101 protein-coding genes and 1 riboswitch (2 of these 102 running past the window's edge) are annotated in these 115343 nt (G+C 73.9%); of the genes, 42 read left to right on the top strand and 59 right to left on the bottom strand.

Annotated features, from left to right (window positions below; translation table 11 throughout):
- From BMW27_RS01020 to BMW27_RS00975, 8 genes are all read left to right on the top strand, one after another.
- Positions 1 to 228, top strand: the 3' portion of a protein-coding gene (locus tag BMW27_RS01020) for a TIM barrel protein (protein WP_091437789.1). The gene continues 765 nt to the left of window position 1, outside the view; the window shows 228 of its 993 coding nt (coding positions 766-993); its start codon lies beyond the left edge, outside the window; its stop codon occupies positions 226 to 228.
- Positions 225 to 1313, top strand: coding sequence for a Gfo/Idh/MocA family protein (locus BMW27_RS01015; protein ID WP_091437786.1), 1089 nt, complete (start codon positions 225 to 227; stop codon positions 1311 to 1313). The genes BMW27_RS01020 and BMW27_RS01015 overlap by 4 nt, the downstream gene beginning before the upstream one ends.
- Positions 1310 to 2266 carry a sugar phosphate isomerase/epimerase family protein gene (locus BMW27_RS01010; protein ID WP_091437783.1) on the top strand — a complete coding sequence of 319 codons (957 nt, stop codon included), beginning with the start codon at positions 1310 to 1312 and terminating at the stop codon, positions 2264 to 2266. The genes BMW27_RS01015 and BMW27_RS01010 overlap by 4 nt, the downstream gene beginning before the upstream one ends.
- A 28-nt stretch (positions 2267 to 2294) precedes the next feature.
- The gene (locus BMW27_RS01005; protein ID WP_091437779.1) at positions 2295 to 3788 is read left to right on the top strand and encodes a CoA-acylating methylmalonate-semialdehyde dehydrogenase; all 1494 of its coding nucleotides are present in this window, start codon (positions 2295 to 2297) and stop codon (positions 3786 to 3788) included.
- 1453 nt (positions 3789 to 5241) lie between these two features.
- Complete coding sequence (locus BMW27_RS00995) at positions 5242 to 6249, top strand: LacI family DNA-binding transcriptional regulator (RefSeq protein WP_091437771.1); 1008 nt, start codon at positions 5242 to 5244, stop codon at positions 6247 to 6249.
- Positions 6246 to 7028, top strand: coding sequence for a DeoR/GlpR family DNA-binding transcription regulator (locus BMW27_RS00990; RefSeq protein ID WP_091437767.1), 783 nt, complete (start codon positions 6246 to 6248; stop codon positions 7026 to 7028). Before BMW27_RS00995 ends, BMW27_RS00990 begins: the two co-directional genes overlap by 4 nt.
- 276 nt (positions 7029 to 7304) lie before the next feature.
- Positions 7305 to 8744, top strand: a complete 1440-nt coding sequence (locus tag BMW27_RS00985; protein ID WP_245743236.1) for a sugar porter family MFS transporter — start codon at positions 7305 to 7307, stop codon at positions 8742 to 8744.
- A 624-nt stretch (positions 8745 to 9368) separates the two neighbouring features.
- A complete protein-coding gene (locus BMW27_RS00975) occupies positions 9369 to 10652 on the top strand; it encodes an FUSC family protein (RefSeq protein ID WP_217638000.1) in 1284 nt (427 codons plus the stop codon).
- A gap of 115 nt (positions 10653 to 10767) precedes the next feature.
- Here BMW27_RS00975 and BMW27_RS00970 read toward each other — a convergent pair whose 3' ends face one another.
- The 3 genes from BMW27_RS00970 to BMW27_RS00960 all read right to left on the bottom strand — a co-directional run bounded on the left by BMW27_RS00970 (position 10768) and on the right by BMW27_RS00960 (position 13216).
- Entirely contained in the window at positions 10768 to 11160 is a 393-nt protein-coding gene (locus tag BMW27_RS00970) for a tautomerase family protein (protein WP_091437756.1), read from the bottom strand.
- 272 nt (positions 11161 to 11432) lie between these two features.
- Complete coding sequence (locus BMW27_RS00965) at positions 11433 to 12209, bottom strand: TIM barrel protein (RefSeq protein ID WP_091437752.1); 777 nt, start codon at positions 12207 to 12209, stop codon at positions 11433 to 11435.
- A complete protein-coding gene (locus BMW27_RS00960) occupies positions 12206 to 13216 on the bottom strand; it encodes a Gfo/Idh/MocA family oxidoreductase (protein ID WP_091437749.1) in 1011 nt (336 codons plus the stop codon). Before BMW27_RS00960 ends, BMW27_RS00965 begins: the two co-directional genes overlap by 4 nt.
- Before the next feature lie 111 nt (positions 13217 to 13327).
- Between BMW27_RS00960 and BMW27_RS00955 the strand changes: the two genes are divergently transcribed.
- Positions 13328 to 14329, top strand: coding sequence for a LacI family DNA-binding transcriptional regulator (locus BMW27_RS00955; RefSeq protein WP_091437746.1), 1002 nt, complete (start codon positions 13328 to 13330; stop codon positions 14327 to 14329).
- Between the two features lie 142 nt (positions 14330 to 14471).
- Here BMW27_RS00955 and BMW27_RS00950 read toward each other — a convergent pair whose 3' ends face one another.
- Both BMW27_RS00950 and BMW27_RS00945 read right to left on the bottom strand, forming a co-directional pair.
- Positions 14472 to 16742, bottom strand: a complete 2271-nt coding sequence (locus BMW27_RS00950) for a cytochrome P450 (RefSeq protein WP_175486264.1) — start codon at positions 16740 to 16742, stop codon at positions 14472 to 14474.
- 100 nt (positions 16743 to 16842) lie between these two features.
- Entirely contained in the window at positions 16843 to 17859 is a 1017-nt protein-coding gene (locus BMW27_RS00945) for a LacI family DNA-binding transcriptional regulator (protein WP_091439674.1), read from the bottom strand.
- Between the two features lie 175 nt (positions 17860 to 18034).
- Here BMW27_RS00945 and BMW27_RS00940 point away from each other — a divergent pair, with 175 nt between their 5' ends.
- Together BMW27_RS00940 and BMW27_RS00935 are read left to right on the top strand one after the other, a co-directional pair.
- The gene (locus BMW27_RS00940) at positions 18035 to 19234 is read left to right on the top strand and encodes a Gfo/Idh/MocA family protein (protein ID WP_091437743.1); all 1200 of its coding nucleotides are present in this window, start codon (positions 18035 to 18037) and stop codon (positions 19232 to 19234) included.
- Positions 19235 to 19251: 17 nt separating this feature from the next.
- Positions 19252 to 20250 (top strand): sugar phosphate isomerase/epimerase family protein, encoded by a 999-nt coding sequence (locus BMW27_RS00935; protein WP_091437740.1) that lies wholly within the window; start codon positions 19252 to 19254, stop codon positions 20248 to 20250.
- Positions 20251 to 20257: 7 nt separating this feature from the next.
- Here BMW27_RS00935 and BMW27_RS00930 read toward each other — a convergent pair whose 3' ends face one another.
- From BMW27_RS00930 to BMW27_RS00920, 3 genes are all read right to left on the bottom strand, one after another.
- Positions 20258 to 21295 (bottom strand): Gfo/Idh/MocA family protein, encoded by a 1038-nt coding sequence (locus BMW27_RS00930; protein ID WP_091437737.1) that lies wholly within the window; start codon positions 21293 to 21295, stop codon positions 20258 to 20260.
- Positions 21292 to 22299: a Gfo/Idh/MocA family protein gene (locus BMW27_RS00925; protein WP_091437735.1), complete on the bottom strand. Its 1008-nt coding sequence runs from the start codon at positions 22297 to 22299 to the stop codon at positions 21292 to 21294. The genes BMW27_RS00930 and BMW27_RS00925 overlap by 4 nt, the downstream gene beginning before the upstream one ends.
- Positions 22300 to 22393: 94 nt before the next feature.
- On the bottom strand, positions 22394 to 23437 hold the full coding sequence (locus BMW27_RS00920) for a LacI family DNA-binding transcriptional regulator (RefSeq protein ID WP_091439671.1): 1044 nt from the start codon (positions 23435 to 23437) through the stop codon (positions 22394 to 22396).
- Positions 23438 to 23509: 72 nt separating this feature from the next.
- Here BMW27_RS00920 and BMW27_RS00915 point away from each other — a divergent pair, with 72 nt between their 5' ends.
- Together BMW27_RS00915 and BMW27_RS00910 are read left to right on the top strand one after the other, a co-directional pair.
- Positions 23510 to 24346, top strand: a complete 837-nt coding sequence (locus tag BMW27_RS00915; RefSeq protein ID WP_091437732.1) for an aldo/keto reductase — start codon at positions 23510 to 23512, stop codon at positions 24344 to 24346.
- A 103-nt stretch (positions 24347 to 24449) separates the two neighbouring features.
- Complete coding sequence (locus BMW27_RS00910; RefSeq protein WP_091437729.1) at positions 24450 to 25637, top strand: phytanoyl-CoA dioxygenase family protein; 1188 nt, start codon at positions 24450 to 24452, stop codon at positions 25635 to 25637.
- Positions 25638 to 25845: 208 nt separating this feature from the next.
- Here the strand turns inward: BMW27_RS00910 and BMW27_RS00905 are convergent, their stop codons facing one another.
- From BMW27_RS00905 to BMW27_RS00880, 6 genes are all read right to left on the bottom strand, one after another.
- A complete protein-coding gene (locus BMW27_RS00905) occupies positions 25846 to 26661 on the bottom strand; it encodes an ATP-binding cassette domain-containing protein (RefSeq protein ID WP_091437726.1) in 816 nt (271 codons plus the stop codon).
- A 1-nt stretch (position 26662) separates the two neighbouring features.
- Positions 26663 to 27724, bottom strand: a complete 1062-nt coding sequence (locus BMW27_RS00900; protein WP_091437723.1) for an ABC transporter permease — start codon at positions 27722 to 27724, stop codon at positions 26663 to 26665.
- Between the two features lie 59 nt (positions 27725 to 27783).
- On the bottom strand, positions 27784 to 28764 hold the full coding sequence (locus tag BMW27_RS00895; RefSeq protein ID WP_091437720.1) for a substrate-binding domain-containing protein: 981 nt from the start codon (positions 28762 to 28764) through the stop codon (positions 27784 to 27786).
- Between the two features lie 193 nt (positions 28765 to 28957).
- Positions 28958 to 30133 (bottom strand): Gfo/Idh/MocA family protein, encoded by a 1176-nt coding sequence (locus BMW27_RS00890; RefSeq protein ID WP_091437717.1) that lies wholly within the window; start codon positions 30131 to 30133, stop codon positions 28958 to 28960.
- A 280-nt stretch (positions 30134 to 30413) separates the two neighbouring features.
- A complete protein-coding gene (locus BMW27_RS00885; RefSeq protein WP_091437714.1) occupies positions 30414 to 30857 on the bottom strand; it encodes a YybH family protein in 444 nt (147 codons plus the stop codon).
- Positions 30858 to 30928: 71 nt separating this feature from the next.
- The gene (locus BMW27_RS00880; protein WP_091437709.1) at positions 30929 to 31933 is read right to left on the bottom strand and encodes an RNA polymerase subunit sigma-70; all 1005 of its coding nucleotides are present in this window, start codon (positions 31931 to 31933) and stop codon (positions 30929 to 30931) included.
- Between the two features lie 312 nt (positions 31934 to 32245).
- Between BMW27_RS00880 and BMW27_RS00875 the strand changes: the two genes are divergently transcribed.
- The gene (locus BMW27_RS00875; protein WP_091437706.1) at positions 32246 to 32599 is read left to right on the top strand and encodes a nuclear transport factor 2 family protein; all 354 of its coding nucleotides are present in this window, start codon (positions 32246 to 32248) and stop codon (positions 32597 to 32599) included.
- 20 nt (positions 32600 to 32619) lie between these two features.
- On the opposite strand, the gene BMW27_RS00870 is transcribed toward BMW27_RS00875, so the two are convergent.
- The gene (locus BMW27_RS00870; RefSeq protein ID WP_091437702.1) at positions 32620 to 33123 is read right to left on the bottom strand and encodes a MarR family winged helix-turn-helix transcriptional regulator; all 504 of its coding nucleotides are present in this window, start codon (positions 33121 to 33123) and stop codon (positions 32620 to 32622) included.
- A gap of 58 nt (positions 33124 to 33181) precedes the next feature.
- Between BMW27_RS00870 and BMW27_RS00865 the strand changes: the two genes are divergently transcribed.
- Both BMW27_RS00865 and BMW27_RS00860 read left to right on the top strand, forming a co-directional pair.
- Positions 33182 to 33799 (top strand): NAD(P)-dependent oxidoreductase, encoded by a 618-nt coding sequence (locus tag BMW27_RS00865; protein WP_175486262.1) that lies wholly within the window; start codon positions 33182 to 33184, stop codon positions 33797 to 33799.
- Positions 33796 to 34767 (top strand): NAD(P)-dependent alcohol dehydrogenase, encoded by a 972-nt coding sequence (locus BMW27_RS00860; RefSeq protein WP_091437696.1) that lies wholly within the window; start codon positions 33796 to 33798, stop codon positions 34765 to 34767. Before BMW27_RS00865 ends, BMW27_RS00860 begins: the two co-directional genes overlap by 4 nt.
- Positions 34768 to 34863: 96 nt before the next feature.
- Here BMW27_RS00860 and BMW27_RS00855 read toward each other — a convergent pair whose 3' ends face one another.
- The 5 genes from BMW27_RS00855 to BMW27_RS00835 all read right to left on the bottom strand — a co-directional run bounded on the left by BMW27_RS00855 (position 34864) and on the right by BMW27_RS00835 (position 39248).
- A complete protein-coding gene (locus tag BMW27_RS00855; RefSeq protein ID WP_139206800.1) occupies positions 34864 to 36312 on the bottom strand; it encodes an SGNH/GDSL hydrolase family protein in 1449 nt (482 codons plus the stop codon).
- A 149-nt stretch (positions 36313 to 36461) separates the two neighbouring features.
- Entirely contained in the window at positions 36462 to 38120 is a 1659-nt protein-coding gene (locus BMW27_RS00850; protein ID WP_091437690.1) for a bifunctional 3'-5' exonuclease/DNA polymerase, read from the bottom strand.
- A 57-nt stretch (positions 38121 to 38177) separates the two neighbouring features.
- On the bottom strand, positions 38178 to 38564 hold the full coding sequence (locus BMW27_RS00845) for a cupin domain-containing protein (protein ID WP_091437687.1): 387 nt from the start codon (positions 38562 to 38564) through the stop codon (positions 38178 to 38180).
- A gap of 61 nt (positions 38565 to 38625) precedes the next feature.
- Positions 38626 to 39051, bottom strand: coding sequence for a PIN domain nuclease (locus BMW27_RS00840; RefSeq protein ID WP_091437684.1), 426 nt, complete (start codon positions 39049 to 39051; stop codon positions 38626 to 38628).
- A complete protein-coding gene (locus tag BMW27_RS00835; RefSeq protein ID WP_091437681.1) occupies positions 39042 to 39248 on the bottom strand; it encodes a hypothetical protein in 207 nt (68 codons plus the stop codon). The genes BMW27_RS00840 and BMW27_RS00835 overlap by 10 nt, the downstream gene beginning before the upstream one ends.
- 139 nt (positions 39249 to 39387) lie before the next feature.
- Between BMW27_RS00835 and BMW27_RS00830 the strand changes: the two genes are divergently transcribed.
- From BMW27_RS00830 to BMW27_RS00820, 3 genes are all read left to right on the top strand, one after another.
- Complete coding sequence (locus tag BMW27_RS00830) at positions 39388 to 39978, top strand: Rv1733c family protein (protein ID WP_091437677.1); 591 nt, start codon at positions 39388 to 39390, stop codon at positions 39976 to 39978.
- A 115-nt stretch (positions 39979 to 40093) separates the two neighbouring features.
- Positions 40094 to 40864, top strand: a complete 771-nt coding sequence (locus BMW27_RS00825) for an MBL fold metallo-hydrolase (RefSeq protein WP_091437674.1) — start codon at positions 40094 to 40096, stop codon at positions 40862 to 40864.
- 17 nt (positions 40865 to 40881) lie between these two features.
- Entirely contained in the window at positions 40882 to 42066 is a 1185-nt protein-coding gene (locus BMW27_RS00820) for an acyl-CoA dehydrogenase family protein (protein ID WP_091437672.1), read from the top strand.
- Between the two features lie 907 nt (positions 42067 to 42973).
- Here BMW27_RS00820 and BMW27_RS00810 read toward each other — a convergent pair.
- Both BMW27_RS00810 and BMW27_RS00805 read right to left on the bottom strand, forming a co-directional pair.
- Entirely contained in the window at positions 42974 to 44227 is a 1254-nt protein-coding gene (locus BMW27_RS00810; RefSeq protein ID WP_091437667.1) for an MFS transporter, read from the bottom strand.
- 135 nt (positions 44228 to 44362) lie between these two features.
- Positions 44363 to 45283, bottom strand: a complete 921-nt coding sequence (locus BMW27_RS00805) for a LysR family transcriptional regulator (protein ID WP_091437665.1) — start codon at positions 45281 to 45283, stop codon at positions 44363 to 44365.
- Positions 45284 to 45367: 84 nt separating this feature from the next.
- On the opposite strand from BMW27_RS00805, the gene BMW27_RS00800 reads away from it, so the two are divergent.
- The 6 genes from BMW27_RS00800 (at position 45368) to BMW27_RS00775 (ending at position 51734) form a co-directional block, all read left to right on the top strand.
- The gene (locus BMW27_RS00800) at positions 45368 to 46372 is read left to right on the top strand and encodes a cyclase family protein (protein ID WP_091437660.1); all 1005 of its coding nucleotides are present in this window, start codon (positions 45368 to 45370) and stop codon (positions 46370 to 46372) included.
- Positions 46373 to 46382: 10 nt separating this feature from the next.
- Positions 46383 to 47513, top strand: coding sequence for an FAD-dependent oxidoreductase (locus tag BMW27_RS00795; protein WP_091437657.1), 1131 nt, complete (start codon positions 46383 to 46385; stop codon positions 47511 to 47513).
- A 13-nt stretch (positions 47514 to 47526) separates the two neighbouring features.
- Positions 47527 to 48465 (top strand): VOC family protein, encoded by a 939-nt coding sequence (locus BMW27_RS00790; RefSeq protein ID WP_091437654.1) that lies wholly within the window; start codon positions 47527 to 47529, stop codon positions 48463 to 48465.
- Positions 48465 to 49448, top strand: a complete 984-nt coding sequence (locus tag BMW27_RS00785) for a fumarylacetoacetate hydrolase family protein (RefSeq protein ID WP_091437652.1) — start codon at positions 48465 to 48467, stop codon at positions 49446 to 49448. The genes BMW27_RS00790 and BMW27_RS00785 overlap by 1 nt, the downstream gene beginning before the upstream one ends.
- Before the next feature lie 173 nt (positions 49449 to 49621).
- Positions 49622 to 50797 (top strand): alpha/beta hydrolase family protein, encoded by a 1176-nt coding sequence (locus tag BMW27_RS00780; protein WP_091437649.1) that lies wholly within the window; start codon positions 49622 to 49624, stop codon positions 50795 to 50797.
- Positions 50798 to 50996: 199 nt separating this feature from the next.
- Positions 50997 to 51734, top strand: coding sequence for a hypothetical protein (locus tag BMW27_RS00775; protein WP_091437647.1), 738 nt, complete (start codon positions 50997 to 50999; stop codon positions 51732 to 51734).
- Positions 51735 to 51768: 34 nt separating this feature from the next.
- Here BMW27_RS00775 and BMW27_RS00770 read toward each other — a convergent pair whose 3' ends face one another.
- The gene (locus tag BMW27_RS00770; protein ID WP_091437645.1) at positions 51769 to 51978 is read right to left on the bottom strand and encodes a hypothetical protein; all 210 of its coding nucleotides are present in this window, start codon (positions 51976 to 51978) and stop codon (positions 51769 to 51771) included.
- 268 nt (positions 51979 to 52246) lie between these two features.
- On the opposite strand from BMW27_RS00770, the gene BMW27_RS00765 reads away from it, so the two are divergent.
- Positions 52247 to 54787, top strand: a complete 2541-nt coding sequence (locus tag BMW27_RS00765; protein ID WP_091437642.1) for an HAD-IC family P-type ATPase — start codon at positions 52247 to 52249, stop codon at positions 54785 to 54787.
- 55 nt (positions 54788 to 54842) lie between these two features.
- Here the strand turns inward: BMW27_RS00765 and BMW27_RS00760 are convergent, their stop codons facing one another.
- The 7 genes from BMW27_RS00760 to BMW27_RS00730 form a co-directional block, all read right to left on the bottom strand.
- Entirely contained in the window at positions 54843 to 55742 is a 900-nt protein-coding gene (locus BMW27_RS00760; RefSeq protein WP_281244736.1) for a GGDEF domain-containing protein, read from the bottom strand.
- Positions 55743 to 55839: 97 nt separating this feature from the next.
- A complete protein-coding gene (locus tag BMW27_RS00755; protein ID WP_091437639.1) occupies positions 55840 to 57357 on the bottom strand; it encodes a mannitol dehydrogenase family protein in 1518 nt (505 codons plus the stop codon).
- Between the two features lie 21 nt (positions 57358 to 57378).
- Positions 57379 to 58491, bottom strand: coding sequence for an ABC transporter ATP-binding protein (locus BMW27_RS00750; RefSeq protein ID WP_091437638.1), 1113 nt, complete (start codon positions 58489 to 58491; stop codon positions 57379 to 57381).
- Positions 58492 to 58528: 37 nt separating this feature from the next.
- Positions 58529 to 59542, bottom strand: coding sequence for an NAD(P)-dependent alcohol dehydrogenase (locus BMW27_RS00745; protein WP_091439666.1), 1014 nt, complete (start codon positions 59540 to 59542; stop codon positions 58529 to 58531).
- Between the two features lie 53 nt (positions 59543 to 59595).
- Complete coding sequence (locus BMW27_RS00740) at positions 59596 to 60489, bottom strand: carbohydrate ABC transporter permease (protein ID WP_091437632.1); 894 nt, start codon at positions 60487 to 60489, stop codon at positions 59596 to 59598.
- Positions 60486 to 61472 (bottom strand): carbohydrate ABC transporter permease, encoded by a 987-nt coding sequence (locus BMW27_RS00735; protein ID WP_175486261.1) that lies wholly within the window; start codon positions 61470 to 61472, stop codon positions 60486 to 60488. Before BMW27_RS00735 ends, BMW27_RS00740 begins: the two co-directional genes overlap by 4 nt.
- A 37-nt stretch (positions 61473 to 61509) precedes the next feature.
- On the bottom strand, positions 61510 to 62877 hold the full coding sequence (locus BMW27_RS00730; RefSeq protein ID WP_217637998.1) for an ABC transporter substrate-binding protein: 1368 nt from the start codon (positions 62875 to 62877) through the stop codon (positions 61510 to 61512).
- A 154-nt stretch (positions 62878 to 63031) separates the two neighbouring features.
- On the opposite strand from BMW27_RS00730, the gene BMW27_RS00725 reads away from it, so the two are divergent.
- Entirely contained in the window at positions 63032 to 63979 is a 948-nt protein-coding gene (locus BMW27_RS00725; RefSeq protein ID WP_091437627.1) for a sugar-binding transcriptional regulator, read from the top strand.
- Between the two features lie 41 nt (positions 63980 to 64020).
- Positions 64021 to 64815: a phosphotransferase gene (locus BMW27_RS00720; RefSeq protein WP_091437625.1), complete on the top strand. Its 795-nt coding sequence runs from the start codon at positions 64021 to 64023 to the stop codon at positions 64813 to 64815.
- A gap of 35 nt (positions 64816 to 64850) precedes the next feature.
- Here the strand turns inward: BMW27_RS00720 and BMW27_RS00715 are convergent, their stop codons facing one another.
- From BMW27_RS00715 to BMW27_RS00695, 5 genes are all read right to left on the bottom strand, one after another.
- Positions 64851 to 66173 (bottom strand): ATP-dependent 6-phosphofructokinase, encoded by a 1323-nt coding sequence (locus tag BMW27_RS00715; RefSeq protein ID WP_091437623.1) that lies wholly within the window; start codon positions 66171 to 66173, stop codon positions 64851 to 64853.
- A gap of 28 nt (positions 66174 to 66201) precedes the next feature.
- Positions 66202 to 67125: a universal stress protein gene (locus BMW27_RS00710; protein ID WP_175486260.1), complete on the bottom strand. Its 924-nt coding sequence runs from the start codon at positions 67123 to 67125 to the stop codon at positions 66202 to 66204.
- Positions 67126 to 67213: 88 nt separating this feature from the next.
- A complete protein-coding gene (locus BMW27_RS00705; protein WP_091437618.1) occupies positions 67214 to 68377 on the bottom strand; it encodes a cation:proton antiporter in 1164 nt (387 codons plus the stop codon).
- Between the two features lie 10 nt (positions 68378 to 68387).
- Positions 68388 to 68873, bottom strand: a complete 486-nt coding sequence (locus tag BMW27_RS00700) for a cation:proton antiporter regulatory subunit (RefSeq protein WP_091437615.1) — start codon at positions 68871 to 68873, stop codon at positions 68388 to 68390.
- Between the two features lie 77 nt (positions 68874 to 68950).
- The gene (locus BMW27_RS00695) at positions 68951 to 69475 is read right to left on the bottom strand and encodes a universal stress protein (RefSeq protein ID WP_091437612.1); all 525 of its coding nucleotides are present in this window, start codon (positions 69473 to 69475) and stop codon (positions 68951 to 68953) included.
- A gap of 117 nt (positions 69476 to 69592) precedes the next feature.
- On the opposite strand from BMW27_RS00695, the gene BMW27_RS00690 reads away from it, so the two are divergent.
- Together BMW27_RS00690 and BMW27_RS00685 are read left to right on the top strand one after the other, a co-directional pair.
- Entirely contained in the window at positions 69593 to 70105 is a 513-nt protein-coding gene (locus BMW27_RS00690; protein WP_091437610.1) for a MarR family winged helix-turn-helix transcriptional regulator, read from the top strand.
- A gap of 126 nt (positions 70106 to 70231) precedes the next feature.
- The gene (locus tag BMW27_RS00685; RefSeq protein ID WP_091437607.1) at positions 70232 to 70687 is read left to right on the top strand and encodes a DUF5313 family protein; all 456 of its coding nucleotides are present in this window, start codon (positions 70232 to 70234) and stop codon (positions 70685 to 70687) included.
- A 52-nt stretch (positions 70688 to 70739) separates the two neighbouring features.
- On the opposite strand, the gene BMW27_RS00680 is transcribed toward BMW27_RS00685, so the two are convergent.
- From BMW27_RS00680 to rocD, 6 genes are all read right to left on the bottom strand, one after another.
- A complete protein-coding gene (locus tag BMW27_RS00680; RefSeq protein WP_091437604.1) occupies positions 70740 to 71849 on the bottom strand; it encodes an NAD(P)/FAD-dependent oxidoreductase in 1110 nt (369 codons plus the stop codon).
- Entirely contained in the window at positions 71846 to 72091 is a 246-nt protein-coding gene (locus BMW27_RS00675; RefSeq protein ID WP_091437601.1) for a helix-turn-helix domain-containing protein, read from the bottom strand. The genes BMW27_RS00680 and BMW27_RS00675 overlap by 4 nt, the downstream gene beginning before the upstream one ends.
- Positions 72091 to 72570: a DUF2975 domain-containing protein gene (locus tag BMW27_RS00670; protein WP_091437599.1), complete on the bottom strand. Its 480-nt coding sequence runs from the start codon at positions 72568 to 72570 to the stop codon at positions 72091 to 72093. Before BMW27_RS00670 ends, BMW27_RS00675 begins: the two co-directional genes overlap by 1 nt.
- A 60-nt stretch (positions 72571 to 72630) precedes the next feature.
- The gene (amaB, locus tag BMW27_RS00665) at positions 72631 to 74160 is read right to left on the bottom strand and encodes an L-piperidine-6-carboxylate dehydrogenase (RefSeq protein WP_091437596.1); all 1530 of its coding nucleotides are present in this window, start codon (positions 74158 to 74160) and stop codon (positions 72631 to 72633) included.
- A gap of 28 nt (positions 74161 to 74188) precedes the next feature.
- Positions 74189 to 75355 carry an NAD(P)/FAD-dependent oxidoreductase gene (locus BMW27_RS00660; protein ID WP_091437592.1) on the bottom strand — a complete coding sequence of 389 codons (1167 nt, stop codon included), beginning with the start codon at positions 75353 to 75355 and terminating at the stop codon, positions 74189 to 74191.
- A gap of 70 nt (positions 75356 to 75425) precedes the next feature.
- Positions 75426 to 76664, bottom strand: coding sequence for an ornithine--oxo-acid transaminase (gene rocD, locus BMW27_RS00655; protein ID WP_245743235.1), 1239 nt, complete (start codon positions 76662 to 76664; stop codon positions 75426 to 75428).
- Between the two features lie 163 nt (positions 76665 to 76827).
- Here rocD and BMW27_RS00650 point away from each other — a divergent pair, with 163 nt between their 5' ends.
- Positions 76828 to 77289 carry an Lrp/AsnC family transcriptional regulator gene (locus tag BMW27_RS00650; RefSeq protein WP_245743234.1) on the top strand — a complete coding sequence of 154 codons (462 nt, stop codon included), beginning with the start codon at positions 76828 to 76830 and terminating at the stop codon, positions 77287 to 77289.
- A gap of 80 nt (positions 77290 to 77369) precedes the next feature.
- Here BMW27_RS00650 and BMW27_RS00645 read toward each other — a convergent pair whose 3' ends face one another.
- The 5 genes from BMW27_RS00645 to recD2 form a co-directional block, all read right to left on the bottom strand.
- Positions 77370 to 78185 carry a MetQ/NlpA family ABC transporter substrate-binding protein gene (locus BMW27_RS00645; protein ID WP_091437586.1) on the bottom strand — a complete coding sequence of 272 codons (816 nt, stop codon included), beginning with the start codon at positions 78183 to 78185 and terminating at the stop codon, positions 77370 to 77372.
- Positions 78186 to 78244: 59 nt separating this feature from the next.
- The gene (locus BMW27_RS00640; RefSeq protein ID WP_091437584.1) at positions 78245 to 78904 is read right to left on the bottom strand and encodes a methionine ABC transporter permease; all 660 of its coding nucleotides are present in this window, start codon (positions 78902 to 78904) and stop codon (positions 78245 to 78247) included.
- Positions 78901 to 79935, bottom strand: coding sequence for a methionine ABC transporter ATP-binding protein (locus BMW27_RS00635; RefSeq protein WP_091437582.1), 1035 nt, complete (start codon positions 79933 to 79935; stop codon positions 78901 to 78903). The genes BMW27_RS00640 and BMW27_RS00635 overlap by 4 nt, the downstream gene beginning before the upstream one ends.
- 809 nt (positions 79936 to 80744) lie before the next feature.
- Positions 80745 to 82235 (bottom strand): DEAD/DEAH box helicase family protein, encoded by a 1491-nt coding sequence (locus tag BMW27_RS00630; RefSeq protein ID WP_091437580.1) that lies wholly within the window; start codon positions 82233 to 82235, stop codon positions 80745 to 80747.
- Between the two features lie 328 nt (positions 82236 to 82563).
- Entirely contained in the window at positions 82564 to 84828 is a 2265-nt protein-coding gene (gene recD2, locus BMW27_RS00625; RefSeq protein WP_091437578.1) for an SF1B family DNA helicase RecD2, read from the bottom strand.
- Between the two features lie 167 nt (positions 84829 to 84995).
- Between recD2 and BMW27_RS00620 the strand changes: the two genes are divergently transcribed.
- From BMW27_RS00620 to BMW27_RS00610, 3 genes are all read left to right on the top strand, one after another.
- Complete coding sequence (locus BMW27_RS00620) at positions 84996 to 85472, top strand: single-stranded DNA-binding protein (RefSeq protein WP_091437577.1); 477 nt, start codon at positions 84996 to 84998, stop codon at positions 85470 to 85472.
- A gap of 237 nt (positions 85473 to 85709) precedes the next feature.
- Positions 85710 to 87251, top strand: coding sequence for an MFS transporter (locus BMW27_RS00615; protein WP_091437576.1), 1542 nt, complete (start codon positions 85710 to 85712; stop codon positions 87249 to 87251).
- On the top strand, positions 87248 to 87874 hold the full coding sequence (locus BMW27_RS00610; RefSeq protein ID WP_091437575.1) for a TetR/AcrR family transcriptional regulator: 627 nt from the start codon (positions 87248 to 87250) through the stop codon (positions 87872 to 87874). Before BMW27_RS00615 ends, BMW27_RS00610 begins: the two co-directional genes overlap by 4 nt.
- Before the next feature lie 58 nt (positions 87875 to 87932).
- Here BMW27_RS00610 and BMW27_RS00605 read toward each other — a convergent pair whose 3' ends face one another.
- The 7 genes from BMW27_RS00605 to acnA all read right to left on the bottom strand — a co-directional run bounded on the left by BMW27_RS00605 (position 87933) and on the right by acnA (position 97839).
- Positions 87933 to 88715 carry an IclR family transcriptional regulator gene (locus tag BMW27_RS00605; protein ID WP_091437574.1) on the bottom strand — a complete coding sequence of 261 codons (783 nt, stop codon included), beginning with the start codon at positions 88713 to 88715 and terminating at the stop codon, positions 87933 to 87935.
- Positions 88712 to 89722: a PDR/VanB family oxidoreductase gene (locus BMW27_RS00600; RefSeq protein WP_091437573.1), complete on the bottom strand. Its 1011-nt coding sequence runs from the start codon at positions 89720 to 89722 to the stop codon at positions 88712 to 88714. Before BMW27_RS00600 ends, BMW27_RS00605 begins: the two co-directional genes overlap by 4 nt.
- A gap of 14 nt (positions 89723 to 89736) precedes the next feature.
- A complete protein-coding gene (locus tag BMW27_RS00595; protein ID WP_091437572.1) occupies positions 89737 to 91011 on the bottom strand; it encodes an aromatic ring-hydroxylating oxygenase subunit alpha in 1275 nt (424 codons plus the stop codon).
- Positions 91012 to 91051: 40 nt separating this feature from the next.
- Positions 91052 to 92554: an MFS transporter gene (locus BMW27_RS00590; RefSeq protein WP_091437571.1), complete on the bottom strand. Its 1503-nt coding sequence runs from the start codon at positions 92552 to 92554 to the stop codon at positions 91052 to 91054.
- 276 nt (positions 92555 to 92830) lie between these two features.
- Positions 92831 to 94282 carry an NAD-dependent succinate-semialdehyde dehydrogenase gene (locus tag BMW27_RS00585; protein WP_091437570.1) on the bottom strand — a complete coding sequence of 484 codons (1452 nt, stop codon included), beginning with the start codon at positions 94280 to 94282 and terminating at the stop codon, positions 92831 to 92833.
- A gap of 206 nt (positions 94283 to 94488) precedes the next feature.
- Entirely contained in the window at positions 94489 to 95031 is a 543-nt protein-coding gene (locus BMW27_RS00580) for an acyl-CoA thioesterase (RefSeq protein ID WP_217637996.1), read from the bottom strand.
- A 63-nt stretch (positions 95032 to 95094) separates the two neighbouring features.
- Complete coding sequence (acnA, locus tag BMW27_RS00575; protein WP_091439654.1) at positions 95095 to 97839, bottom strand: aconitate hydratase AcnA; 2745 nt, start codon at positions 97837 to 97839, stop codon at positions 95095 to 95097.
- Between the two features lie 83 nt (positions 97840 to 97922).
- Here acnA and BMW27_RS00570 point away from each other — a divergent pair, with 83 nt between their 5' ends.
- A complete protein-coding gene (locus tag BMW27_RS00570) occupies positions 97923 to 98597 on the top strand; it encodes a GntR family transcriptional regulator (protein WP_091437568.1) in 675 nt (224 codons plus the stop codon).
- Positions 98598 to 98652: 55 nt separating this feature from the next.
- Here the strand turns inward: BMW27_RS00570 and BMW27_RS00565 are convergent, their stop codons facing one another.
- From BMW27_RS00565 to BMW27_RS23130, 3 genes are all read right to left on the bottom strand, one after another.
- Positions 98653 to 99102: a PGPGW domain-containing protein gene (locus BMW27_RS00565; RefSeq protein ID WP_091437565.1), complete on the bottom strand. Its 450-nt coding sequence runs from the start codon at positions 99100 to 99102 to the stop codon at positions 98653 to 98655.
- A gap of 91 nt (positions 99103 to 99193) precedes the next feature.
- A complete protein-coding gene (locus tag BMW27_RS23135; protein WP_175486259.1) occupies positions 99194 to 99877 on the bottom strand; it encodes a polysaccharide deacetylase family protein in 684 nt (227 codons plus the stop codon).
- 199 nt (positions 99878 to 100076) lie between these two features.
- Positions 100077 to 100586 (bottom strand): transglycosylase SLT domain-containing protein, encoded by a 510-nt coding sequence (locus BMW27_RS23130; protein WP_175486258.1) that lies wholly within the window; start codon positions 100584 to 100586, stop codon positions 100077 to 100079.
- Position 100587: 1 nt separating this feature from the next.
- Positions 100588 to 100770, bottom strand: a riboswitch (cyclic di-AMP (ydaO/yuaA leader).
- 426 nt (positions 100771 to 101196) lie between these two features.
- Here BMW27_RS23130 and BMW27_RS00555 point away from each other — a divergent pair.
- Positions 101197 to 102078 (top strand): amidohydrolase family protein, encoded by an 882-nt coding sequence (locus tag BMW27_RS00555; protein WP_281244735.1) that lies wholly within the window; start codon positions 101197 to 101199, stop codon positions 102076 to 102078.
- A gap of 324 nt (positions 102079 to 102402) precedes the next feature.
- On the opposite strand, the gene BMW27_RS00550 is transcribed toward BMW27_RS00555, so the two are convergent.
- Positions 102403 to 103275: a polysaccharide deacetylase family protein gene (locus tag BMW27_RS00550; protein WP_091437559.1), complete on the bottom strand. Its 873-nt coding sequence runs from the start codon at positions 103273 to 103275 to the stop codon at positions 102403 to 102405.
- Between the two features lie 649 nt (positions 103276 to 103924).
- On the opposite strand from BMW27_RS00550, the gene BMW27_RS00545 reads away from it, so the two are divergent.
- Both BMW27_RS00545 and BMW27_RS00540 read left to right on the top strand, forming a co-directional pair.
- Positions 103925 to 104530 (top strand): N-acetylmuramoyl-L-alanine amidase, encoded by a 606-nt coding sequence (locus BMW27_RS00545; RefSeq protein ID WP_175486257.1) that lies wholly within the window; start codon positions 103925 to 103927, stop codon positions 104528 to 104530.
- A 463-nt stretch (positions 104531 to 104993) separates the two neighbouring features.
- Entirely contained in the window at positions 104994 to 105758 is a 765-nt protein-coding gene (locus BMW27_RS00540; RefSeq protein ID WP_091437554.1) for a hypothetical protein, read from the top strand.
- A 162-nt stretch (positions 105759 to 105920) separates the two neighbouring features.
- On the opposite strand, the gene BMW27_RS00535 is transcribed toward BMW27_RS00540, so the two are convergent.
- Positions 105921 to 107264, bottom strand: coding sequence for a GntP family permease (locus BMW27_RS00535; RefSeq protein ID WP_091437551.1), 1344 nt, complete (start codon positions 107262 to 107264; stop codon positions 105921 to 105923).
- Between the two features lie 557 nt (positions 107265 to 107821).
- Here BMW27_RS00535 and BMW27_RS00530 point away from each other — a divergent pair.
- Entirely contained in the window at positions 107822 to 108925 is a 1104-nt protein-coding gene (locus tag BMW27_RS00530; RefSeq protein WP_091437549.1) for a mandelate racemase/muconate lactonizing enzyme family protein, read from the top strand.
- Positions 108926 to 109388: 463 nt separating this feature from the next.
- Here the strand turns inward: BMW27_RS00530 and BMW27_RS00520 are convergent, their stop codons facing one another.
- Positions 109389 to 111422 carry an oxidoreductase gene (locus tag BMW27_RS00520; RefSeq protein ID WP_091437545.1) on the bottom strand — a complete coding sequence of 678 codons (2034 nt, stop codon included), beginning with the start codon at positions 111420 to 111422 and terminating at the stop codon, positions 109389 to 109391.
- 168 nt (positions 111423 to 111590) lie between these two features.
- Here BMW27_RS00520 and BMW27_RS00515 point away from each other — a divergent pair, with 168 nt between their 5' ends.
- From BMW27_RS00515 to BMW27_RS24225, 3 genes are all read left to right on the top strand, one after another.
- Complete coding sequence (locus BMW27_RS00515) at positions 111591 to 113153, top strand: FCD domain-containing protein (RefSeq protein WP_091437542.1); 1563 nt, start codon at positions 111591 to 111593, stop codon at positions 113151 to 113153.
- A 188-nt stretch (positions 113154 to 113341) separates the two neighbouring features.
- A complete protein-coding gene (locus tag BMW27_RS00510) occupies positions 113342 to 115147 on the top strand; it encodes a BCCT family transporter (RefSeq protein ID WP_091437540.1) in 1806 nt (601 codons plus the stop codon).
- 86 nt (positions 115148 to 115233) lie between these two features.
- Positions 115234 to 115343, top strand: partial view of a hypothetical protein gene (locus tag BMW27_RS24225; protein ID WP_281244734.1) — the 5' portion only. 25 nt of this gene lie beyond the right edge of the window; 110 of the gene's 135 nt are visible here — the first part of the coding sequence; the start codon lies at positions 115234 to 115236; its stop codon lies beyond the right edge, outside the window.

Here is a 115343-nt window from a genome sequence, read left to right as displayed (position 1 = left end):
ATGGTGGAGCCGCCGACCGGGGTCCCGGCCTACCCGCCGCTGTTCGAGGCGATCGAGGCGCACGGGTTGGACGTCTTCGCGATCGTCGAGCAGGACATGTACCCGTGCCCGCCGGACCAGCCCTTCCCGATCGCCCAGCGCACCCACCGGCACATCGCCGGCTGTCAGCTGCCGTCGCTGCAGATCGGCGCCCCGAAGACCACGAGCGCAGAGGAGGACCGGGCATGACCACCGCCGAGACCCGTGCCGGGGCGCTCCCGGACCTGGCCGACGTCCCCGCCCGCGAGCTGCAGGTCGCCGTCCTCGGCGTCGGGATGATGGGCGCCGACCACGTCGCCCGCCTCTACAGCCGCATCTCCGGCGCCCAGGTCGTCGCGGTCAGCGACGCCTTCGCCGAGAAGGCCGAGCAGGTGGCCGCCACCGTGCCCGGTTGCCGGGTGATCGGCGACCCGCTGGCCGCGATCGCCGACGACGACGTCGACGCCGTCCTGATCGCCACGCCCGGCCAGTTCCACGAGGAGCAGGTGCTGGCCTGCATCGAGCGGGGCAAGCCGGTGCTGTGCGAGAAGCCGCTGACCATGGAGGCCGACAGCTCCCTGGCCGTGGTGCGGGCCGACGACGAGTACGCCGCGCGCACCGGGCGGCGGCTGGTCCAGGTCGGGTTCATGCGCCGCTTCGACCCCGAGTACGCCGAGCTCAAGGCGCTGATCGACGCCGGCGGGCTGGGCGAGCCGCTGCTGGTGCACTGCGCGCACCGCAACGCCGCCGTCCCGCCGCACTTCACCAGCGAGATGATGGTCAACGACTCGGTGGTGCACGAGGTCGACGTCGCCCGGTTCCTCCTCGACGAGGAGATCGCCGCGGTCACCGTGCTGCGCCCGAAGACGACCCGGCACGCCGTCGCCGGCCAGTCCGACCCCCTGCTGGTGCTGTTCGAGACCACCAGCGGCCGCATGGTGGACGTCGAGTGCTTCGTGAGCACCGGCGTCGGCTACGAGGTGCGCACCGAGGTCGTCGGCGAGGACGGCAGCGCGATGATCGGCCTCGACGCCGGCCTGGTGCGCACGTCCGGCGGGTCGTCGGGCGCCGCCCGGTCGACCGGCATCGCGCCGGACTTCCGGCAGCGGTTCGGCCGGGCCTACGACATCGAGCTGCAGCGGTGGGTGGACGCCGCCCGCCGCGGTGAGGTCGACGGCCCCGGGGCGTGGGACGGCTACGCCGCCCAGGCCGTGTGCGCGGCCGGCGTCGAGGCGCTGCGCAGCGGGCAGCGGACCGAGGTCCGGCTGGCGTCGCGAGAGGGCACGCCGTCATGAGGATCGCCCTGGACCCGCAGATGCTGCGCACCGTCCCCCTGCTGGAGCTGCCCGACGTGGTGGCCGGCATGGGCTACGAGTGGATCGAGCTCTCGCCCCGCGAGGACTTCATCCCGTTCTTCAAGCACCCGCGGGTGGACACCGCCACGGTGCGGGCGTTCCGGTCGAAGCTGTCCGACGCCGGCGTGGGCGTCACGTCGCTGCTGCCGGTGATGCGCTGGTCCGGCCCCGGCGAGGTGGAGCGGCAGGCCGCCGTCCGCTACTGGAGGCGGGCGATCGAGATCTGCGTCGAGCTCGGCGTGGACACGATGAACTCGGAGTTCAACGGCCGGCCCGAGGCGCCCGAGCTCGCCGAGGCCATGTTCTGGCGGTCGATGGAGGAGCTGCTGCCGGTCTTCGAGCGCGAGGGCGTCAAGCTGGCCCTCGAGCCGCACCCGGACGACTTCATCGAGCTCGGCCTCCCGTCGCTCGACATGATCCGCGGCATCGACTCGCCGTGCGTGTCCTTCCTGTACTGCATGCCGCACACGTTCCACCAGGGCGACGACGCGCCGGGGATCATCGCGAACGCCGGCGAGCTGCTCACCCACGTGCACGTGGCCGACTCGATGGACCACCGGGCCTCGGACGGGCTGCGCTACATCACCAACCCGCCGGGCAACACCACCCGCGTCCACCAGCACATGGAGCTCGGGCGCGGCGACGTGGACGCCGACGAGGCCTTCGCGGCGCTGGCGGGGATCGGCTTCGACGGCGTCCTCACCACCTGCGTCTTCGGCTGGGACGACCAGGCCCGCGAGTCCGGCACCCGCATGCTCGACGCGATCCGCGGGCTGGTCGGCAAGCACTTCCCCGCGGGGACGCTCCCGGACGCCGACGCGGCCGGGCCCGACGCCGGCACCTCCCGGCCGAACTTCCCGCAGACCCCGCTCCCCGACGACACCGCTCCCTGACGGCGGACCGACCCCCAGAGAGGCAGTCATGCCCACGCACATCCCGCACTGGATCGAGGGCGCCCGCCGCGAGGGCGCCAGTGGCCGCACCGGAGACGTGACCGACTCGGCGACCGGCGAGGTCATCGGCGAGGTTCCGCTCGCCTCGACCGAGGAGGTCGACGCCGCGGTGGCCGCCGCCTCGGCGGCCTTCCCGGGCTGGCGCGACACCTCGCTGGCCAAGCGCACCGCGGTGCTCTTCCGCTTCCGCGAGCTGCTCAACGCCCGCAAGCCCGAGCTGGCGGCGATCATCACCGCCGAGCACGGCAAGGTCCTCGACGACGCCCTGGGTGAGGTCTCCCGCGGCCAGGAGGTCGTGGAGTACGCCTGCGGCGTGCCCTCGCTGGTCCGCGGCGGCTTCACCGAGAACGCCTCGACGAACGTCGACGTGCACTCGGTGCGCCAGCCGTTGGGGCCGGTGGCGATCATCAGCCCGTTCAACTTCCCGGCGATGGTGCCGATGTGGTTCTTCCCCATCGCGATCGCCACCGGCAACACCGTCGTCCTCAAGCCCAGCGAGCAGGACCCCTCGGCGTCGCTGTGGATCGCCGAGCTGTGGAAGGAGGCCGGGCTGCCCGCCGGCGTGTTCAACGTCGTCCACGGCGACAAGGTCGCCGTCGACCGGCTGCTCGAGCACCCCGACATCCAGTCGGTGTCCTTCGTCGGGTCCACCGCGATCGCCCAGTACGTCTACGAGACCGGCACCCGGCACGGCAAGCGGGTGCAGGCCCTGGGTGGGGCGAAGAACCACATGGTCGTGCTGCCCGACGCCGACCTGGACCTGGCCGCCGACGCGGCGGTGAACTCCGGGTTCGGCTCGGCCGGCGAGCGCTGCATGGCGATCAGTGCCGTGATCGCCGTCGGCGGGGTGGGCGACGACCTGGTCGCCCGGATCGCCGAGCGCACCCACACCCTGCGCACCGGCGACGGCCGCAAGGGCTGCGACATGGGCCCGCTGATCAGCAAGCGGCACCGGGACCGGGTCGAGTCCTACGTGGAGGCCGGCGAGAAGGAGGGCGCCAAGCTCGTCGTCGACGGCCGCCAGGTGCAGCCCGAGGGCGGCGAGGACGGGTTCTGGCTCGGCCCGACCCTGGTCGACCACGTCGAGCCGGCGATGAGCGTCTACACCGACGAGATCTTCGGCCCCGTGCTGTCGGTGCTGCGGGTGGACACCTACGAGCACGCCGTCGAGCTGATCAACAGCAACGAGTACGGCAACGGCACCGCGATCTTCACCAACGACGGCGGCGCCGCCCGGCGCTTCCAGCACGAGGTGCAGGTCGGGATGATCGGCATCAACGTGCCGATCCCGGTGCCGATGGCCTACTACTCCTTCGGCGGCTGGAAGAACAGCCTCTTCGGCGACACCCACGCGCACGGCGCCGAGGGCGTGCACTTCTTCACCCGCGGCAAGGTTATCACCAGCCGCTGGCTGGACCCCAGCCACGGCGGCCTGAACCTGGGGTTCCCGCAGAACGCCTGACGGCCACCGGGACCGGCCGGCGCCGGCGAGACCCGTCTCCGCCGGCGCCGGCTGCCCTGCCCTGGGGGAGCCAGTTGGTTGCTGTCGCGAGCGCAGGGGTCTTCCTCGTTCCGACGACCGGGGCACGTCCTCCCATCTGGACGCACCGCGCGCCTCGGTCGCCCGTCATCCGAGTCGACACCCAGTGGCTCGAACGGAGTGCCGAGAGGCCGTACTGGTCTGACAGCCCACGGCTCGAGCCCTGCCCACGAGCGAGGAGCCAGGCGCACCACCCGATCCTCGGGCAGTGCAGGGAGCCCGAGGCGCTCTGGGCCGAGCTCGCGACCGGGAACCACGACTGGCCGGCTGTCCGGCGGGAACGGGGAGCACGTCCTCGGACGACCGCGCTCGTCCACCGTCATGCCGGCGGAGCCGGCCGCCCCAGCGGACCACACGAGGATGTCCACCGCGTCGACTTCCTCAGCCCGCTGCAGCACCCCGCGATGGGAGGCCTGCCGGAGCCCCGAGGCTGCCCGGGAGGCGCTCGATCGGATGGTGGCCGGCGATCCGGTCACTCCGCGGCGCTCTCGGGGGTGTGGGAGGTACGGCTGGTGCTGACCCGCCGGTCGGTGGAGGAGCGCCTCGTTGTCCGTCCCCTCCCCCGGCGCGTGTGACCGAACGGAACAGCACTGGGCACTGGGCGCTGGTCGACGGCACAGCCCCAGTGCCACCACCACGCCGTTACGACCGCACGGGGGTCCTGCTCGCTCGTCGTCAGCCCGTCAAGGCACCGATGGCGAGCACGGAACGAGGTGGGTCAGGACACCTGGCCGGGGTCGAGGGCCCGTTCCTACTGACGACGTGCCGACGCCTGCTGCTCGGCGCCGCACGGACCGGCGCGGGTACAGGGCAGCTGGTCGAGCCCGCTACCACCGGCCGCCGGCATGGAGGGCCGGACACCGGTCGGGGCATCCGCCCGGTCGCCCGATGCCCCTACAGCGCGCGAAGCCCGTGACCGAGGCAGGGAGAGCGGTCGCGGAGAGCACCTGACGACCGATCGCTCCTCGGCCGACCCTCCGCCGAGGCATCGTCGGGGACGACGTCGGACGGCCACAGACGTCCCACGAGGGGTTCGCCGTTCCGCCGGACCCCCAGCCAGTCGTGGTTCCCGCTGGCGAGCGTGGCCCACAGGACCTCGAACTCCCGAGACTGTCCGAGGATCGGACAGAGCTGGTGAGCCCGCTCCATCCGATCGACGCGGCGGCTGCACACCGGATCGTCGAAGCCACTGATCGGTGCGGTGCCCGTCTTCCTTCTCCTGCGCAGGGTGTGTCGGGTGAGGCGCCGCGTGTGGACGCCGGAGCCTCAGGCGGCCGCCCTCCAGCTGCGCCCCGGCTCGCCACGATGGGCCGCGCCACCACTTGACTGTGACTGTAAACGCTTGCAGACTGTGTTACACGCACAAGGAGGCGCCATGTCCATCCGCAAGGTCGCGGCCCGGGCCGGTGTGTCGACGGCGACGGTGTCCCGGGTGTTCACCCAGCCTCGAGCGGTCGCTGACGAGACTCGGCGCCGCGTCATGACGGCGGCCGAGGAGCTCCACTACGCCCCCCACCCGGCAGCCAGTGCGCTCGCGCGGGGGCGGACCTGCAACCTGGGCATCGTCGTCCCGGACGTCTCGAACTCCTTCTCCGCCGTCGTCACCAAGGCGGTCGACCGGCAGGCGCGCCGGGAGGGCTACGCCCTCTTCGTCGCCGGGTCCGACGAGGTCGTGCACGACGAGGAGGCGTCGGCACGAGCCCTGGCGCAGCAGGTGGACGGGCTGCTGCTCGTGTCGCCGCGGATGCCGGACGACGCCCTGCTGGCACTCGCCGACATGACGCCGATCGTCATGCTCAACCGCCTCCTCGACGGCATCCCGGCCGTGCTCACGAACCTCTACGAGGCGACCGGTCACGCCGTCGAGCACCTGCACGCACTCGGACACCGCACCGTCGTCTACCTGGCCGGCCCCGACGGCTACGCCAACGACGTCCGGCTGCGCGGATTCCGTGACGCCTGCAGCCGGTTGGGCATGGAGGCGTCGGAACTCGGTCCCTTCGCGGCGCGGTTCCAGGCCGGTGTGCGCGCTGCCGACCTGGTCCTCGCAGCGTCGGTGACGGCTGTCGTCGCGTACAACGACGAGATCGCGGTGGGCGTGGTCAACCGGCTCTCCGACCGCGGGATCGGTGTGCCCTCGGACATCAGCGTCGTCGGCTTCGACGACACCGAGCTCGCCGAGATGGTGACGCCCCGGTTGACCACCGTGCGGATCCCGGCCGCCATGGCAGGGACCGCTGCCGTCGAGCTGTTGCTGGACCTCGTGCGGGGCCGCGACGCGGGCCTGGCCAGTCCGCGGGAGCTCTCGGCCGAGCTCGTCGTCCGGTCCAGTACCGGGCCGGCCCGCGTGGCCCCGGACACCGGGCAGGACCCGGCCCCGTGACTGCTCCGAGCCTGCGCTACGAGGCGGCGGCCGAGCGTCGGGCGTGGATCGTCTCGAACCTCCAGTCGGCCGGCTTCCTCTCCGTCGTCGATCTCGCCCGCAAGCTCGGCGTCTCCCAGATGACCATCCGCAGGGACCTGCACGCGCTCGAGGACAACGGCGACGTCCGCCTCGTCCACGGCGGAGCCAGCCTCACCCCCGGCGCCCTGCGGATCTCCGCCTTTCCCGAGGACGACCAGGCGCCGGCCCGGGAGCGAGTGGCCGCACACGCCGTCGGCCTCGTCGGTGAGACCGACACCATCGCCATCGACGCCGGGCCCACGGGGCACGCGGTGGCCCGCGCGCTTCCGGAGACCTTCAGCGGGTGTGTCATCAGCCACTCCCTGCCCGTGTTGCAGTGCCTCTCCACCGGGAGGCTCGAGCGGGTGGTCGCTCTGGGCGGCGAACTCCTGGCCGGCCGACACGCGTTCGTCGGCCCCACGACGGAAGCTGCCACCGCCCAGCTGCGGGTCCGGACGTTCTTCCTCACCCCGTGCGGGATCGACGCCCGTGGCCTGTACGCCGCGTCTCCCGCTGAGGCAAGCGTCCAGCGGCAGCTCATGGACATCGCCGACGAAGTGGTCCTGGTGGTGACCCGGGGGGCGTTCCGCACCTCGGCGCCCGCGCGGATCGCGCCGCTCGACCGACTGACGACGGTGGTCGCCGATCGGCCACCACCGGGGGAACTGAGCAGCGCCCTGCGTCGGGTGGGTGTGGTCCCGCACGTCGTGGACGGGTGAGCCTTCCTGCGTGCGACTCCTGTTCAGCGAGGTCCCGATCCTCGTGCCGACCGCTTGCTCCCGTGTTCTGCACCGAACACCAAATGTGCAATGTCGAACGCAAGCGCCCGTTGTGACGCTCACCACCCGCGCTTAGCGTCCTCGACACCACCTGGGTGAGGGGCCGGCGTCACGACGTCCGCTCCGTTCGCCCTCGAGGCCCAGGGCCCAATGAGCGGCCAGATGTCGAAGGAAGGCGCGATGGTGGCGAGTCACGGTCATGGAGGCGGCCATTCCGTGAAGGCAACGGGTGGAGCCGGGCGGTCGAAAGCGAACAACCGGTTCCTCGTCAAGCTGACCGTGATATCCACGCTCGGCGGTCTTCTGTTCGGCTACGACACCGGGGTCATCTCAGGTGCCCTGCTCTACATGGGCGAGGACCTGAACCTCACGCCGCTCAGCGAGGCGGTCGTGGTCAGCTCGCTGCTCTTCCCCGGGGCGGCCTTCGGTGCGCTCCTGGGGGGCAAACTGGCCGATGCACTGGGCCGGCGCGGTGCACTCTTCGTCTGCGCCGTCCTCTTCCTCGTCGGAGCCGCGATCACGGCCGTCGCCCCGAACGTCCCGATCATGGTGGCCGGCCGGATCCTCCTCGGCTTCGGCGTGGGAGCCGCGGCAGCGGTCGTCCCGCTCTACCTCGCCGAGATGGCGCCCGTGGACGCGCGGGGCCGCATGGTCACGATCAACGAGCTCATGATCGTGACCGGGCAGTTCCTCGCCTTCGCGACCAACGCCATCCTCGACGCGATCATCGACGACCCGAACGTCTGGCGATGGATGCTCGGCATCGCCACCATCCCCGCGGTCGCCCTGTTCATCGGCCTGTTCTTCCTGCCCGACTCGCCACGCTGGTACGCGGTCCGGAACCGGCTCGACGACACCCGGCGGGTCCTGAACCTGAGCCGGCCCCCGGCAGAGGCCGCCGAGGAGTACAACATCGTCGCCGAGCACGCCCGTCGCGACGTCGGCGAGGACAAGGGCGCGGCGATGCGTGACCTGCGCGCCTACCCGTGGATGCGCCGGATCCTCTGGATCGGCTGCGGCCTCGCCACCGTGCAGCAGGCGACCGGCATCAACACCGTGAACTACTACGCCCCGACGATCCTGGAGTCCACCGGCCTCGGGGCGAGCGCCAGCCTGATCCTGACCGTCACCGTCGGCGTCATCGCGATCATCGGAACGGTCATCGGGATCATCCTGCTCGGCTTCATCAACCGCAGGCCGCTCATCATCACCGGCTTCATCGGGGTAGCGGCCGGGCACGCGGTCCTCGCTTTCTCGTTCCTGCTCCCCGAGTCCAGTTTCCGCAGCTACCTCATCCTGGCCGCGATGCTCCTGGTCGTCTTCTTCGTGCAGACGTTCATCGGCACGTTGGTCTGGTTGCTGCTCTCGGAGATCTTCCCGATGACCATCCGGGGCTTCGCCATGGGTATCGCGGTCTTCGTGCTGTGGACCGTCAATGCGGCGATCTCCTTCGCCTTCCCGCCGTTGGTGGCCACGCTCGGAGCGACGCTGACCTTCGGTCTGTTCGCGCTCATCAACACCGGTTCGATCGTCTTCGTGACCAAGTTCGCCCCCGAGACCCGCGGCCGCTCCCTGGAGGAACTCGAGGACAACTTCCGGACGCACGACGCAGGGCACTTCGTGCACGAGGCCCCGGCCGGTGTCCGCGGCGGGTGAGCGTTCGGACCGCTACCGCTCGCGCCACCCCAGGTCGGTACCCGGGGTGGCGCGGGCTGCCTGAGGCCCCGGGCGCGGATCGACAGCGGGGGTCGGGTCCCCTTCCACCAGCGCGGGACCGAGGCGCGGAGAAGACCATGGTGGAGGCCGTAGGCGTCCTGGCGCTGACGCGCTGTGGGGTCGACACTCGTCCCCGCCAGATCGGCGCGGGGCTGGAGGACGTCGAGACGTTCGGGGAGTCCCTCGGCGGCAGCGCGGCCGACGTGGCGGTCGCCGCGGCCCGGCTGGGGCATCCAGCGGCCCTGATCAGCGGAGTCGGTGACGATGGTTCGGCCGGTTCGTGCGGCGGACCCTCGGCGAGCTGGGCCTCGACGACCGCTACGTCGTCGTCGATCCCGAGCATCCGACACCGGTGACGTCCTGCGAGGTCTTCCCGCTCGACGACTTCCCGCTGTGCTCCCACCGCCGGCCCGGGGCACCGGAGCTCCAGGTCCGTCGGGAAGCCTGGACGTGGAGGCGGTCTACGAGGCGCGGTCACGGTGCAGTCCCCCGGGGCCCGTGCGGTGCGCTCTTCCCGCGGCGAGCCGGGCGGCCGGGACCCCGCAGACGGGCGAGGATGACGCGGTGACCGCATGGCGACGGTGGGTCAGGGGCCACGCCGCCGCGTTGGCCCTCCTGGTGCGGGGACGGGGCCGCTCGGCCGCCTTCCGCGCAGCCCGCATGACGGGGGCGACCGTCGCCGCGTTCCTGGTCGCACAGGTCGTGGGGCTGCACACCCCGCCGCCCCTGATCGCCGCGCTCACCGCCCTGCTCGTGGTCCAGGCGACCCTCAGCAGCACCCTCCTCAACGGCGTCCAGCGGGTGCTGAGCGTCGTGTCCGGGGTGGCCCTGGCGGTGCTGTTCGCCAGCGTCGTCGGGCTCACCTGGTGGAGCCTCGGAGCGCTGGTCGCCGCGTCGATCCTGGCCGGTCAGCTGCTCCGGCTGGGTCCGCACCTGGTGGAGGTGCCGATCAGCGCCATGCTCGTGCTGGGCGCGTCGGGCGCGGAGGACGTCGGCGCCGGCCGCGTCGTCGAGACGCTCATCGGGGCGGCCGTCGGCGTGCTGGTCAACGTGGTCTTCCCGCCGGCGGTGCAGACCCGGTACGCGACGCAGGCGCTGGAGCGGTTCGCCGACGAGATCGCCTGCCTCCTGCACGACGCGGCATCGGCCCTGCGCGCCGGTCGCGTGACCCCCGAGCAGTCGACGCGCTGGCTGGAGGACGCTCGTCGGCTCAACCGGCACGCGCCGCGGGTCGACCGCGCGCTGGCCCACGCCGAGGAGAGCCGCCGGCTCAACGTCCGGGCGCTGCGGGTCCCGCCGGTCGGCGGGGGGACGCGGGCGGGCCTGGACGCCCTGGAGCACGCCTCGGTGTCGCTGCGCACCCTGTTCCGGGCCATCGACGACGCCACCCGGGAGCAGACCGGTGTCCGGGAGGACGCCGCGTACGCCGACATCGTCCGGCGCACCGTCGCGAGCCTCCTCGAACGCATGGGCACCGTGGTCCGCGAGTTCGGCCGGGTGATCGTCGCCGGGGCCCGGGACGCCGAGGGCGTCGAGCGGAACCGGCTGGCCGGGGCGCTCGGTGCGCTCCGCAGTGGCCGGGCGCTGATGCAGGACCTGCTGATCGGCGACCCGCGCAGCCACTCCGGCCTCTGGGAGGTCAACTCGACCCTGCTGGCGACCATCGACCGGGTGCTGGACGAGTTCGGCGCGGTCGACGGTGCGCCGGCGCAGCGACCTGCCCCCGGCTCCTCCCGGGCCCGGCGGGCCGCCCTGACGGCGGGACAGCGGTTGCGCATCGCCCGCCAGGCGCCGACCGGACACGGCAGCGGGCCCCTCTCCGGGCGCCCGCCCGGGGAGGACGCCTGACGTCGGCCGTGCGGACAGTGCTCCTCCGGGGACGGAACGGCGGTGACAGGGAAGGGCGGCCCCGTCCAGGGGCTCGCCGCGAGCCTGCGAGCGGTGCGGAGGACGGGGTCCTCCCTCAGAGGTCGCCCTCGAGGAACTGGGCGCGCCCCAGGCCGAAGGACCAGTCCTCACGGGTGTTCGAGGCGACGGAGACGACGAGGTCGCTGGGCGACAGGTCGGCGGCCTCCTCGAGCCGCTGCGCCAGGCCGGCGTAGAGGGCCCGCTTCTGCTCCTCCGAGCGCCCCTGCTGGAAGACCTGCAGGACCACGAGGTCGTCGGTGCGCTCGATGCCCAGCCCCGTGTCCTCGCAGATGATCTGACCGGGACGGTGCTCGGTGATCACCTGGTACCGGTCCCGCGGCGGCGCGGCGAAGACGTCGAGCACGACCTCCTGGACGGCGTCCGCCAGGCGGCGCAGCTCCTCGGGGGTGCGCCGTCCCTCGGTGACGTCGATGCGGACGAGCGGCATGGCGGACCCCTCCAGTGGCGACGCGGCACCGACGTGGCATCGGTCACCTCACTATGTCAGGACATCAGGACGTAGTGAAGAGGTGGCGGGGATCTCGCGGGCACGCCGAGGGCCGGTCGCCGGGGACCGACGACCGGTGCACACGCAGTCGGGCCCCGTGCCTCGCCCGCGCGGACGGGGGTCCGCTCCTCCTCTCGATCAGGTCGTGGCCGACCACCGCGACGGCGGTCCCCGCGGCGTGGTCGTCGCGCGGTGCGGTGCCCAGGGGGCGGTCAGGAGTAGGCGGTGCGGAAGCTCTCGAGGGCCTGCGCCGGGTCGCCGGAGGCCCAGCCCTCCAGCGCGACGACGCCGGGATAACCGAGCCGGTCGAGGGCGGCCGCGATCGCCGGGTGGGAGATCTCCCCCGTGCCCGGCTCGCACCGGCCCGGGACGTCGGCGACCTGGATCTCCCCCACCAGCGGCAGCGCCCGCTCCACCAGCTGGACGAGGTTCCCCTCACCGATCTGCGCGTGGTAGAGGTCGAGGTTGAGCCGCAGGTGCGCGCTGCCGACCGCCTCCACCAGCGCGATCGTGTCGGCGGCACGGGCGAACGGCGTGCCCGGGTGGTCGACGGCGGTGTTGAGGTTCTCCAGGGTGAAGACCCGCCCGGCCCGCTCCCCCAGTGCGGCCAGACGCTCCAGCGTGCGCGCGGCGGTCAGCCACATCGCCGGGGTCACGACCTCGGTGGGCACCACCGGCAGCCCCCGGCCGTCCAGCCCGGTCCCGTGGACGTTCAGCCGCGGGCAGTCCAGCCGCTCGGCGACGGCGAGGGACTGCTCGGCGGTGCGCAGCAGCTCCTCGGCGCCGGCGGGGTCCGCCAGGGTGCCGGTGACGTAGCCGGTCATCGAGGAGAAGGTCGCGCCGGTCGCCACCAGCTCGTCGACGTCCTTGGTCGTCCAGTCCCAGATCTCGACCTCGAGGCCGGCGTCGGCGATCCGCCGGACGCGCTCGGCGAACGGCAGGTCGAGGAAGAGCATCTCGGCCGAGGCGGCCAGCCGGTACGCGGTCACTTCTCCACCCGCACGGGACGGCCGGTGCGCACCGACTCCGCCGCGGCCAGCGCGATCGCCAGTGCCGCGCGGGCGTCCTCGCCGGTCACCGGCGCCGGCGACCCGGTGCGAACGGCCTCGACGAACGCGCCCAGCTCGGCGGTGTAAGCACCCGGGAAGAGCTCCTGGTCACCGCGGACGGTCTCGACCAGTCGCCCGGCCGGCCCGGAGAAGGCCATCCCGCTGCGCCGGCCGTCGCCCATCGTCGCCATGCCGCCGGAGCCGAGCACCTCCCCGCGGACGTCGTAGCCGTAGGCGGCCTCGAAGCACGCCTCGGCGACCGCCATGGCCCCGTTGTCGAACCGCACGGTGACGACCGCCGTGTCGAGCAGCCCGCGGTCCCGCCACGCCGGCTCCACGAGCGCGTCCGCGGTGGCGGAGACCTCCACGGCCTCGGCGCCGGGGTTCAGGAAGCGCAGCGTGTCGAAGTCGTGGATCAGCGTCTCGAGGAAGATCGTGTCCGGCAGGACCCGGGCGGGGTCGAAACCCCCGGGGTCGCGGGTGAGCGACCGCAGCAGGCGCGGGGTCCCCAGGGTGCCGGCCTCCAGCAGCGCCCGGGCCGCGCGCCAGTCGGCGGCGAACCGCCGGTTGAACCCGACCTGCAGGACCACACCCGCGCCGCGGGCGGCGTCGATGGCGCGGTCGGCGTCCGGCAGCGTGACGGCCATCGGCTTCTCGCAGAACACGTGCCGACCCGCCGCCGCGGCGGCCACCACCAGGTCGGCGTGCGACCGGGCCGGCGCGGCGATGACGACCGCGTCGACGTCTGGGTCGGCCCACAGCTGCGCCACGTCGGTGTACGCCCGGCCGGCACCGAGCGCACTGGTCAGCCGCTCGGCGGCACCCGGTGCGGGGTCGGCCACGGCGGCCAGTCGCGCGTGCGGGAGCCGCAGGGCGAGCGTCTCCGCGTGGAAGGCCCCCATCCGGCCCGACCCGATCAGGGCCACGCCCACGGTCTCGCTCGCCATCTCGACTCCTCATCTAGAACGTTCTAGGACGCAGTCAGCGTGACGGCCGACCCCTACCCCGTCAAGGGGATCGCCCTAGAACGTTCTAGGGGAGCTGACTACGCTCGCCCGGTGCCCTCGACGAGCTCCGACCGGCGGCCGACCCTGGCCGACGTCGCGGCCCGCGCCGGGGTCTCCACGGCGCTCGTCTCGATCGTCATGCGGGACGCCCCCGGCGCCAGCACCGCGACCCGCGAGCGGGTGCGCCGCGCCGCCGAGGAGATCGGCTACCGCCCCGACACCCGCGCCCGCCTGCTGCGCAGCTCGCGCAGCCGGCTGCTCGGCGTGGTGTTCGGTGTCCAGCACGCCTTCCACGGCGACCTGCTGGCCGGGCTCTACGACGCCGCCGAGAAGGCCGGGTACGAGCTGGCGCTGAGCGCCGTCACGCCGGGACGCGGCGAGCAGCGAGCGGTCGACAGCCTGCTGCGGGACCGCTGCGAGGCGCTGGTGCTGCTCGGGCCCTCGTCGCCCACCGCGCACCTGACCGACCTCGCCACCCGCCTGCCCGTGGTGGTCGTCGCCCGGTCCGTGCGGTCCGCCGCGGTCGACGTCGTCCGGACCGCCGACGACGAGGGCATGCACCTGGCGGTGGACCACCTGGTGGCGCTCGGGCACCGCGACGTCGTGCACGTCGACGGCGGCCGGGCGCCCGGGGCGGCCGAGCGACGGCGGGGCTACCGGAGGGCGGTGCGCAGGCACGGTCTCGAGCCGCGGGTCGTGCCCGGCGGGCTCACCGAGGAGGAGGGCGCCGCCGCGGCGCGCGCCCTCCTGGCCGGCCCCCTGCCCGGTGCGGTCACGGTCTTCAACGACCGGTGTGCCGTGGGCCTGCTGGACGTGCTGCGGCGTGCGGGCCGCTCGGTGCCCGGTGAGGTGAGCGTGGCCGGCTACGACGACAGCCGTCTCGCGCGGCTCTCCTCGGTCGACCTCACGTCCGTCGCCCAGGACGTCGAGCGGCTGACCACGCTGGCCGTCCGGCGCGCCCTCGACCGGCTGGACGGGGTCCCCGTCGAGCAGCGCGAGCTCGTGGTCCCGCCCCGGCTCGTCGTCCGGAGCACCACCGCCCCGCCCCGTTGAGGTCCCGCCCCCGGCCGCGTCCCGGGGCCCGCTCGCGCCCCTCGGTGTCGATCACGGGGTCGTCGCCGGCGGCACGCGCAGGCACGCCGACCGGGCCGGCCACGACCCCATGGTCAACTGCCGGGAGGGCAGGCACCCCCGTTCAGAGGTCGAGGACCAGCCGGTCGCCCCGGGCGCGGGAGACGCAGATCATCATGCAGTCGTCCGCCTGCCGCTCCTCGTCGCTGAGGACGGAGTCGCGGTGGTCGGGGACGCCGTCGAGGACGGCGGTCTCGCAGGTGCCGCAGGTGCCCTCGGCGCACGAGGACAGGACGCCGACCCCCGCCTCCTCGACGACCGACAGGATCGACCGGTCCGGCGGGACGGTCAGGGTGAGCCCGCTCTGCTGCAGCACGACCTCGAACGCCTCGGCCCGCGCCGGCTCGCCCTGGGGCCGGGGCGCGAACCGCTCGACGTGCAGCGCCCCCCGCGGCCAGCCGGTGCAGCGCTGCTCGACCGCCGCCAGCAGCGGCTCGGGGCCGCAGCAGTAGACGAGCGTGTCCGGCTGGGGCGTCCCCAGCGGGCCGTCGAGGTCGAGCAGCCCGGTCTCGTCCTGCGGGCGGACCGACACCCGGTCGCCGTACGGCGCGAGCTCGTCGAGGAAGGCCATGGACGCCCGCTGCCGGCCGCCGTACACCAGTCGCCAGTCGGCGCCCGCGGCCTCCGCCGCCCGGATCATCGGCAGGACCGGTGTGATGCCGATGCCACCGGCGATGAACAGGTACCGCGGCGAGCCGACCAGCGGGAAGTTGTTCCGCGGGCCGCGCACCCGCACCGGATCGCCGACGGCCAGCCGGTCGTGCACGAACCGTGAGCTGCCGCGGCCGTCCGCGTCGCGCAGGATGCCCAGGCGGTACTCCGAGTGGTCGGCGGCACCGCCGCACAGCGAGTACTGCCGGGTGGGTGCCCCGTCGAGGACGAGGTCGACGTGCGCGCCCGGCTCCCAGGCGGGCAGCGGGCGGCCGCCGGCCTCGCGCAGGGTCAGGGCGACGACGCCGTCGGCCACCTCCTCCTTGGCGGCCACCCGCGCCTCGGCCTCGAACTCGGAGGTGGCGAGGGTGACGGTCGTCGTCCGGTGGTGGACGGCCTCGACGTGCGGCCGGCGGGCCGGCGCGCCGAACGTGACCGGGAGGTTCCTCCAGACGTACATGTTGGGCGAGCTCGGGTAGAAGGTCGGCGGGCCGGCAAGCTCGTAGTCCCCCAGCACCGGCAGGGCCTCCTCCAGGGCGATCCGCGCCTCCAGACGGGCCAGCGGCGCGCCCAGGCACCCGTGCACGCCCTCGCCGAAGCCGAGGTGGCGGCCCCGGGGCCTGGTGATGTCGAAGGTGTCCGGGTCGGGGAACTGGCGCTCGTCGCGGTTGGCCGCGCCGGGGATGAGGACGACGCGGCTCCCGGCGGGCATCGTCACCCCGTGCAGGGTGACCTCGCGCGAGGTCGTGCGGGCGGTGAGCTGCAGCGGCGTGGTGAGGCGCATGGCCTCCTCCACCGCGGCCGGGATCAGCGACGGGTCGGCCTGCAGCAGCGCCCGCTGGTCGGGGTTCTCGGCCAGCTGCTCGAACAGCGTGCCGGTCAGCCCGGCGGTGGACTCCACCCCGCCGAGGAAGAGGATCATCATCAGGCCGCTGACCTCGGACTCCGTCGTGACCCGCTCGCCCACGAACGGCACCCCGTCGATGTCGGCGTTCACGAACTCCGTGACGAGGTCGTCCCGCCCGCAGCGGCGGCGCTCGTCGAGCAGGTCGATGAAGAACTGCTGGACGCCGGCCGTCGCGGCCCGCGCCACCTCGGTCAGGTGGGGGGTGCCGGGCACCCGGTCCTTGAGCTCGTGGGTCCAGTGCTCTAGCTGATCGCGCCGCGCCCGCTCGAGCGGGTCCGGGTCGTGCCGGCTCGGCAGGCCCATGAGGTGGAAGAAGACGTCGAAGGGCATGGGCCAGGCCAGCTCCTGGGCGACGTCCACCGTGCCCCGGCCGAGCGCGCCCCGGTCGCGCCACGACGCGACGAGTTCGCGCACCACCGCCCGGACGCCGTCCTCGAGCTGGGCGATCCGGCGCGGCAGGAAGTACGGCTGCACCACCGAGCGCACCTGGTCGTGCCGCGGGTTGTCCATGCTGCCGATGGACCCCGGCGGGACCTGCTCCAGCCGGCTGTCGTCGATGTCCATGCCCTCGAAGCTGCGGAACGTGTCCGCGTCGAGCGCCGCTGCCCGCACGTCGTCGAAGCGGGTCAGGGCGTACCAGCCCCAGCGCTCGCTCCAGTAGACGGGCGCCTCGTCCCGCATCCGCCGGTACGTCCCGAACGGGTCGGACGTGTAGAAGTCCGGCGCGAACGGGTTGTAGTCGATCTCGGTGGCGGGAGCGGTGGCGGTTTGGGCCATGGGGGTCTCCACGGTCGGGGGGTTTAAAGCGCTTCAAGACTCGCCGGTGACCCACGCCACTGTCAACCGGTCGTCGGGACGGAGCCCGCGGCCTGCCGGGTCAGTCCCCGGGCGGTGGAGCCGTCGTCCCCCGCACGACCAGCCGCGGGGGGACGACGACCTCGCGGTGCCCGGTGCGGCCGCCGTCGAGCCGCTCGACCACCGCGGCGACGGCGTGCCGCATCTGCTCCCGGGACTCCTGGCTGACGGTGGTCAGGTCGACGTGCGCGAGCCGCGAGAGCGGGCTGTCGTCGTAGCCCACCACCGACACCTGGCCCGGGACGTCGACGCCGCCGCGCAGCAGCGCGTCGAGCAGGCCGACGGCGGAGGCGTCGTTGTACGTCACGACCGCGGTCGGGGGCGTCTCCGACGCGAACAGCGTCCGCGCCGCCCGCGCTCCGGACGCCTCGCCGGAGTCACCCGCCACGACCTGCACGTGGGATCCGAGCCGGTGCCGGCGCATGGCGCGCTGGTAGCCGCGTCGCCGGCCGGCGGCGATGACCCCGGGCCCGCCGTCGACGTGGGCGATGCGGCGGTGCCCGAGGCCGACGAGGTGGTCGACGGCCTGGGCGACCCCCTCCTCGTCGGCGACCCGGACGACGTCGACACCGGCCGAGGGCACCGGGCGGCCGACGGCCACCACGGGCAGCTGCCGGTCCAGCACGCCCAGCCGTGAGGCGGGGGCCTCCGGGCCGAGCAGGACCAGCGCCTCGCAGCGTGAGTCGAGCAGCGTCTCGATCGCCCGCCCCTCGTCGCGGGTGCGGGTCACCGTGCTGAGCACCAGGTCGTACCCGTGCTCCTCGGCCGCCTCGTGGACGTCCTCGACGAGCTGGGCGTGGAAGCTGCTGCGGACGTCCATCAGGACGCCGATGACCCTGCTGCGCCGGCGGGCCAGCAGGCTCGCCGCGCGGTCGGGCCGGTACCCGAGCCGGCCGGCGGCGATGAGCACGCGCTCGCGGGTGGCGCTGCTGGGGCCCGCGACGCCGCGCAGCACGAGCGACGCCGTCGCCGGCGAGACCCCCGCCTCGGCGGCGACGTCCTGCAGGCGGGGACGACGCAGCGAGCCCTCCGCGCTCACGACGACCACCTCCTCCCTTGACACGACCACGGCACCCTGCTGTGATCGGCGTCATCTTAAAGCGTTTTAAAGACGTCAGGGCCCGGCTGTCTCCCCCGCGGGAGCGTGCCACGTCCGCGAGACCCGCCGTCCGCACCGCACGGGCCGGCGTCCACCCGATGAGGGGAGAACAGCCATGCCGCAGCGACCACTGTCCGTGGCGGTGATCGGGGCCGGGATGGCCGGCCGCAGCCACGCCGCCGGGTACCGCCAGGTGGACACCGTCTTCGGGGAGGGGCTCCCGCCGGTCCGGCTGGCGGCCGTCGCCGACGCCAACGAGCAGCTGGCCCGCGACGCGGCCCGCCGCTACGGCTTCGAGAAGGCGGTGTCCAGCTGGGAGGAGGTCGTCGAGGACCGCTCGATCGACGCCGTCAGCATCGTCGTCGGCAACTCCCTGCACCGGCCGATCGCCGAGGCGGCCATCGCCGCCGGCAAGCACGTGCTGTGCGAGAAGCCGTTGGCCGGCTCGCTGGAGGACGCGCGGGCCATGGTGGCGGCGGAGGAGCGAGCCGACGTGGTGACCGCCGTCGGCTACACGTACCGCCGCTCCCCCGCCATCGCCGCGATCCGCGACCACGTGCGCAACCGCGAGCTGGGCGAGCTGACCCTGTTCGACGGCCGCTACTGGTGCGACTACGCCTGCGACCCGCGCGGCCCGCTCACCTGGCGGTACAGGGGCGGACCCGGCAGCGGTGCCCTCGGCGACATCGGCGCCCACGTCATCGACGTCGGCCAGTTCCTCTGCGGACCGGTCGTGTCGGTGTCCGGGGCGGTGCTGACCACGCACATCGCCAAGCGGCCGCTCCCCCTCGGCGCCGTGGTGGGCCACGACGCCGCTCCGGTGGGCGAGGAGATGGGCGAGGTCGAGAACGAGGACACCGCCGTGTTCTCGGCCCGCTTCGAGTCCGGCCTGTCGGCGTCCTTCTCGGTGTCGCGCACCGCCTTCGGCATGCCCAACGGGCTGGCCTTCGACGTCCACGGGTTGGATGGACGGGCGTCCTTCGACTGGCACCGGCCCTCGGAGTACCTCGTCGACGACCGCCAGCCCGAGGCCCGCACCCGCGGCGCGCGGCAGGTCGTCGTCGGCCCGCAGATGCCCTACTTCGCCGGCGGGTACCCGATGCAGGCCCCGGGCGTCGGCGGCGGCAACGCCGAGATGTTCGTCTACCAGTGCCGCGCGTTCCTCGACCAGATCGTCGGCACGCCCGACCCGCTGCCGCCGAACGCCACCTTCGCCGACGGGCTGCACACGATGCAGATCGTCCAGGCCGTCGTGCAGTCCGCGCAGTCCGGCGGCGCCGCCATCCAGATCCCCGCAGCCATCCCGACCCACTGACCGGAGGCCGATCCCCGATGCCACTGAAGCTCGGCGCCTACACCGCATGCCTGCACGACCGCCCCCTGGCCGAGGCCCTCGACGTGCTGCAGGCCGACGGCCTGACCTCCGTCGAGGTCAACACCGGCGGCTTCATCCCGTCCCCGCACTGCCACGTCGACCTGCTGCTGGCGTCCGAGCAGGCCCGTCGGGACTACCTGGAGACCTTCTCCTCCCGCGGGATGGAGCTGACCGGGCTCAACTGCAACGGCAACCCGCTGAACCCGCTGCCCGGCGTCGGCCCGAAGCACGCCGAGGACCTGCGCCGCACCATCGAGCTGGCCGGCCTGCTCGGGGTGAGGCACGTGGTGACGATGTCGGGCACGCCCGGGTCGGACCCCGACGCCAGGTACCCGTCCTGGGTGGTCAACCCGTGGGACGGCGTCTACCTGGACGTCCTGGACTACCAGTGGGGCGTCGCGGCCGAGTTCTGGACGGAGATCGACGCCCTCGCCCGCGCCTCCGACGTCCGGGTGGCCATCGAGATGCACCCGCACAACCTGGTCTTCTCGCCGGTGACCCTGCGCAGGCTGGTCGACACCATCGGCGCCACCAACATCGGCGCCGAGATGGACCCCTCGCACCTGATGTGGCAGGGCATGGACGTCGTGGCCTGCATCCGCGACCTCGGCCCGCTGGTGTTCCACGCCGCGGCCAAGGACGCGATGATCACCCCCGGGGTCGACATCCGCGGGGTGCTCGACACCTCGTTCGGGCGGGTCCCGGCCGACGCCCCGGGAAAGGTGCCCACCGGCTACGGGTTCTGGTGCACCGCCTGGCCGGAGAACCCGGGCTGGCGGTTCGTGGCCGTGGGCGTCGGCCACGACGTCGACTACTGGACCGAGTTCCTCCGCGCGCTGGCCGAGGTCGACCCCGACATGGCGGTCAACATCGAGCACGAGGACGCCGCCTACGACCGCCTGGAGGGCCTGGCGCTGGCCGCCGAGAACCTGCGCGCCGCGGCCGCGAAGCTGTAGCGCCGGGTCAGGCCCCGGCCCGGTGCGGCTCGTGCCGCAACCGCGGCCGGGGCGGCAGCCCGGCGAGCCGGTAGCACCGGTCGATCAGCGTCATGGTCGCGACCGCGTCGTCCGCGCCGGTGGGGACCGGGGACCCGTGCCGCAGTGCTTCGACCAACGCCTCCAGCTGGTAGGTGTACGACGTCCGGGTGCCCAGGTGCTCGGTGCGCTCCCCCGCCGGTGTGCGCACCAGGAGGCGGTCGTCCCGGTTCGGCTCGACGAACGCCGGCGCCGTCACCTCCCCGCGGGTGCCGACGACCCGCAGCGAGAAGTCCCGGTCCGGGTGCACCATGCTGCAGCGCACGGCGGCGGTGGCGCCGGACGGGAAGTGCAGCTCGGCGTCGAGCCACTCGTCCACGCCGGGGGCACCCGCCCGCTCGCCGGCCCGGGCGGCGTCCGGCTCCGGTCCACCCCCCGTCCACGGCGCCAGGCTGCGCAGCGCGTGCAGGCCGTAGCAGCCGAGGTCCATGAGGGCGCCGCCGCCGAGCTCGAGCGACCAGCGCGGGTCCCCGTCGTCCGGCGGGGGCATGGCGATCGTCGCCTCGACGTGGACGACGTCCCCCAGCTCGCCGGCGTCCACCAGGTCGAGGAGCCGGCGCACCACCGGGTGGTAGAGGTGGTGGAACCCCTCCATGACCGTGACGCCCGCAGCCCGCGCCGCGTCCCGGACCTCGGCGGCCTCCTCCGCGTTCGAGGCGAACGGCTTCTCCGACAGCACGTGCTTGCCGGCCGCGACGGCGGCCAGGTTCCACGGACCGTGCAGCGCGTTCGGCAGCGGGTCGTAGACGACCTCGACGTCCGGGTCGGCGAGGACGTCCGCGTAGGTGGGCAGCACGCGCTCGACGCCGTGCGCCCGGGCGAACGCCTCGGCCCGCTCCGGGTCCCGGGCGGCGACCGCCACCAGCCGGCTGCCGGTGTCCCGGGCGGGGACGGCGATGCCCCGCTCGGCGATGCGGGCGGCGCCCAGGACCCCGATCCGCAGGGGCTCGGCGGGGTCCGTCGTCACCGGTACAGCTCGGGGCGCGCGGGGAGCTCGACCGCCACCCGGCCGCCGGAGTGCAGCGACTGCAGCGCCGCGTCGGACACGACCTGTGCGGCGTAGCCGTCCCAGGCGCCGGGGCCCTGCGGCGGACTCCCGGCGACGACGGTGTCGACCCACTCGCGCAGCTCGACGTCGTAGGACAGGGCGAACCGCTCCCGCCAGTCGGCCGGGACCAGACCGGCGACGGCGCCCTCGCGGCGCAGGCGCACCGGAGCGGAGTCGGCCAGCTCGACGGTGCCGGTCTCCCCCGACACCTCGCAGCGGATCTCGTAGCCGTAGTGGACGTTGACCGACACCTCGACGTCGGCGAGGACGCCGTCGGCCAGCTCGAAGAGCACGAGCAGCGGGTCCTGCAGCTCGCCCCCGCGGCTGCTCCTGCGGGGGGTGAAGACCTGCGCGGCGACGATCTCCTGACCGAACAGCCAGCGCAGCTCGTCGATCTCGTGGATGGCGGTGTCGGCGATCGACATGTCCCGCGTGTAGTGCGCAGGCACGGACGCGTTGCGGTGGGCGCAGTGCGCCAGCAGCGGGGCGCCGATCGCACCGCCGTCCACGGCCAGCTTGAGCGCCCGGTGCGCGGGGTCGTAGCGCCGGTTGAAGCCCACCTGCACCAGCCGGCGACCCGCCGCGACCTCGGCGTCGACGATCCGCCGGCACGCCTCCTGCGTGGTCGCCAGCGGTTTCTCGCAGAACACCGGCTTGCCGGCGGCGATGCAGGCCAGCACGTACGGCTCGTGCGTCGGCCCCCAGGAGGTGACCACCACCGCGTCGACCGCGTCCGAGACGATCAGCTCCTCGCCGCTGGGCAGGGCCTTCGCGGCGGGCAGCTGCGCGGCCACGGTCGCGGCGCGCTCGGCGTCCGCGTCGGCCACCGCCACCACGCGGCTGCCCCGGGGGCCGCCGTCGAGCCTACGGATGTGCTCCTGGCCGATCATGCCGACCCCGATGACCCCGACGTCCAGCCCCACGGCGCCCTCCTCGACTCCGTCGCGGCCCGGTCCGCGGTGCCGCACCGGTCCAGGTTCCGGGCTCGGCAACGCGCAGGTCAACGACGGGAAGCCCTCAAGAGCCCCTCAGCACCTCGACCGGGACGTTGTACGGGGTGACGACCTGGACGCCCGAGTGCCAGGACCGCGGGGTGCCCGGCAGCGCGCCGTGGACCTGCATCACCACGTGGCAGGCGCGGCGCAGGTCGAGCGCGAGGTCGTGGTGCAGCACCGCGGACAGCCGTCCGGCCCGCAGCAGCGCGAGGTTCTCGGCGTCCAGGTCGTGGGCCACGAACGCCCGGCAGGTCCGCCCGGCGTCGGCGAAGGCGGCGACGGTCGCGTCGTTCCCGCCGGCGGCGTACATCGAGTAGACCGCCGCGATGCCCGGGTCCGCCTCGAGCGCGTCCCGGACCAGCCCGCGCAGCACGTCGTCCTCCCCGGTCGCGTCCACCAGGTCGACCTGGCGGCGCCCGGGCCGCGCCGTCCGCACGGTGGCGCGGAAGCCCATCTCCCGGTCGTCCTCGCCCCGGAACGAGCCGGTCCCCCGGGTGACCAGCACCGCACCGCCGTCCTCGCCGAGCCACTGGTCGAGCAGGTACGCCGCGGTCGCGCCGGCGGCGCGGTTGTCCAGGCCGACGTAGGCGACGCGGCGGCTGGTGGGCAGGTCGGTGACCAGCGTGACCACGGGGATCCCGGCCTCGGCCAGCCGCTCGACCGCCGCGACGACGAGCGGGGAGTCGGGGGCCTTGAGGACGACGCCCTGCGACCCGCGCCGGGCGATGCCGTCGAGGGTGGCGACCAGGTCCGGCACCGGCGGGGCGTCGGCGAGGTGGAACCGCGCCCGGAACGTCGCCGGCCGCACCAGCGGCAGCTGCGACTCCAGGGCCGCCCGCACCGCGGCGGAGAACCGCTCCGGCGCGTCGACGACCAGGTCGAGGAAGAACGTCCGCCCGGTCAGGCGCACCTGGGAGCGCTGCCGGTGCAGGTCGGCGATGGCCCGGTGCACCTCGTCGACCGTGCTCTGCCGCACGCCGCCGCGCCGGTTGAGGACGCGGTCGACGGTCGCCTCGGAGAGCCCTGCCTGGCGGGCGATCACGCGGATCGGGTACGGGTGCGCCACGCGGGCAGTCTGACGGGTCCCTGACGGGTCGCCGGGGTTGCCCGGCAGCGGGGCGCTCACCAGGCTGGGGGGATGAGCGCTGTCCCCTCCGTCCTGCTCGACAACGGTGTCGCCATGCCGCAGCTGGGCCTGGGCACTGCCCGGCTCCCCGACGAGGAGACCCGGCGCATCGTCCGGGAGGCCCTCGAGGTCGGGTACCGCTTCGTCGACACCGCCGCCAGCTACGAGAACGAGCGCGGCGTCGGCCAGGGCATCGCCGACTCGGGCCTGCCGCGGGAGGAGGTGTTCGTCTCCACCAAGCTGCGCGGCCGCGACCAGGGGTACGACTCGGCCAGGGAGGCGCTGCGCGCGAGCCTGGACAGGCTGGGCCTCGACTCCGTCGACCTCTACCTCATCCACTGGCCGCTCCCCCGGCTCGACCGGTACGCGGAGTCCTGGCGGGCGATGGAGGAGCTGCTCGCCGAGGGGCTCACCCGCGCCATCGGCGTCTCGAACTTCCTGCCCGAGCACCTCGACCGGCTCGCGGCCGAGAGCTCGACCGTGCCGGCGGTCAACCAGATCGAGTGCCACCCCCGGGACCCGCAGCCGGAGCAGCGGGCCGACGACGCGCGGCGCGGCATCGTGACCGAGTCCTGGTCGCCGCTGGCCAACGGCGGCGAGCTGCTGGCGCAGCCGGTGCTCGCCGAGATCGGCGCACGGCACGGCCGGACGCCGGCCCAGGTGGTGCTGCGCTGGCACGTGCAGCAGGGCCTGGTGACCTTCCCCAAGGCGTCGTCCCGCGGCCGGCTGGTCGAGAACCTCGACGTCTACGGCTTCGAGCTCACCGACGAGGACCTGGCGGGCATCGCCACGCTGGCCGACGGGACGCGGGTCAACGGCCAGTACCCGGACGTCTGGGAGGAGTTCTGAGGCCCGTCGGCTGAGGGCTCCTTGAGGGATCGGCGGCCTTGTGGGCCCTGCTCCGGCCGGTCAGGCTCGACGGCACCCGACCCCGTACGGAAGGACCCCCGTCATGACCGCACCGGTCACCGCCCGCACCGCTCCCGGCTGGTTCACCGCGGACGACTGCCGCCTGGAGGACTTCCGCGCGGTCGTCGAGACGACCACCGACCTGGCCGAGTACCCCTGCGCCGACGAGGTCCGGGGGAACGTCCTCGTCTACGGCTCCCGCCTGCGCGACTCCGTCGCCACCCCCGCGGGACGCCGGGACGTCCAGGCCGAGCTGGCCCGCGCGCTCGCCGACGGGCCGGGGATCGTCGTCTTCGCCGGCGCCTTCCCCGACACCGGCGTCGTCGACCGGGCCACCGCCGTCTTCCAGGCGATGATCGACGAGCAGAAGGCGGCCGGCGTCGTCGGCGGTGACCACTTCGCCACGCCTGGCGCCAACGACCGGGTGTGGGGTGCGCTGGACAAGTTCGCCGTCCGCGACCCCGAGGCCTTCGCCGCCTACTACGGCAACGACGTCCTCGCGCTGGTCTCGGAGGCGTGGCTGGGCCGCGGCTACCAGGTCACCAGCCAGGTGAACGTGGTCAACCCCGGCGGGCAGGCGCAGGTGGCCCACCGCGACTACCACCTGGGCTTCATGTCCGAGGAGCAGGCCCTGGCCTACCCCGCCCACGTGCACCGGCTCTCGCCGGTGATGACGCTGCAGGGAGCGGTGGCGCACTGCGACATGCCGGTGGAGACCGGGCCGACGATGTACCTGCCGCACTCCCAGAAGTACGCCCCCGGCTACGTCGCCTTCCACCAACCGGAGTTCACCGCCTACTTCGACGCCCACTTCGTCCAGCTGCCGCTGCGGAAGGGCGACGCCGCCTTCTTCAACCCGGCGCTGTTCCACGGCGCGGGCACCAACCGGTCGGCCGACGTGCGCCGCATGGCCAACCTGCTGCAGGTCTCCTCGGCGTTCGGGCGGGCGATGGAGACCGTCGACCGCGCGGCGATGTGCCGCGCGCTCCACCCGGTGCTGCGCGCTCGCAAGGCGGCCGGCGCCGAGGAGCGCACGCTGCGCAACGTCGTCGCCGCCTCCGCCGAGGGCTACGCCTTCCCCACGAACCTCGACCGCGACCAGCCGATCGGCGGCCTGGCCCCCGAGACGCAGGCCGAGCTGGCCTGGCGGGCGCTGCAGGAGGACTGGTCACCCGAGGCCCTGGACGCCGAGCTGACCGCCCAGGCCGAGCGGCACACCAGCGGCCACTGATGCGACCTGGGACAGCCGACACCGCCCCGGGTGCTGCGGGCGGCTCCTCCCTCACGACGATCACGGCGCGGCGGTGGCGACAGGCGGCCGACGCCCGGGTGTCGCCACGGCCCCACATCGTCACGGGGGGGGGGCAGCGGGACATCGAGACACGGACACGGATACGCCGGGCCGGGTCCCCAGGGGCCCGGCTCGGCGGAGCCGGTGATCAGCGCTTCAGCTCGTGCGAGAGCTCCGCGAGCTCCTGGCCGCCGGCCATCTCGGTGGTGAGCTCCTCGAGGCTGACCTCCGAGCGCTTCTTGTCGAGCACCCGACGGCCCAGCTTGAGGATGATGAAGTGGTCGCCCACCAGGTAGGCGTGGTGCGGGTTGTGGGTGATGAAGACGACCCCGAGGCCGGCGTCGCGGGCCGCGGCGGTGTACTTCAGCACCACGCCGGACTGCTTCACCCCCAGCGCCGCGGTCGGCTCGTCGAGGATCAGCACCCGCGCGCCGAAGTAGACCGCCCGGGCGATGGCCACGCACTGCCGCTGCCCGCCGGACAGCGTGCCGATCGGCTGGTTGATGTCCTTGACGACGATGCCCATCTTCTGCAGCTCGGCGTCGGCGACCTCCCGCATCGCCTTGATGTCCAGCGGCGCCATCGGGTACTTGCCCTTGCGGATCTCCGAGCCGAGGAAGAAGTTCCGCCACACCTCCATCAGGCCCACCACCGCCAGGTCCTGGTACACGGTGGCGATCCCGGCGTCCAGGGACTCGCGCGGTGAGGAGAACTTGCGCTCCTGGCCGTCGACCCGCAACGTCCCCTCGGTGTGCCCGTGCAGCCCGGAGATGATCTTGATGAGGGTCGACTTGCCGGCACCGTTGTCCCCCAGCACGCAGGCGACCTCCCCGGCGTTGACCGTCAGGTTGATCCCCTCGAGAGCGCGGATGGCGCCGTAGCTCTTGCCGACGCCCTCCATCTCGACCAGCGGCGTGCCGGCCTTCAGGTCGTGCGCAGCGTGTTCGGCGATGGTGTCGGTCACGTCATCTCCTCTGGGCGGCGTAGTTCTTGATGTACAGGTTGACCAGCACGGCCAGCAGCAACATCACGCCCAGGAAGGCGCGGAACCAGTTGGGGTCCCAGCCGGCGTAGACGATGCCCTGGGTGGTCATGCCGAAGATGAAGGCGCCGAGCGCCGAGCCCACGGCCGAGCCGTAGCCACCGGTCAGCAGGGCGCCACCGACGACCGCGGCGATGATGTAGATGAACTCGTTGCCGACGCCCAGGCCGGCCTGCACGGTGCTGAAGTTGAACAGCAGGTGCATGCCCAGGAACCAGGCCAGGAACGACACGCCCATGAACAGGCCGATCTTGGTCGCGCGGACCGGCACACCGACCGCGCGGGCGCTGGCCTGGTTGCCGCCGACCGCGGTGATCCAGTTGCCGGTGCGGGTGCGCAGCAGCAGCCAGGTGCCGACGGCCACGAACAGCAACCACCACAGCACCGTGACCTTCAGCGTGATGAACCCCAGGTCGATGTCGCTGGCGAAGACCGCCTTCGCCGACGCGAACCCGTCGATGGCGCTGGTGTTCGGCGTCGCGACCGTGCCGGTGACCAGCTTGGTGACGCCCAGGTTGATGCCCTGCAGGATGAAGAAGGTGGACAGCGTGATCAGGAAGCTGGGGATCCCCGTCCTCATCACCAGGTAGCCGTTGAGGCAGCCGACCGCCAGCGCGATGAGCAGGCTCACCACCACGCCGACCCACATGTTCAGGCTGAACTGGTAGCAGATCATCGCCGACGCCAGTGCCGCCGTGGTCACCGCGACACCGGCGGACAGGTCGAACTCGCCACCGATCATCAGCAGCGCCACGCCGACCGCGACGATGCCGATCGTCGAGGACGCATAGAGGACGGTCGCCAGCGCCGGCAGGGTCCGGAACGGCTCCGCGACGGCGAAGAAGAAGGCGAAGATCACGATCGCCGCGGCCAGCGCACCGATCTCGGGACGGCCGAGGACGCGGGAGACCAGGGATCGTTCGGCGCGGCCCGCAGGCGCGGCCGGGGGTGCGGTGGACGGCTTCGCCGCCACGGATGAGCTCATGACTTGCTCCAGGGCTGGGCGGGAGGGGGAGCCGGGTTCCCCCGGCTCCCCCGAGCGGGCTACCGGGTGTTGTTCTGGGCGTACTCGACGATCGGGCCGATGTTGGTCTCGTCGACGACGGACGGACCGGTCAGCACCGGACCACCGCCGCCGATGTCGTTCCCGTTGGTGAGGTTCAGCCAGAGCGACGTCACGGCCATGTAGCCCTGGACGTAGGGCTGCTGGTCGACCGAGAACAGGATGCCGCCACTCTCGATCTGCTGGGCCACGTCGGCGTTGAGGTCGAAGGTCGCGACGTTGGCCTGGCTGCCTGCGTCGGTCTTGGCCTGCTGGGCGGCCAGCGCGATGTCCGCGCCGAGCGCCACCACGTTGGTGATGGAGGGGTCCTCCTGCAGCTTGGCCCCGATGGTCTGCTGCACCGCCGGCAGGTCGCGGCCGTTGACGTAGAGCACCTCGGTGTCGGGCTGGGTCTTCGCCACACCCGCGCAGCGGGCCTCGAGCTGGACCTGGCCCTGCTCCTGGATGACGCACACGGTGTGGCCGGGGCTCTCCGCGGCGAGCTTCGTGCCGACGGTCTGGCCGGCCAGGTCCTCGTCCGAGCCGAAGTACATCGAGACGCCGTAGTTCGTGTAGTCGTTGATCCCTGCGTTGAACGCGACCGTCGGGATGCCGGCGTCGACCGCCTTCTGCACGTTCGGGCCGACGGCGTCGGGAGTCGGCAGCGTGGTCGCCAGCCCGTCCACGCCCTGGTCGATCGCGTTCTGGATGAGCGTCGACTGCTCGCCGGCGTCCTGGTTGTTCGAGTAGTTGAGCGTGATGTTGTGGTTCGAGGCGGCCGCCTCGGCGCCGGCGCGGATCTTGTCCCAGAACGTGTCACCCGGGGCCTCGTGGGTGACCATCGCGACGGTGAAGCTCTCGCCCTCGGCAGCGCCCCCACCGCCTTGGTTCTGGGCACCGCCCTCACTGCTGCACGCAGCCAGCGTCACGGTGGCGGCGCTGACCGCCACCACCGCCTGCAGCGACCTGCGAGTGCTCCTCATGCATGACTCCCGTCGGGTGGGCCGCCGTGCTGGCGGCTGCGGCCTGCCCAGAGCCCGGTCGACGACCCCCGCGGCGTCGTCCTTATGTCTGGACATAGTGACATGCTGAATGTGGCATGGCTCACTAGAGGCGTCAAGGGTCCACTCGCCTCCTCCTGTGCCCGGGCACCGCTCCACGGCCGCGGCGTGCGGCTCAGCCGACCGGGACCTCGACGCGGCTGCCACTCGCCGAGGAGGCCGCGAGGGCGTCGAGGGTGACCGCCGCGCGGACGGCGTCGTCCAGGCCCACGCCGACAGGGCGACCCGCCACGACCGAGGCGAGCAGGTCGCGCAGCTCCACCACCTTGAGGTCGTCGTAGCCCATCGCGATCCCGGCACCGGGCTGGAAGGCGGCGTACTCCCCGGCTCCCGGCCCGACCAGCACGGTGGCGACCGGCTGGTCCTGCGCGGCCGGTCCGCGGCTGAGCTGGAGTTCGCCCATCCGGCGGAAGTCCCACGCCAGGCGCCCCGCCGTCCCGTGCACCTCGAAGCCGTAGGCGTTCTGCTCCCCCACGGCCACCCGGCTGGCCTCGAGCACCACCCGGGCACCGGTCGACAGGCGCATCAGCGCGGAGACGTGGTCGTCGTTCTCCACCGGCCCGGGCACGCCGCCGGCCGCGACGGCGTGCCCGGACGTCGCGCCGGTCGGGCGCAGTCGTTCGGGGACGAAGACCGCGGTGTCGGCCAGCACGGAGGTGATCTCGCCGTGCAGGACGAAGCGGACGAGGTCGACGGCGTGCGAGGCGAGGTCCCCCAGGACGCCGCTGCCGCCCCGCGCCCGCTCGTAGCGCCAGGTCAGGGCGCCCTCGGGGGCGGCGGCGTAGTCGCTGAGGAAGGCGAACCGGGCGTGCGTGACGCGGCCGATCGCGTCCTCTGCGACCAAGCGGCGGGCCAGGGCGACGGCGGGCGCGTGCCGGTAGTTGAAGCCCACGGTGCCCTGCACGCCGGCCGCGGCGACGGCGCCGGCCACCGCGCGGGCGTCGTCCGCGGTGAGGCCCACGGGCTTCTCGATCCACAGGTGCCGGCCGGCCTCGGCCACGGCCACGCCGATCTCCCGGTGCAGCCAGTTGGGGGCGGTGACCGACACGAGTTCGACCCGCGGGTCGGTGAGCAGCTCGCGCCAGTCCGCCGTCGCGGAGGCGAACCCGAACTGCGCGGCGGCCGCCTCGGCCCGGCCGGGGACGTCGTCGGCGACCGCGACCAGCTCCGGGACCAGACCCAGGTGCGGGAAGTGGTGCCGGAGCCGGGCGTGGGCCTGGGCGTGCACCCGGCCCATCCACCCGAAGCCGATGACCCCCACGCCGATCGACCGCGCTGCCGTCGTCCCCATCAACGTCCCTCTCGTCGGGCCGGCCGAGGGCGCGAGCCTAGGCCCAGGGGGACCGGCCGGGCGGAACGGAGCCCCGCCACCGCACCGCTCACGGGTTCGGCGCCGGCGTCCGGTCAGGGGTCGCACGGTCAGCAGTCGTCCGGCCCGCCCTGCCGGTCCGGGCCGGGCCGGGCCGGGCCGGGCCGGGCACGGTCGCCTTCCAGGAGCAGGGGGTTGCCGGGCCACGCGGGCGGCGTGTCCCGGGGATGCTCCGGAGCCGGGCCCGGGGCGACCGGGCCGGCTACGGACGCGACCCGGTCGTCCCGGCTGCCGCGGGGTCGACGTCGGCGCTCGTGTCGGGGAAGGAGTGGTGCTCGTGGTTGACCACCCAGCGACCGTCCTGCTTGCGGAGGCCCAGTGTCAGGCGCAGGCGCAGGTCCGGGTCGCGCTGCAGCTCCTGCGGCTCGCCGCAGCGGAGCAGGGCGAGGGCGAAGGCGACGTCGGCACCGGCGGTCACCTCCAGCGAGGTGAGCTCGAAGCAGGCGCCCTGCCGCTGCCAGGCGAAGAAGTCCGGCCAGGTGGCACGGTAGGCGTCGATGCCCCGTACACCCTCGCGTGGCGGGGGGACGTCGAACATCACGATGTCCCGGGTGTGGTCGGCGAGCACGCCGTCGAGGTCCCCGGCGTGCACCGCCTCCACCCACCGCTCCACCAGCGTCCTGATCCGCGCCTCGTCCTCGGTCACGGGGTCCTCCTCGGGTCGGGGTGAGCTCGGCGAGCTCCTGCCGCCCCTACAACCCCGGCCGGAGCGCGGACTCATCGCGCGGGCCCCTCGGCCGCCGTCAGCCGCGGCGGGAGGTCGAACGCCGTGAACTCCGCGTCGAGGAAGGACACCACCTCGCTGATCCGGACACCCGAGCCCGTGAGGCGCAGCGCGAGCAGGTCCAACCCCAACGGCAGGAACGCGTGCTGGACGGAGTCCCAGGCGTAGGTGCCGAACGCCAGCTGGCCGTTGGCCCGCGCGGGCAGGAAGCGCCACCGCCGGTCCGTCGTGGCCTCGCGGAGGAAGGTCCCGATCCCGGCGCGGCCGCGGTACCAGGTCGGCAGTGGCGGCATCGAGTACGTGGCGTCCTCGGTCAGCATCGCCACGAGGGTCTCGACGTCGCCCGCCTCCCACGCGGCCGCGTAGCGCCGCGCCAGCTCCCGCACCGCCTCGTCGCCGGCGGCCGCCAGGGTCCGCTGCTGCGTCACCTCCGGCGTGCGGGCGTCGACGGCCGCCCGTGCCCGCTGCAACGCGCTGTTCACCGCCGGCACCGTGGTCTGCAGCTGGCCCGCGACCTCGCCCGCGGAGAAGCCGAGCACCTCGCGCAGCAGCAGCACCGCCCGCTGCCGGCCCGGCAGGTGCTGCAGGGCCGCGACGAACGCCAGCTCCAGCTGCTCGCGTGCCACGACGCGCGCTGCCGGGTCGCCGGGCTGCGCCGGGTCGTCCGGGTGGGGCTCCAGCCACGCCACGTCCTCGGCCGACGGGCCGCCCGGCCGGAGGTCGGCCGGCAGTTCCCGCCGGCTGCGCCGCTCGATGGTGGTCAGGCACCGGTTGGTGGCGATCCGGTACAGCCAGGCCCGCACCTGGCCACGGTCCTCGTAGCGGTCCAGAGCCCGCCAGGCCCGGGTCAGGGTCTCCTGGACGGCGTCCTCGGCGTCGTGGGTCGACCCGAGCATCCGGTAGCAGTGGGCCCGCAACTCCCCCAGCACCGGCTCGACCAGCCGCCCGAACGCCGCCGGGTCACCCGCCCTCGCCGCCGCCAGGTGCTGCTCCGTCACCGTCCGCTCCCCATCGACTCGTCGGTCCTCTCCGTGGAGACCTCCGGCGGCGGAAGTCAGCGCTTCCCGTGCCGCGGCGCCACGGAGGGGGCGCCCGGTGCGGCAGCGTCCCGGGGCACCCCCGCCGGCGGCTCGCCGCCCCCTCGTGGACGCTCGCGGTGCCGGCGCCGGCGGGACCTGCCGCGGGCTGGCCCGGGTCGGGCACGACGTGGCTCGACGGATCCACGGGTGGGTACGGCCCGGTGCCCGCGGCGACGAGTCGTGCCACGGTGTCCTGCCACACCCCGACGTCGGGTCAGGAGGACCACCACCATGACCGCACCGGACCGCGAGGAGTCCCTGCGCGCGCTGTACCGGGCCTTCAACGCGCGGGACATCGACACGGTGCTGGCCGCCATGGCCGCGGACGTCGACTGGCCCAACGGCTGGGAGGGTGGCCGGGTCGTCGGGCACGACGCCGTCCGCCGCTACTGGGCGCGCCAGTGGGCCGAGATCCGCGCCAAGGTGGAGCCGACCGGGATCCGCGAGCGCCCGGACGGCACGGTCGAGGTGGGCGTGCACCAGGTGTTCCGCGACCGGGGCGGCACCCTCCTCGCGGTCGGCGACGTCCGCCACGTCTACACCTTCGCGGGCGACCTGGTGGCCCGGATGGACGTCGAGCAGTAGCGCGAGGCGGCCCGACACCGTCAGTGCGGTCGCCGCGGCGGCCCCTGCTCGGCCCCTGCGGGCGGCGGTGTCGCGGCGACCGCGTCGGCGAAGCGGGTGAGCACGGAGGCGAGGACGTGCACGTCCTCGGGGGGCCACTGCGCCACCACCGCGCCCAACCAGCCGAGGCGGGCGGCGGTCGCCCGCGCGCGCAGGCCGCGCCCGCTGTCGGTCAGGCGGAGCGCGGCTCGGCGCCCGTCAACCCGAGAGGGCGTGCGGAGGACCAGCCCCGCCGCCGTCGCCCGCTCCACCATGCGGCTCGCGGTGGACGCTTCGACGTCGAGGAACGCGGCCACGTCGCCGACCGTCACCTCGGCGAGGGCGGACTCCGCTCGGGCGCAGGCCTCCACCACGAGCACGCTGGACATCTCCACGCGACGGCCGAGGTCGTCGACGACGTGCGCCCGCGACGCCGTCCACAGCCGGCGGAGACGCACGAGGGCCTCGTCGAGCACCTGCAGGTCGTCCGACGCGGGCCGGGTCATCTGTGTACCGTACACATGACAGGTCGGGTGCGGACGGGAGAGGCGGTGCACCGTGCGCGTGGCGGTACTCGGGGCGACGGGGACGACCGGCCGCCTGCTGGTCGACGAGCTGCTGCGACGAGGCCACACCGTCGTCGCGCTGACCAGGGCTCCGCAGCCGGACGGGCCCGAGGCCGTGAGCTGGGTGGCGGGGGACGCCCGGGACGCCGGCGCCCTCGCCGCCCTCGTGCGCGGTGCCGACGCGGTGGTGTCGGCGCTCGGTCCGCGCCGCAGCGACCGCACCGTCCACCGCGAGGTCGCGCCGCTGCTGGTCACGGCGATGGAGGAGGCGGGGGTGCGGCGCTTCGTCGGGATCAGCGGAGCGGGGATCGACGTCCCCGGCGACCGGAAGTCGCGGCGCGACCGCGTCGTCTCCGCCCTCGTGCAGCGACTGGGTGGACAGACCGTGCGGGACAAGGCGCTGGAGTGGCAGACATGGGCCGACAGCCGCCTGGACTGGACCCTCGTGCGGCCTCCGCGCCTGGTCGACGGGCCGCCGACGGGGCAGGTCGAGCACTCCGCCCACCACTCGCCCCGCCGCACGTCGATCCCGCGGGCCGACCTCGCCGCCTTCCTCGCCGACCTCGTGGACCGGCCCGACTACGTGCAGCAGGCGCCACTGGTCGCCGGACGGTGACCGGGTCCCGCTCGATGCGGGCCGTGCGGCTCGTCCGCGCCGGAGGGTCGGTCGCGCCGCGGGTCGTCGAGGTGCCCGCACCCGCGGCGCCGGCGGGCACCCAGGTGCTGGTCCGGGTGGCGGCGTCGAGCATCAACGGCACCGACCTCGGGTTGCTGCGCGGGGGACGGCTGTTCCGCGCGCTGAGCGGTGGCCGTGTCGCCCCCGGGTTCGACCTGGCGGGCGAGGTCGTCGCCTGTGGGCCGGCCGTGACCGGCTTCACCACCGGTGACCGGGTCATGGCCCTCATCGGTCACGCCGGCGGCGGGATGGCCGAGCTGGTCCTCCTCCCCCAGCACCGCCTCGCCCGGGCACCTCGCACGATCGACCTCCCGCAGGCGGCCGGGATCCCGCTCGCCGGGTTGACCGCCCTGCAGGCCCTGCACGGCCGGGCCGCCCTCTCCGCGCGGTCCGCCCCGCGGGTCCTGGTCGTCGGGGCGGCCGGGGGGATCGGCGCGTACGCCGTGCAGCTCGCGCGGCTCGCCGGCGCACACGTCACCGCGGTCGCCGACGCCGCCCGTGCGGACTTCGTCCGCGACCTCGGCGCCTCCGTCGTCGTCGACCGGCGGCGGGACGACGTCCTGGCCGGCGGCGGGCCGTGGGACGTCGTGCTCGACGCGCCCGGCGCCCTGCGGTTCCCCGCGGTGCGACCGGCGCTGACCGGCGACGGCGTCCTGGTCTCGACCAGGCCGCTGTCCCCCGACACGCTCCGGGGGCTGCGCCCGGGCTCCGGGCCGCGAGCGACCGCCGTCGCGACCCGGCGGTCACCGGTCGACCTCGCGCACCTCGCCCACCTCGTCGACACGGCCCGCCTGCGCGTTCCGCTCGACCGCGTCGTGGCGCTGGAGGACGTGGCGTCGGGGTTCGAGCACACGGGCTCCGGGCAGCTGCGCGGCAAGGTGGTCGTCTCGCTGGCCGCGCGGCCGTAGGCCGGGGGACGGCGGAGGCGGCTGAGGCGGCGCCCCCTCGCCGGGGACGCCGCCTCCCGTGGTGCGGGTCCTGCCCTGGTCACCCCCCGGCGTTCGTCAGCCGGCCGCCATGGCGCGCGGAGCGGCGGAGGCGGCCAGCTCCCGCAGCTCCGCCAGGTCGAACGCGCCGCCCATGGCGAGGAACCCGGCCCGGTTGGGGTGCAGGTGGTCGCCGGGGCCGCCCACCGACGTGTTGGTGTCGTAGGCGGGCAGCAGCCGGCTGGGGTCGGCCGGGTCCTCGGTGGCCGCCGCGAAGTCGACCACGGCGTCGAAGACCCCGCTGGTGCGGATGAAGTCGTTCACCGCCCGCCGCTGCGCGTCCGTCTCGGGCGTGCCGTAGTTCGCCAGGCCGTCCTCGGCGCCGCCCGAGGGCGTGAGCGTGGCCCCGACGACCGGGATCCCGGCGGCGTGCACCCGGTCGGCGATCTCCGCCATGCCGGCGATGACCTCGGCCGCGGTCGCACCGCCGCCGCCCAGGTCGTTGATGCCCTCCAGCAGGACGACGGCGCGCAGGCCGGGCTGGCCGAGCACGTCCTCGTCGAGCCGGTCGACGGCCGGGGGCCCGTCGCACGGGGTGCAGCCTCCCGGCAGGCGTCCGGTCCGGGTGACCATGTTGCCGGCGATGCCCTGGTTGACGACCGAGAGGACGTCCTCGTCGTCCTCGGCCAGCAGGCGGCGCTGCAGCACGTCGGGCCAGCGGTCGTTGCCGTTGAGAGTGGAGAAGAACCCGTCGGTGATGGAGTCGCCGAGGGCGACGACCGTCCCGGCGTCCTCGCGCTGGACCTCCAGCCCGGTCAGGTAGAACCAGCTCGTCGTGGAGTGCGGGAAGGCCTCGTCGGTGAGGTCGCCGGTGTGGTCGCCGGCCCCCGGGTCGGTGACGTAGGAGGTGGTGAAGGACGCCGCGTGCCAGGTCATCGGCCCGCTGGCCCCGCGGACGTGCAGGCTCACCGCCACGTTCGACCGCTGGGCGTCGGCGTCGCTGAGCTCCATGGGGACGGCGTCGCTGCGCACCTCCTCGCCCGGCTGCAGGGTCACCGACGGCGAGCCGTCGAAGGTGAGCTGCTGCTCGGTGCCCGGGACGACGGTGGCGCCGCTCTGCTGCAGGGCGGCGGTGGCGCGGCCGAAGGTCACCGGCTGCGTGCCGAACCGGTTGCTGAGCTCCACCCGCCACGCGTCGCCGCCGATGCCCGGGTGCACGACCATGCGCATGGTCTGGTCCTGCGCCTGCTCGTCGGGGAAGGCGTGCTCCAGGAGCGGCTGCTCGACGCCGGGCACGACCTCACCCAGGGGCCCCGGCTGCCCCACCGCGTACCCGAACGGGTAGACGCCCTGCGGCGCGGTGGTCCACGCCGCCACCCACGGCTCGGAGCCGGCATCCCGGTGGCCGGGGTCGTGCTGCGTGACCAGCGGCGGCGCCTGCTGTGCGGGCACCGCCAGCGCCGGCGCGGCCAGCACCACGCAGCCGGCCGCCGTGAGGACGGCTGTCGTCAGGGATCGCACTCGCATGCTGTTCCTCCTCGAACCAGCGACCCCGTCGGGGTCTGGAGCGTGGCGGGAGGCTAGAGAGGCCACCGGGGACGGTGGCAACGGCGCTCGTCCGACGATGCCGAACCGCGCTGCTCGCGCTGCGCGTCGCCGCCGGACCGGCCCGCCTCTCAGCCGGCGTCGGCCCAGGAGGCGACGACCGAGACGTCGAGCGGGAAGTCGACGGGGAAGCCTCCGAAGAGCAGCCGGCCGGCCGTGGCGGCCGCGGCTCGCACCTCCTCGGCGACCGCGTCGGCGAGGCGCTCGGGCGTGTGCACGACGACCTCGTCGTGCAGGAAGAAGACCAGGTGCGGCCGCTGCTCGAGCGGGCCGGTGCCGCCGAGCCGCCACAGCCGGTTGCGCAGGTCGGCCAACCAGCACAGGGCCCACTCCGCACCGGTGCCCTGGACGACGAAGTTGCGGGTGAACCGCCCCCAGGCGCGGCGGGCACGGTCCCGCTCCTCCCGCGACCCGCTGACCTCGGCCGGCTCGCCGAGTGCGACGGCGCGTTCCGCCCAGGCGCCGGTCGGGCGCGGTGAGCCGCGGCCGAGCAGGGTGTGCACCACGTCGCCGCGCTCCCCCGCCCGGGCGGCCTCCTCGACCAGCCCGATGGCCCGCGGGTAGCGGCGGGCCAGCCGGGGCATGATGCGGCCGCTCTCGCCCCGGGTGGCGCCGTACATCGCGCCGAGGATCGCGACCTTGGCCTGGGCCCGCGTCTCGACGGTGCCGGCGGCCACCATGCCCTGGTAGAGGTCGGCGGCCCCGGCGGCCTCGGCCATCGCGTCGTCCCCGCTCATGCCGGCGAGCACCCGCGGCTCCAGCTGGGCGACGTCGGCGACGACGAGCCGCCAGCCCTCGTCGGCCACCGCCGCCGGGCGGACCTGCGTCGGCACCGACAGCGCTCCTCCGCCGTTGGACGCCCACCGCCCGGTCACCACGCCGCCGGGCACGAACCACGACCGGAACCGGCCGTCGCGCACCCAGGCGTCCAGCCAGGCCCAGCCGTGGGCGGTCAGCAGCCGGGCGAGCCTCTTGTACTCGAGCAGCGGCGGGACGACGGGGTGGTCGAGCTGCTCCAGCGTCCACGACCGGGTGTCCTCCACCGGCAGCCCCGCGGCCTGCAGCGCCGCGAGCAGCGCGCCGGGCGAGTCGGGGTTCAGGCCCGGCGCGCGCAGCGCGGCGCGCACCTCCCGGGCCAGCGCCTCCAGGACCGCCGGGCGGGAGCCGGCCGCCGGCCGCGGACCCAGCAGCTCGGTGAGCAGGCGCGCGTGCACGTCGGCCCGCCACGGCAGCCCGGCGTGCGTCATCTCGGCCGCCACCAGCGCCCCGGAGGACTCGGCCGCCAGCAGCAGCGCCAGGCGCGCGGGGTGCGTCGACGCGGCGAGCGCGGCCTGCTGGCGCCCGTGCTCGGCGACCGGGTCGAGGGCGTCGGCGGGGTCGTCGAGCGGGAAGAGGGCGGGGTCGGGGGCGGTGACCGGCTGCAGCGCGTCCCAGTCCGCGGTCTCGCCGGCGGCGAGCAGGGGCTGGTCGACGAACGGCGAGCGCCGCAGCACCGCGTGGGTGAGCCTCAGGTCGGTGCAGCGCTCGACGCGGACGCCGGCGTCCAGCAGCGCCGGGTACCAGCGCGTGGTGTCGTCCCACACCCAGCGGACCGCCGTCCGCTCCCGGTCCGCCACGACGGCCGCCAGCTCACCGGCGCGGTGCCGGGTGACCCCGACCGCCGTCCCGTCCTCGGCGAGCTCCCGTGCCTCCACGACGTCCCCAGCCCGGCGCAGGACGACGCGGTTCACCGTCGCAGTGTCACCGCCGCGGCCGACAGGTCGTGCGCACCCCCGACGGGGCGTCGGTCACCCGTCGGCGGAGAACCGGTAGACGACGTCGTCGATCGCGTCGGTCGCGAAGGCGTACACGAAGCGGAGGGCGCCCTCGCCGGTGTTGCGGATGCCGTGCTCGGCGTCGCCGGGGATGAACACCGCCGACCCCGCTCCCACGGGGTGCTCGACACCGTCCAGGACGACGACCCCGCTGCCCTCGACGAGGTGGTAGACCTCGGCCTGGGTGTGCCGGTGCAGACCCAGCCAGCCGCCGGGGGCCAGTTCGGTGAGACCGGTGTACAGCGAGGACGTCGGCGTCCGGTCGGCGCTGAACAGCACCCGGAAGGAGACGTCCCCGCGCACCGGGTCGTCCCACACCTCGGACTCGACCTCGCTGCTGTCGCGGACCTGTGGTCGCACCGCTCCATCCTCGTCGGACGTCCGCCGCTCCGCAGCCGGGAGCAGGGCCACGGGAGCGGCGTCAGGGCACCGATCCGGCCGGGACGACCCACTCGGTGCGCTGGCCGGTCACGGCCGCCACGCTGTCGTAGTCGCCGTCGTAGTGCAGCACGGTCACCCGGTGCCGCTCGGCCACCGCACCGATGACCAGGTCGGCCAGCCCGACGCCCCGCCACCGGCCGGCCTCGGCCAGGGCCGCCTGGACCGCCAGCGCGCGCTGCCAGTCCTCGTCCTCGGTGGGCAGGTACTCGTAGGCGAGCCGGCGGTCGGTCCGGACGTCCCGGTACTCCCGCGGGGACCGGGCGCTGTACAGGGCCTCCAGGTCCAGGGCGGCGCAGGTGGCGAGCAGCCCGGCGGACAGCAGGGGGACGACGCGGTCGGCCACCTGCCGGTGCGGCACCCTCGCGGCCGCGCTGGTGTCGAGCAGGTAGCGGGCGACTACCGCCATGCCCGGTCCCGGCCCTCCCCGACGGCGAGGAGGGCCGAGGACCCGTCGAGCAGCCGCTCCACCTCGCGCCGGCGGGCGGCGGAGGCGGCCGCCTCGCGCAGCGCCCGGCCGACGGTCTCCTTGATCGTCGAGGTCGACAGCGCCGCCCGGGCCGCGTCGAGGTCGGCGTCGTCGATCTCCACCAGGCGCTTCGTCACGGGCGCCAATATATATCCGCACGTGCGATGTGTATACACGTTCCGCGGACGTGCCGGCCGTGCCGACCTGCTGCGCCGGCCGGGACGACGGCGCGGTCCGCTGGCACGATGGGGCCCGGCGCGGAGGGGAGGCGGTGCCGTGACCCTGCCCGGTCCCCTCCCCCACGGCATCCGCCGGTTCCGGCTCGGCTCGGGCCCGCTCGAGCGCACGAGCGACACGGTGCGGTTCGTGTCGCGGGTCGTCGTCCTGCTCGTCGTGCTGTCCTCCGTGCCGGTCGCGCTCGCCGTCGGCAGCGCCGTCCGCGCCGACCTGGCTGCCACGGCTCGGCAGCAGGCCGAGGAGCGCACCCGGGTCACCGCCGTCGTGACCGCCGACGCGGTGGTGCCCGCGGACGCCTCCCCGCGCACCCGGGTACCCGTGCCGGCCCGGTGGACCTCCCCCGGCGGGGAGCCGGTGACGGGCGAGGTCCCCGCTCGGCCCACCGCCCGTGCCGGGGACACCCTGACGCTGTGGACGACCGCCGACGGGCGGCGGTCCGACGAGCCGATGACCCCGGCCGAGGTGCGGCGGAGCACGCTCGTGCTGGTCGGCGCCGGGTGGGCGGGCAGCGTGGGCGCCGCCGTGCTGCTGCACACCGCGCTGTGCCGGCTGCTCGACCGCCTGCGGGACCGGCGGTGGACCCGCGAGTGGGCCCGCGTCGAGCCGACCTGGAGCCGCCGCGTGCCCTGACCGCCGGGCCGGCCCCGGACGACGGGAGGACGGCGCCGCGGCGGGCACCTAGGGTCGGCGGTCGTGCGCCCGACGTCGGCGCGCAGCCGCTGCCGTCCAGCTCTGCGAGGTGCCCGTGTCCGACGCCACCGCGACCCCCGCCCAGGTGCCCGTCCGGGTGCTCGGCGGGCCGACCGCGCTCATCGAGTACGGCGGCCTCCGGTTCCTCACCGACCCGACGTTCGACGCGCCGGGCGAGTACCCGCTCGGCGGCGGCCGCTCGCTGACCAAGACCGCCCCCTCCGCCGCCGACCCGGCCGACCTGGGTCCGCTCGACGCGGTCCTGCTCTCCCACGACCAGCACCCCGACAACCTCGACACCGCCGGTCGCGCCCTGCTCACCGACGTCCCGGTCGTGCTCACCACCCGCAGCACGGCAGCGCGCCTCGGCGGGACGGCGCGGGGGCTCGCCCCCTGGGACGCCGTGGACCTGCCCCGCCCCGGCGGCGGGACCGTCACCGTGACCGCGACGCCCGCGCTGCACGGCCCGGAGGGGTGCGAGCCGGTCACCGGTGAGGTCGTGGGCTTCGTGCTGACCGCCGCCGGCCTGCCGACCGTCCACGTCAGCGGCGACAACGCCTCGCTCGACGTCGTCCGCGAGATCGCCGGGCGCGTCGGCCCGGTGGACACCGCGGTGCTCTTCGCCGGCGCCGCCCGCACCGCGCTGTTCGACGGCGCCCTGCTCACGATCGACGGTGCCCGGGCCGCCGAGGCCGCCACGGTCCTCGGCGCGCGCCGGGTGGTCGCCGCCCACTGCGACAGCTGGGCGCACTTCTCCGAGAGCCGCGAGGACGTCGTGGCCGCCTTCACCGCCGCCGGGATCGCCGACCGCCTCCAGCTGGACTGACCCGCCAAGGAGCCCCCGTGCCCGACACCACCCCACCACGCGCCGGACGGGGAGCCGACCTGGAGGCGCTGCGGGAGCGCACCCGCGCCCTGTGCGCCGGGTTCCCGGACGCGTACTGGCGCGAGACCGACCGCGACCGCCGCTATCCGCAGGAGTTCGTCGACACCCTGACCGCGTCCGGGCTGCTGTCGGTCCTCATCCCCCCCGAGTACGGCGGCGGCGGCCTGGGCGTGACCGAGGCGTCCGTGGTGATGGAGGAGGTCAACCGGTCCGGCGGGCACTCGGCCGCCTGCCACGCACAGATGTACACGATGGGCGCCCTGCTGCGGCACGGCAGCGAGGCCCTGAAGGACGCCTACCTGCCGCCCATCGCCCGGGGCGAGCTGCGGCTGCAGGCCTTCTCCGTCACCGAGGCCGCCGCGGGCTCGGACACCACCGCCATCGCCACCACCGCGACCCGCGACGGCGACGAGTACGTCATCACCGGGCACAAGAACTGGACCAGCCGCATCGCCGAGTCCGACCTGGCCCTCGTCCTCGCCCGCACCGGCCGCGAGGACGCCGACCGGACCCGTGGGCTGACCCTCTTCCTCGTCGACCTGCGACAGGTGCGCGCCGAGCAGCCGGAGACCCTCGAGGTCGTGCCGGTGCGCACGATGTTCAACTACGCCACCAACCAGGTGCACTACCGCGGCGTGCGCGTCCCGGCCGACCACGTGATCGGCCAGGTCGGTGCCGGTTTCCGGTACGTGATCGACGGCTGGAACGCCGAGCGCATCCTGCTCGCCGCCGAGGCGATCGGTGACGGCTACTGGTTCGTCGAGCGGGCCGTCGCCTACGCCACCGAGCGGGAGGTCTTCGGCCGCCCGATCGGCGCCAACCAGGGCGTGCAGTTCCCCCTGGCCGACGCCTACATGAAGGTCCGCGCCGCGGACCTGGTGCGGTGGGAGGCCGCCCGGCTGTTCGACGCGGGCCGGCCCTGCGGCGCGGAGGCCAACATGGCCAAGCACCTGGCCTCGGAGGCCAGCTGGGCCGCGGCCAACGTCGCCCTGGACACCCACGGCGGCAACGGGTTCGTCGACGAGTACGACGTCGAGCGCAAGTTCCGGGAGACCCGGCTGTACCAGGTGGCGCCGGTCAGCAACAACATGATCAAGGCGTTCGTCGCCACGAAGGTGCTGGGGCTCCCCCGGTCCTACTGAGCAGACGCCGGCGCGGTCGAGGCCGCCGGGTGGTCACCGGCGTGGCGGCCGCGACGACGTGGTCCTCGCGGCCGCGCAGGACCGGAGGCCCCCGCCGCGGGCACCCGTCCCTCCCCCGGCCCCGGGTCCGGGCGTCGTCCGCGGAGGCGCCCGTCGTCGACAGGCCCGCAGCCGGGTCGTAGGCACGGGGCGCGCACCTTCCGGCCGCCTCGGTCGTCGTCCACAGGAGTCGGCCGTCGCACGCGGCCGACGGACGGGAGCGAGGACCTCGTCCACGCACGACGAGCGCACCACGTGGACGGCCTGCCCCCGCTGTGGCGACCGGGCGGCCCTCGGCTGGCGGATCACCACCGGCCGCGACGGCGCGGTCCGGGAGGACCCGGTGTCGTTCAACTGCAACGTCGGCTGCACCCTGACGGACCTGCAGCTCCCCTACTGGTTCCCTGGCCGGCGTCCGTGACGGGGCGCCCGGCTCACGAGCCGGGGTGTTGACGTGTCCCGTCCCCTCCGGGTCGGCCTCGCCCGCCGGTGACCCGGACCGGTCCAGGGCCGGCTGCCCGACGGTGGGCATCGTCCTGTTCGTCCCGCCGCCGGACCGCGAGGAGCGCACTGCGGCGCTGCGGGAGGCCGGCGCCGGCGCGGTCGTGGCGTCGTGGGAGGAGCTGGCCGACCTCCTCCTGCAGCGGGTCGTGGCCGGTCCCCGGGAGCTGGACGGGGGTGCTCGGCCACGCCCGCCGGGTGGGCCGGTGAGACCGGTGGTCCGAGCAGTTCCAGCGCATCGCGGTGCCGACCACCCCGCTGCCGGCGAGCCGCGAGCGGACCTCCCCGGAGACGCTCGACCGCTGACCGACCGGCCCTCACGACGGCGGCCCCGCGAGGAGTCCTGGCGGGGCCGCCGTCCGCACGGTCAGTGCGCGGCCAGAGCCTGCCCACCCGGCTGCGCCGGCCGGAGGGAACGCACACCGGCGGCTGCGGCGATGGCCACGGTCCCGACGACGACCAGCGCGGAGCCCAGGCCGCCGATGGCACCGCTGAGCGCCAGGACGACGAGCGGGCAGATGAACTGACCGATGAAGAGGGCCGACGTCCACACACCGGTCCCGCGGCCGCGCTGCTCGAAGCCCAGCGAGCCGAGCGCCCAGGTCAGCAGGGAGGGCAGCAGCAGGCCGTTACCGAAGCCGGTGACGACAGCGGAGGCGATGACGAGCGGGACGGCGGAGGCCAGACCCAGCCCGACAATCCCCACCCCGGACAGCCCGAAGGCCAGCGGCACAGTGACCGCGGGACCGAGCCTGGCCAGCCGACCGAAGAGGAACGCCCCGACCGCGGTGCCGAGCGAGGCGATGGCGCTGGCGGCGCCGATCGTGGCCGTCGACCCGACGCCGATGCCGTCGAGCACGAACGACAGCTGGACGATGAGGACGTAGAAGACCAGCCCGCCGAGCAACGTCACGCCGACCGGTGCGGCCAGCTGCCGCCACGGCAGCGGAGGCAGCTCCGTGGCCCGCGCCCGCGCCTGCGGCGCGGGCTGCCACACGTACTTCGCGGCGAGAAGGGCCAGCGGCAGACTGACGGCGTAGAGCCAGAACGGCGTCCGCCAGTCCTGGGCCCCCAGTGCGCCACCGAGGCCGAAGAAGAGCGTGGCGGCGACGGTCGTGAAGACGACCTGGAGGCCGAAGTAGCGCTCCCGCTGCGAGCCGTGGAAGTAGTCGGCGAGCAGCGTGGTGCAGCAGGTCATGATCGCCGCCTCGGTGAGGCCGAGGAGCACGCGGCTGGCCACGATCAGCTGCAGGGACGGCAGCCACAGCGGCGCGGTGCCCACGAGCGCGTAGACGACGAGCGCCCCGACCAGCAGCCGCTTGCGGCCGACCCGGTCGACGATGCGCCCGGCGACCATCGCGGTCAGCCCGATCACCAGGGCGGGTGCGGTCAGCACCACCGGGGTCAGGGTCTCGACACCGGGAGTGCCCGCGAAGGCGTCCTGGATGCGCGGGAGCACCGGTGCGAGCAGCACCGCCCCGAGCACCGCGAGGCAACTGGAGAGCAGGAGGACGAGGGCCTGCGCCCGGCCGGCGGGACGGCCCGTCGCGGGGTCGAGGGCCACCTCCGCGGCGAGGGGCTCGCGGGCGACCCCGGCGGGGTCGAGGACGTGCTCGGACACGGGCTGCTCCGGTGGGGACGAGCGCCGGTTCCGGTGACCGGCGTCACTGGCGAGGCAGTGTGCTCAGATCCCGCCCCATCAGGGAATGAGGATTCCCTGATGCTGATCATCAGTCCCGTCGATGCCCGCGGGATGTCACGGCAGCGGGTCGGTCGCCTGGTGGGCGGCGCGCCGCACGAGGTCCCGGAAGAACTGGTGCTCGGGGTCGCGGTCGTAGACCGGGTGCCACCACATGGCCTCGACCAGCGGCCCGAGCTCGAACGGAGGTGGCAGGGCCCGGACACCCGCGTCGAGGGGCAGCAGCTGCACCAGCCGCTCCTGCAGCAGGGCGATGCGGCCACTGCCGGCGACCAGCCCCGGGACGGTCAGGAAGCTCTCCGTGACGACCTGGACGCGGGGCTCGATCCCGAGCATCCGCATCTGCCGGGCGGCGGGGGTGGACGCCGTCGGCCCGTGGTAGGTGGCCACCCAGGGCATGGTCTCCAGCTGCCCCACGGTGAGGGCGTCCCCCACGTCGGCGTTGTCGGCCGACACGACGAGCACCCACCGGTCCCGGTGCAGATCCCCGTGCGGGAGGTCGCTGATGAAACCGTGCGGGAGGACGATCAGGTCGGTGCTGAGCAGCGTCTGCGCCGCCTGGTCCACCGCCTCCGGCGTGTTGTGCGCCAGGCGCAGGCGGGCGGCGGGCGCCTCCTCCGACAGCAGCTGGGCCAGCGTGTCCCCCAGGACGGCGCACCCGTAGTCGCTCACCAGCACCGAGAACTCGCGGGTGGACTCGACCGGGTCGAACTCCGGCTGCGCGGTGAACACCCGCTCCACGCCGTCGAGGGCCAGCCGGACCCTCGGCTTGAGCTGCGCGGCCAGCGGGGTGAGCCGGTAGGAGTTGCCGACCCGGGACAGCAGCTCGTCGCCGAAGTGCCGCCGCAGCCGGGCCAGGGACGCCGACAGCGCCGGCTGGCTCAACCCCAGCTGCCGGCCCGCCCGCGTCACGCTGCGCTGGTCGAGCAGCGCGTCGAGGGACACGAGCAGGTTGAGGTCCAGGTTGGCCAGGTTCACAGCGGCGGACCATAAACGCTGTCGATGACCGGCATCAACCATCTCGTCTTCCCTGATGACCTGGCTCACCCGACCGTAGGAGGCGTGACCGACGCCCCCCCACCCGCGGAGCTCGACCGCACCGACCCGGAGGGCGCCATCGCCGCCGCCGCCGAGCGCTGCTCCAACTGGGGTCGCTGGGGCGCGGACGACGTCCTGGGCACGCTGAACTTCCTCGACGAGGCCAAGCGGCTCGAGGGCGCCCGCCTCGTGCGCCGTGGCGCGAGCTTCTCCCTCGCCCAGTCGTTCGACATGGACGGCCCGCAGAAGGGCTGGCGGCGTCGCACCAACCCGGTGCACACGATGCTCGACACGGGCACCGACGCCGAGCGCGGTGTCCAGGGCTTCCCGCACGGCCTCGGCGGCGCCGACGACGTCATCGCGATGCCGCTGCAGGCCTCGACGCAGTGGGACGGCCTCGGTCACATCTTCGACCACGGCATGGCCTGGAACGGTCGCCGTGCCGGTGACGTGGTCACCAGCGACGGCGACGGGGTGACCGGGATCGAGACCACCGCCGCGCTCTTCGCCGGGCGTGGTGTGCTGCTGGACGTCGGCCGGACGGTGGGCACCGACGGCGAGCTGCCCGACGGCTTCGCCATCACCGCCGAGCACCTCGAGGCGACCATCGCCGCGCAGGGCGGGAGCGCCCGGGTCGGCCGCGGCGACCTGCTGCTGGTGCGCACCGGACGGCTGACCCGCGCGCGCCGCGACATCGCCGAGGGTCGCGGCTGGGGCGACTACGCAGGCGGGGCCTCCCCCGGCCTGTCGTTCACCACCGCCGACTGGCTGCACGGCACCGAGATCGCCGGCATCGCCACCGACACCTGGGGCTTCGAGGTGCGGCCCAACGAGTTCGACGTCGCCTTCCAGCCGCTGCACCAGGTGTGCATCCCCAACACCGGGCTGTTCATCGGCGAGATGTGGGACCTCGACGGCCTCGCGGCCGACTGCGCCGCCGACGGCGTCTGGGAGTTCTTCCTCACCGCCGCCCCGCTGCCCGTGACCGGCGCCGTCGGCGCCCCGGTCAACCCGATCGCCGTCAAGTAGGAGTCCCGAGATGCCTGCGGTGAACAACGTCCTCGTCGTCGGCAGTGGTCTCGCCGGTGCCGCGACGGCGATCCACCTCGCGAAGGCCGGCGTCGCCGTCGACCTGATCGAGATCAAGCCCGACGTCGCCGCCCTCGGTTCCGGCATCACCCTCCAGGGCAACGCCCTGCGCGAGCTGCGCTCGCTCGGCGTCTGGGAACAGGTCGAGGCCGCGGGTTACGCCTTCGACACCACCGGGATCCGCGCGCCCGACCCGAACGGCACCGTCGTCGCGGAGGTCTCCGACGCCAGGACCGGCGGCCCCGACCTGCCGGCCGTGATGGGGATGCCCCGACCCGAGCTGGCTCGGATCCTGGCCGACCGCGCGACGGAGGTGGGCGTCGAGGTCCGCTCCGGCACCACGTTCACCGAGCTGGCCCAGGACGACGACGGCGTCGACGTCACCTTCTCGGACCACTCGACCGGCCGGTACGACGTGGTGGTGGGGGCCGACGGCCTCCGCTCGTGGACCCGCCGTGCCCTCGGGATCAACCTCGAGACGAGGTCGGTCGGCATGGGCATCTGGCGCGCGTTCGGCCCGCGGCCGGCGAGCGTCACGCGCACCGACCTCTACTACGGCGGCCCGTCCTACATTGCCGGGTACTGCCCCACCGGCGAGGACTCACTCTACGCCTACATCGTCGAGGACGCGCAGGACCGCAGCGCCATGACGCCGGACGAGCAGCTGGCCACGATGAAGCAGCTGTCGCAGGCCTACCACGGCCCCTGGGACGAGATCCGCGAGACGCTGACCGACCCGAGCCGGGTGAACTACACCTGGTTCGAGACCCACGTCCTCGACGAGCCGTGGAACCGGGGCCGGGTCGTCCTGATCGGCGACGCCGCGCACACCTGCCCGCCCACCATCGCCCAGGGCGGCGCCATGGCCCTGGAGGACGCCGTCGTCCTCGCCGAGCTGCTCGTCGAGCGCCACGCGCTCGACCAGGACCTGTGGGACGCCTTCCACGCCCGCCGGCTCGAGCGCGCGAGGACCGTGGTCGACGCCTCCAACCAGCTCGCGCAGTGGCAGCTCGACCACGTGCAGGGCGACATCCCGAGCCTGATGCGCAGCATCGCGATCCTCACCAGCCAGCCCGCGTGACCCGGAGACACCCATGACCCAGCGCCTGATCACCCATCTGCGGCACGTCGACCTCGCCGTGCCGGACTTCGCCAAGCAGCTCGACTTCTACTCCGGCATCTGGGGCCTGACGCCCGAGCACACCGACACCGGCCTGGCCTTCCTGGCGGCCGAGGGGTCGCCGGAGCAGTACGTCGTCCGGCTGCGCGAGGCCACCGACAAGCGGATCGACCTCATCTCCTTCGGCGCCGCGAACGCCGCCGACGTCGACACCCTCGCCGCGCAGCTGGCCGCCGACGGCGTCCAGCTCGTGCACGAGCCGACCGACCTGCAGACCCCGGGCGGTGGCTACGGCTTCCGGTTCTTCGACAACGAGGGCCGCACCATCGAGGTCAGCTCCGACGTCGAGGTGCGGCAGCACCGCACGATCGAGGAGGGCGAGTCCATCCCCGTGCGGCTCTCCCACGTGGTCATCAACTCCGCCGACCCCGAGGGCACCGTCGCGTTCTACGACGAGTACCTGAGCTTCTCGCTGTCGGACACGCTCATGCACCCGCGCATGGGCAACATGATGTGGTTCCTGCGCACCAACGCTTGGCACCACAGCATGGCGATCGCCCGCGGCCCGCACCCCTCGCTGCACCACGCCTCGTTCGAGATGCGCGGCATCGACGAGTACATGCGCGGCACCGGCCGCCTCATCCGCGCCGGCGTGGAGAAGCTCTGGGGCCCGGGCCGGCACATGGCCGGCAACAACACCTTCAGCTACTTCCTCGACCCGCACGGGAACACCGTGGAGTACACGACCGAGCTGGAGGTCCTGGACGAGGACACCTGGCACCCGCACGTCTACGACTTCAGCAACCCCGAGGTCAGCGACCAGTGGGGCACGGCGAACGCCATGAACGAGTTCGTCGCCCAGCGCTCGTTCAACGACCCCGACAAGGGTCTGTTCGTCGCTCCCCCGGTCTGATGCGGTTCGCCACCTGGGAGGCCGACGGCCGGGTCTCCGCCGGCGTCGTCTCCGACCGCCCCGACGGCACAGCCGGCCTCCACGAACTCCCCGCGCGGACGACGGTGCTCGACCTCGTCCGCGCGGGGTTGCCGGCCGCGCTCGAGGCCGGCGCCGCCGCGCTCGACGGGCCTGCCGTGCCGCTAGAGTCGGTGCGGTTGCTGCCCCCGCTGCAGGCGCCGACGGTGCGCGACTTCGTCGCGTTCGAGGAGCACGTCGAGGGTGTGCGCAAGGCGATCGACGGTCAGGCCGGGGTCGTGCCGGAGTGGTACCAGGCGCCGACGTTCTACTTCACCAACCCGTACGCGCTGGTCGGCGCGAACGACGACGTCGCCGTGCCGCCCGGCTCCCAGCGCTTCGACTTCGAGCTCGAGGTGGCCGTCGTCATCGGCCGGGACGGTGCCTCGTTGACGCCCGAGCAGGCGCGCGACCACGTCTTCGGCTACACCGTGTTCAACGACTGGTCCGCCCGTGACCTGCAGGCACGGGAGATGAGGGTCAGCCTCGGGCCGGCCAAGGGCAAGGACTCGGCGACGACGCTGGGCCCGTGGCTGGTCACCGCCGACGAGCTCGAGCCGTACCGGGACGACGAGGGCTTCCTGGCCCTGGACATGCGGGTGTCGGTGAACGGCACCGAGGTCGGCCAGGACCTGCTGTCGAACATGGGCTGGCCGTTCGAGGAGCTGATCTCCTACGCCTCCCGCGGCACGGAGGTCCGCGCCGGTGACGTGCTCGGCTCGGGCACCTGCGGCAACGGCGGCTGCCTGGCCGAGCTGTGGGGACGGCGCGGCCAGCAGGCCCCTCCCCCGCTGCAGCCGGGCGACGTCGTGGAGATGACCGTCGAGGGCATCGGCACGCTCCGCAACCGCGTGGTCGAGGGTGTCCAGCTGCCCCCGGTGCGGGCCGCCCGCCCCCGGCCCCGGGCCCGCAAGCGCCCGGCGTGAGCACCACGAGCAGCCTCGCCTGGAGGGTCGCGCTCGCCGGCGCCGGCCGCGGGCCCGGTGCCGCCGAAGCACTCCTGCTCACGGCCGAGGGCGCCGTCGACGGGGCATGACCGCCCACGGCGTGGAGTCCACCAGCGACGCCGTCGCCGCAGCCACCACCTGAGAGGACCGCAGTGTTCGAGTACTTCCCCACCGGCCCCTACACCTGGAACCTCGGCGTCGTCGCGACGCTGAACTCCGGCGGCCTGATCGACGAGGTCGACCGGGCCTGCCGGCCGATCAAGGACGCCGCCGACGCCGGTGAGGACGCCGGGACCCCTGACTTCCTGCGGGCCTGGACCGCGCTGACCGACCAGCTCGTCGGGCAGGCCGAGGCCGCGGAGAAGGCCGGGCACGTCCGCACCGCCGGGCAGCTGTGGTTCCGCGCCAGCAACTACCTGGCCCAGGCCGAGCGGATGCTCGCCCGATCCGACCCGAACCGCGTGCCGACCTACCGGCGGATGCTGGAGATCGCGCAGAAGGCGTTCGAGACGCACAGCCCGCGGGTCTCCCGGGTGGCCATCCCCTACGAGGGGACGACGCTGCCGGCCTACTTCAGCGCTGCGCCGGCCACCGACCACGGCCCCGCTCCGGTGGTCGTGCTGGTCAACGGGCTGGACTCCACCAAGGAGCACATGTACGCCTCCAACCACTGGGAGGAGCTGGCCGCCCGCGGCATCTCCTGCCTGATGCTCGACCAGCCCGGCACCGGCGAGGCGCTGCGGCTGCAGGGGCTCCCCGCCCGCATCGACACCGAGGTGTGGGCGGGGGCGGCCGTCGACTGGCTGGAGACCCGCCCCGACGTCGACGCCTCCCGGATCGGCATCGTGGGCTGGTCGCTCGGCGGCTACTACTCCCCTCGTGCGGCCGCGTTCGAGAAGCGGTTCGCGCTGTGCGTGGCGTGGGGCGCGAACCACGACTGGGGCGCGGTGCAGCGCCGACGCCGGCAGCACGAGGGCGAGCGCCCGGTGCCGCACTACTGGAAGCACGTGCTCTGGGTGTGGGGCCACACCGACCTCGACGAGTTCCTGGACGTCGCCGATGCGGTGAACCTCGAGGGCGTCGTCGAGCAGATCACCGTGCCGTTCCTGATCGCGCACGGCGCCAACGACCGGCAGATCCCGCTGGAGATGGCGCACCGCTCGTACGACCAGGCGGTCAACTCCCCCAAACGCGAGCTGCGTGTCTTCACGCCCGAGGAGGGCGCGACCGAGCACATCGGCCTGGACCACCTGCCGTACGTCAGCTCGTTCGTCGCCGACTGGGTCGCCGACACCTTCGCCGAGCTCGCGACCACCACTCCGGGCTGACGGGGACGGGAGCGGCACCGGTCGTCGAGGTCCGCTCGCAGCAGGCGCTGCGGCAGCGGGACGTCGTGGCCACCGAGCCGCACGGCACGAACGGGCGTCGCCGCCTCCGGCGGGGTTTCGGACGGGACGCGGCGGGCAGGTCCGTTCCGAAACCCGCCCGCGGTCGCCGCGCCGCAGCGCGGGACGTCGAGAGGCCGCCGTGGACATCGCCACCCGTTTCGCCGAGGCCCTGCACGAGCGCTCCGGCGGTCCCGACGACCCGGACCTGCTCGCCGTCCGGCTGGCGCGCGCCGCCGCCGCCGTCCTCCCCGTCGAGGGGGTCGGGCTGAGCGTCCACGGGGAGCGCAACCTGCGCACCCCCCTGGCGGCCAGCAGCGAGGTCGCCGCGACGGCCGAGCGGCTGCAGTTCACCGCCGGCAGCGGGCCGTGCCTGCTGGCCGCCGAGTCCGGGCTGCCGGTCTTCGGCACCGAGGCGGTCCTGGCGCGCCGCTGGCCGGTCTTCCACGACCTGCTCGTCACCTCCACGGCGCTGCGCAGCGTGCTCGCCCTGTCGCTGCCCGGCCGGCTGAGGGGCGTCGGCGGGATGGACCTCTACTGCGCCGACCCCGACGGGGCCACCGCCGTCGACGCCTTCGCGGCCCGGTGCGTCGCCGAGCTGGTGGCCGACCACCTGGACGGCGCGGCCGACTGGTCGGTGTGGACCCCCACCGAGGCGCCGGCCTGGGTGGACACCCCGGACGCGCGGCGCCGCGGCCGGCTGTGGATGGCCGTCGGCATGCTCACGCTGGCCCTGGAGGTGCCCGCCGCGGACGCCCTGGCGCTGCTGCGGGGCTACGCCTACGCCGCGGGCCGGACCGCCGACGACGTCGCCGCCGACCTGGTCGAGCGCCGCCTCGCACCCGACCGGCTGCGCACGGGCGCCGGCAGCGAGCACTGACCGGCCCGTCGCGGGCGCCCGGTCGCCCGGCGCCTCACGCCCAGGTCCGGGCCGCGGCCGTCCAGCGTGCGGCCGACGACGGCAGGTCGCCGGTCCGCGGTGTCCGCCGGGCGAACACCTCCGCACCCACTGCGCAGCCGCCGGGACAGTCCACCTCGAGCGGGATGCCGCCGCGCCAGCCCACCGCGGCGCACCGCCCGCAGCTCGGGCAGGTCTCCCAGGTGAGGCGCTCACTCGTGCTCATGACAGGACACCTCGTGGCCGTGGACGTCCACGACCCAGCCGGGGAGCCGGATACCTCCGGCGCGAGCCTGCGCGCTCCCGTGATGAAGGACAGGTACCCAGCACGCCCGGGTCCAACCCGGCTCGCAGCCGGGCAGCGACCCGACCCGGTCGCCGCGTCCCCGCTGCCCCGCTGCCCGGCTGTGAGCTCGTCATGGGCCGGTGTGTCCGGGGGCGGCGCCGGTCGCGCCGGGACACACTCCCCGGGACGGCGGAGGGACGCGGACGGCATGGACGTGCAGGAGCAGGGGCGGGCGGACGGCGTCGTCGCCCCGCCGGGGCTGACCCAGCGGGAGGCCGACACCCGGCGCCGGCGCGGGGAGGGCAACACCGCCGTCCGCGGGTCCTCGCGCAGCTACGGCCGGATCCTGCGCACCAACGTCTTCTCCTTCTTCAACACGATCCTGTTCGTCATCGGCGCCGCGCTGCTGGCCCTCGGTCGCTACAACGACGCGTTCACCAGCGTCGGCCTCGGGCTGGTCAACGCGGGCATCAGCGCCGTCCAGGAGATCCGGGCCAAGCGCAAGCTCGACCAGCTGCAGCTGCTCGACCGCGCGCGGGTCACCGTCGTCCGCGACGGCCGGGACGTCCAGGTGGTGCCCGAGGAGGTGGTGCGCGGCGACGTGCTGCACGTGCGCCCCGGGGACCAGGTCGTCGTCGACGGCCCGGTGCTCAACGGCGGCCTGGTCGAGGTCGACGAGTCGCTGCTCACCGGTGAGTCCGAGGCGCTGCTCAAGGAGCCCGGCGACGACCTGCTGTCCGGCAGCTTCTGCGTCGGCGGCGAGGGGCACCAGCTGGCCCGCGACGTCGGCGCCGCCAGCCACGCCAGCCGGCTCACCGCCGACGTCCGCCGGGTCTCCACGGACGCGACGCCGCTGCAACGGCAGATCGACTTCGTCGTGCGCCTGGTCATGCTGCTCGTGGCCCTGATGAGCGCGACGATCCTGCTGCAGGCCGCGCTGGAGGGGTTCTCGCTGGTCCGCGTCGTGCAGACCACCGCCGTGCTCTCCGGCCTGGTGCCCTACGGGTTGTTCTTCCTGGTGGCGCTGGCCTACACGGTCGGCGCGGCGCGGAGCGCCGGCAACGGCGCGCTGGTCCAGCAGGTCAACGCCGTCGAGTCGATGAGCAACGTCGACGTCGTCTGCACCGACAAGACCGGCACGCTGACCACGGGCCGGCTGGTGCTGACGGAGGTGGTCCCGGTCGGCCCGGTGCCGGCCGGGGAGGTCGACCGGCTGGTCGGCTCGATGGCCCGCAGCGCGACGGCGGGCAACCTGACGACCGCGGCGCTGGCCGCCGCCCTGCCCGGTGAGGCGTGGGCGGTCCGCGACGAGGTCCCGTTCTCCTCCTCGTCGCGCTGGAGCGCGCTGCGCACCGACGACGGCGGGTACGTCCTCGGCGCGCCCGACCGGCTCGCCCCCCAGCTGTCCGGGGCGCCGCTCACCGACGCGGTCACCGAACGGACGGCGCAGGGCCTGCGGGTGCTCGTCGTCGCCCGCGCCACCGACCCCGCGACCCCGCTGCGCGATGCCTCCGGCCGGCCTCGGCTGCCCGCCCTCGACCCCCTGGCGCTGGTGGTCCTCGCCGACGAGCTGCGGCCCGGGGTCCCCGAGACGATCGCGCGGTTCGCCGCCGACGGCACCGACCTCAAGGTGGTGTCCGGCGACGACCCCCGCACCGTGGCGGCGCTCGCCCGGCAGGCCGGGCTGGACGGCGGCGAGCCGGTGAGCGGCGCCGACCTCGACGCCCTCGCCGACCCCGAGCTCGACGCGCTGGTCGCGCGGGCCGCCGTCTTCGGCCGGATCGCGCCGGAGCAGAAGGAGCGGCTGGTCGACGCGCTGCGCCGGCAGGGCCGCTACGTCGCCATGATCGGGGACGGCGTCAACGACGCGCGGGCGCTCAAGCGGGCCCAGGTCGGCGTGGCGATGAAGAGCGGCAGCGCCGTGACCCGCGACGTCGCGGACATCGTGCTGACCGAGGACTCCCTGGCCGCGCTGCTGCCCGCGCAGCACGAGGGACGCCGGATCATCAGCGGCATCGGGACCTCGATGCAGGTCTTCCTGGCCCGCGTCGGCACCCAGGGTCTGGTGATCCTCGCCGTCACCATGCTCGGCCTGGGCTTCCCCTACTCACCGGCGAACGTCGGGCTGACGCTGCTGACCGTCGGCGTCCCGACGCTGTTCCTCACCACGTGGGCCCGTCCGACCCGGCCCGACCCGCGGCTGCTGACCACGCTGTGGCGGTTCGTCGTCCCGGCCGTGGTGGTCACCGCGGCCGGCGGGGTCGGGGTGTATGCCTTCCACTACACGTCCCTGCTGGACGGGTTGAGCAGGGCGGACGCACCCGACGGCTTCCTGACCGCCTTCGAGCGCTTCACCGGGCTGTCCTCCGACGACGTGGGCTTCGCCGAGGCGGCGGCCACCATCGGCGCGCAGACCGCCCTGTCCACGTTCGTCTCCTACGCGGCGTTCCTGCTCATCCTGTTCCTGCGGCCGCCGTACCGGTTCTTCGCCTCGTGGACGCGGCCGGACGGGGACCGGCGCCCGGCCGTGCTCGTCGCCGCGCTGGTCGCAGCGTTCTCCGCGGGCCTGTTCGTCCCCGCGTTCACCGGCTACTTCGGTCTCACCGACGCCGCGGACCCGGTCTTCCGCACCGTGCTGCCCGCGCTGGTGGTCTGGTTCGTCCTGCTCAGTGCGGTGTACCGCGCGCGGCTGCTCGAGCGGGCCCTGGGGCTGGCGCCCCGGGAGCAGGACCGCGTGCCCGCGCACTGAGGGCACCGCACCCGGGGTCACCGGCCGGCGGCTGTCGGGGGCGAGCGGCGGGGCGTCAGTCGCGGCTGCGGCGCTTGTCGGCGTACATCCGCCGGTCGGCGTCGCCGATCAGCGTCGCCACCCCGGCCGACGTGTCCGTGCCGCCGTCGACGTGCCCGAGCCCGATGGAGCAGCGGACCACGACCGGACTGCCGTCCAGGTCGAACGGCTCGACGAGCAGCGTGTGGAGGCGCGCGACGAGGGCCTCGGCGTCGTACGGGGCGCTCCGCTCGCAGATGACGGCGAACTCGTCGCCGCCGAGGCGCGCCGCGGTGTCGCTGGCGCGCAGGGCCGCGGTGAGGCGGCCGGCGAACGCGGCCAGCACCCGGTCCCCGACCGGGTGCCCGTACCGGTCGTTGATCGCCTTGAACCCGTCGAGGTCGATCATCAGCACGCAGGTCTCGGTGCCCTCGCGGTGGCCCCGGTCCAGCGCGTGCTGCAGGCGGTCCCGGAAGAGCACCCGGTTCGGCAGACCCGTCAGCGGGTCGTGCACCGCCTGGTGCCGCAGCCCCGCCTCGACGGCCTTCCGGTCCCCGATGTCCTCGATGACCATCACCAGGTGCGCTGGCTGCCCGCCGTCGGCGTCGACCCACGACGTCGCGACCTGCACCGCGACGTGCTCGCCGCCGGTGCGCAGGAACCGGCACTCGTGACGCCAGAGGGAGCTGCGGTGGACCCGCAGTGCGGCGCAGGACCGGTGGGCGCCGTCGCGGTCGTCGGGGTGCGTCAGGTCGAACAGGGACGTGCCCGTCAGTGCGTCGGGCGTGCGCCGCAGCAGCCGGCCCAGAGCCGGGTTGACCTCCAGCAGGACGCCGTCGACGGTCGTCACGGCCATGCCCATGGGCGCGTGCTGGAAGGCCGCGTGCAGGGACGCGTGGGGCCCGCCGCGCCTCGTGACGTCACCTGACCGGGACACGCCCCGCTGGTTCCCAGCGGAGGGCCCAGCCACTCCTCGGGTACGGCGCTCCGCGGCCGGGGACGTCCCGGCGGAGCCCGGCGCGGGCGATCCGGCCTCAGCGAACCGGACCGCCGAGCGACGTGGACGGCGTCGGCAGGGCGTCCACGACCAGGGCCTCGAGGGTCGCCCTGGCCCCCCGCTCGTGCAGCGAGGCCAGCGCCGCCAGGTAGGGCCCGGTGAACCGCTCGTCGTCCGCGAGGTCCCCGAACAGCGCCCGGTCGGCGAGGAACGCGAGCGGCTCCTCCCGCTCGCGGCGCGCCGCGGCCATGAGGGGGTCCCGCCGGCGGTCGGCGATCTCGATCGGCCGGCCCTCCTCGTCCACGCCCTCGGAGTACCGGGCCCAGCCCGCGACGACCGCGGCCGAGCGGCGCACCTCCCCGCCGCGGGCGAGCTGGTCCCGCACGACCGGGAGCAGCCACTTGGGCAGCCGCTCGGACCCGTCGAAGGCCAGCCGCGCCAGCGTGTCGCGGATGTGCGGGTTGGAGAAGCGGGCGATCAGGGTCCTCCGGTAGTCCTCGAGGTCGATCCCGGGGACCGGCCGGAGGGTGGGCGTGGCCTCCCCCTCCATGTAGCCGAGCAGGAACCGCCGGAACAGCGGGTCCTGCGCCGCGTCGTGGACGAGCCGGTAGCCGGCGAGGTGGCCGAGGTAGGCGAGCGCCTGGTGGCTGGCGTTGAGCAGCCGCAGCTTCATCCGCTCGTAGGGGTCGACGTCGTCGACGATCTGGACGCCGGAGTCCTCCAGCGGCGGGCGCCCGAGGCCGAACCGGTCCTCGAGGACCCACTGGGTGAAGTCCTCGCAGACCACCGGCCACGCGTCGTCGACGCCGAACCGCCGGGCGACCTCGGCCCGGTCGTCGTCCGTGGTGGCGGGGGTGATCCGGTCGACCATCGAGTTCGGGAACGGCACCTCCCGCTCGACCCACGCGCCCAGGTCCGGGTCCCGCAGGGTGGCGAAGGCGGCGAAGCTGCGCCGGGCGACGTCGCCGTTGTGCTGGATGTTGTCGCAGGACACCACGGTGAACGGGGGCAGGCCGCGGTCGCGCCGGCGCACCAGCGCCTCGGTGACCAGCCCGAACGACGTCCGCAGCGCGGCGCCGGGCCGGAGGTCGGAGACGACGTCGGGGTGGGTCGGGTCGAACTCACCGGTGACCGCCCCGATGTTGTAGCCGCCCTCGGTGACCGTCAGCGACACGATCCGGGTGCCCTCGGCCGCCATCTTCTCGACGACCGCGTCGGGGTCGTCCGGTGCGAGCAGGTACTCGACGACCGAACCCACGACGCGGGCGTCGAAGCGCCCGTCGGAGTGCTTGACCACCAGGGTGTACAGGCAGTCCTGGGCGGCCATCACCTCCGCCATCCGGCGGTCGGACGGCAGCACGCCGACACCGCAGATGCCCCAGTCCCGCGCCTGCCCCTGCTCCATGAGCCGGTCGAGGTACATGGCCTGGTGCGACCGGTGGAAAGCGCCCACCCCCAGGTGCACGATCCCGGTCCGCACCGAGGACCGGTCGTAGGACGGCACGGACAGCGAGCCGCCGAGGGAGGCCAGGGTCGCGCTGCTGAGCTGTGGCACGGGGGTCCTCCTGCGCTGCGGTCAGGCGGGGATGCGGCGGCCGGTCGACGGGGAGAAGAGGTGCTCCTTGCCCGGCTGGATGCGCAGGTGCACCCGTTCCCCCTTCGCCGGCGGCCGGGCGGGGTCGACCCGCGCGACGATGTTCTCGGCGAGCGAGCCGGACTCCCCGCGCAGCTCCGGCAGCGTCCCGTGCAGGAACGCGTCGGAGCCCAGTTCCTCCACCACCCCGACGTCCACGGCGAAGGCGCCGGGCTCGGCCTCCGTGGCGAGGTCGAGGGCCTCCGGCCGGAAGCCGACGACGACGCGGTCGGCCCCCTCCGCCGAGAGCGCGCCCAGCGCCGCGGTGCTCAGCGGGAGGCGGGCGCTGCCGAGCACCGCGTGCCCGTCGTGCAGCCGGAACTCGGCGATGTTCATGCCGGGGGAACCGATGAACCCGGCGACGAAGACGTTGGCCGGCTCCTGGTAGAGCCGCAGGGGCGTGTCGCACTGCTCCAGCAGGCCGGCCCGCAGCACCGCCACGCGGTCGCCCATGGTCATCGCCTCGACCTGGTCGTGGGTGACGTAGACCGTCGTGGTCCCGAGCCGGCGCTGCAGCGCGGCGATCTGGGTGCGGGTCTGCACGCGCAGCTTGGCGTCGAGGTTGGACAGCGGCTCGTCCATGAGGAACACCTGCGGCGAGCGCACGATCGCCCGGCCCATCGCGACGCGCTGGCGCTGGCCGCCGGAGAGGGCCTTGGGCTTGCGGTCCAGGAAGGTCTCCAGGTCGAGGATCTTCGCCGCCTCCCGGACCCGCTGCGTGATCTCCTCCTTCGGCACCCCGGCGATCTTGAGCGCGAAGCCCATGTTGTCCCCGACGGTCATGTGCGGGTACAGCGCGTAGCTCTGGAACACCATCGCGATGTCCCGGTCCTTGGACTTCAGGTGCGTGACGTCCCGGTCCCCGATGCGGATCGCCCCGTCGTCGACGTCCTCCAGACCGGCGAGCATCCGGAGGCTGGTGGACTTGCCGCAGCCGGAGGGGCCGACCAGGACGAGGAACTCGCCGTCGGCGATCTGGAGGTCGAGGGCGTCGACCGCGGGCTTGTCGGAGCCGGGGTAGATGCGGCTCGCCCGGTCGTAGGTGACGGAGGCCATGGGATCTCTCCTTGCTGGAGCAGAGGTCAGGGGAACGTCAGGTCTGCGGGTGGACGACGACCTTCACCGACCGCGGGTCGCGGCGGCCGGCCGTCAGGGCGTCCTCGGCCTGGTCCAGCCGGTAGGTGCCGGTGACCAGGCGGTCGAGGTCGATCCGCCCGGCGCCGACCAGCGCGATCGCCGTCGGCCAGGTGTTGGCGTAGCGGAAGGTGCCGGTGACCTCGAGCTCCCGTTCCTGCACCACCGACAGCGGCAGGGGCAGCTCGTCGCCGCCCATGCCGACGAGCACCGCCCGACCGGCCCGGTCGAGGGCGCGGATGGCCTCGGCGGTGGCCGCCGGGTGACCGGAGCACTCCAGCAGCACCTCGGGCGGTCGCGGCAGGTCCGTCACGCGGGCCGTCCGGGCGTCGACGACCTCGGTGGCGCCGAGGTCACGAGCCAGGGCCAGCCGCGCGGGGTTGACGTCGGACACCACGATCTCCGTGGCGCCGAACGCCCGCGCCACCTGGACGCTCACCAGCCCGATGGGTCCGGCCCCGGTGACGAGCACCCGGGAGCCGGCGCCCACCCGGCCCCTGCGGCAGGCCCAGATGCCGACCGACAGGGGTTCCAGCAGTGCGGCGGCGTCGTCGCTGATCGTCTCGGGCACGGGGTGGGCGAAGGCCGCGTGGACGACGACGTACTCGGCGAAGGCGCCGTCGATCGGCGGGGTCGCGAAGAAGCGCATGTCCGGGCAGAGGTTGTAGCGCCCGGCCAGGCACTGCGGGCAGGTCAGGTCCGGGACCCCCGGCTCGACCGACACCCGCTGCCCGACGGCGAGCGAGGAGACGCCGGGCCCGAGGGCGGCCACCTCCCCCGCTGCCTCGTGCCCCAGCACGAGCGGGGACTCGACGACGAACCGACCGATGCGCCCGTGGTCGTAGTAGTGCGTGTCCGATCCGCAGACCCCGACCGAGGCGACGCGGACCGCCACCTCACCAGGGCCCGGCCGGGGGACGGCCCGCTCCTCCACGACCACGTCGCCGGGCCCGCGCAGGACCGAGGCGCGCATCGTGGCCGCCGGACCGAGGTGTCCGGTCCCCGGGACCGTTCCGGCCGCCGCGCTCACTTGACGGCTCCCAGCGACAGCCCCTGCACCAGCTTGTCCTGGGCGGCGAAGCCGGCGACGAGCACGGGCAGCGACACCACGAACGAGGCCGCGCAGACCTGGGCGAGGAACAGCCCCTGGCTGGTCACGAAGCCGGTCAGGTAGACCGGCGCGGTCCCGGCCACGGTGCCGGTCAGGGTCCGGGCCAGCAGCAGCTCGTTCCAACTGAAGATGAAGCAGATCAGCGAGGTGGCGGCGATGCCCGGCAGGACGATGGGCGCCACCACCTGGCGGAGGGTCAGCAGCAGCCCGGCGCCGTCCATCGAGGCCGCCTCGAGGATCTCGACGGGGACCTCGGCGAGGAACGAGCGCATCATCCACACCGCGATCGGCAGGTTCATGGCCGTGTACAGGACGATGAGCAGCCAGATGTTGTCCAGCAGGCCGCTCCACTGCGCGAACAGGTAGATGGGCAGGAGGCCGGCCACGATCGGCAGCATGCGGGTGGACAGGAAGAAGAACATCACGTCGGTCCACTTGCGCACCGGCTTGATCGACAGCGCGTAGGCGGCCGGGATGGCCAGCAGCAGCACGATGACCGTCGAGACCACGCTGGCGGTCAGCGAGTTGAGCAGCGACGGCCAGGGGCTGGTGCCGGTGCCGACGCCGAAGAACTCCCGGTAGCCGGCGAAGGTCAGCGGCGCGAGGAGAGACGGCGGGTTGGTCGCCGCGGCCTCCTCGCTGTGGAACGACGTCAGCACCATCCACAGCACGGGCACGACGAACAGGAAGCCGATCAGCCAGGCGGCCACCCCCAGCAGGGCGCCGGACCGCGGCTTGCGCGGCCGGCGGGGTGCGCCCTCGGGCGTGCGGGTGGCGGCGACCGGTGCGACATCGGTGACGGAGCTCATCGCGCGTTCTCCTCCTGGAAGAGCGTCGACACCGTCCGCAGCGCCAGCGTGGCGATGACGATCGTGCCGATGACGACGACGACGCCGGCAGCGGACGCCCGGCCGTAGTCGTGGGCCTGGTAGAAGGTCTGGTAGATGACGTACGGGAGGTTCGCCGTGCCCAGGCCGCCCGAGGTGATCGTGAAGACCGCGTCGAAGTTCTGCACGATGTAGATCGACCCGAGCAGCCCGCCCAGCTCCAGGTAGCGGCGCAGGTGCGGGAAGGTCATGTAGCGGAAGATCTGCCAGGCGCTGGCGCCGTCGATGCGCGCGGCCTCGATGACGTCCAGCGGCCGGCTCTGCAGCCCGGCCAGCAGGATCAGCATCATGAACGGCGTCCACTGCCAGATGAGGGCGACCTCGACCGAGACCAGCGGCGCCATGGTGATCCAGTCCGGCTGCGGCGCGTTGTCCGAGCCGAACAGCCGCCAGATCGCGGTGAGCGTCCCGTTGAGCAGGCCGTACTCGGGGTTGAACAGCGCGTGCTTCCACAGCAGCGCCGCGGCGACGGGGACGATGAGGAACGGCGTGATCATCATGGTGCGCACCGCGCCCCGGCCGCGGAACTGCCGGTCCAGCAGCAGGGCGATGACCATCCCGAGCAGCAGGCTGACCAGGACGACGACCGCGGTCAGCACGACCGTGGTGAGGATGGCCTGGCGCATGTTGACGTCGGTCAGCACGCTCGCGTAGTTGCCGAACCCGGCGAAGCCGCGCTCGTCGGGGTAGTAGGCGTTCCAGTCCATGAACGAGACGATCAGCGTGACCACGAACGGCAGCTGGGTGACGATGATCGTGAACACCAGCGCGGGCAGCAGCGGTGCCCGGCGGGCCCAGTCGGCCGATCGGCGGAGCGCTCCGCCCGGCGAGGGCGTGGGCGGTGCCGGAGGCGGTGTCGGCGGTTGCTGACCGCGCCCGCGGCCGGTCTCCAGAGTGGTGCTCATCCCGCTGCCTCTCCCTGGTGTCGTCCTGCCGGCTCGGTCACTTCGACTCCCGCTCGCGGTAGCGCTCGGCGACGTCCTCGGCGAGCTGCTGCCCCCGTTGGAGCGCCTCGTCCACGGTCGTCCGGCCGGCGATCGCGGAGCTGACGTCCTGCGACACCTGGGTGGCCAGGTCCGGGAACTCCGGGATGCCGATGAACTGGATGCCGGGTGCGGGGCGGGGCTGCACGCCCGCGTCGTTCGGGTCGGCGGCCTCGATGGCCGCCAGCGTGGGCTCGGCGAACGCCGAGGCCTCCGCGAGGTAGTCCGGGTTGTCGTACGTCGACGCCCGCTTGCCGGCGGGGACCTTCGACCAGCCGAGCTCCTCGCCGACGAGCTGCTCGTACTCCGCGCTGGAGGCCCAGGAGATGAACTCCCACGCCGCGTCCTTCTTCGCACTGGCCTGCTGGATGCTCCAGGACCACGCGTAGAGCCACCCGGAGCTGTCGGTCTCGACCACCGGCGCCGCGACGTAGCCCATCTTGCCCTTGACCGGCGAGTCGGCGGCCTCGAGGGAGCCGGCGGCCGAGGTCGCGTCGTACCACATCGCGGCGTTGCCCTGGACCACGTTGTTGAGGCACTCGGTGAAGCCCGCCTGCGGGGCACCGACCTCACCGTGCTCGCGGACCAGGTCCACGTAGAACTGCACGGCCGTCCGGAACTCCTCGCTGTCGACCTGCGGCTCCCAGTCCTCGGTGAACCAGGTGCCGCCGAAGGTGTTCACCACCGTGGTCAGCGGCGCGAAGACCTGCCCCCACCCGGGCTGGCCGCGCAGGCAGATGCCGGCCATCCCCGGCTCGATGCCGTCCACCTCGGCCGCGATGTCGGCGACCTCCTGCCACGTCGGGTTCGCCGGCATCTCGACGCCGGCGGCGTCCAGGACGTCCTCGCGGTACATGAGGAACGAGGACTCGCCGTAGAACGGCTCCCCGTACAGCCGGCCGTCGTCGCCGGACAGCGACGCGGTCAGCGGGCCGAGGACGTCGTCCTGGTCGAACTCCGCGTCGGCCGCGACGTACTCGTCCAGCGGGGCGATCCACTCGCTCCGGGCGTAGATCGGGATCTCGAAGTTGCTCAGGGTGGCGACGTCGTACTGCCCCGCCTGGCTGGAGAACTCCTGGCTGATCTTGTCCCGGACGTCGTTCTCGGGCAGCACCGTGTAGTTGACCGTGATGCCGGTCTCCGCGGTGAAGTGCTCGGCGGTGAGCTGCTGCAGGTCGACCATCTGCGGGTTGTTGACCATCAGCACGTTGATCGTGTCCGGCCCGCCACCGCTGGGCCCGCCGCCCCAGCCGGCACACCCGCCGACCCCCACGGCCAGTGCGGTCGCCGTCGCTGCGGCGAGTGCAGGTCGCACGTGTCTGTGCACGAGGCGGTCCTCCTCGGGGCCGACACCATGCGACCGCTCATATGAGCGCCGGGTGTCTCAAATGTGTGTGGCCTGAGTCTCACCCTGCCGGGTGATGGCGTCAAGGGGTGTGCCATAGTGAGCAGCCAGACGCTCAGATGAGCAGAGGTGCCCCATGGCAGAGGTCTCCGACGGCCCGGCGCAGGTCGTGCTCACGGCATCCGTCGCACGGCGCTACTACCTCGACGGCCGGTCGAAGGTCGAGATCGCCGAGGAGTTCGGCCTGAGCCGCTTCAAGGTCGCCCGGCTGCTCGACGCAGCCCGCACGAGCGGGCTGGTCCGCATCGAGATCCGCCACCAGGGCGAGATCGACGTCGACCTGTCGGCGCGGCTGCAGGACCGGTTCGGGTTGCAGCACGCGGTCGTCATCGACACACCCGACGACCACGCCGACTCGCTCCGCGGACACCTCGGTCGGGCGGCGGCCCGGCTGCTCGCGGAGATCATCACGCCGCAGGACGTGCTCGGCCTCGCGTGGGCCCGGGCGGTGAGCGCGATGGCCCGGGCGCTGCCACCGCTGCCCGGGACGCCGGTCGTCCAGCTCACCGGAGCGCTCTCGCTGCCGGACGGACCCGACACCTCGGTGGACGTCGTCCGGGAGGTGGCCAGCGCATCGGGCGGCGCGGCGCACGTCTTCTACGCGCCCTTCACGGTCCCCGACGCGGCCACCGCGCGCGCCCTCCGGGGTCAGCCCGAGGTGGCGCGCGCCTTCGCCCAGCTGCCGCTCGTGACCAGGGCGGTGGCCGGGGTCGGTCTCTGGAAGCCCGGCCAGTCCACCCTGTACGACGCCCTGTCCGAGGACGACCGCACGGCACTGCACCGCCTGGGCGTCTGCGCCGACGTGTCCGGCGTCTTCCTCTCGGCCGACGGCGAGGCCGTCCGGACGGAGCTGTCGGAGCGGATGATCGGCATCGACGCCGAGCAGATGCGGGCCATCCCGGAGGTGATCGTCATCCCCTACGGCGTGTCGAAGGGCCCCGCCGTCCGCGCCGCCCTCCGCAGCGGGCTCGTCGGTGGCATCGTGACGCACACGGCCCTGGCCCACGCCGTCCTCGAGGAGTGAGCGCCTGCGCCGACCGGCCGGGGACGACCTGGAGGAGGCCGATGCCGGGGACGAGCGGATCCGAGGTCCTCCTCCTCGGCGGTACCGCCAACCGCGGACAGGTCGTCCGGGTGGGCGACACCGTCCGGCGGCCGCAGCGCGCCTCGAGCCCGGCGACCCACGCCCTCCTGCGCCACCTCGCCGACGTCGGGTTCCCCGGCGCGCCCCGGTTCCTCGGCGTGGACGACCAGGGGCGGGAGGTCCTCTCCTACGTCGCCGGCACCGCCATCACGCCGCCCCACCCCGCCTGGGCCCTCACCGACGCGGCACTCGTGAGCGTCGCCCACCTGCTCCGCGACTACCACCGGGCGGTCAGCACCCTCGACCCCGCGTCGCTCCCCTGGCCGCCCTCGCCGCCGGCGCCCTTCGCCGGCGAGCTGGTCAGCCACAACGACGTCAACCTGGACAACGTCGTCTTCCGCGACGGACGGGCCGTCGCCCTCATCGACTTCGACCTCGCCAGCCCGGGCTGCCGCGTCTGGGACGTCGCCTGCGCGGTGCGGCTGTGGGCGCCGCTGCGACCCGACCGCTTCATCGACGACGCGCGGCGCGGCCGGGCGCTACCCCGCCTCCGGCTGTTCGCCGACGCCTACGGGCTCTCCGGCGACGACCGGGAACGCCTGGTGACCGCGGTGCGGCAGAACCACGAGTGGTCCTACGACATCGTCGGGACCGCGGCGGCGAACGGTCACGCCGGTTTCGCCGACTACTGGACCGGCGGGACGCGGGAGCGGGCGGAGCGGACCCGGCAGTGGTACCTCGCCTCCGGGGACCTGCTGCGGGCCGCGCTCCTCTGACGGCCCGCGCGTCGTCCGGCGGCCGCCGGGGCCGCTCACTCGAAGCGCACGGGCTGCCCGGTGGCCTCGAGCACCGACAGCCACAGATCGCCGAGCGGGTCGACGTGGTTGCGCCGGCTCACCGCCAGCGGCATGGGCATGTGCACGAACCTCCGCCGTCGCCGGGCGACGATGACCTCGGTCCGCCCGGCCATCGCCGCGTGCACGGCGGCGTGCGCCAGACGGAGGCAGTAGGCGCTGTCGAACGGGTTGGCCGGCACGCTGCGGATCGCGTAGCTCGGGTCGAAGTACCGGACGTTGTTCTCCACGCCGTGCGCGTCCAGGTGCTCGACGATCCGCTTGCGCAGCAGCCGGCCGATGTCACCGAAGCGGACGTTCCCGGAGGCGTCCCGGCCCGGCTCCTCCCCCTCGATGTACTCCTGCCCGGCGCCCTCGGCGACCACCACCACGGCGTGCCCCCGCTCCTGCACCCGCCGGCGCAGGTGCTGCAGCAGCCCGCGCTCCCCGTCGAGGGCGAAGGGCACCTCGGGGATGAGGACGTAGTCGGCGTCGTCCTTGGCCAGCGTCGCGTAGCAGGCGATGAAGCCGGAGTGCCGGCCCATCAGCTTGACCAGGCCGATGCCCCCGGGGGCGGAGCGGGCCTCGACGCTCGCCGCGTGGATGGACTTGGTCGCCTCGGCCATCGCGGTCTGGAAGCCGAAGCTCTGGTCGATGTAGGGGATGTCGTTGTCGATCGTCTTCGGGATCCCGACCACGGCGACCTTCAGCCCCCGCTCCCCCACCACGCGGACGACGTCCATGGCCCCGCGGATGGTGCCGTCACCGCCGATGACGAAGAGGATGTTGATGTTGAGGCGCTCCAGCGCGTCGACGATCTCGTCCGGGTCCTGCTCCCCGCGGGAGGTGCCCAGGATCGTGCCGCCCTCGTCGTCGATGTGCATGACGACCTCCGGGGTGAGGTCGACGACGTCCTCCCCGTACCGCGGGACGAAGCCGCGGTAGCCGTTGCGGAAGCCGACGATGCGCCGCACCCCGTAGTGCCGGGAGAGCTCGAGCACCAGCCCGCGGATGACGTCGTTGAGGCCGGGGCACAGGCCACCGCAGGTGACGATCCCGACCCGGGTCTTGGCGGGGTCGAAGTAGATCCGCTTCCGGGGGCCGCCCGGCTCCAGGCTCGGCAGCTGCTCGACGGGGAGCCCCCGCCCACCGGCCATGGAGATCGTGTCGTCGAAGAGGATCCGGTCCTCCTCCACGACGGAGTGCTGGGTCGTCTCCCGCGCCACGAGCCGTTCGGCGAGCGGGGAGTCGATCCGGCAGGGTCCGAGCGTGCGCACGGCGAGGTCCTCGTGGCTGACCATGCCGGGAACGCTGCCACACGCGCAGTGCTCACCCTCCCGCGGGGACCGGCCGGACCACCGCCACCGGGCAGGGCGCGCCGGTGATCGCGTGCAGGCCCACCGAACCGAGCAGCAGACCCGACCAGCCGCCGCGGCCGCGCGACCCGACCACGAGCAGGTCGGCCCCTGCGGCGACCCGGGTGAGCACGTCCCACTCCACCCCCTCGACGGTCCCCGCGCGGACCTGCACACCCGGGGACCCGGTCGGCCAGGCCCCCGCCAGGCTCGCCCGCAGGGTGGCTTCGGCCTGCTCGCGCAGCGTCGTGACGGGGAGCGCCCACGGCGGGCCGCCGTACCCGGACACGGTGTCGATCCAGGCGTGGACCACGTGCAGCTCCCCGCCGCGCAGCCGGGCCTCCTCCGCGGCGAACCGCAGGGCGGCTGCGGAGCCCGGCGAGCCGTCGACCCCCACGACGACCCGGCTCGCGGCTCCCCGCCCCAGCGGGGCACCGCCGGCGGTCTCCTCGTCGCGGACCACGACGACCGGCCCGCGGGCGTGCTGGGCGCACTGCTGGCCCACCGAACCCAGGAGGGCCCCGCGGAGGCTCCCCCGGCCGCGCGAGCCGACCACCAGCAGGCCGTCGTCCCCGGCGGTGTCGATCAGCTGCCGGGCCGGGTGCCCGTACCGCACCTCCGGGTGGACGGGCACGGCCTCGCCCGCCGTGGACGCCGCGACGGCGGCCGCCTCGGTGCTCATGCTCGACCGCACGTCCCGCTCGACGTCGGCGAGGCCGGGCGTGCCGATCCCCCCGTCGTGGGAGTGCGGCGGCCGGTCCTCCGGCCAGACGGTGACCAGCCGGACCGCGCTCCCCCGCAGCCGCGCCTCCCGGAGCCCCCAGGCCAGGGCGGTGCGCGCGCCGGCCGAGCCGTCCACCCCCACCACGACCTCGTGCGGCGTCCCCGTCTCGTCCACGCAGCCCCCCTCCGTCCTGGCCCCGGACCGGCTCCTACCCTCCCGGGAGCGTCCCCGCACGGGACGGCGGCGCCGCCGTCCGCCGGCGTCAGGCGGGCGTCACCGCGGTGCCGCGTGCGCCGCGCGGGTCGGCGAGGCGGGTGAGCACCGGGCCGGCCACGGCGAGCACGAGCACGTACCCGGTCGCCAGCGGCCCGAGCTGGGGGACGCCGGCCGTCACCGCGAGGCCGGCGATGACGATCGAGAACTCGCCGCGGGCCACCAGCGCCGTCCCGGCGCGCAGCCGGCCGGGCCGGCCCACCCCGTCGCGCCGGGCGGCGAACCACCCGGTGGCGACCTTGGTGCCCGTGGTGACCAGGGCGAGCAGCAGGACGGCGGGCAGCACGGGCAGCACCGCCCCGGGGTCGGTGGACAGCCCGAAGGCGACGAAGAAGGTCGCCGCGAACAGGTCGCGCAGCGGGCCCAGGACCGTCCGCGCCCGCTCGGCGAAGGACGTCGGCAGGGCCAGCCCGACCAGGAACGCGCCGACCGCCGCGGACGCGCCCAGCGACTGGGCGAGCCCCGCGACCAGCAGCGTCAGACCGACCAGGCGGAGCAGCAGCTGCTCGTCGTCGGCGGAGGCCAGCAGCCGGCCGAGCCGGTGTCCCTGCCGCTGGGCGGCCAGCAGCGCCAGCGCGACCGCCCCGACCGCCAGGCCGGTGCCGGCGAGCGCGGTCGCCGGGCCTCCCCCGGAGAGCGCGACGACCAGCAGCGGCAGGAACAGCGCCATGGCGAGGTCCTCGAGCACCAGCACCGACAGCACCGCCGGGGTCTCCCGGTTGGCCAGCCGTCCGAGGTCGCCGAGCAGTCGCGCAACGATGCCCGACGAGGAGATCCAGGTGACCCCGGCCAGCGCGAGCGCTCCCTGCCAGGGCAGGTCCAGCAGCAGGCCGGCCGCGAAGCCCGGCAGAGCGTTGAGCAGCAGGTCCACCACGCCGGACGGACCGTGGTGCCGCAGCGAGGCGAACAGCTCGTCCGCGGAGAACTCCAGGCCCAGCGCCAGCAGCAGGAGCACGACGCCGATCTCCGCCGCCGCCTCGATGAACGGCTCCGAGGTCGCCAGCGGGACGACGCCACCCTCCCCCAGCGCCAGCGCCGCGACCAGCACGAACGGCACCGAGGACAGCCCCAGGCGCCGGGCGAGCAGCCCGACCAGGGACAGACCGGCGAACAGCAGGCCGAGCTCGAGCAGCAGCTGCGCGACGTGGTCCACCGGCGGTGTCCTACGCCGACTCGGCCAGACGCGCCTCGAGCTGCTCCAGGCCGCGGACCGAGCCGATCGCGACGAGGACGTCCCCCGCGAGCAGCGTGTCGGCCGGTCCCGGGGACGGCACGACCTCGGCGTCCCGCACGATCGCGACGATCGAGCAGCCGGTCAGGGTGCGCGCCCGGGTGTCCCCCAGGGGGCGGCCCGCGAAGCGGGAGCCCGCGCCGATCGGGAACCGGCCCGACTCCAGTCCGGGCACCTCCCGGGACAGGTCGGCGAAGCGCTGGGTCAGCCGGGGAGCGCCGAGCACCTCCGCCACGGCGTCGACCTCGTCGGGCTCGAGCCGCAGCACGCTGCGCGCCCGGTCGGGATCACGCCGGTCGTACACGGCGAGCTCGGCCGCACCCTCCCGCCGGACGACGATCCCCAGGACCTCACCGGCGGAGGTCCGCAGCCGGTAGCGGACGCCGACGCCGGGCAGGAGGGTCTCCTCGAGGTCCATGGCCGCATGGTGGCAGAGCCGCGCCCGGGCCCAGGGCGGCTGACGACCGCCGACCCCGGGCCCGGTGCGGCGCCTGCTCAGCGCTCGCTGGGCCCCGCGGTGCGGCCCGCCGTGGTCCCGGTCCGGACGACGGTGACCGGGCAGGGGGCGTGCCGCACGCACTGGTCGCTGACCGAGCCGAGCACCAGGCCGGCGAAGCCGCCCCTGCCCCGGGCGCCGACCACCAGGAGGTCGGCGCGGGCGGCGGACTCGATGAGGCCGCGGGCCGGGGTGCCGTGGGCGGTGTGGCAGGTGACCGTCAGCGCCGGGTCCAGCCCCGCCGCGGCCACGTGGGCCTCGAGCTCCTCCCGCACCGCCCTCTCGAAGTCCTCCAGCGGGGGGATGTACCCCGGCTCCAGGGTGGCCGGCTGCGGCGCGGTGGTCATCTTCCACGCGCGCAGCACGTGCAACGGGTAGCCGGCCCGGAGGGCCAGACCCGCCGCCCACTGCAGGGCCTCCTGCGCGTACTCCGAACCGTCGTGGCCCACCAGCACGCCACCTGAGACGTCCGCCACCCGTGCGACGTCGTCGTCGTCGGACTCCAGGTCCATCAGCTCCACCATGGGCGCAGCGTATGGCGACCGGGGACCTCCCGTGGCCACCCTCCCGGCCGCGTCGGCCCGGCCGGCTCCACGGTCGGCAGGCCGATCGTCGGCGCGCCGCCGACCTACCCTGGAGCGGTGACGACCAGCCAGCCCTCCCCGGCCGTCCTCGACTCCGGTGACCCGCTCGCCCTGGAGCGCCAGGTGTGCTTCGCGCTGTCGGTGGCGGCGCGCACCGTGGTCGCCGTCTACCGGCCGGTGCTCGAGCCGCTGGGGCTGACCCACCCGCAGTACCTGGTCATGCTGGCGCTGTGGCAGCACGGGCAGCTGTCGGTCAAGGAGCTCTCCGGCCTGCTGCAGCTGGATCCCGGCACGCTCTCGCCGCTGCTCAAGCGGCTGGAGGCGGCCGGCCTGCTGCGCCGCGAGCGCAACCCGGCGGACCAGCGCAACCTGGCCCTGGCGCTGACCGAGCGGGGCCGCGCACTGCGTGCCCGGGCGGAGGAGATCCCCGTCGGCATCGTCGAGCGTCTCGGCATGCCGGTCGAGCAGCTGACGGCCCTGCACGAGGCGCTGACCCAGGTCACCGCCGCCTCCCAGCAGGCGCTGGCCGCCCCCACGTCCGCCGTGAGGACCCCGTCGGACGTCGCCTGACCGAGGCGGTCCCCCGGTGAGGGCGCCTGTCGACCTCGTCACAGTTGGTACCCCAACCGTTGGTGTCCTCAGCATCTGGGGGACCATGGACGCGTGGACCTTCCCGAGCAGGAGCGGACAGCGGTCATGGCAGAACCCGAAGAGGGCGGCACGCCCGCCGAGCCGATCGTCCGGCCGGCTCCGCACCGGTGGCTCTGGTACGCCCTCGGCGGCGGGCTGCCCGCGCGGCACCGCGGCTGGGTGCTGCACGACACCACGACCGGCACCTGGTGGGCCCGGCACATCGCCCGCGTCTTCGTCCAGATGTCGATCCCGATCGCCCTGGTCATGGTGCTGCTGCCCGCGTCGTGGGGGCTGCGCGCGGCGGTCGCCGGCGGGGGGATCTTCCTCGCCCTGATCTACTCGCTGGCCTACATGCCCGAGACCACGGAGAACCGGGTCGTGAAGGCCGGCTACCCGGCCGGTACCGCCACCGCGCACCGGGAGCGCGCCGCGCACCTGCGCGACCTGCGGGACAGCGAGCGCCGGCGGGCCGCGAACGCCCGGCGCGCCGCCCGCTACCGCGACCGCACCGGGCGCTGACCGACCCGAGCCGACCGGCCCGGCACGGCTCCCCGGCTGCCGGGCACCCGGGTCAGGGAGCCGGGAAGGACCTGTCGCCGAAGAGGATGCGGCGGGCCGCGGCCCTCCCGGGCGGCGTGCGCAGCAGCGCGAACGCCGCCGCTGCGACGGCGGGCGTGCGGACCTGGGCCAGCCCCCGGCGCAGCGCGAGCCTCCCCCGGAAGGCGGCGCGCAGCGCGGTCCCGTCGTAGGCGGTCAGCGCGTCCGGCCGCCCGGCCCGCAGGGCCGCGTCGAGGACGTCGGCGGCGTGCTCGGACAACCGCAGGCACGGGTCGAGGCCACCGGCGGTGAGCGGCGAGACCGCGCCCGCGGCATCGCCGACGAGCAGCCCGCCGGTGCAGCTGATCCGGCGCAGCAGGCCACCGACGGGGATCGGACCTCCCCGCCGCTCCACCGCCTCCGGGCGCTCGACGCCCTCCAGCCCGGGTGCCGAGCCGCTGAACCGGTCCAGGGCCCGGCGCATGCCGCCGGGGAAGCGCTCGGCGTAGCCGGCCACACCGACGTGGGCGTGCTGCCCGTCGTTGACGACCCACGCCAGGTACCCGGGGGCGAGCGAGGGGTCGAGCACGCAGTGGAAGGCCGGCGGCTCCCCGCCGCCCGGGACCTCGAAGACCTCCTCGGCTCCGACCAGCAGGTGGTCGTTGCGGTCCAGGCCGAGGTTGCGGGCGACCCGCGACCGGGCGCCGTCCGCGCCGACGACGAACCGCGCCCGCACGCGCGCCGGCCCGTCCGGACCGGCCAGCAGGGACGCGCCGTCCTGCCGGCCGGCGTAGCGGGTGCCCAGGCGGATGCGCACGCCGGCGTCGGCCGCCGCGCGGGCCGCGGCTCCGTACAGCGGCCCCATGTCGCCCACCCGGTACTCGTCGCGCCCGCTGACCAGGCTCACCGGCCGGCGCAGCCCCGGCGGGTAGAGCACCACCCGCCGGATCGGCGGCCCGAGGTGCTCGGGGGGCAGCGCGAAGTCGTCGAGCGTCTTCCGGACGAAGATCCCCGTGGTGCGGATGGCGCCGGTGAGCGTCGACCGCCGCTCGGTCAGCAGCACGTCGTGGCCCCGCCGGGCGAGCAGCGTGGCCGTGTGCAGGCCGGCCAGCCCGGCACCGACCACCAGGACGTCGACGGTCACCGGGAGGCCGCGGAGGCGGCGTGCGGCGCCTCCCGCTCGTCCGGGACCCACTCGAGCAGGTCGCCGGGCTGGCACTCCAGCACCCGGCACATGGCCTCCAGGGTGCTGAACCGGACGGCCTTCGCGCGGCCGTTCTTCAGCACCGCCACGTTCGCCGGCGTGAGGCCGACGCGTTCGGCGAACTCCCCGACGCTCATCTTGCGCTTGGCCAGCTCGACGTCGATGCGCACCACGATCGGCATCAGATGACCGCTTCCATGTCGGTCCGCAGCGTCGTGGCCTGCCGCAGCAGCGCCCGCATCACCACCATGAGCAGGCCCAGCACGGCCACCGCCACCAGCATGAGCAGCAGCACGACCGGCGGACCGGGGAGGCCCACGCCGACGACGGACCAGACGAGGGTGCCGAGCAGGAGGAACCACGCGGCGGCGAGCGCGCCCACGATCGCGTCGACCCAGGCCATGGACGCCGCGCTGAAGATGCGGTCGTCCTCGACCAGGGTCAGCAGCTGCCAGGTGCACACGATGACGACCTGGACGCACCCCAGCCCCAGCACGGCCACGACGAGCGTCGGCCACCGCAGGTACGCCAGCTCCGGCGAGTCCGCCGCCATCGCGCCCGCGAGCGCCGGCAGGAAGGCGACCTGGGCGAGCAGCAGGGCGGCGAACGCCAGCGCGAGCAGGATCCGGAGGGGCACGACCACCCGTCGTGTCGTTGTCATGCATCGACTCTCGACTACTACCTATCGAGAGTCAATCGACGACACGCCTGTGGGTGATGGTCAGATCGGGAACTCGACCCCCTGGGCGAGGGGCAGCTCGCCGGAGTAGTTGATCGTGTTCGTGGCCCGCCGCATGTAGCTGCGCCAGGCGTCCGAGCCGGACTCCCGGCCGCCGCCGGTGTGCTTCTCCCCGCCGAAGGCCCCGCCGATCTCGGCCCCGGAGGTGCCGATGTTGACGTTGGCGATGCCGCAGTCCGAGCCGTCGGCGGCCAGGAAGCGCTCGGCCTCGGCCTGGTCGGAGGTGAAGATGCTCGACGACAGGCCCTGGGGGACGTCGTTGTTGAGCGCGATCGCCTCCTCCAACGTGCGGTACGGCAGGACGTAGAGGATCGGCGCGAAGGTCTCCTGCCGCACGACGTCGGTCTGCTCGGGCATCCGCACGATCGCCGGCTCCACGTAGTAGGCGTCCGGCGCCTCGTCGGCGAGGCGGCGACCGCCGCCGACGACGAGCTCGCCGCCCTGCTGCTGGGCGGCCTGCAGCGCGTCCTGCATCGACTTGTACGCGGCGTCGTGGATCAGCGGGCCGACCAGCGTCCCCTCGGCCGTCGGCGAGCCGATGGGCAGCCGGCGGTAGGCGGCGACGAGCCGCTCGGTGAGCTGCTCCAGCACGTCGACGTGCGCGATGACCCGGCGCATGGTGGTGCAGCGCTGGCCGGCGGTGCCGGCCGCGGAGAACACGATGCCCCGCGTGGTGAGGTCCAGGTCCGCCGACGGGGTCACGATCGCGGCGTTGTTGCCGCCGAGCTCCAGCAGGGAACGCCCGAAGCGGTCGGCCACGCGCGGGCCGACGGCGCGGCCCATGCGGGTCGATCCGGTGGCGCTGAGCAGCGCGACGCCCGGGTGGGCGACCAGGGCCTCCCCGACGTCGGGGCCGCCGACGACCACCTGGCCGAGGTCGGCCGGGGCTCCGGTCTCGGCGATCGCGCGGTCGAGCAGGGCGGCGGACGCCAGCGCGGACAGCGGCGCGAGCTCCGACGGCTTCCACACCACCGGGTCCCCGCAGACCAGGGCGATCGCGGTGTTCCAGGACCAGACGGCCACCGGGAAGTTGAACGCGCTGATCACCCCGACGACGCCCAGCGGGTGCCAGGTCTCCATCAGCCGGTGGCCGGGGCGCTCGGAGCTGATCGTCCGCCCGTAGAGCTGGCGGGACAGGCCGACGGCGAACTCGCAGATGTCGACCATCTCCTGGACCTCGCCCTCGGCCTCGGAGGTGGTCTTGCCGACCTCCAGGCTGACCAGGACGCCGAGGTCGGCCTTGTGCTCCCGGAGCAGCTCGCCGAGGCGGCGCACGAGCTGCCCGCGGACCGGTGCGGGCACCGTCCGCCACGCGCGGAACGCCTCGCCGGCGCGGATCACCACGCCGTCGACGTCGGCCGCGTCCTGCCACCGGACGGAGGCGAGCGGGCGGCCGTTCACCGGCGAGGTGACGGGGCGGTCCCCGGCGAGCCGGTCCAGGTCGACGCCGCAGCGGCCGGCGGCCTCCCGGGCCCGGCGGGCGAGGTCGTCGGCGGTGGGCAGGGTGGTCACGGGGCTCTCCTCGGGTTCGCGCTCGTGTTCACACCACGTTGAGTTCGGGGCGGACGTCGGCGCCGGCGAAGCGCGCGGCGCTGAGGCCGGTGACGTCGACGACGGGCCGCTCCCCCAGGTGGAGGTCGCGCACCACCTCCCCGACGGCCGGTCCCATGAGGAAACCGTGCCCCGAGAAGCCGGTGGCGTACAGGAAGCCCTCGACCGTGTCGGCCCGACCGATGAGGGCGTTGTGGTCCGGCGTCATCTCGTACAGCCCCGCCCACCCCCCGGCGATGCCGACCCCGGCCAGCGCCGGGGCGCGCCGCTCGACGGCCGCACCGAGGCGCGGCAGCCAGCCGTCGGACCGGGTGAGCCGGAACCCGGGGGTCTCGTCGGGGTCGGACATGCCCAGCAGCAGACCGCGACCCTCGGCGTGGAAGTAGAAGCTGGTCTCGAAGTCGATGGTGAACGGCGTGCGCGGGTCCAGGCCGGGAACCGGCTCGGTGACCAGGACCTGCCGGCGCAGCGGGGTGACCGGCAGGTCGACGCCCACCCAGGAGCCGACCTCGGCCGACCAGGCACCGGCCGCGCAGACGACGGCGTCGGTCCGGATCGTCCCGGCCCCGGTCCGCACGCCGGCCACCCGGCCGTTCCGGACGTCGATCCCGGTGGCCGCGCAGTGCGGCAGCAGCGTCGCGCCGGCCCGGCGTGCCGCGGACGCGTAGCCGAGCACGACCGACTCCGGGGTGCAGTGGCCGTCGGTGGGCGAGTACGCCGCGGCGAGCAGCCCCTCCGGTGAGACCAGCGGCGACAGGCGGCGGGCCTCCTCGACGTCGATGACCCGGCTCGGGACGCCGAGGTCGTTCTGCACGGCGACGTTGGCCTCGAACGCCGCGACCGACTCCGGGGTGCTCAGCAGGAACAGGTAGCCGACCTCGCGGAAGTCGACGCCCTGGCCGAACCGCGCCCGGAAGTCGCGGAAGGTCTCCAGGCTGCGCGCGCCGAGCGCGGTGTTCACCGGGTCGGAGAACTGCGCCCGCACGCCACCGGCCGCCTTGCACGTCGAGCCCGAGCCCAGGGCGTCCCGCTCCAGCAGGACGACGTCGCGCACCCCCGCCCGGGCCAGGGCGTGGGCCGCGCTGAGCCCCACCACACCGCCGCCGATGACGACGACGGAGGCGGTGGGCGGGAGGGAGCGCGGTACGGCGGTCATCTCGGTCCTCCGGGGGCGCCGGGTGTGCCGCCATCGTGGTGGGTGGGGCCGCACGGCACCAGCGACCGGGTCAGCGCCCTGCCTCGTCGAGGACCGCGGCGAGGGCGTCCACGGCCCGGTCGAGGTCGTCGGGCTCGACCACCAGCGGCGGGGACAGCCGGATGGTCTGCCCGTGCGCGTCCTTGACCAGGACGCCGCGCTCGGCCAGCCGCTCGCAGGCGGCGCGCCCGGTCATCAGGGCGGGGTCGACGTCGATCCCGGCCCACAGCCCGCGGGTGCGCACCGCCTGCACACCGCGCCCGACCAGCCCCTCGAGGCGGTCCCGCAGCTGCACGCCCAGCTTGGCCGCCCGCTCCTGGTACTCACCGGTCTCCAGCAGGCCCACCACCGCGTGCCCGATCGCCGCCGCGAGCGGGTTGCCGCCGAAGGTCGACCCGTGGCTGCCCGGCGTCAGGACGCCGAGGACCTCGCGGGTGGACACCACCGCCGAGACCGGGACGATGCCACCGCCGAGGGCCTTGCCGAGCAGGTAGACGTCGGGGACGACGCCCTCCAGCTCGCAGGCGAAGGTCGCCCCCGTCCGGCCCAGCCCGGACTGGACCTCGTCGGCGACGAACAGCACCCCGGCGTCCGTGCACGCCTGCCGCACCGCGGCGAGGTAGCCCGGCGGCGGCACGACGACGCCGGCCTCGCCCTGCACCGGCTCGAGCAGCACCGCGACCGTCTCCGGCGTGAGCGCCGCCCGCAGCGCGTCGGCGTCGCCGTAGGGGACCACGGTGAAGCCGGGGGTGAAGGGGCCGAAGCCCTCGCGCGCCGACTCGTCGGTGGAGAAGCTGACGATCGTGGTGGTGCGGCCGTGGAAGTTGCCCGCCGCGACGACGACCTGCGCCCGCCCGGCGGGGACGCCCTTGACCTGGTACCCCCAGCGCCGGGCGACCTTGACCGCCGTCTCCACGGCCTCGGCCCCGGTGTTCATCGGGAGCACCAGCTCCATCCCGGCCAGCGCCGCCAGGTCGCGGGCGAAGGGGCCGAGGCGGTCGTTGTAGAAGGCGCGGCTGGTGAGCGTCACCCGCTCCAGCTGCTCGCGGGCCGCCCGGAGCAGCACCGGGTGCCCGTGGCCGAAGTTGAGCGCCGAGTACCCGGCCAGGCAGTCGAGGTAGCGGCGTCCGTCGACGTCGGTCACCCACGCCCCGTGCGCCTCGGCCACGACCACCGGCAGGGGCGCGTAGTTGGGCGCCGTCACCGCACCGGTGAGCGCCGCGTGCTCCCTCGAGGACGACGGGCTCGCACTGCGCCGAGGTGTGGTCATGGGGGCCTCCTCCGGATCGGACGTCGCACGCTTCGCCGGCCGCCGCCGGCGGGGCGGCAGGGCCGTGTCCTGGAAGGCTAGGAACGCCGCGCACCGGCATCAATGCGCGTTCGTTGCGTCCAGAGCGTCGATCCGTTGCGAAGTCGGGCCTACGGTGCACGGTGTGTTGCAGAGGACCGGAGACCGCCTGGACCCGCTCGACCGGCAGATCATCGGCTGCCTGACGCGCGACGCCCGCGCCACCTACGCCGTCATCGGCGACGAGGTGGGCCTGTCCGCGCCGGCGGTCAAGCGCCGCGTGGACCGGCTGCTGGCCGAGGGGGTGATCCGCGGCTTCACCGCGCTGGTCGACCCGGAGGTCCTCGGCTGGACGACCGAGGCGTACGTGGAGGTGTACTGGAAGGGGATCCCGTCCCCGTCCGAGCTGCGCCGCGCGCTGGAGAAGGTCCCCGAGATCGTGGACGCGTGCAGCGTCACGGGGTCCGCGGACGCGCTGGTGCACATCCTGGCCGCCGACATCCCGCACCTGGAGGAGGCCATCGAGCGGCTCCGGCAGCAGCCCAACGTCCAGCAGACCCGCAGCGAGGTCGTGCTGTCCCGGCTGATCGACCGCGGCCGCCCCTGAGGCCGGCGCCCGGAGGACCGGGGCGCTCCGGCCCGGGGGCAGTGGGCCGGCCGGACGACCGGCCCACTGTCCCCGGGCGCTCAGAAGGCGGGGATGACGGCGCCCTGGTAGGTCTGCTCGATGAACTGGCGGACCTCGTCGGAGTGCAGCAGCCCCTCGAGCTGCTGGATCCGCTCGTCGTCCTCGTCCCCCGTCCGCACCACCAGCAGGTTGGCGTTGGGGTTGCCCTCGGCCTCCTCCAGCGCGAGGGCGTCCTCGGCCGGGACCAGGTCGGCCTCGATGGCGTAGTTGCCGTTGATCACCGCGATGTCCACGTCGGCCAGCGAGCGGGGCACCTGCGCGGCCTCCACCTCGGAGATCTGCAGGCCCTTGGGGCTGTCCTGGACGTCGAGGGACGTCGGCGCGGCGTCCCCGGTGTCGGCCAGGGTGACCAGGCCGTTGGCCTCCAGCAGCCGCAGCGCCCGCGCGGCGTTGGTCGGGTCGTTGGGGATCGCCACGGTGGCGCCCTCGGGCAGGGCGGCCAGGTCGGTCAGCGAGCTGGAGTAGATGCCCAGCGGCTCGATGTGCACCGGCGCCAGCGCGGTGAAGTCGTACCCGGCGCTGGCCTCCTGCTCCTCCAGGTACGGAACGGTCTGGAAGTAGTTGGCGTCGAGCGAGCCGTCGTCCAGGGCGACGTTGGGCTGCACGTAGTCGGTGAACTCGACGATCTCGAGGTCCAGGCCGGCGTCGGCGGCCAGCTGCTCGTCGACGTGCCGCAGGATCTCGGCGTGCGGGACCGGGGAGGCGCCCACCCGCAGTGGCTCGTCGGCCGCGGACAGCTGCGGGTCCCCGCCGCCGCACGCGGCGAGGACCGTCATCGCCGAGGCGGCCAGGAGGAGGGCGGATCGGGAGCGCATGGGAGGGGTTCTCCTTCGAGGTGGTGCGGTGGTGGCCGGCCGGCCACCGGGGCAGGAGGTCAGACGTGGGCCAGGCGGCGGGCCCAGCGGTCGCCGGCCCACTGCAGCAGCTGCACGATGACGAGCAGCAGGACGACGGTCAGCAGGGTGATGTCGGTGCGGAACTGCTGGTAGCCGAAGCGGATCGCGAAGTCCCCGAGGCCTCCGCCCCCCACGGCACCGGCCATCGCCGAGTAGCTGATCAGCGCCACGACGGTGACGGTGACCCCGGCGACCAGTGAGGGCCGCGCCTCCGGCAGCAGCACGGTGCGGACGACGTCCCGGCGGCGGGCGCCCATGGACAGCGCCGCCTCGACCTTCCCGGAGGCAACCTCGCGGAGGCTGGTCTCCACCAGCCGGGCGAGGAAGGGGATGGCCCCGAGGGTCAGCGGCACGATCGCCGCGGTCGACCCGATCGTCGTCCCCACGATGCCGCGGGTGACCGGGGCGACCAGCACCAGCAGGATGATGAACGGGAGCGCGCGCCCCAGGTTGACCACCAGCCCGAGGGCACGGTTCAGCAGCGGCCGCGGCGCCAGCCCGCCGGGCGCGGTGACGGTGAGCAGCACGCCCAGCGGGACGCCGAGCAGCACGGTGAGCAGCGCCGCGACCCCCACCATGTAGAGGGTCTCGCCGGTGGCCTCGAACAGCTGCGGGTAGACGCGGCCCCAGTCGCTCATCGGGTCGCCCCCGACCCGGCGGCCACGCCGCCGTGCGCGGGCACCCGGTCGACGACGACGCCGCCGTCGTGCAGCGCGCGGAGGCCTGCCTCCAGCCGGTCGAGGTCCCCGGTGACGCGCAGCAGCAGCCGCCCGTACCGCCCGCCGGCGACGGTCTCCACCGAGCCGCCGGCGACCTCCACGGCCAGCCCCAGCTCACCGATGAGCGTCTGCAGGACGACGGTCTCCGGCGTGCGGTCGGTGACCGTCACCCGCAGCAGCGCCCCGCCGTGCCCCGCACCGGCGTCGGCCACCGGGGCGGGCAGCAGGGCGTCGGCCAGCGGTGAGTGCCCGCGGGTCAGCACCTCGCTGAGCCGGCCGCCGTCGACGACCCGGCCCCGCTCGAGCAGCACGGCGCTGTCGCAGACCGCCTTCACCACCGCCATCTCGTGGGTGATGAGCAGGACGGTCAGCCCGAGCTCGGAGCGCACCCGGCGCAGCAGCTCCAGCACGCTGGCCGTGCTGGCCTGGTCCAGCGCGGAGGTGGCCTCGTCGCACAGCAGCACCTTCGGGCGGGCGGCGAGCGCGCGGGCGATGGCCACCCGCTGCTTCTGCCCGCCGGACAGTTGCGCCGGCCGCGCCTCGGCCCGCTCACCCAGCCCCACCAGGTCCAGCAGGTCGGTGGCCCGGCGGCGGCGCTCGGCCCGGCCCACCCCGGCCAGCTCCAGCGGGTGCTCGACGTTGCCCGCGGCCGTGCGGGAGTCCAGCAGCTCGAAGTGCTGGAAGACCATCCCGATGGCGCGGCGGGCCTCGCGGACCCGGTCGTCGGGCAGGTCGGTGAGCACCTGCCCGTCCACGGTCACCGATCCGGACGTGGGCCGCTCCAGCAGGTTCACCAGGCGGACCAGCGTGCTCTTCCCCGAGCCGCTGGGGCCCACCACGCCGGCGAACTCACCGGCCTGCACCCGCAGGCTGACCCCGTCGACGGCGACCACCTCCCCGGCGCGTCTCCGGGCGGGGAACACCTTGCGGACGTCGGTCAGTTCGATCACGGGAACGCGGTCCTCGAGGGTGAGCAGGGCAGGCCGGCGGACAGGGCGGCACGGTCGCGCGGGAACTCGGCGCGGTGCGGTCCGGCTCGGTGAGCCGGACCGCGCGGGGACGTCAGCGACAGAGGCAGCTGGCGGTGCCGGCCAGATCGACGGCGCGGTCGCGCGTCAAGATCGGCAGGGCCACCCCGCCATGGTCCCCCACCGCCCCGGCCGGACTCAAATCGCACCGGCTTGGTGTGGGTCACAGTGCGCGGCGTCGCCGCCTCCGGACCCGGCGGAGGGCGGTGCCCCCCTCCGTCCTCCCTCGGTCGGACCACCCGGTCGCTCCCCTCGGGCCGTGCGCCTCCACCGGAGCCGGCCCGTCGGACGGCCCGCCCGCCGGGGACCGGGGAGGGGGACGTGCGGCAGTCGCTGCAGCGCGTGCGGACTGCGCGTACCCGCCGTCCGGGTGCACCCAACCCACGTCCCCGCCCAGGGCGTCACGCGAGGCCGGCCTCGTGGACGCGGATGGCGATCTGCACGCGGTCGGGCACCTCCGTCCACCCGAGGAGTGCCGTCGCCGCCGAATCCACCGCCGACCCGGACGGGGTTGCGGACGCAGAGGTCCAGGCCGCGGCCGGGGCGACCGGTCAGCTCGACGGGGACCCCCGACGCGGGGCCTCGGGGGCACCGGCAGGCCCACCCCTCGCGAGCTCAGCTGCAGGACCCAGGACGACGGGAGGCCCCTGACCGGCACGTGCGCCGGTCAGGGGCCTCCCGGGGGTCTCCTCGATCCGTCGGGGAGACCCCCGGCGCGCTGCTCCCGTCGCTCAGGCGATCTCCTGCTGCCCGGTCACCCCGGCCCGCTGTGTCGCGATCACGTCGCGCACGAGTGCGGTCAGCCGCTTGGTCGCCACCTGCTCGGCGGGGCGGCCGAAACGGGCGCCGATCTGCTCGCTGGTCACGCCGAGGGACTCCAGGCTGGCCAGCACGCCCCGGCGGGCCGCGTTGAGCCGGCGGTCCTTCGGGTCGTCCGGGATCGGCGAGGCCTCCAGCAGCGGGTTCGCCGGCGCGGCCTCCGTGCCGGTGGCCGGGAGGGCGGCCGCGGCAGCGGCCCGGGCGGCCTGGACCACGGCGGCGGGCGTCTGCGGAGCCGCCGAAGCGGCAGGAGCGGCCTGGGCCCTGCGCCGCCCGGCGGGGTGGGCCGCCATCGACGCGGTGAGGAACTCCTCGTGGCGGGCCTGCATGAGCTCGGCGACGGTGTAGGAGCCGCCGGGGGTCGGCACCTCGGCCTGGAGCAGCGCGGCCCGGTTGGCCTCGGCCCACACCTCGCGCAGCTCGTCGTCGTTCGCGGCGTCGCCGATCCGCGCGACCAGGTCGGCGACGTCGGGCTCGCCGGACCCGGTCGACCGGCCGTTCCCACGGCCGGCGGCCTGCTCGGTGCGGGCCTGCTCGGTGCGGGCCTGCTCGGTGCGCTCGTGGTCGAGCAGCCCGCCGCCGTGGAAGGTCACCAGGTTCCGCACGTGCGCAGCACCCGGATCGCACTTCAGGGCGTCGAAGACCAGCCACTCCAGCAGCCGGCCGGTGGCGGCAGGATCGGTGACCTCCTTGGCCGGGTCGTCGTTGGGCTTGATGCCCACGTGCACGCTGCGGGCGCCCACGATGATCGGCCGTCGCCCCCGGCGCAGCCGCATCCACACACTGGCGGCGTACGGGAACTCCCGGTGGGTCTGCACCGACCAGGTCTTCTGCCCCTCGATCGGGCGGCCGTTGGCGTCGACCTCGGTGACCTCCTTGCCGCGGGCGGTCACCACCACGATGCCGGGGAAGGTGAGCAGCTCGGTCTGCAGCTTGCGCCAGCGGGCGCCGGCGTCGTTCCACAGGTTCTGGCTGATGGTGATCTCGGCGTTGGGATCGCGCTTGAGCAGCTCGCGGTTGCGGACGGACTTCGCCGCGCGGTCGCTGGCCCAGTCCTTGAGGCCGTCCCAGATCGCCGAGCCGGTGTCGATGGCGAGCACCACCGGCGGTGCGCCGGCGTCGGCGGCGCGGCGCGCCTCGGCCTTGACCGCCTGCACCGCGGCCAGCACGGAGGCGTACGAGCCGTCGTGCTCGATGATCTGGTAGTTCGCGCCGGGGATCGCGCCGTACTCGTCGCCGGCGCCCTCGTTGAGGTCGATCCAGTACAGCGCGCCGATCCGCTCGCTGGCGCTGAACTGGGCCAGGGCCCACGACTTGCCCGCCTTCTCCTCCCCCTCCAGGAGGATGCAGGGCCACGGCACACGGCCGGTGGGCTGACGGGTCTTGAGGCCAGAGACGGCCATGGTGAACTCCTCGTCGACATGGGGAAGATGTCGACACGGAACCTACGAACGGGTACTGACACACATCGCCGACCATCGCGCAAGCGCCGCGGGGTGCCGGTGGGGAAACACCAGGTCAGAGGCACGAACAGGCAGCGACCGGCGTGTCGGCCGTTCGCTCTGGGCGTAAACGGGCGAAAGCGGCGGCCACGTCGTCCACGGGTGGAGGACGGTCCCGGCTGCTCGACGGCCGTCCGCACCCGCGCGTGGTGCGCGCATCGTCGTCGCCGGCTTCGCCGGCAGCCGTGCGTGCACGTCGCTGCTGACGCCGCCGGGTGGCGGATCGGCGTCAGCCCCGTCCGGCCCCGACGGCGAGCGGGGTCGGTGCAGCCGCGCTGCGGTGCGGGCCGCCCCGGAGGCGGTGGGCGAGGGCGGTGTGCCGGCGTCCGGAGCCGGTGACGCGCACGGCCTGGCCGAGGGCCCGGGTGGAGCCGACGAGCACGACGAGCTGCTTGGCGCGGGTGACGGCGGTGTAGAGCAGGTTGCGCTGCAGCATCACCCAGGCGCTGGTGGTCACCGGGATGACGACGCAGGGGTACTCGCTGCCCTGGGAGCGGTGGACGGTGACGGCGTAGGCGTGGACCAGCTCGTCGAGCTCCCCGAAGTCGTAGGGGATCTGCTCCCCCTCGTCGGTGACGACGGTGAGGGTCTGCTCGACCGGGTCGACGGCGGTGACGACGCCCTGGGTGCCGTTGAAGACCCCGTTGGCGCCCTTGTCGTAGTCGTTGCGGATCTGGCTGACCTTGTCCCCGACGCGGAACACCCGCCCACCGAAGCGCTTCTCCGCCCGGTCGGGGCGAGCGGGGGTGAGCGCCTCCTGCAGCAGCTCGTTGAGCGTGGCGGCGCCGGCCGGTCCGCGGTGCACCGGGGTGAGCACCTGGACGTCCCGGCGGGGGTCGAGACCGAAGCGGGCCGGGATCCGCCGGACGACGACGTCCACGGTCAGCCGGGCGGCCTCCTCGGCGTCGTCGGTGCTGAACAGGAAGAAGTCGTCGAGGCCGCGGACCTGCGGCGGGCTGCCGGCGTTGATCCGGTGGGCGTTGGTCACCACTCCCGACCTGCTGGCCTGCCGGAAGACCTGCGTCAGGCGCACGTGCGGGATCGGGGTGCCCTCGGCGAGCAGGTCGCGAAGCACCTCCCCGGCGCCGACCGAGGGCAGCTGGTCGACGTCGCCGACGAGCAGCAGGTGCGCGCCGGGCGGGACGGCCCGGACCAGCTTGTTGGCCAGCAGCAGGTCCAGCATCGAGGACTCGTCGACGACGACCAGGTCGGCCTGCAGCGGCCGGTCCCGGTCGAAGGCGGCGTCCCCGCCGGGGCGCAGCTCCAGCAGCCGGTGCACGGTGACCGCCTCGACCCCGGTGAGCTCGGTCAGCCGCTTCGCGGCCCGGCCGGTCGGTGCGGCCAGCACGACCCTCGCGCCCTTGGCCGCCGCGAGGGTGACGATCGAGCGCACCGTGAAGCTCTTGCCGCAGCCGGGGCCACCGGTGAGGACGGCGACCTTCTCGGTCAGCGCCAGGCGCACGGCCTCCTGCTGGCCGGCCGCCAGTTCCACGCCCGTGCGCCGGTGCAGCCAGGCCAGGGCGGCGTCCCAGTCCACGCCCGCGAAGGCCGCCAGCCGGTCGTCGTCGGCGCTCGCCAGCCTCTTCAGTCCCCCGGCCAGGGAGACCTCCGCCCGGTGGAAGGGCACGAGGTAGTACGCCACCGCGCAGGGCTCCCCGCCCGCGCCGGGGAACTCCTCGCGGATGACCCCCTGGTCGGCGACCAGCAGGGCCAGGCAGTGGCCCACCAGGTCCGCCGGGACCTGCAGGATCTCCACTGCCCGGGCCACCAGCTCGGTCTCGGGCAGGAAGCAGTGCCCCTGCCCGGTCGCCTCGGAGAGCACGAACTGCACCCCCGCCTCGACCCGCTGCGTGCTGTCGTGCGGGATCCCCACCGCGTCCGCGATCGTGTCGGCGGTCCGGAACCCGATGCCCCACACCTCGGCGGCCAGGCGGTAGGGCTCGGCCCGGACCACGCCGATCGACGCGCCGCCGTACTGCTTGTAGATGCGGACGGCCAGCGAGGTGGACACGCCCACGCCCTGCAGGAAGACCATCACCTCCTTGATGGCCCGCTGCTCCTCCCAGGCCGCGGTGATCAGCCGGGTCCGCTTGGGGCCCAGGTTCGGCACCTCGGCCAGCCGCCCGGGCTGCTCCTCGATGACCCGCAGCGCCTCGGTGCCGAAGTGGTCCACGATCCGCTCGGCCAGCCGCGGGCCGATCCCCTTGACCAGCCCCGAGCCCAGGTAGCGCCGGATGCCCTGCACCGTGGCCGGCAGCACGGTGGTGTAGTCCTCGACCTGGAACTGCCGGCCGTACTGGGGATGCGCTCCCCACCGCCCCTGCAGCCGCAGCGTCTCGCCCGGCTGCGCGCCCAGCAGCGAGCCCACCACCGTGACCAGGTCACCGCCCCGCCCGGTGTCCACCCGGGCCACGGTGTAGCCGGTCTGGGCGTTGGCGAACGTGATCCGCTCCAGCGTCGCCTCCAGCACCGCACCCGTCCGCGCCTCTCGCACCGCCGTCCCCTCGCCACCGCGCCGTCCCCACCGATGGTCACACCCCCTGGGGACAGCTCGGGGCCTCCGTCCGCCGGACGCGACGGGCCCACGGGAACTGTCGGTAAGTCTGCCTAGCCTCCGGATGCTCACCCGAGCGATGCACCGACGACACGGAGGACCGGATCATGGCCGGCGACACAGTCATCACCGTCATTGGCAACCTGACCAGCGACCCCGAGCTGCGCTTCACGCCCTCGGGCGCGGCGGTCGCCAACTTCACCATCGCCTCCACCCCGCGCACCATGGACCGCCAGACGCAGGAGTGGAAGGACGGCGAGGCGCTCTTCCTGCGCTGCAACTGCTGGCGGCAGATGGCCGAGCACGTCGCGGGGTCACTCACCCGCGGCTCGCGGGTGATGGCGCAGGGCCGCCTCAAGCAGCGCTCCTTCGAGACCAAGGAGGGCGAGAAGCGCACCGTCGTCGAGCTCGAGGTCGACGAGATCGGCCCGTCGCTCCGCTACGCCACGGCGACGGTCTCCAAGACCGCCCGTGTCGACGGCGCTCCCGCCGGCGGGAACGGCGGAGCCGCGGCCGGGCGCAGCGGCTCACCCGATCCGTGGGCCGCGTCGAACGGCGACCCCGGCGAGGAGCCGCCCTTCTGAGGTCTCCTCGGGGCGCCCGTCGCCCGGAGCAGGCGGTGGGCGTGCCGGCCCCGTCGGCACGCCCACCGCGCCACGCTGCACCGGGAGCGCGGCGCGCTCGGCGCGTCCGCAGGGGTGCGCGGACACGGGGCGGGGAACGAGTCTCGAACCGCCGAGTTGGTCAATCGACCAAGACCGTGCCACGATGGGGCGCCGGCCGGTCGGCCGGCGCCCCGTCCCCCGTCCCGAGGAACACCTGTGAGTCCGCTCCGTCGCTGGTCCGCCCTCGCGGTGCTGGCGCTGCCGGTCCTGCTCATCAGCATCGACATGACCGTGCTCGGCTTCGCCGTGCCGGCCCTGACCGCCGACCTGGGCCCGACGTCGACCGAGCTGCTGTGGATCGTCGACATCTACTCCTTCCTGCTCGCCGGCCTGCTCGTGCTGATGGGCAACCTCGGTGACCGCATCGGCCGCCGCCGGCTGCTCGTGGTCGGCGCCGCCGCGTTCGGGTGCGCCTCGCTGGTCGCGGCCTTCTCGACGACGGCCGGGATGCTCATCGCGGCCCGGGCGCTGCTCGGGCTCGGCGGGGCCACGCTGATGCCCTCGACGCTGGCGCTGCTGCGTTCGGTCTTTCCCGACGCCCAGGAGCGACGCCTGGCCATCGCCGTCTGGGCGGCCGCGTTCTCGGGCGGCGCCGCCCTCGGCCCGATCATCGGGGGGTTCCTGCTCGAGCACTTCTGGTGGGGCTCGGTGTTCCTGGTGAACGCCCCGGTCATGGTCCTGCTGCTCGTCGGCGCCCCGCTGCTGCTGCCCGAGTCGCGCAACCCGCGGCCCGGCCCGTTCGACGCGCTGTCCGCCGTGCTCTCCATCGCGGGCGTGCTGCCGCTGGTCTACGCGCTCAAGACCGCCGCGCACGACGGCGTGAGCGTGCCGGTCCTGGTCGGCCTCGCGGCCGGCCTCGGGCTGCTGTGGACCTTCGTGCGCCGGCAGCGCCGGCTGGCCGAGCCGCTGCTGGACCTGCGGCTGTTCGGTTCCCGCGCGTTCTCCGTCGCCGTGTCGACGAACCTGCTGACCGTCTTCGCCCTGCTCGGCCTGATGTTCTTCCTGCCGCAGTACCTGATGCTCGTGCTGGGGATGAGCCCGCTGGTGGCCGGCCTGTGGATGCTGCCGCTCGCCGTCGCGACCGTGGGCGGGTCGCTCGCCGCCCCCTGGCTGGCCCGCTCCCTGCCGCTGCGGTGGGTGATCGGCGGCGGGATGGCGCTGGCCGCCGCCGGGCTGGCGGCCGGCACGCTGCTCGGGGTCGACGGAGACCGGGGCGTCCTGGTCGTGGTCGGCCTGCTCATCGGCACCGGCGTCGGAGCCGCGGAAGCGCTGACCAACGACGTCATCCTCGCCACGGCGCCGCCCGAGCGTGCCGGTGCCGCCGCCTCGGTGTCCGAGACCGCCTACGAGTTCGGCGGTGCCATGGGGACGGCGGTGCTGGGCACCGTCGGGCTGTCGGTCTACGCGGCGCACCTCGGCGCCGTCGACGGCGTGCCCGCGCAGGACGTCGAGGCCGCTCGGGAGACCCTGGGCGGCGCCGCGGAGGTCGCCGCAGCGCTGCCGGCGGACACCGCCGCGGCCTTCCTGGCCGAGGCCGGGCAGGCGTTCGCGACCGGTATGCACGTCGTGCTGCTGATCGCCGCCCTGCTGGCGGCGTACGTGGCGGTGCAGGCCGTCGTCCTGCTGCGCGGCAGCCGGGGAGCCGGGGTCGCGCCGGCCGACCGGCCGGCGCCGGAGACGGCGACGGTGGCCCGGTGACGAGCGGGAAGCGTGCGCACCTGCCCGTCGAGCAGCGCCGGGCCCAGCTCGTCGCGGCCGCCATGCGGGTGATGCAGCGCAAGGGTGCCTGGTCGCTCACCACGCGGGCGGTCGCGAAGGAGGCCGGCGTGCCGCTCGGAGCCGTGCACTACGCGTTCGGCTCCAAGACCGAGCTGGTCCGCGCCGTCTTCCAGGCCGACCGCGACCGGTCCACCGCCCTGCTCCGGCGTGCGGTGGAGGCCGGGGGCTCCCCCGCGGAGATCCTGACCCGCGCCCTGACCGGCTACGTCGACAGCGTCGTCGCCGACCCCGGCGCGGAGATCGTGCTCCAGGAGCTGACCATGATGGGCGGGCGGGACGACGACCTGCGGGCCGCGGCCCGGGAGTCCACCGAGCAGTACCGCGGCGACGTCCTCGACCTGCTGCACCGCGTGGCCGGGGCATCCGGCGGCACCTGGTCCGGCGACGTCGAGGTGCTGGCGGAGTCTGTTCTCGGCCTGCTCTTCGGGGCGTCGGTGAACTGGCTGTGCACCGGCGACGACGACCTCTTCCGCCGGTGCGTCACCGATGCCGCGCAGACCCTCGCCGCTCGCCTGACGGGCGATGCACCCGCCCAGAGGTGAGTCGGCTGCCCACGACGGACTGACCGGCCCGGCCGCGGCGACCCACACGTCCCCCCGGTCAACTCCACGTGCTCGTCGACGCGAGGATGCGGCCGATGCCGAGCGCGGCAGCGCGGACACCGGGCGCGTAACTGCGGACGGCGGCCGGGGAACTCCCGCGGACGACGATGGACAGTGCGGCCACGACGGCGCCGCGCACCTCGATCGGCGCGGCAACGGAGACGGCGTCCTCGGTCACCTGCCGATCGCTGACGGCCATCCCGCTGCGGCGCACCTCGGCGAGGACCCGGCGCAGCTGCCGCGCATCGGTGATGGTGTGCTGCGTGTAGGCCGTCAGGGGGCCGGCCAGGACGTGCTCCTGCACCTCGGCCGGGGCGTGCGCGAGCAGGACCAGACCGACGCCGGTGGGCGGCAGCGCGAAACGGCCGCCGACCTGGGTGAGGACGTTGACCGCGTCACGGCCGGCGATCCGCTCGACGAAGACGACCTCGTCGCCGTCCCGGACGGCCAGCTGCACGTTCTGGTGGGTGACCTCGTAGAGGTCACCCATGAACGGCAGCGCGGCCTCCCGCAGTCCGAGCGCCGGCGGCGCGAGAGCGCCCAGTTCCCAGATCCGCAGTCCGATGCGGAACCGGCCGTCCGCGTCCCGCTCGAGCGCTCCCCACCGGGTCAGCTCCCCGACCAGCCGGTGCGCGGTCGACAGCGGGACGCCGACGGTCCGGGCGATCTCGGACAGGGTGAGCGTCGGCCGCTCCCTGCTGAAGGCCGCGAGGACGGCGAGCAGCTTGCCGCCCGCCGTCCTGCGGGCCCTCAACGGTCCGGCACGGAGGTGACTGGTCACGGGACGTCGATGGTGACGACCCCCGGCTGCCCGTCGGCGCCGGACAGCCCGCCGGTCCGGGCGCTGACGACACGGGAGACGCAGCACTGCAACCGGTCGCCCGCCCGGTGCTGCTCGTCACTGAGGAAGACGTCACGGTGGTCGATGACGCCCTCGACGTCGAGCACCTTGACCTCGCAGAGGCCGCACTCGCCGCGGCGGCAGTCGAACATCATGTCCGCACCGCACGCCTCCAGCGCCTCGAGCATCGACACGTCGTGCGGCACCAGGGTCTCCAGCCCCAGCCGCGGGATCCGCACGGTGAACGCCTCGGGGGCGAACCGGCCGCTGCTGCCGAACGTCTCGAAGCGCAGGTCCGCCGGGCGCCGTCCGGCCCGGGCCCAGGCGGCCTTGATCGCGTCGAGCATGGGCGTGGGACCGCAGACGTACAGCTCCCCGCCGTCCGGGACGCCGGCGACGAGGTCGGCGACGTCGAGGGAGCCGCCCTCGTCGTCGATCCGCAGGTCGAGGCGGTCGCCGTGCTCGGGGACCAGCTCGTCGAGGAACGCCATCAGGTCCCGCGACCGGGCGCCGTAGACGAAGCGGTAGTCCGCGCCGCGGGCCCTGAGCGCCGTGCCCATGGCCACCAGGGCGGTGATGCCGATGCCCCCGGCGGCCAGGACGTAGCCGGGCCTGCCGTAGTTGAGCGGGAAGTTCTGCAGCGGCTGGGTGATCGACACCTCCTGTCCGCGCCGCAGGTTGTGCATGTACGCCGAGCCACCCCGGCTCTGCCGGGCCAGCTGCACACCGAGGACCAGCTCGGTGCCGTAGCCGCTCATGCCCACGACGGAGTACGAACGGACGTCGGCGCGACCGTTGACGTAGACCCCGATGTCGATGTGGCTGCCGGGGGGCGCAGGCGCCTCGAGCCGCTCGGGCTCCAGGACGATCCGCCGCACGTGCTGGGCGACCTCGCGGACGTCGATCACCCGCGCCCTCCGCCACCGCTTGGCGCTCGTGGCTGCCATGTCGACCGCTCCCGCTACAGCCCGCGGCCCATGAGGCCGGCCGTGGGCTGCTCCCGGTGCCGGGCGACCCCGCCGGCCACCTCCGCTGCCTGACCGGTTCCGCCGTCGCCCGGCGGTTCGGCGTTGGCCGCGCCGGTGACCTCGGCCATCGCGGCGGCGGCGTGCCCGGCCTCGTCGCTCACCGCACCGACGTCCGAACCGAGCTCGGCATCGATCATGCGTTGCACGATGCGGCGGGTCCACATGCTGCCCGCGTCGATGTTGAGGTTGTAGAAGTCGTAGTCGGGATTGGCCTCGATCCCCCGCTGCTGGGCCTCGAGCATCTGCTCGTCCTCGAAGAAGACGTTGGACACGCCCTCGCGCAGCCGGGTGGTGATCACCTGCTTGTCCAGGCACCAGTCGCGGGCGAAGGCCCACAGGTAGTGGCAGGTGTTGTCGGTCTCCGGCGTCATCGTGTTGATCACCGTGCCGGTGACCCCCTGGCTGCGGTCGCCCTCGGGTGCACCGGTACCGGCCTTGGCCACGCCGACGTCGATCGCGATGGTCGACGGCGCGGTGTAGTGGATGATCTGCCAGCGGTCGACCGGCCCCTCGTAGTCGGGGAAGCGGTCCTGCAGGTTGCGCTTCCAGAACGGCGGCGGGTCGATCCCCAGCATCCACTTGGTCACCGTCACCGTCCGCTCGGTGTGGGTCACGGTGAACTCCGACTCCGACAGTGCGTCGTGGCCGATGCTCGACCCGTGCACGAACTGCTCGTGGGTGAGGTCCATGAGGTTGTCGACGATCAGCTGGTAGCTGCAGTTGACGCGGATGGTCTTGCCGTCGCCGGCCCAGTCGGGGTGCTCGTTCCAGTACAGGTCGGGCACCAGCGCCGGGTCGGCCAGCGCCGGGTCGCCCGGCCAGATCCACACGTAGCGGTGCCGCTCCACCACCGGGAAGGAGTGCACCGTGGCGCTGGGGTTGATCGTCTCCTGCGCCGGCATGAACGTGGCCCGGCCGTCGGGGTCGTAGCAGATGCCGTGGTAGCCGCACATGATCTCGTCGTCGCCGCGCAACCTGCCCATCGACAGGGGCGCCAGCCGGTGCCAGCAGGCGTCGGCCAGTGCGACCGGACGACCGCCGGTGGTCCGGTAGAGGACGACCGGCCGGTTGGCGATCGTCGTGGGGAGCAGGTTGCGCCCCACCTCGTGGTCCCACGCCGCCGCGTACCAGGCGTTGAGCGGGAACGAGCGGAACGCGGCGTGCCCGGTCGGGCGGCCGATGGAGGCGGGCGAGGTCGAACCGGTCATCTCGGGGTCCCTCCAGAGGACTCGGACGGGTCGGGGACGTTCAGGCGGGGATGGGGTCCTCGTGGCGGGCCGGTGACTCCCGGACCATCGCGTAGAGGAAGAAGGAGACGATCATGATCCCGGCGGCGAGGTAGACCCCGGGAGCCCAGCTGCCGGTCGCGTCGCGGAGGATGCCGCTGACCACCGGGCTGAGCACGGCGCCGATCTCGGAGACCAGGTTGAGCATGCCGAAGGCCGAGCCGCGCTCGCTGGCGGGCACCAGGTCGCCGGTCATGCCCTGCACGATCGGCTGCAGCGCGTTGAAGAACACGCCGGAGCTGAACAGCAGCAGCCCGAGGAGGGCCAGCGAGGGCAGCTGGTCGCCCTCCCCACCGGAGATGCTCCAGCCGAAGAGGAGCACCAGCACGGAGTAGACGGCGGTGCAGACGAGGGCGAGTGGCTTGCGCCCGCGGCCGCGGCGGACAGCGCGGTCGGCGAGCCAGCCACCGACGGGGAAGCCGAGGATCCCGGCACCGGCGTTGAACGCGGCGGTCAGCGCAGCGGCCAGCAGACTGCTCTCCGCTGCCTCCCGGACGATCTGCACCGACCAGAAGCTGAAGAACCACAGGTTCCACAGGATCGCGATGTAGGCGATGTAGATCAGCCACATGTTCCGGTTGAGCAGGGCCGCGCCGCGACCGGACTGCTTGACGCTGCGCACGATGATCGCGATGTACACGAGTGCGATGACCGACGCGATGGTCGCGGTCAGCCACTCCGGCCACTGGAACGTCTCGGCCAGCAGGAAGAGGCCGACGATGACCAGGAAGGTGGGCGTGGAGAACAGCAGCAGCCGCAGGAACGGCGGCCCCAGCCGCAGCGCCCCACCGAGCCTCGACCGGAAGAAGGCGAACGCCACCGCCGCGACGACGAACGTGAACGCGGCGAACACGAAGAACGGCAGACGCCAGGCGCCGCCGCCCATCCCCAGCGACTCGCCCCAGGCGATGAGCAGCGGCGTGGCGATGATCCCGACCGTCAGGCCGATGGACAGGCCGGTGATCACGATGCCCAGACCGAGCGTCCGCTGGGCCGCCGGGGTGTGCGTGATGATCAGCGTGCGGTCGTTGGAGTAGAACACGCCCTCGCCCAGGCCGGTCAGCACGCGGGCCGCGACGAACGCCACGAGCCCGGCCACCAGGCCGGAGACGATGGTCAGGACGCCGGCTGCCAGCAGCGAGACGATGATCATCTCGCGGTGACCGAACCGGTCGCCGAGCCGCCCGCCCGGGTACTGGGTGAGCATGTAGCCCAGGAAGAACATCGAGCCGACCAGGCCACCCACCGTCGCCGGGTTGGACGCGTCCCCGATGAACCCCGACTCGTTCTGGATCATCCAGGCGATGACCGGGCCGGTGACCGTCCGGTCCGCGTAGCTGACCACCCAGCCGAGCAGCAGCACCACCCACAGGGCCCGGTAGGGGGCGACCGGCCGGTCGTCGCGACCGGCGTCGAGCAGCTGCTCCTCCCGGGCGGTGTCGCTCTCGGAGCTCCCTGACGCCATGCCTCGCTCCTTCGTGAGGGGCGTCGCCGACGATCGGCGACTGACCCTGGGAAGCGTGACGGAGGTCACCGCCCAGGCATACCGCGCTTCCACGTGACGGAAGACAGATCCGGCCGCATCCCCGGGATCGGCCCCCTCGACGACTCCCCACGGACGACGACGAGGACGTCACCGGCCGGGCCGGCGACGTCCTCGTCCGCTGCCCATCCGATGCGTTGCGTGCGGCAGGCGCTGGGCCGGCCGTCCCCTCGGCGTGGACCGCCTCGGAGGCGCGGATCAGATGGAGATGCCGACGAGCTTGGTGTCGAGGTACTCGTCGATGCCCTCGTACCCGCCCTCGCGTCCCAGCCCGCTGGCCTTGACCCCGCCGAACGGTGCCGCGGCGGACGTCGGGTTGATGTCGTTGACGCCCACCATCCCGAAGCGCAGCTTCTCGGTGACCCGGATCGCCGTCGACAGGTCGTTGGTGTAGACGTACGCCGCGAGGCCGTACTCGGTGTCGTTCGCCCGGGCGACGACCTCGTCCTCGTCCTCGAACGGGGTGACCGCGGCGATGGGCCCGAAGGTCTCCTCGCGGGAGATGAGCATCTCCGGCGTCACGTCGGCCAGCAGCGTCGGCGCGAAGAAGGTCGTGCCGTCCAGCCCGTCGACCTGCACGCGCTCGCCTCCCGCCACGACCCGGGCGCCCTTGGTGCGCGCGTCGACGACCTGGGCCTCCATCTTGGCCACGGCGGGCTCGTCGATCAGCGGGCCGATCGAGACACCGTCGTGGTCACCCCTCCCCACGCGCAGCGCCGCGATGCGCTGCTCCAGCGTCGCGACGAAGGTGTCGTAGATCGAGCGGTGGACGTAGATGCGGTTGGGGCTGATGCACGCCTGACCGGTGTTGAGGAACTTCACCAGCGCCGCCCCCTTGGCCGCACGCACCGGATCGGCGTCGGGGAAGACGATGAACGGTGCGTGGCCGCCCAGTTCCACGGACACCCGCTTCAGCGTGGCGCCGGCCTTCGCCGCGAGCAGCTTCCCGACCGCGGTGGAGCCGGTGAAGGTCAGCTTCCGGACCACCGGGGACTCCAACAGCGCGTCGCCGACCACTGCTGCGTGCGTGGTGGTGACCATGTTGACCACACCGGCGGGGACACCTGCGTCGGCGAGCAGCTGCACCGTCGCGACCGCGCACAGGGGGGTCTGGTCGGCGGGCTTGAGCACCGAGGTGCAACCGGCCGCGATGGCCGGCGCGAGCTTGCGGGTCAGCATGGAGATCGGGTAGTTCCACGGGGTGATGGCCGCGACCACGCCGACCGGCTGGCGCATCGTCACGAACCGCTGGTCGGCGCGGGCCGAGGGGATCGTGACGCCGCCGATGCGCTTCGCCTCCTCGGCGAACCACGCCAGGAAGTCCGCGGCATACGCCACCTCGTTCATCGAGGCCTTGAGCGGCTTGCCCTGCTCCTGTGTCATCAGCGCGGCCAGCTCTCTCCGGCGCTCCCGCATCAGCGTGTCCGCCCTCGCGAGGACGGCCGCCCGCTGGTACGCCGTCGTGCCCGACCAGGCCGGCAGCGCACGGTCGGCAGCGGCGATCGCCGCCTCGGTGTCGGCCCGACCGCCGTCTGCAGCCTGCCCGATGACCTCGCCCGTGGCCGGGTCCGTGACGGCGAAGGTCGCACCCCCGTCGGCCGAACGCCACCGCCCGTCGACGTAGATCGTGCGTCCTGGGTCCTGCGTCATGGCGCCTTCCTCACTGGCTGATCGGTCTCGGGGTCCGGGGAGCCGGGGCCGCGGAGCCACCGCGCCGCGGGAGCGATGGTGTCATCCGTGGGACGACGCAGGACACGGCGACGGTGACGCCGCCGACGGTCACCAGGAGCGGCGCGGAGCTGACGCAGGTCGGGTGCCGCAGCCGGGACGGCCGGGAGCCCGGCACCCGCCCGCCGTCAGCCCTCGCCCCCTGCCGTGGACGACTTGATCTCCGTGGTCGCGCGCTCGATCTGCCGGCGCAGGTCGCGGCGGCGTCCGGCCGCGGCGTGCCGGCGACGCTCATCGGCGGTCCGCGGCTGCCAGGGCGGCACCTCCACGGGGCGTCCGTCGGCACCGAGGGCGACCATCGTGAAGTAGCAGCTGTTGGTGTGCCGGACCACCTGGCGGACCAGGTCCTCGGTCGTCACCCGGACCCCGATCTCCATCGACGTGCGGCCGGTGCGGTTGACCGACGCCTGGAAGGTCACCAGCTCGCCGACGTGGACGGGCTCGCGGAAGACCACCTGGTCGACGGACAACGTCACCGCGTAGGTCCTGGCGTAGCGCGTGGCACAGGTGTACGCGACCTGGTCGAGGTACTTCAGCAAGGTGCCGCCGTGGACGTTCCCCGAGAAGTTCGACATGTCGGGGGTCATCAGGATCGTCATGGCGAGCCGGTGGAGGTCGTCGCTCGCCCCGTCGCGGGCCAGGTCTGTCGCGATCGCGTCGTCGGTCTGCACGGTCACTGTCCTCCCAGGGGGATCCTCGTCACCGGACGCATGGTCCCGCCCGGCCCGCCGTCCTCAGCCGAGGACCACCGCGCTGAGCCTCTCAGAGCTCGCGGATGCCATGGAGCGGGCGACGTACGGCAGGACCCCGCCGTGGCACAGGTACAACGCCTCCCTGGCCGTGTCCACGCGGACGGCGGCCGCGAAGCTGACCGTGGCCCCGTCCTCGGACCGGGCGTGGACGACGACGCGCCGGGGCCAGTCGTCCTCGGTCAGGTGCTCCAGTCCGCGGACGTCGTAGGTCTCGCCGCCGGAGAGGCCGAGGCCCTCCACGCTGTCCCCCTGCAGGAACTGCAGCGGCAGGACACCCATCCCGATCAGGTTGGCGCGGTGGATCCGCTCGAAGCTCTCGGCGAGGACCGCCCGGACGCCGAGCAGCGCCGTCCCCTTCGCCGCCCAGTCGCGGGACGAGCCGGTGCCGTACTCCTTGCCGGCGAGGACCAGCAGCGGTGTGCCTGCGGCGCGGTAGTGCTCCGCCGCCTGGAACACCGTCTTCTCGCGGCCGTCCAGGTGGTCGAGGGTCCAGCCGCCCCGCCGGTGCGGCACGAGGCGGTTGCGCAGCCGCTGGTTGCCGAAGGCGCCGCGCAGCATCACCTCGTGGTTGCCCCGACGGGAGGCGTAGGTGTTGAGGTCGGTCTCACCCCGCTCTCGCAGGAACTCCCCGGCCGGACTGTCCGCGGGGATGCGCCCGGCGGGGCAGATGTGGTCCGTCGTGATGGAGTCCCCGAGCACGGCCAGGGCACGGGCGCCGGTGATGTCCCCGACCGGCTCCGGGGCCGCGGAGAGGTCGTCGAGGAACGGGGGGCGGCGCACGTAGGTCGAGTCCGGGTCCCAGTCGAAGGTGGCCCCTCCCCCGGCCGGCAACTCCGCCCAGCGCTCCTCGCCGGTGAAGACGTCGGCGTAGCGCGCGGCGAACATGGCGGGGTCCAGGTTGCCCCGGATCACCTCCTCGATCTCGGCCTCCGGAGGCCACAGGTCGCTCAGGTGCACCGGCCGTCCGGTCCGGTCGACGCCGAGCGGCTCGTGCAGCAGGTCGACGTCCACCGAGCCCGCGAGGGCGTAGGCGACGACCAGCGGGGGCGAGGCCAGGTAGTTGAGCGAGACGTCGTTGTTGATCCGCCCGTCGAAGTTGCGGTTGCCGGAGAGCACCGCGGCGACGAGCAGGTCGCGCTCGGCGACCGCCTTGCTCACCTCCGGGGTCAGCGGACCGGAGTTCCCGATGCAGGTCATGCAGCCGTAGCCGACGGTGTGGAAGCCGAGTTGCTCGAGCGGGCGGTCCAGCCCGGCACGCTGCAGGTAGTCGGTGACGACCTTCGAGCCGGGGGCCAGGCTCGTCTTCACCCAGGGCTTGGCTGCCAGCCCGGCGGCGACGGCGTTCCGCGCCAGCAGGCCGGCAGCGACCATCACCGAGGGGTTGGACGTGTTCGTGCACGACGTGATGGCCGCGATGGCGACGGCGCCGTGGTCGAGCCCCGCCTCCTGCGCCCGCGGTTCGGCGACCGCGGCGAGGGCCGGCGGGTCACTGGCCGGGGAGGACTCGCGACCGGCCTCGTCCACGGCGTCGCCGGCGACCTGCGGCGACCGGTCGGCGAGCAGCTCGGCGAGCGTGCTCCGGAAGCGGCTGCGCGCGCTGGCCAGCGGGATCCTGTCCTGCGGACGACGCGGCCCGGCCAGCGACGGCTCGACGGTCGAGAGGTCCAGCCGGAGCAGGCCGTCGAAGCGCAGCCGCGCCGCGGGGTCGTGCCAGAGCCCCTGCTCCTTGGCGTAGCGCTCGACCGCCGCGACGTGGTCGGGGCCCCGGCCGGTGAACCGCAGGTAGTCGACCGTCACCTGGTCGATGGGGAAGACCGCGCACGTGGAGCCGAACTCCGGGCTCATGTTGGCCAGAGTCGCGCGATCGGCGAGCGGGACGGCCCCGACCGACGGTCCGGTGAACTCGACGAAGCTGCCGACGACGCCGTGGGACCGCAGCAGCTCCGCGATGGTGAGCACCAGGTCGGTCGCGGTCACCCCCGGACGCAGCTCCCCGATCAGCTCCAGACCGACGACCGGGGGGATGAGCGTCGCCACCGGGAGGCCGAGCATCGCCGCCTCGGCCTCGATGCCGCCGACACCCCACCCCAGCACCCCGAGACCGTTGATCATCGTGGTGTGGGAGTCGGTGCCGACGAGCGTGTCCGGGAAGGCGCGCCCGTCGCGCAGGACCACGACGTCGGCGAGGTGCTCGAGGTTGATCTGGTGCATGATCCCGGTCCCCGGGGGGACGACGGCCAGCCGCTGGAACTGCTGCTGACCCCACTTGAGGAAGCGGTAGCGCTCCTCGTGACGCGCGTACTCCCGTTCCACGTTGAGCGCCATCGCGTCCGGGCGGCCGGAGACGTCGGTGACGACCGAGTGGTCGACCGTGAGCTCCGCCGGGATCACCGGGTCCACCGCCGCGGGATCCCCGCCCAGGTCGCGCACCGCCTCGCGCATCGCCGCCAGGTCCGCCAGGACGGGGACCCCGTTGGTGTCGTGGAGGAAGACCCGGGCGGGTGAGAACGACACCTCGTCCCCCGTGCCGGCCCCGCCCGCGAGGCGCCGGATGGCCTCGGCGGTCCCCGTTCCCCCGTCCTCGTGGCGGAGCAGGTTCTCCAGCACGATCTTGAGGGAGAAGGGCAGGTGCTCCGCGCCGGGGACGGCGTGCACCGCCCACGTCTCGAACTCGCCACATCCGAGATCGAGGGTCCGTCGCGCACCGAAGCTGTCCGACCGGGCCATGCCCACCTCCATCAGTATCTCTTTATAGGCTATAGCTTAACGCTCCAGTAACCTGAGCCGGGCGACCGGGGAGAGGAGGGCGGATGGCCACGCCGATGGTGCGACCCGCGCTGACCAAGGCGGACTACGCCTACGGCGAGGTCCGGGAACGGATCATGTCCGGCGCCCTGCCGCACGGTGCGGTCGTGAGCCAGGAGGCCCTCGCAGCCGAGCTCGACGTCAGCACCACGCCGCTGCGCGAGGCCATGCGCCGGCTCTCCTCGGAGGGGCTGGTCGTCCTCGACGCCCACCGGGACGCGCGCGTCGCGCCGCTGTCGGCGGCCGAGGCGCGCAGCCTGTTCGAGATCCGCCAGCAGCTCGACCCGCTCGCCGTCCGGCTGGCCGCGGAACGGCGCGACGACCGCGATCAGCAGCGGATCCGTGAGTCCGCCGCGTCGCTGGAGCCGCTGGATCCCGGCAGCGGCCTCACGGCGCTCGAGGCGCACCGGGCGTTCCACACCGCCCTGTACCGGGCCAGCCACAACGACCTCTTGATCGGCCTGCTCGACGGCCTGTGGGACAAGGCCGACCGCTACCGCCGGGCGGCCCTGGAGGCGCGCGAGGACTCCCCCGACGACCGCGCCAGGGTGCGGGCCGAGCACCAGGCGTTGATGACCGCCGTGCTCGACGGCGACCCCGACGCCGCCGAGGAGCACATGCGCCGCCACGTGGCCAACAGCCTCGGGCGCCGGGCGATCGACGTCCTGAGCGACGGCTGACGCGACCTGCTCGGATCTGCCGCCGCCGTGCCGCCCCGGGCCGGACGGGCGGCGCTCAGTCGCCGTGCGGCGCGGCTCGGTAGGCGCCGGCCGTGCCGCGCCGGCCCGCCGGGCGGTGCGCCCGGGCCTGCTCGAGCTTCTCCTGGCGCCGGGCGAAGACGACCGTCCCGACCAGGAAGAGCCCGGACAGGATGAGGACGACGGCGGTGAACGCGTTGACGAAGGGCAGGTCCACGCCGGCCAGGGCGAGCACGCCGAGCGCGATCAGCACGAGTGCGGCCAGCACCGCCCCGGCGGCGCGCCACGGGTTCTTGGCGACCTCCTCGACGCCCTGCTGCGCCTTGTCCTTGGCGTAGTCCAGCGGCTTCTTCGCCCAGGAGAAACGGGTGGCCAACACCGCCAGGCCGGCGGCGACCAGCACGAAGCCGGGACCGGGCAGCACGAGCAGCGCGACACCGGCGAGGGTCAGCAGGCCGCCGAGGACGGCGACGACAGCGGTCTTCACCGTTGGGTGGTGCCCAACTCAGCGGTTCGTCATGCAGCACCGCCCGGCCACGCGTCGGACCCCGGGAGCGGCACGGGAGCGGTCGCCGGCCTCACTGCGTGCAGTACCCCCGCGCGGACAGCCCGTCCAGGATCATGGGCAGGGCAGCGGGGGTGTTCTGCCCCGTGGCGTCGTGCAGGAGCACGATGCTCCCCGGCCGCACAGCCCGGAGCACCCGGTCCCGGATCGCCGTCGCCGGCGGATCCGCCCAGTCGCGGGGGTCGACCGTCCACAGCACCATCTCGTCCAGGCCGACGTCCCGGGCGGCCGCCTGGACGACGTCGTTCGTCGCCCCGTACGGCGGGCGCCACTCGCTGGGAGGGCTCCCCGTGGCCAGCTCGATGGCCTGGTTGGTCCGCCGCAGCTGGGATGCCACCTGGGTCCGGTCCAGCGTGGTGAGCTCGGGGTGGCTCCACGAGTGGTTCCCGATCCGGTGCCCCTGCTCGGCGGCGCGGCGCACGAGGTCCGGTCGGGCAGTCGCCTTCTCGCCGGTGACGAAGAACGTCGCCTCCGCGCCCCGCTCCGCCAGCGTGTCCAGGATGGCGGGTGTGGCGGTCGGGTGGGGCCCGTCGTCGAAGGTGAGCCGGACGTGGCCGGCTGCACACTGCTGCGGTGCCGACGCCGCCTGGGCCGGCGGAGCGAGCAGCACCAGCAGCAGTGCGCCGAGGACCGACGCGATCCAGCGCTCCGGCCCCGGGCCGACGACCGGGCACGTCGGTGCCCGATCCCGGCTCACCCTGCGCCCCGGTGCACCTGCGCCGGCTCGGGCGGAGCAGCGCGACCAGGCACCGGGAGACGCCGCGGGGGTCCGGCTCGGGTCACCCCGCCGGCGGGGTGGCCCAGGCGGAGCCGCCGTGGTGGGGGTACCGATCCCGCCGGCGTGCTCCCGCGACGCATCCCGGGTGCGGGCACGGCTACGTGCCTCCGCCGGTGACCTAGGTCCGGCCGAGTCGGCCGACCGCGGCTCGCGCCGCGTCAAGGTGCTTCTTGTACGAGCCGTTGGTGTAGGCCACCCACGGCTTGAAGTTGGTGCCCTTGGCGGAGATGCGGTGGGCGGCGTTGGCGTTGCACTGGGCGTCGTAGGCGCAGCTCTTGGAGACCGAGGGGTGCCAGCAGCTGTTGATCTGCCAGAGGCCGCGGTCCACCGAGCCGTTCGGGCAGCCCTTCGTGGGGCCGTTCGGGTTCTGCGCGTCCGCACGACAGGACGACTCCCCCATGCCCACCGCGACCGCGGTGACGAGCCGCTCGCCGCTGAAGCCGGCGCGCGACGCGACCGTCGCGCACAGGTCTGCCGCTGCGCTGGCCGAGGCGTCGGCGGCGTCCGACGCGGCCGACGCCGGGGCCGGTACCGCGAGGGCGACGAGGGCCAGGACGGTCACGACGCCCAGGCGCAGGGTCGGTACCGCCCGGACGGGACGACGCGTGCCGAGGATGTGCTGGTGCATGAGTTCCTCCGAGCGCGCCTGCGGGATGAGCTGTCGGGTTCGGGCGGGAGGACTGCCCGGCCGTGGCGATCACGGCTTCACCCCGAGGACCACGGACGTGGCCCGGAGGTCTGCGATCTCCCGTTCCTGCCTCTGGTGGGTCGAGGTCGGTCGGGCCAGCGGCAGGATTCGGCGTGCTGCCAGACCGTCCCGCGGGTGCGAGCGACTCGAACGTAGGTTGTGACCCAGGTCACAGCAAATGCTGCACGGAGGGACGCCTGAGAGCCGCAGCGTCGTCACTCCTCGCGGGTCGGGCGCGCACGGTCCGGAACCGCATCCCGGTCGGCCTACCGGTCGCGGCGCCCGGCACCAGCGCCGGCCGGAGGGCTCGTCCACGCACCGTGGGTCGTCGGGGACGAGCAGTTGCCCTCCGCCGACCCGCAGGACATCGTGGAGCGCAGCGGGCGCTTGCCGCAGCAGCTCGTCGACCTCGCGGCGCAGGGAGTTCCGCCGTCGCGACCCCGTCGCGACCCTGCACCGTCCCGGTCGGTGGCCGGGTGGGGCCACGACGGCTCTCGCCCCGTCCCCCGCCCGGCAGACCGTGGGCCCGTAACCGCGAGGAGGCGCCGACGTGGACCTGGATCTGGGAGCCCTGGTCGCGATCGACGTGCACGTGCACGTCGAGCAGGACCTGCACGGGCACCTGTCGATGGACGACGAGCTGCTGGCCGCCGCCGCGGAGTACTTCAAAGGCGAGCCCTACCACCCGACCGTGCCGCAGATCGCCGCGGACTACCGGTCGAAGGGCATGGCCGCTGTTGTCTTCACCGTCGACAGCGAGCTGACCACCGGGCACCCGGCGCTGTCCAACGAGGAGATCGCCGAGTCGGCCGCGCAGCACCCCGACGTGCTCATCCCGTTCGGCTCGATCGACCCCGCCCGTGGCACGGCCGGGATCCGCGCCGCGCGTCGACTGGTCGAGCAGCACGGGATCCGCGGCTTCAAGTTCCACCCCTCCATCCAGGCCTTCGAGCCCAACGACCGCCGCCACCACCCGCTGTGGGCGGAACTGGAGTCCCTCGGCGTCCCAGCGTTGTTCCACACCGGGCAGACGGGGATCGGATCGGGCCTGCCCGGCGGGCGCGGCATCAAGCTGCGCTACTCCGACCCGATGCTGCTCGACGACGTCGCCGCCGACTTCCCGGGTCTGACGATCATCATGGCCCACCCGTCCGTGCCCTGGCAGGACGCCGCGATCGCAGTGGCCCAGCACAAGGCCAACGTCTACATCGACCTGTCGGGCTGGTCACCCAGGTACTTCCCGCCGCAGCTGGTCCGCGCCGCCAACACCTTCCTGAAGCAGAAGGTGCTGTTCGGCTCGGACTACCCGCTGATCCGCCCCGAGCGGTGGGTCAGGGACTTCGAGCAGCTGGAGATCCGCGACGAGGTCAAGCCGCTGATCATGAAGGAGAACGCCATCCGCGCGCTGGGTCTCCGCCGCGCGGCCCCGTGACCCCGGCCGTCGGCAGCGGGTTCGTCGGGCGCGTCAGCTGAACCGGCACCCGCCGTCACGGTCCTGCGGGACAGGAACAGCTGCGCAGCGTTCCCCGGACTGGGGGCGCCGCCGGCAGCCGGTCGGGTGATCGGGAGCTCCTGGGGGCAGCCGGTCCCAGTCGGCTGGCTGGCGCCGCACGACCGTCTCGCCCGTCGCCTGGAGTTCGGCGCGGGCCCGCTCCGGCCACGGCGTGGCGCCGGCACGGTCGAACGCCTCGACGGCGGCGCGCGGGGCCCGCCCGGCCTCCAGCCGGCGCCGGCCCTGGCGCAGCGCCTCGCCGGGTCACCCGGCCGCAGGGCTACGGCGATCCTCCGCGGTGAGCAACGCGTCCAGGGTCACGAAGGTGTAGCCGGCCGCACGCATCCGTTCGATCACGTCGGGCAGCGCGTCGGCGTCCAGCGTCGTGCCGTCCTCCGGGTTCGACCCGAGGTGCATCAGCACGATCTCCCCGGGTCGGAGGGCGTCCACCGCCCGGTCCGCCACCTCCTGTGCGCTCATCCCGCCGCTCGTGCCCTTCCACCCCAGCGTGTCCACCGTCCACCGCACTGCGACGTACCCCAGGTCGTTGACCGCCGCGATGGTCCGCTCGTCCCGGTCCCCGAACGGGAAGCGGAACAGCGGCCGAGGGTCGGCTCCCGCGGCGAGGATCCGCTGCTCCGCGCCCTGCACCTCGTCCCGGATCGCCTGGTCCGGCAGCGCGGTGAAGTGGGGGTGGGTCGTCGAGTGGTTGCCCAGGCGGTGACCGGCCGCGTGGATCACCGCGACGTCCTGGGGGTGGTCGTCGACCCATCGCCCGGTCAGGAAGAAGGTCGCCGGCACCTGCTGGTCGGCGAGGGTCCCGAGGATGCTCGGCAGCCCCGCCGCATCGGCACCCGCATCGAACGTGAGCGCGACGACCCGGTCCCCGGTCGGGATCTCGGTGACGTCCTTGCCCCGCAGGTGACCCGGGACGGCAGACGGGTCGGCGGTCGTCGGCTCCGGGGTCGCTGTCGTGCTGGTGGACGCCGACGCCGTCGACAGAGCGCTCCCCGAGCCACGCCCGCTGCTGTCCCCTGGACCACCGCCGCAGGTCACCAGCAGCGCCAGGTACGTGATCGCCAGGGCCGCCATCGACCGGCCTGGTGTCCGGGGACCCCCGTCCACGCGCGTCGTCATCGTCTGCTCCTCGGTGCCCGGGCGTCCAGCACATCGCGAGCACCGGGCCGCAGGCAAGCGGTCGTGACCTCCTGAATCCGATCCCGGGCCGACGGCACGACGGACGGAGACGGGCGGCCGGCTCCCGGTCGGAGGGACCCCGGAGGTGCGTCCCGCTGTACTCCCCGATCGTGCTCCAGCAGCAGCGTGCTCCGGGAGGGAGTGGGTAGGGATAGACCGCAGTCACCAGCCCGCGCCACGGCGCAGGAAGGGCGGGACGGAGATGCGTGCAGTGCCGGCGACTCGGCCGGGGGGCGGATGGGAGACGCTCGGGGACGCCGGCGAGGCGCCGCGCCGGTCCCTCCTGGACGGCAGCACGTCCTGCACCGTCCTCGACCCCTGCTCCACCGGGTTCGCTGCGCCGTGCGGGGAGGTGTGAACGGTGCTCGCCACGTCAGGGGCTCTCCGCCGCCACGCCCACCGAGCAGCCGGGAGGACGGTGGACCGGTGTCCGGGCACGCTCGCGGCCGGAGACGCCGGCGCTGCGTCGCCACGGACCCTGGGTCGACGGACCTTCCTCGTCGGCGCGTCCGCGACGGCTCTGGCGGTAGCACTGATCGCAGTGATGCCTGGGGAGGCCCGCGCCCGAACCCCCTTCAGAGGGGTCGACGTGCGCCCGCGAGCCGAGTGGGCTCGGGGCCTGGGTCCCACGGGTCCGCTGCAGCAGGAGCGACCAGGCGACACCCGGTTCCTGCTCGTCCACCACACCGCCTCCTCGAACGACTACGACCCCGACGACGTGCCAGGTCTGCTCCGCGGCTTCTACCGGTTCCACACCGGCCCGGACAGGAGGTGGCCGGACGTCGCCTACAACTTCTTCGTCGATCGGTACGGCACCGTGTGGGAGGGCCGCAGCGGCAGCCTGGCCGGTCCCGTGATGGCCGATGCGACCGGTGGCAGCCAGGGGTTCGCCCAGTTGTGCTGCTTCATCGGCAACCACCAGGTCGAGGCCCCGACCCCGGAGGCCCAGCGCTCCATGACGGCCCTGCTGGCAGCACTGGCGGACACCCATGCCATCGAGACCGCGCCGGGTGCCACGACCACCTTCGTGTCCCGCGGGTCCAACCGCTGGCCGAGGGGCACCACGGTGACGACCACCACGATCGCCGGACACCGCGACATGTCGCTCACCACGTGCCCCGGTGATGCCGCCTACGAACTGGTGCGAGAGGTGTTCCCCGCCGCGGTCACCGCGCTGAGGCCGACCCCACCCTGACGCGCCACCCACGACCGCGAGTGCTGTCCCGGAGCGGATCACGGCATCGGCCGACGTGCCCTCCCAGGGGCTCCCCTGCGGATCCACGCGGCTGCGGCGGTGTGCGGAGCCGGCGCGGCAGGCTGACGTGCTCGGTGCTGCTCGTGGTCGGACCCCGTTCTCGCGCCTTCCGCGTGACGCCGGGTGAGCGGTCCCTTCGGGGACGACGAGGACGCCGCCGGTCGCCTGCGGCGCGAGATCGCCGAGCTCACCGCCCGGTCGTGCCGAGCCGTTCGCGACATCCTGGATGCCCACGGCACGGTGCGGCCCGGGCGGCGGAGCAGCCGTGCTCGTGGTCGGCCACGAGCGGTGTGCGGCAGCCTCGCAGCAGTCGGGGATCCGGTCCACGAGCCGGACGCCGTCGCCCCCTCTTCGGCGCGGCCCGCTGGCATCCTCGGGAGTCGCCAACGGACAGGAGACCGACATGAGCAGCGGTTTCACCTTCCCCAAGCCGGAGTTCGACATCGAGTCGACCGTCGAGCGTGCGATGGCGCTGATCAACCGGACTCTCCAACCCTCCCTCGAGGAGGCCCAGCAGGCCGTCGACAAGGTCCGTGCGGGCAAGCCCCTGGTCGCACCGGGAGAGCTGGTCGGCCAGGTGACGCGCGGAAACCGGATCAGGGCGGCGCGAGCGGTCTCCTACTCCCTGCCGTCGATCCTCCCGGGTTACGGGACGGCGATCTCGGCTGCCGCACTCCCGGTCGCGTTGCGGGAGGTCCTGAAGGAGGCGGTGAGTGCGGCGGTCAAGGTCGGACTGCTCTACGGCAGGGACCTCACCGACCCCGAGCTGACCCGCACCGCCGTCCTCCTGGTCCTCACGGACGGCGCGGTCGAGCTGGACAAGACCGGGCGGATCCGTCCGGCCGCGATCCTGGGACCCCACGCGCACCTGCTGGGGCAGGCCGCTGCGTACGACGCTCTGGCAGCGCTGACGGCAGAGGAGCGGCAGGAGGTCGCCGCCTCGCAGTCGGAGATGCTCCGGGCGTGGGCGCTGGCGGTCGGACCGCCGCTCCTGGCCGGGCTGCTGCCCTTCGGCTTGGGTCCCATGGCCGCCGCGAACTACGTGCAACACGTCCTCAAGGGCACGGTCACGGCTGCCGCGAGGGTCTTCGGGCCCGCCGCGCAGGCGCCGGTGACCGTCGAGGAACTCCCCGCACGCGAGGTCCAGCAGGACCGTCCCCGGTCCTGAGGCAGCACGTCAGCCGGCGTCGGCTGCGCCGGTCCCGGGTCACGACCCCGCGGTCGGCACCGGCGGACGCACCGGGTGCACCGCGTCCCGCCGCTGTGCGGGACGTGGCCGCTCGTCGCCGCCCACACCCGGTTGCGGCCGGCCCGCCGGCCGGCCGCCGCCCTACGCGATGAGCGCCACCGCCATGACCATCGGCAGCGAGACGACCGAAGCGACGGAGGTGACCATCGTCAGGGTCTTGAAGGTGCCCTGGGTCGACAGTCCCAGCAACGACTTGAACATCCAGAAGAAGTTGCTGTTGACCTGGAGCGCGAACATCGCGCCCGAGGCGATGGCGAGGCCGATGACGAGCGGCGAGACGTCGATCGACCCGAGCACCGGGCCGATGATGCCGGCGGCTGTGATGGCGGCCACCGACACCGACCCGATCGCCAGGTGCAGCACCGCCGCGATGAGCCATGCGAGCAGGATGCTGAGGATGACCGGTGCCCCGGCATCGGCGGTGAACAGGCCGGCCAGGATCGTGTCCAGCCCGGTCTCCCCGATGACGGCGCCCAGGGACCCGCCGATGCCGGTGATGAGGAGGATGGCGCCGGTGGTGTGGAAACCCTCGCCCATCGCCGTGTCCGTGCCCTCCGAGCCCAGGGTGCGCCGGCAGAGCACGTAGGCACCGATCAGGCCGACGAAGAGCGCGAAGTTGGCGTCGCCGAGGAAGGCGATGAAGTCGTTGGAGAACTCCAACAGCTCAGCGAAGGCACCGAACGCGATCATCACCAGCGGCACCAGGATGGGCAGCAGGCAGACGACCAGCGGCGGCGTCGCGCTGTCCGACTCGACCAGCTCGGTGGTCTCCTGCTCGACCATGGCCTCGTCGACGTGCTCGTCCTTGACCGAGTTCCAGTAGCGGCCGCGCAGGAGCAACCGGAAGACCAGGGTCGTCACGATCGCGGTCAACGGCCCCAGCACGAGGCCGTAGAGCAGCCAGGTGCCCAGTGGGATGCCGAGCAGGCCCGCGATGGAGACCGCGGCCAGTCCGGGGATCACGAAGACGTAGCCGGCGAAGATCCCGGTCCCGAGCGCCCCGGACATGTGCGGCAGGCCGGTCCGGCCGATGAACGGCGCGGTCGAACGCGCCACCGGAGAGGCCAGCACGACCTGCACGTCCACGTAGATCGACGGGAAGATCGTCGACATCGCCGCCGTCATTGCATACGGGAGCCGGTGCGCGCCGACGCGGTCGACGAGCATCGTGACCATCTTCCGGAAGGCGCCCATCGCATGGAGCATCGCGCCGATGAGCACGCCGAAGCCGATGAGCAGGCCGACCTCGCCCATGATCTCGCCGAAGCCGGTGGCGATCGCCGTCAGCGTCGCCGTGAAGCCGACACCGGTCGCGAGGCCCAGGTAGAGCGACCCGATGATCAGCGAGATCACCGGGTCGACCTTGACCCTGATGATGAGCAGGACGATGACGGCGATGGCTATCGCGGTGTGAAGCACGACCATGACCTGCTCCTCGGGGTACGGGGAGTGGCGAGGTCAGCGGCACCGTCGCCACGTCGACCCCACACCTTGGCACCGATCGGGCGCCGCGGGCGGTCCGGCGCAGGTCGATGCGGTCGGCGGCCGGCCGGTTGCCCGTCCGCGGTGTTGCTGGTCGAGGTGCGGGGCTGTTCGGTCTCCACGGGTCAGGTGGCTGCGACCTCCGCCGTCGTCCCGCCCGGCACGGCCTCGTTCGCACCGCGTTGCCGTGTGCCGGTTGCCGTGGTCGTCCCCCGCAACGGGGCGCGACACGTCCCCGACCCGACCAGAGTCAGGGACGTGTCGCGACGCAGGTCCAGCCGAGCCCGGTGTCCCCTGATCGACCGCGTCCTCCGACCGGCACCTCGGACGGCAGGCTCCCGTCTCCCACACGCGCGATGCCGCACGCTCGGCGCGCCGGACGTGTCCGGATCGCTAGTCTCCCTCCGAGGAATGGCTCACGACATCGACGGGGACACGGCAACGGTTCCCCAGCGAGACGAGCACGGGCGAGTTCCACCCACCACTCAGGGAATCGGACGATGAGGATCGCAGAGATCCACGTCTACCGGCACGAACTGCCGGTCCTCGACGGTCCCTACAAGTTGGCCCTCGCAGAAGTCCGGTCCCTGTCCACGACACTCGTCAAGCTGGTGGCCGACACCGGACACGTCGGCTGGGGCGAGACCTGCCCGGTCGGGCCCACCTATGCCGAGTCCCACGCAGCCGGGGCCGTGGCGGCACTGAGCGAGATGGCGCCGGGACTGAGGGGCGCCGAGGTGCTGCCGATACCGCTGCACCGGCGCATGGACGGCTTGCTGAACGGCCACAACTACGCCAAGGCCGCCGTCGACATCGCCGCCCACGACCTCCTGGGCAGACACTTCGGCGTCAGCGTGTCCGACCTCCTCGGCGGCGCCGTGACAGATCGAGTGCCGTCCTACTACTCCACCGTTGTGGGCCCGCCGGACGAGACCGCACGCCTCGCAGCGGAGAAACGCGCCGAGGGATACCCGCGCCTGCAGGTCAAGGTCGGTGGGCGGCCGGTCGAGGAGGACATCGAGACCGTCCGCAAGGTCTGGGAGGTCATCCGCGGGTCGGGGATGCGTCTGGCGGTCGATGGCAACCGCAGCCTCACGACGCGCGATGCGCTGCGGCTCAGCCGGGAGTGCCCGGACATCCCCTTCATCATGGAGCAACCCTGCAACACCATCGAGGACCTGCAGAAGATCCGTCCGCAGGTCGGTCACGGCATCTACATGGACGAGAACAGCACCAGCCTGAACACGGCGATCACCGCCGCCGGCACCGGACTGGTCGATGGCTTCGGGATGAAGGTCACCCGGATCGGTGGGCTGCACCCGATGCGCGCATTCCGCGACGTCTGCGCCGCACGGAACCTGCCGCACACCTGCGACGACTCCTGGGGCGGAGACATCATCGCCGCCGCCTGCACCCACATCGGCGCAACGGTGGCACCTGAGCTCCTCGAAGGCGTCTGGCTGGCGGCCCCCTACATCGAGGGGCACTACGACCCGGAGAACGGCATCCGCGCCGAAGGGGGCCACATCAAGCGACCGCAAGGCGCCGGCCTGGGCGTCGAGCCCGATGAGAGCCTCTTCGGCACTCCAGTGGCGTCCTTCTGACGGCAGCGCCGGAGCGGCTCCATGGCCGGCGGCCGCACCCTGGAGGCGCCGCACCGATCCGCGTGTTCGCATCCGTGTTGTCGATCGCGGCGGCTGCGACGTGGATGAGCACCTCACCCTGCCGTGGGCGAGGGACGGGTACGTCCGTCCGGTACTCGAGCTCCTCCAGCCCGCCGGGTCCGGTGAGGAGGACGGCGGCCATCGTGCGCGGCAACGACATGCGGGCTCCTCCGATGTGCCTGACGCAGGGGTCGGGCGATCAGGGGTGCGCGGGGTCGTCGACGGCCCTGGAGCACCTCCGCCGACCGCCGGCCCACCGGCAGCCGGGAGGGGACGCGGTGGTGCTCACCGGCAGGCGCTCGGACGACGTGCGCCGCGGTGCGCCTGACGCGCGGACACGTCGCCTCCCACAGTCGCGGTCGCGGACGTGCTCCCGACCCGGACCGCCGGGTGAGGTGACGGGTCAGATCGCACTGCACAGGCGGAAGGAGTCGAGCACGGCCGCGTGGATGTTGCGGCTGCTGACCGCATCGCCGACGCGGTAGATGCGGAACCGGCCGTCGTCGTTGTGGGTCGGCGACTGGGGCGACAGCGCCAGGAGCTCCCTGGTGTCGATCTCGCCGCAGTTGGTCGACGCGTCCACGAGTGCGTCGTACAGGTCGGTCACCGGTAGCGTCCCGTGCTCGATCACGATGGTGTCGGCGTACCGCTCGATCGACCGCCGAGCACCGTCCACGGCGAACGTCGCCTTGAGTCGTCCGTCCGATCGTTCGACGCGGACCAGGCGGTGAGCCGGCGTCACCGTCACGTCGTGCTCGGCGAGCATCTGCAGGTAGCCGGCCATCGTCAGCGCACCGACGTCGGGCGAGATGGTCCGCTCCGGCGTGACGAGTTCGACCGAGGCGGCGGCAGGCGCGACCATCTCGATGGCGTCGAGCGCCTGGTGCCCGCCGTGGTCGTCGTAGACGAGCACGGCGCCGGTGGGCTTGACCGCTCCCGACATCACGTCCCAGGAGTCGACGGCGAGGTGGCTGCCCTCGGCGACCCCGACGTCGGGCAGGCCGCCGGTCGCGACCACGACGACGTCGAAGTCCCCGCCGGCGAGCTCGTCCGGTTCCGCGAAGTGGTTGAGCTCCAGGTGGACACCGAGCCGCTTGCACTCCTCGATCCGCCAGTCGACGATCCCGATCAGGTCACGTCGCCGCGGGGACTTCGCGGCGAGGGCGATCTGGCCGCCCAGGCTCGGGTTCGCCTCGAAGAGGACGACCGTGTGTCCTCGCTCGGCGAGGGTCCGGGCGGCCTCCAGTCCCGCGGGTCCACCGCCGACGACGGCGACCTCCTTCCGCTCGGTCGCCTTGCGGACCGTGTGCGGGAGGTGCAGTTCCCGACCGGTCGACGGGTTGTGGGCGCACATGGCCGACCCGGAGCTGTAGATGCCGTCGATGCACATGTTGGCGCCGACACAGGGTCGGATCCGGTCCGTCTGCCGGGCTGCGACCTTGTTCGGCAGATGAGGGTCGGCGATCAGCGCCCGGGTCATCCCGACCAGGTCCACGAGGCCCTCCGTCACGGCGTACCGCGCCGTCGCCACGTCCCCGATCTTGGCGGCGTGCATGACCGGGACGTCGACGTTCTCCTTCACCCAGCCCGTGAACGCCAGGTGCGGCGCCGCCGGCGTGCCCATCGGGGGGATCATCTGCGCCAACTCGGCGTCGGTGTCGATGAACCCCTTGATCACGCTGAAGAAGTCGATGCCCGCACCGGTCAGCTCGTGCGCGATCCGCAGGGCCTCCTCCGTCCGGAGACCGTTCGTGCGGCCCTCGTCGAAGGTCATGCGCACGCCGACGACGAAGTCCTCCCCGACGGCGGCGCGGATGGCACGGACGACCTGCAGCGGGAAACGCATGCGGTTCTCGAACGATCCTCCGTACTCGTCCTCGCGGCGGTTCCGGGCCGGGGTCCAGAAGGCGTCCAGCAGGTGCCCGTACGCCATGAGCTCGATGCCGTCCAGCCCACCCTCCCTGCACCGCACGGCCGCGTCGGCGAAGTCACGGACGATGCGGTCGAGGTCCCACCGGTCGGCCGGCCGCGTGAACGCCCGGTGCGAGGACTCACGGAGGGCGCTGACCGACAGAGCCGGTAGCCAGTCGTGGGTGTAGTTGCTGGTCCGGTGGCCGAGGTGGGTCAGCTGGGTCATGACCGCGGTGCCGTGTTCGTGGACCTCGTCCGCGAGACGATGCAGCAGCGGGACCGCTTCGTCCTTGAACAGCTGCAGGTTGCCGAACGCCGGCGCGCTCTCCGGGCTGACGATGGCGCTGCCGCCGATCATCGTGAGCCCGACCCCGCCCCTCGCCTTCTCGACGTGGTAGGCCCGGTACCGGTCCCCGGGCAGCCCGTCCTCGCTGTACGCGGGTTCGTGGGACGTGCTGACGATCCGGTTGCGCAACGTGACGTTCTTGATCGTGAAGGGGCTCAGCAACGGGTCTGCAGACTGCATGGTGCCTCCAGGAGCAGCGGCGGCAGAGGGCGTCCTCGAGGCCGGCGGGCCCCGGTCGCGTCGGGAGGAAGAGTGCAGCGGCGTCCACCGGTCCGGTAGCACGACGTCGGGACCGGTACCGGGCGTGAGTCACCGAGTTACACTGCGCACCTACGGTCGAGGAGCCAGGTGGGCGATCCGGAGCTCGAGGCCCTGTCGCGGGACGTCGACGAGGCGGTCCGCGTGCGTGCACGGCTGGTGCAGGACGTGCTGTCGCTCGGGCCCGCGCGCGCCGCCCGGGAACACGGCGTCACCAGGCAGACCGCCGCGAAGTGGGCGCAGCGGTACCGCACGGGCGGGGCGGCACGGCTGAGCCGGCCCGCCCACCGACGCCGGACGACGCTGGAGCTGAGGCACGCCACCCTCACCGCGCCGCTGTGGATGCCCACCACCAAGTGGTCCAGTCGCTCCATCGCTGACGCTCTCGGCGTCAGCCAGTCCTTCGTGGCGCGCGCTTGGGAGGCCATGCGGGCCGGCACCGCGTTCAGCGCCGACCTGACCGCCGCGACGGCCGGGCGCCAGCCGGCGGTCCTCGGCCTCCTGGTGACGGCGGAGTACGCCGTCCTGGCCTGCCAGCTCACGGCCGTCCCCCGGGGGCAGGACCCCGCCCCACGGGCACGGGTCGACCCGGCGGTGCACCGGTCACTGCGCACCGTCCTGGCCTCCGAACTGGTGCGCCCTCAGGTCCCGGCGACCTCCCCCGCTGACACGAGGCCGTTCTGGGACGAGGTGGTGGACGCGGCCGACCCGGACGCGACCCTGATGACCCTCGCGTCCCAGGAGGCTCCCGTGCCGGCCGAGGTGTCGGTTCGAGGGGTGTGCCGGGACGTCGACGAGTGGCTGTCCCTCTTCCCGCTCCTCCTCGGCTGGGGGCCGCTCCTCCCGCCCGCGTCGGCACTGCAGCTGGAGGGCGAACTCCGCTCGTGGGCGCGGGGGCCCCGCCGCGCGTTCACCTGGGTGCGTCCCGCCACCGGGACGGCACGGAGCCGCGGATCCGCGGCCCGGTCCCCGGTGCGTCACCTCGGACCGGAACGAGCTCTCGCCGACGAGATCGTCGGAACGATCCGGCAGGGCATCGCGGAGGGCCGGATCGCCGGCGGGGACCGCGTCACCGAGCGCTTCCTGGCGGGTCGCTTGCGGACGTCGCGGGCCCAGGTCAGGACGGCGATGCGACTCCTGGAGCGGGACGGCCTGCTGACGATCACGACGGGGCACGCGGCGGTGGTCCCCGTCCTGACGAGGAGCGACGTCGTCGAGACGTACGCCGCTCGGCGAGCGCTGGGAGCCCTGGTGATCCGAGCCGCCGTCCGCTGGTCCCCGCAGGAACGGCAGTCGGTCGCGGAGTCGCTGGACGCGCTGGAGAGGTGCGCCGCGACCGGCGACGTCCACCGGACCGGCGAGGCGGACATCGCCTTCCAGAACACCCTCGCCGAAGCCTCGGGCCTGGTCCGCATCGCGCCCATGCTGGAGGTCCTGGCGGACCACCTGCGCGTGTTCATCGCCGTGATGGGGCTGGAGTACGCGTATCCGATCGACGCGATCGTGCGCGACGACCGCGCCATCTTCGAGGCCATCGACACCGGGGACGGTGAGGTCGCGGTGGAACGCTGGCGCCGCAAGATCGACGACGCCGCCACCTACATGCTCGGCCAGCTCCCCGCCACCAGATCACGGCCGAGCGGGAGCACGTGAGCGCGGGCGGAGGACGACCTGGCGACGAACACCCGGGCCACCGTGCCGTGGCGCGTCCTGGCCGGAGCCATCCGCCGTGAGGGCGGACCGCAGGGCGGCTGCTGCCGCCGGCTGACCGTTGACAGTGGTCCACGTAGCACTGTTTCGTGTGGCGCTACCGAAGCGCCGTGCGGAACGGAAGGTGTGCCATGAGCCCCGACGACCCCGAGCGCGCCGCCCCTGCCGCTCCCCGAGACCCCCGGGAGCACACCCGAGCCGTCGACGGCGACGTGACGGTCGAGGAGACGGTCCTCGTCACCCCCCGCTACGTCCACGCCGCGCCCGATGACGACCGGATGCACCCGCGAGCCGCCGACGTGGACCACCCGGTCGACAAGACCGTCTTCGTCTCCGGCCTCGCTGTGACCGTGGCGTTCGTGCTGTGGGGTGTGCTCTCGCCGACGTCGTTGGCCACGGCTGCCTCCTCGGTCCTGGCCAAGATGATCGACGCCACCGGCTGGGTGTACGTGCTCGTGACGGTCGGCTTCGTCGCACTCATGCTGCTGCTCGCGCTCTCGCGCTACGGGCGGATCCGGTTGGGCCGCGACGACGAGCGGCCGGAGTTCAGCACCGTCTCGTGGATCTCGATGATGTTCGCCACCGGGATGGGCATCGGGCTGATCTTCTGGGGCGTCGCCGAGCCGCTGTCGCACCTGCTCACGCCGCCGTTGGGGCTCGCCGAGGCCGCGACGCCGGAGTCCGCCCAGCTCGGCATGGAGTACACGATCTTCCACTGGGGCCTGCACCCGTGGGCGCTGTACGGCGTGGTCGGGCTCGCCCTGGCCTACGCGACGTTCCGCAAGGGCCTGCCCAACCTGCTCAGCTCGATCGTCTTCCCGCGGAAGGACCCCGCGCACCCTGCCCGCCGGGCCGTCGACATCTTCGGCCTGTTCATCACCACCTTCGGGGCGGCCACGTCCCTGGGCCTGGGCGCCCTGCAGATCAACAGCGGGCTGACGCGGGTCTTCGACGCCCCCCAGAGCAACACCGTCTCCATCGTGGTGATCGTCGTGCTGACCGCCCTGTTCGTGGTGTCGGCGGTCAGCGGGACCGAGCGCGGCGTCAAGTGGATGGCGAACATCAACGCCGGGTTGGCCGTCGGGATCCTGCTCTTCGTGTTCGCCTTCGGGCCCACGATCTTCCTGATGAACACCTTCGTCGAGTCCTTCGGCGGCTACCTGGCCCACTTCGTGCCCATGTCGTTCCGCACCGGTGCCAACGGTGGCGGCGAGTGGCTCGCCGGCTGGACGATCTTCTACTGGGCGTGGTGGATGTCGTGGGCCCCGTTCGTGGGCACCTTCATGGCCCGGATCTCCCGGGGACGCACCATCCGCGAGTTCGTGATCTGCGTGTTGATCGTCCCGACGCTCGTCAGCACGGTCTGGTTCGTGGTGATGGGTGGCACCGCCATCCGGTTCCAGCTGAGCGGGGTCACCGACATGGCCGGCTCGCTGGCCACGGGTGTCGAGAACACCCTGTTCACGTTGCTCGACGCGCTGCCGTTCTCGACCCTCACCGCGGTGCTCGTCGTCGTCCTGATCATGCTGTTCTACGTCGCCGGCGCCGACGCGGCGTCCCTGGTGCTCGGGATGCTCTCCCAGGGCGGCTCGCTGCACCCCCGGACCTGGCTGGTGGTGACCTGGGGATCGATGATCGGCGCGGTCGCGATCGCCCTGCTGCTCGCCGGGGGTCTGGACGCGATCCAGACCACGGTCATCGTGTTCGGCGTCCCGTTCCTGGTCGTCATGCTCGGTGTCTGCTACAGCCTGCTCAAGCAACTGCGCAGCGAGCCGGTGGTCACCACCGTCCCGCCCGGTGTCCGCACGGTGGTCGCGGAGATGCGACAGGGCACGGTCTCCCAACCCGACCCCGCCCGGCAGCCGACCCCGGCCGACCCGGAGAACGGCGTCGCCGCTCCCACCCGCGAACCGGCGGCGTCACAGACACCGACCTGACGAGCGCAGCGCCCAGCGTGCGTCGGCGGGCCGTGCCGCCGGACCTGATCGGCCCCTGCCCGCACTCCTGCTGCGGGGAGCCGCTCGTGACCGGCACACCGGGCCCGTCGTCCCGCCAGGCCACCAGGACCGGGTACGACGTCCCGCGGTCGGCAGCGGGGACACCGGCCGAGCCGGTGTCCCCGCTGCCGCACCT

Source organism: Geodermatophilus poikilotrophus (assembly GCF_900111455.1).
Lineage (GTDB): Bacteria > Actinomycetota > Actinomycetes > Mycobacteriales > Geodermatophilaceae > Geodermatophilus > Geodermatophilus poikilotrophus.
The sequence above is the reverse complement of the archived record's forward strand: the minus strand, read 5'-3'. Positions and strand labels throughout refer to the sequence as shown.

What these genes read in the sequence shown, in the direction of transcription:
- BMW27_RS01015 (WP_091437786.1), top strand. Translation starts at nt 225, where the DNA reads ATGACCACCGCCGAGACCCGTGCCGGGGCGCTCCCGGACCTGGCCGAC.
- BMW27_RS01010 (WP_091437783.1), top strand. Translation starts at nt 1,310, where the DNA reads ATGAGGATCGCCCTGGACCCGCAGATGCTGCGCACCGTCCCCCTGCTG.
- BMW27_RS01005 (WP_091437779.1), top strand. Translation starts at nt 2,295, where the DNA reads ATGCCCACGCACATCCCGCACTGGATCGAGGGCGCCCGCCGCGAGGGC.
- BMW27_RS00995 (WP_091437771.1), top strand. Translation starts at nt 5,242, where the DNA reads ATGTCCATCCGCAAGGTCGCGGCCCGGGCCGGTGTGTCGACGGCGACG.
- BMW27_RS00970 (WP_091437756.1), bottom strand. Translation starts at nt 11,160, where the DNA reads ATGCCGCTCGTCCGCATCGACGTCACCGAGGGACGGCGCACCCCCGAG.
- BMW27_RS00960 (WP_091437749.1), bottom strand. Translation starts at nt 13,216, where the DNA reads ATGGCGAGCGAGACCGTGGGCGTGGCCCTGATCGGGTCGGGCCGGATG.
- BMW27_RS00950 (WP_175486264.1), bottom strand. Translation starts at nt 16,742, where the DNA reads ATGGCCCAAACCGCCACCGCTCCCGCCACCGAGATCGACTACAACCCG.
- BMW27_RS00940 (WP_091437743.1), top strand. Translation starts at nt 18,035, where the DNA reads ATGCCGCAGCGACCACTGTCCGTGGCGGTGATCGGGGCCGGGATGGCC.
- BMW27_RS00935 (WP_091437740.1), top strand. Translation starts at nt 19,252, where the DNA reads ATGCCACTGAAGCTCGGCGCCTACACCGCATGCCTGCACGACCGCCCC.
- BMW27_RS00915 (WP_091437732.1), top strand. Translation starts at nt 23,510, where the DNA reads ATGAGCGCTGTCCCCTCCGTCCTGCTCGACAACGGTGTCGCCATGCCG.
- BMW27_RS00910 (WP_091437729.1), top strand. Translation starts at nt 24,450, where the DNA reads ATGACCGCACCGGTCACCGCCCGCACCGCTCCCGGCTGGTTCACCGCG.
- BMW27_RS00900 (WP_091437723.1), bottom strand. Translation starts at nt 27,724, where the DNA reads ATGAGCTCATCCGTGGCGGCGAAGCCGTCCACCGCACCCCCGGCCGCG.
- BMW27_RS00895 (WP_091437720.1), bottom strand. Translation starts at nt 28,764, where the DNA reads ATGAGGAGCACTCGCAGGTCGCTGCAGGCGGTGGTGGCGGTCAGCGCC.
- BMW27_RS00890 (WP_091437717.1), bottom strand. Translation starts at nt 30,133, where the DNA reads ATGGGGACGACGGCAGCGCGGTCGATCGGCGTGGGGGTCATCGGCTTC.
- BMW27_RS00875 (WP_091437706.1), top strand. Translation starts at nt 32,246, where the DNA reads ATGACCGCACCGGACCGCGAGGAGTCCCTGCGCGCGCTGTACCGGGCC.
- BMW27_RS00870 (WP_091437702.1), bottom strand. Translation starts at nt 33,123, where the DNA reads ATGACCCGGCCCGCGTCGGACGACCTGCAGGTGCTCGACGAGGCCCTC.
- BMW27_RS00855 (WP_139206800.1), bottom strand. Translation starts at nt 36,312, where the DNA reads ATGCGAGTGCGATCCCTGACGACAGCCGTCCTCACGGCGGCCGGCTGC.
- BMW27_RS00840 (WP_091437684.1), bottom strand. Translation starts at nt 39,051, where the DNA reads ATGGCGGTAGTCGCCCGCTACCTGCTCGACACCAGCGCGGCCGCGAGG.
- BMW27_RS00795 (WP_091437657.1), top strand. Translation starts at nt 46,383, where the DNA reads ATGCCTGCGGTGAACAACGTCCTCGTCGTCGGCAGTGGTCTCGCCGGT.
- BMW27_RS00790 (WP_091437654.1), top strand. Translation starts at nt 47,527, where the DNA reads ATGACCCAGCGCCTGATCACCCATCTGCGGCACGTCGACCTCGCCGTG.
- BMW27_RS00785 (WP_091437652.1), top strand. Translation starts at nt 48,465, where the DNA reads ATGCGGTTCGCCACCTGGGAGGCCGACGGCCGGGTCTCCGCCGGCGTC.
- BMW27_RS00770 (WP_091437645.1), bottom strand. Translation starts at nt 51,978, where the DNA reads ATGAGCACGAGTGAGCGCCTCACCTGGGAGACCTGCCCGAGCTGCGGG.
- BMW27_RS00765 (WP_091437642.1), top strand. Translation starts at nt 52,247, where the DNA reads ATGGACGTGCAGGAGCAGGGGCGGGCGGACGGCGTCGTCGCCCCGCCG.
- BMW27_RS00750 (WP_091437638.1), bottom strand. Translation starts at nt 58,491, where the DNA reads ATGGCCTCCGTCACCTACGACCGGGCGAGCCGCATCTACCCCGGCTCC.
- BMW27_RS00745 (WP_091439666.1), bottom strand. Translation starts at nt 59,542, where the DNA reads ATGCGCGCCTCGGTCCTGCGCGGGCCCGGCGACGTGGTCGTGGAGGAG.
- BMW27_RS00740 (WP_091437632.1), bottom strand. Translation starts at nt 60,489, where the DNA reads ATGAGCTCCGTCACCGATGTCGCACCGGTCGCCGCCACCCGCACGCCC.
- BMW27_RS00735 (WP_175486261.1), bottom strand. Translation starts at nt 61,472, where the DNA reads ATGAGCACCACTCTGGAGACCGGCCGCGGGCGCGGTCAGCAACCGCCG.
- BMW27_RS00725 (WP_091437627.1), top strand. Translation starts at nt 63,032, where the DNA reads ATGGCAGAGGTCTCCGACGGCCCGGCGCAGGTCGTGCTCACGGCATCC.
- BMW27_RS00720 (WP_091437625.1), top strand. Translation starts at nt 64,021, where the DNA reads ATGCCGGGGACGAGCGGATCCGAGGTCCTCCTCCTCGGCGGTACCGCC.
- BMW27_RS00715 (WP_091437623.1), bottom strand. Translation starts at nt 66,173, where the DNA reads ATGGTCAGCCACGAGGACCTCGCCGTGCGCACGCTCGGACCCTGCCGG.
- BMW27_RS00700 (WP_091437615.1), bottom strand. Translation starts at nt 68,873, where the DNA reads ATGGACCTCGAGGAGACCCTCCTGCCCGGCGTCGGCGTCCGCTACCGG.
- BMW27_RS00695 (WP_091437612.1), bottom strand. Translation starts at nt 69,475, where the DNA reads ATGGTGGAGCTGATGGACCTGGAGTCCGACGACGACGACGTCGCACGG.
- BMW27_RS00685 (WP_091437607.1), top strand. Translation starts at nt 70,232, where the DNA reads ATGGCAGAACCCGAAGAGGGCGGCACGCCCGCCGAGCCGATCGTCCGG.
- BMW27_RS00675 (WP_091437601.1), bottom strand. Translation starts at nt 72,091, where the DNA reads ATGCCGATCGTGGTGCGCATCGACGTCGAGCTGGCCAAGCGCAAGATG.
- BMW27_RS00670 (WP_091437599.1), bottom strand. Translation starts at nt 72,570, where the DNA reads ATGACAACGACACGACGGGTGGTCGTGCCCCTCCGGATCCTGCTCGCG.
- BMW27_RS00660 (WP_091437592.1), bottom strand. Translation starts at nt 75,355, where the DNA reads ATGACCGCCGTACCGCGCTCCCTCCCGCCCACCGCCTCCGTCGTCGTC.
- rocD (WP_245743235.1), bottom strand. Translation starts at nt 76,664, where the DNA reads ATGACCACACCTCGGCGCAGTGCGAGCCCGTCGTCCTCGAGGGAGCAC.
- BMW27_RS00645 (WP_091437586.1), bottom strand. Translation starts at nt 78,185, where the DNA reads ATGCGCTCCCGATCCGCCCTCCTCCTGGCCGCCTCGGCGATGACGGTC.
- BMW27_RS00640 (WP_091437584.1), bottom strand. Translation starts at nt 78,904, where the DNA reads ATGAGCGACTGGGGCCGCGTCTACCCGCAGCTGTTCGAGGCCACCGGC.
- BMW27_RS00630 (WP_091437580.1), bottom strand. Translation starts at nt 82,235, where the DNA reads ATGGCCGTCTCTGGCCTCAAGACCCGTCAGCCCACCGGCCGTGTGCCG.
- BMW27_RS00620 (WP_091437577.1), top strand. Translation starts at nt 84,996, where the DNA reads ATGGCCGGCGACACAGTCATCACCGTCATTGGCAACCTGACCAGCGAC.
- BMW27_RS00600 (WP_091437573.1), bottom strand. Translation starts at nt 89,722, where the DNA reads ATGGCAGCCACGAGCGCCAAGCGGTGGCGGAGGGCGCGGGTGATCGAC.
- BMW27_RS00595 (WP_091437572.1), bottom strand. Translation starts at nt 91,011, where the DNA reads ATGACCGGTTCGACCTCGCCCGCCTCCATCGGCCGCCCGACCGGGCAC.
- BMW27_RS00590 (WP_091437571.1), bottom strand. Translation starts at nt 92,554, where the DNA reads ATGGCGTCAGGGAGCTCCGAGAGCGACACCGCCCGGGAGGAGCAGCTG.
- BMW27_RS00585 (WP_091437570.1), bottom strand. Translation starts at nt 94,282, where the DNA reads ATGACGCAGGACCCAGGACGCACGATCTACGTCGACGGGCGGTGGCGT.
- acnA (WP_091439654.1), bottom strand. Translation starts at nt 97,839, where the DNA reads ATGGCCCGGTCGGACAGCTTCGGTGCGCGACGGACCCTCGATCTCGGA.
- BMW27_RS00570 (WP_091437568.1), top strand. Translation starts at nt 97,923, where the DNA reads ATGGCCACGCCGATGGTGCGACCCGCGCTGACCAAGGCGGACTACGCC.
- BMW27_RS23130 (WP_175486258.1), bottom strand. Translation starts at nt 100,586, where the DNA reads ATGCACCAGCACATCCTCGGCACGCGTCGTCCCGTCCGGGCGGTACCG.
- BMW27_RS00550 (WP_091437559.1), bottom strand. Translation starts at nt 103,275, where the DNA reads ATGACGACGCGCGTGGACGGGGGTCCCCGGACACCAGGCCGGTCGATG.
- BMW27_RS00540 (WP_091437554.1), top strand. Translation starts at nt 104,994, where the DNA reads ATGAGCAGCGGTTTCACCTTCCCCAAGCCGGAGTTCGACATCGAGTCG.
- BMW27_RS00535 (WP_091437551.1), bottom strand. Translation starts at nt 107,264, where the DNA reads ATGGTCGTGCTTCACACCGCGATAGCCATCGCCGTCATCGTCCTGCTC.
- BMW27_RS00530 (WP_091437549.1), top strand. Translation starts at nt 107,822, where the DNA reads ATGAGGATCGCAGAGATCCACGTCTACCGGCACGAACTGCCGGTCCTC.
- BMW27_RS00520 (WP_091437545.1), bottom strand. Translation starts at nt 111,422, where the DNA reads ATGCAGTCTGCAGACCCGTTGCTGAGCCCCTTCACGATCAAGAACGTC.
- BMW27_RS00510 (WP_091437540.1), top strand. Translation starts at nt 113,342, where the DNA reads ATGAGCCCCGACGACCCCGAGCGCGCCGCCCCTGCCGCTCCCCGAGAC.